90 protein-coding genes and 1 tRNA gene (1 of these 91 only partly in view) are annotated in these 110,661 nt (G+C 60.1%); 42 read left to right on the top strand and 49 right to left on the bottom strand.

Going from position 1 to position 110,661, the window contains the following annotated elements; all coding sequences use genetic code 11:
- Positions 1–823 precede the first annotated feature (823 nt).
- Entirely contained in the window at positions 824–9,430 is an 8,607-nt protein-coding gene (locus tag HDC30_RS06630) for a retention module-containing protein (RefSeq protein ID WP_183781748.1), read from the bottom strand.
- 532 nt (positions 9,431–9,962) lie between these two features.
- Here HDC30_RS06630 and HDC30_RS06625 point away from each other — a divergent pair.
- From HDC30_RS06625 to HDC30_RS06615, 3 genes are all read left to right on the top strand, one after another.
- Complete coding sequence (locus tag HDC30_RS06625) at positions 9,963–11,321, top strand: TolC family outer membrane protein (RefSeq protein ID WP_007962570.1); 1,359 nt, start codon at positions 9,963–9,965, stop codon at positions 11,319–11,321.
- A gap of 157 nt (positions 11,322–11,478) precedes the next feature.
- Positions 11,479–13,641: a type I secretion system permease/ATPase gene (locus HDC30_RS06620; RefSeq protein WP_096797468.1), complete on the top strand. Its 2,163-nt coding sequence runs from the start codon at positions 11,479–11,481 to the stop codon at positions 13,639–13,641.
- Between the two features lie 195 nt (positions 13,642–13,836).
- Positions 13,837–15,198: an HlyD family type I secretion periplasmic adaptor subunit gene (locus HDC30_RS06615; RefSeq protein ID WP_098967759.1), complete on the top strand. Its 1,362-nt coding sequence runs from the start codon at positions 13,837–13,839 to the stop codon at positions 15,196–15,198.
- Between the two features lie 148 nt (positions 15,199–15,346).
- Here the strand turns inward: HDC30_RS06615 and HDC30_RS06610 are convergent, their stop codons facing one another.
- The gene (locus tag HDC30_RS06610; protein WP_150370483.1) at positions 15,347–15,940 is read right to left on the bottom strand and encodes a tRNA-uridine aminocarboxypropyltransferase; all 594 of its coding nucleotides are present in this window, start codon (positions 15,938–15,940) and stop codon (positions 15,347–15,349) included.
- Positions 15,941–15,945: 5 nt separating this feature from the next.
- Positions 15,946–16,839 (bottom strand): LysR family transcriptional regulator, encoded by an 894-nt coding sequence (locus HDC30_RS06605; protein ID WP_007956593.1) that lies wholly within the window; start codon positions 16,837–16,839, stop codon positions 15,946–15,948.
- Positions 16,840–17,197: 358 nt separating this feature from the next.
- Here HDC30_RS06605 and speB point away from each other — a divergent pair, with 358 nt between their 5' ends.
- From speB to HDC30_RS06575, 6 genes are all read left to right on the top strand, one after another.
- Complete coding sequence (speB, locus tag HDC30_RS06600; protein ID WP_003222717.1) at positions 17,198–18,148, top strand: agmatinase; 951 nt, start codon at positions 17,198–17,200, stop codon at positions 18,146–18,148.
- Positions 18,149–18,158: 10 nt separating this feature from the next.
- A complete protein-coding gene (locus tag HDC30_RS06595; protein WP_027614575.1) occupies positions 18,159–18,581 on the top strand; it encodes a nuclear transport factor 2 family protein in 423 nt (140 codons plus the stop codon).
- 56 nt (positions 18,582–18,637) lie between these two features.
- Positions 18,638–20,140, top strand: coding sequence for a cytosine permease (locus HDC30_RS06590; protein ID WP_027614574.1), 1,503 nt, complete (start codon positions 18,638–18,640; stop codon positions 20,138–20,140).
- Positions 20,141–20,302: 162 nt separating this feature from the next.
- Entirely contained in the window at positions 20,303–21,682 is a 1,380-nt protein-coding gene (locus HDC30_RS06585) for a sodium:solute symporter (RefSeq protein WP_115987990.1), read from the top strand.
- Positions 21,683–21,768: 86 nt separating this feature from the next.
- The gene (locus tag HDC30_RS06580; RefSeq protein ID WP_098967752.1) at positions 21,769–22,494 is read left to right on the top strand and encodes an MBL fold metallo-hydrolase; all 726 of its coding nucleotides are present in this window, start codon (positions 21,769–21,771) and stop codon (positions 22,492–22,494) included.
- A 42-nt stretch (positions 22,495–22,536) separates the two neighbouring features.
- Positions 22,537–22,785: a hypothetical protein gene (locus HDC30_RS06575; RefSeq protein ID WP_003222713.1), complete on the top strand. Its 249-nt coding sequence runs from the start codon at positions 22,537–22,539 to the stop codon at positions 22,783–22,785.
- 86 nt (positions 22,786–22,871) lie between these two features.
- Here the strand turns inward: HDC30_RS06575 and HDC30_RS29075 are convergent, their stop codons facing one another.
- Both HDC30_RS29075 and ptrR read right to left on the bottom strand, forming a co-directional pair.
- Positions 22,872–23,000, bottom strand: a complete 129-nt coding sequence (locus HDC30_RS29075) for a PA1414 family protein (RefSeq protein WP_003184145.1) — start codon at positions 22,998–23,000, stop codon at positions 22,872–22,874.
- Positions 23,001–23,142: 142 nt separating this feature from the next.
- The gene (ptrR, locus tag HDC30_RS06570; RefSeq protein ID WP_047598231.1) at positions 23,143–24,036 is read right to left on the bottom strand and encodes a putrescine utilization regulator PtrR; all 894 of its coding nucleotides are present in this window, start codon (positions 24,034–24,036) and stop codon (positions 23,143–23,145) included.
- Positions 24,037–24,140: 104 nt separating this feature from the next.
- Between ptrR and HDC30_RS06565 the strand changes: the two genes are divergently transcribed.
- A complete protein-coding gene (locus HDC30_RS06565; protein WP_134785699.1) occupies positions 24,141–25,322 on the top strand; it encodes an MFS transporter in 1,182 nt (393 codons plus the stop codon).
- On the opposite strand, the gene HDC30_RS06560 is transcribed toward HDC30_RS06565, so the two are convergent.
- The 3 genes from HDC30_RS06560 to HDC30_RS06550 form a co-directional block, all read right to left on the bottom strand.
- Positions 25,267–26,199, bottom strand: a complete 933-nt coding sequence (locus HDC30_RS06560; protein ID WP_123586846.1) for a DMT family transporter — start codon at positions 26,197–26,199, stop codon at positions 25,267–25,269. The two genes, HDC30_RS06565 and HDC30_RS06560, sit on opposite strands and share 56 nt — an antisense overlap.
- A 246-nt stretch (positions 26,200–26,445) precedes the next feature.
- Positions 26,446–26,844 (bottom strand): DUF2177 family protein, encoded by a 399-nt coding sequence (locus tag HDC30_RS06555; protein WP_183781729.1) that lies wholly within the window; start codon positions 26,842–26,844, stop codon positions 26,446–26,448.
- 45 nt (positions 26,845–26,889) lie between these two features.
- The gene (locus HDC30_RS06550; RefSeq protein ID WP_027614566.1) at positions 26,890–27,726 is read right to left on the bottom strand and encodes a S1 RNA-binding domain-containing protein; all 837 of its coding nucleotides are present in this window, start codon (positions 27,724–27,726) and stop codon (positions 26,890–26,892) included.
- Positions 27,727–28,075: 349 nt separating this feature from the next.
- Here HDC30_RS06550 and HDC30_RS06545 point away from each other — a divergent pair, with 349 nt between their 5' ends.
- From HDC30_RS06545 to HDC30_RS06535, 3 genes are all read left to right on the top strand, one after another.
- Entirely contained in the window at positions 28,076–28,264 is a 189-nt protein-coding gene (locus HDC30_RS06545) for a hypothetical protein (protein WP_016985943.1), read from the top strand.
- A 205-nt stretch (positions 28,265–28,469) separates the two neighbouring features.
- A complete protein-coding gene (locus HDC30_RS06540) occupies positions 28,470–29,189 on the top strand; it encodes a TorF family putative porin (RefSeq protein WP_183781726.1) in 720 nt (239 codons plus the stop codon).
- Between the two features lie 71 nt (positions 29,190–29,260).
- Entirely contained in the window at positions 29,261–30,130 is an 870-nt protein-coding gene (locus HDC30_RS06535; RefSeq protein ID WP_183781723.1) for a DUF6279 family lipoprotein, read from the top strand.
- Positions 30,131–30,242: 112 nt separating this feature from the next.
- On the opposite strand, the gene HDC30_RS06530 is transcribed toward HDC30_RS06535, so the two are convergent.
- Positions 30,243–30,635, bottom strand: a complete 393-nt coding sequence (locus tag HDC30_RS06530; protein WP_096797478.1) for a transcriptional regulator — start codon at positions 30,633–30,635, stop codon at positions 30,243–30,245.
- A gap of 176 nt (positions 30,636–30,811) precedes the next feature.
- Here HDC30_RS06530 and HDC30_RS06525 point away from each other — a divergent pair, with 176 nt between their 5' ends.
- Entirely contained in the window at positions 30,812–31,546 is a 735-nt protein-coding gene (locus HDC30_RS06525; RefSeq protein WP_183781720.1) for a thioredoxin family protein, read from the top strand.
- A 76-nt stretch (positions 31,547–31,622) separates the two neighbouring features.
- Here HDC30_RS06525 and HDC30_RS06520 read toward each other — a convergent pair whose 3' ends face one another.
- The 3 genes from HDC30_RS06520 to HDC30_RS06510 form a co-directional block, all read right to left on the bottom strand.
- Positions 31,623–31,925, bottom strand: a complete 303-nt coding sequence (locus HDC30_RS06520) for a hypothetical protein (RefSeq protein WP_150370472.1) — start codon at positions 31,923–31,925, stop codon at positions 31,623–31,625.
- 255 nt (positions 31,926–32,180) lie between these two features.
- Positions 32,181–32,522, bottom strand: a complete 342-nt coding sequence (locus HDC30_RS06515; protein WP_115984915.1) for a hypothetical protein — start codon at positions 32,520–32,522, stop codon at positions 32,181–32,183.
- The gene (locus HDC30_RS06510; RefSeq protein WP_260319897.1) at positions 32,519–45,583 is read right to left on the bottom strand and encodes a hemagglutinin repeat-containing protein; all 13,065 of its coding nucleotides are present in this window, start codon (positions 45,581–45,583) and stop codon (positions 32,519–32,521) included. The genes HDC30_RS06515 and HDC30_RS06510 overlap by 4 nt, the downstream gene beginning before the upstream one ends.
- 444 nt (positions 45,584–46,027) lie before the next feature.
- Between HDC30_RS06510 and HDC30_RS06505 the strand changes: the two genes are divergently transcribed.
- From HDC30_RS06505 to HDC30_RS06495, 3 genes are all read left to right on the top strand, one after another.
- On the top strand, positions 46,028–46,303 hold the full coding sequence (locus tag HDC30_RS06505) for a hypothetical protein (RefSeq protein ID WP_097086740.1): 276 nt from the start codon (positions 46,028–46,030) through the stop codon (positions 46,301–46,303).
- Between the two features lie 262 nt (positions 46,304–46,565).
- Complete coding sequence (locus HDC30_RS06500; protein ID WP_096796633.1) at positions 46,566–47,150, top strand: papain-like cysteine protease family protein; 585 nt, start codon at positions 46,566–46,568, stop codon at positions 47,148–47,150.
- 12 nt (positions 47,151–47,162) lie between these two features.
- Positions 47,163–47,762, top strand: a complete 600-nt coding sequence (locus tag HDC30_RS06495; RefSeq protein ID WP_096796632.1) for a hypothetical protein — start codon at positions 47,163–47,165, stop codon at positions 47,760–47,762.
- 62 nt (positions 47,763–47,824) lie between these two features.
- Here the strand turns inward: HDC30_RS06495 and HDC30_RS06490 are convergent, their stop codons facing one another.
- Entirely contained in the window at positions 47,825–49,165 is a 1,341-nt protein-coding gene (locus tag HDC30_RS06490; protein WP_041070247.1) for a DEAD/DEAH box helicase, read from the bottom strand.
- Between the two features lie 191 nt (positions 49,166–49,356).
- Between HDC30_RS06490 and HDC30_RS06485 the strand changes: the two genes are divergently transcribed.
- Positions 49,357–50,655 carry a mechanosensitive ion channel family protein gene (locus HDC30_RS06485; RefSeq protein ID WP_098967728.1) on the top strand — a complete coding sequence of 433 codons (1,299 nt, stop codon included), beginning with the start codon at positions 49,357–49,359 and terminating at the stop codon, positions 50,653–50,655.
- 110 nt (positions 50,656–50,765) lie between these two features.
- On the opposite strand, the gene HDC30_RS06480 is transcribed toward HDC30_RS06485, so the two are convergent.
- From HDC30_RS06480 to HDC30_RS06470, 3 genes are all read right to left on the bottom strand, one after another.
- The gene (locus tag HDC30_RS06480; RefSeq protein ID WP_183781717.1) at positions 50,766–51,632 is read right to left on the bottom strand and encodes a carboxylate/amino acid/amine transporter; all 867 of its coding nucleotides are present in this window, start codon (positions 51,630–51,632) and stop codon (positions 50,766–50,768) included.
- Between the two features lie 346 nt (positions 51,633–51,978).
- Positions 51,979–52,578 carry an FMN-dependent NADH-azoreductase gene (locus HDC30_RS06475; protein WP_096796629.1) on the bottom strand — a complete coding sequence of 200 codons (600 nt, stop codon included), beginning with the start codon at positions 52,576–52,578 and terminating at the stop codon, positions 51,979–51,981.
- Between the two features lie 230 nt (positions 52,579–52,808).
- Positions 52,809–53,123 carry a 3-phosphoglycerate kinase gene (locus tag HDC30_RS06470; RefSeq protein ID WP_096796628.1) on the bottom strand — a complete coding sequence of 105 codons (315 nt, stop codon included), beginning with the start codon at positions 53,121–53,123 and terminating at the stop codon, positions 52,809–52,811.
- A gap of 49 nt (positions 53,124–53,172) precedes the next feature.
- Between HDC30_RS06470 and HDC30_RS06465 the strand changes: the two genes are divergently transcribed.
- The 5 genes from HDC30_RS06465 to aqpZ all read left to right on the top strand — a co-directional run bounded on the left by HDC30_RS06465 (position 53,173) and on the right by aqpZ (position 58,388).
- The gene (locus tag HDC30_RS06465) at positions 53,173–54,096 is read left to right on the top strand and encodes a LysR family transcriptional regulator (RefSeq protein ID WP_027614550.1); all 924 of its coding nucleotides are present in this window, start codon (positions 53,173–53,175) and stop codon (positions 54,094–54,096) included.
- Between the two features lie 14 nt (positions 54,097–54,110).
- Positions 54,111–54,914: an alpha/beta fold hydrolase gene (locus HDC30_RS06460; RefSeq protein WP_027614549.1), complete on the top strand. Its 804-nt coding sequence runs from the start codon at positions 54,111–54,113 to the stop codon at positions 54,912–54,914.
- Between the two features lie 3 nt (positions 54,915–54,917).
- On the top strand, positions 54,918–55,481 hold the full coding sequence (locus tag HDC30_RS06455) for a peptidylprolyl isomerase (protein WP_027614548.1): 564 nt from the start codon (positions 54,918–54,920) through the stop codon (positions 55,479–55,481).
- Between the two features lie 88 nt (positions 55,482–55,569).
- The gene (locus tag HDC30_RS06450; RefSeq protein ID WP_183781713.1) at positions 55,570–57,402 is read left to right on the top strand and encodes an ABC transporter ATP-binding protein; all 1,833 of its coding nucleotides are present in this window, start codon (positions 55,570–55,572) and stop codon (positions 57,400–57,402) included.
- A 290-nt stretch (positions 57,403–57,692) separates the two neighbouring features.
- Positions 57,693–58,388: an aquaporin Z gene (aqpZ, locus tag HDC30_RS06445; RefSeq protein ID WP_027614546.1), complete on the top strand. Its 696-nt coding sequence runs from the start codon at positions 57,693–57,695 to the stop codon at positions 58,386–58,388.
- A gap of 158 nt (positions 58,389–58,546) precedes the next feature.
- On the opposite strand, the gene HDC30_RS06440 is transcribed toward aqpZ, so the two are convergent.
- Positions 58,547–59,671, bottom strand: coding sequence for a GNAT family N-acetyltransferase (locus HDC30_RS06440; RefSeq protein ID WP_183781710.1), 1,125 nt, complete (start codon positions 59,669–59,671; stop codon positions 58,547–58,549).
- A gap of 279 nt (positions 59,672–59,950) precedes the next feature.
- Here HDC30_RS06440 and HDC30_RS06435 point away from each other — a divergent pair, with 279 nt between their 5' ends.
- Positions 59,951–61,273, top strand: coding sequence for a putative porin (locus HDC30_RS06435; protein ID WP_183781707.1), 1,323 nt, complete (start codon positions 59,951–59,953; stop codon positions 61,271–61,273).
- 182 nt (positions 61,274–61,455) lie between these two features.
- On the opposite strand, the gene HDC30_RS06430 is transcribed toward HDC30_RS06435, so the two are convergent.
- From HDC30_RS06430 to aceK, 5 genes are all read right to left on the bottom strand, one after another.
- Complete coding sequence (locus HDC30_RS06430) at positions 61,456–61,689, bottom strand: anti-sigma factor (protein WP_098967716.1); 234 nt, start codon at positions 61,687–61,689, stop codon at positions 61,456–61,458.
- Complete coding sequence (locus tag HDC30_RS06425) at positions 61,683–62,297, bottom strand: RNA polymerase sigma factor (protein WP_183781704.1); 615 nt, start codon at positions 62,295–62,297, stop codon at positions 61,683–61,685. Before HDC30_RS06425 ends, HDC30_RS06430 begins: the two co-directional genes overlap by 7 nt.
- 191 nt (positions 62,298–62,488) lie before the next feature.
- Positions 62,489–63,610, bottom strand: a complete 1,122-nt coding sequence (locus tag HDC30_RS06420; protein WP_027614543.1) for a beta-ketoacyl-ACP synthase III — start codon at positions 63,608–63,610, stop codon at positions 62,489–62,491.
- Between the two features lie 401 nt (positions 63,611–64,011).
- The gene (hrpA, locus tag HDC30_RS06415; RefSeq protein WP_183781701.1) at positions 64,012–67,923 is read right to left on the bottom strand and encodes an ATP-dependent RNA helicase HrpA; all 3,912 of its coding nucleotides are present in this window, start codon (positions 67,921–67,923) and stop codon (positions 64,012–64,014) included.
- 233 nt (positions 67,924–68,156) lie between these two features.
- Positions 68,157–69,878 carry a bifunctional isocitrate dehydrogenase kinase/phosphatase gene (gene aceK, locus HDC30_RS06410; RefSeq protein WP_183781698.1) on the bottom strand — a complete coding sequence of 574 codons (1,722 nt, stop codon included), beginning with the start codon at positions 69,876–69,878 and terminating at the stop codon, positions 68,157–68,159.
- Positions 69,879–70,287: 409 nt separating this feature from the next.
- On the opposite strand from aceK, the gene HDC30_RS06405 reads away from it, so the two are divergent.
- Both HDC30_RS06405 and HDC30_RS06400 read left to right on the top strand, forming a co-directional pair.
- Positions 70,288–71,913 (top strand): methyl-accepting chemotaxis protein, encoded by a 1,626-nt coding sequence (locus tag HDC30_RS06405; protein WP_183781695.1) that lies wholly within the window; start codon positions 70,288–70,290, stop codon positions 71,911–71,913.
- Positions 71,914–71,998: 85 nt separating this feature from the next.
- Entirely contained in the window at positions 71,999–72,892 is an 894-nt protein-coding gene (locus HDC30_RS06400) for a DMT family transporter (protein WP_027614539.1), read from the top strand.
- 136 nt (positions 72,893–73,028) lie between these two features.
- On the opposite strand, the gene HDC30_RS06395 is transcribed toward HDC30_RS06400, so the two are convergent.
- A complete protein-coding gene (locus HDC30_RS06395; RefSeq protein ID WP_183781691.1) occupies positions 73,029–73,892 on the bottom strand; it encodes a DMT family transporter in 864 nt (287 codons plus the stop codon).
- 471 nt (positions 73,893–74,363) lie between these two features.
- Between HDC30_RS06395 and HDC30_RS06390 the strand changes: the two genes are divergently transcribed.
- Positions 74,364–74,888 carry a hypothetical protein gene (locus HDC30_RS06390; RefSeq protein ID WP_311659559.1) on the top strand — a complete coding sequence of 175 codons (525 nt, stop codon included), beginning with the start codon at positions 74,364–74,366 and terminating at the stop codon, positions 74,886–74,888.
- A gap of 260 nt (positions 74,889–75,148) precedes the next feature.
- Here the strand turns inward: HDC30_RS06390 and HDC30_RS06385 are convergent, their stop codons facing one another.
- Both HDC30_RS06385 and cysK read right to left on the bottom strand, forming a co-directional pair.
- On the bottom strand, positions 75,149–76,087 hold the full coding sequence (locus HDC30_RS06385; RefSeq protein WP_183781685.1) for an aspartyl/asparaginyl beta-hydroxylase domain-containing protein: 939 nt from the start codon (positions 76,085–76,087) through the stop codon (positions 75,149–75,151).
- Positions 76,088–76,271: 184 nt separating this feature from the next.
- Positions 76,272–77,246: a cysteine synthase A gene (cysK, locus tag HDC30_RS06380; RefSeq protein ID WP_041070300.1), complete on the bottom strand. Its 975-nt coding sequence runs from the start codon at positions 77,244–77,246 to the stop codon at positions 76,272–76,274.
- A 127-nt stretch (positions 77,247–77,373) separates the two neighbouring features.
- Between cysK and HDC30_RS06375 the strand changes: the two genes are divergently transcribed.
- Entirely contained in the window at positions 77,374–78,450 is a 1,077-nt protein-coding gene (locus tag HDC30_RS06375) for a DUF748 domain-containing protein (RefSeq protein WP_098967705.1), read from the top strand.
- On the opposite strand, the gene HDC30_RS06370 is transcribed toward HDC30_RS06375, so the two are convergent.
- Complete coding sequence (locus HDC30_RS06370; RefSeq protein WP_247267776.1) at positions 78,410–78,703, bottom strand: DUF2442 domain-containing protein; 294 nt, start codon at positions 78,701–78,703, stop codon at positions 78,410–78,412. The two genes, HDC30_RS06375 and HDC30_RS06370, sit on opposite strands and share 41 nt — an antisense overlap.
- Before the next feature lie 291 nt (positions 78,704–78,994).
- On the opposite strand from HDC30_RS06370, the gene HDC30_RS06365 reads away from it, so the two are divergent.
- Positions 78,995–79,840 carry a MoxR family ATPase gene (locus HDC30_RS06365; protein ID WP_003222636.1) on the top strand — a complete coding sequence of 282 codons (846 nt, stop codon included), beginning with the start codon at positions 78,995–78,997 and terminating at the stop codon, positions 79,838–79,840.
- A 12-nt stretch (positions 79,841–79,852) separates the two neighbouring features.
- Positions 79,853–81,031, top strand: a complete 1,179-nt coding sequence (locus tag HDC30_RS06360; protein ID WP_183781678.1) for a VWA domain-containing protein — start codon at positions 79,853–79,855, stop codon at positions 81,029–81,031.
- A 92-nt stretch (positions 81,032–81,123) separates the two neighbouring features.
- Here the strand turns inward: HDC30_RS06360 and HDC30_RS06355 are convergent, their stop codons facing one another.
- The 4 genes from HDC30_RS06355 to HDC30_RS06340 all read right to left on the bottom strand — a co-directional run bounded on the left by HDC30_RS06355 (position 81,124) and on the right by HDC30_RS06340 (position 84,847).
- Positions 81,124–82,047 (bottom strand): biotin-dependent carboxyltransferase family protein, encoded by a 924-nt coding sequence (locus HDC30_RS06355; RefSeq protein WP_183781675.1) that lies wholly within the window; start codon positions 82,045–82,047, stop codon positions 81,124–81,126.
- Positions 82,044–82,748 (bottom strand): allophanate hydrolase subunit 1, encoded by a 705-nt coding sequence (locus HDC30_RS06350; protein WP_183781672.1) that lies wholly within the window; start codon positions 82,746–82,748, stop codon positions 82,044–82,046. Before HDC30_RS06350 ends, HDC30_RS06355 begins: the two co-directional genes overlap by 4 nt.
- Positions 82,745–83,497 carry a 5-oxoprolinase subunit PxpA gene (locus HDC30_RS06345; protein WP_183781669.1) on the bottom strand — a complete coding sequence of 251 codons (753 nt, stop codon included), beginning with the start codon at positions 83,495–83,497 and terminating at the stop codon, positions 82,745–82,747. Before HDC30_RS06345 ends, HDC30_RS06350 begins: the two co-directional genes overlap by 4 nt.
- Positions 83,498–83,560: 63 nt before the next feature.
- On the bottom strand, positions 83,561–84,847 hold the full coding sequence (locus tag HDC30_RS06340; protein ID WP_007969604.1) for an MFS transporter: 1,287 nt from the start codon (positions 84,845–84,847) through the stop codon (positions 83,561–83,563).
- A gap of 158 nt (positions 84,848–85,005) precedes the next feature.
- On the opposite strand from HDC30_RS06340, the gene HDC30_RS06335 reads away from it, so the two are divergent.
- Complete coding sequence (locus HDC30_RS06335) at positions 85,006–85,920, top strand: LysR family transcriptional regulator (protein ID WP_183781666.1); 915 nt, start codon at positions 85,006–85,008, stop codon at positions 85,918–85,920.
- A gap of 144 nt (positions 85,921–86,064) precedes the next feature.
- On the opposite strand, the gene HDC30_RS06330 is transcribed toward HDC30_RS06335, so the two are convergent.
- From HDC30_RS06330 to HDC30_RS06320, 3 genes are read right to left on the bottom strand one after another with little or no spacing between them, the layout of a single operon-like run.
- Complete coding sequence (locus HDC30_RS06330; protein WP_064586452.1) at positions 86,065–86,607, bottom strand: DUF2937 family protein; 543 nt, start codon at positions 86,605–86,607, stop codon at positions 86,065–86,067.
- 14 nt (positions 86,608–86,621) lie between these two features.
- The gene (locus HDC30_RS06325; protein ID WP_007969599.1) at positions 86,622–87,398 is read right to left on the bottom strand and encodes a class II glutamine amidotransferase; all 777 of its coding nucleotides are present in this window, start codon (positions 87,396–87,398) and stop codon (positions 86,622–86,624) included.
- 16 nt (positions 87,399–87,414) lie between these two features.
- Positions 87,415–87,912, bottom strand: a complete 498-nt coding sequence (locus tag HDC30_RS06320) for an MFS transporter (protein WP_086791999.1) — start codon at positions 87,910–87,912, stop codon at positions 87,415–87,417.
- Positions 87,913–88,148: 236 nt separating this feature from the next.
- On the opposite strand from HDC30_RS06320, the gene HDC30_RS06315 reads away from it, so the two are divergent.
- Together HDC30_RS06315 and HDC30_RS06310 are read left to right on the top strand one after the other, a co-directional pair.
- Positions 88,149–90,203, top strand: a complete 2,055-nt coding sequence (locus HDC30_RS06315) for a S9 family peptidase (RefSeq protein ID WP_183781663.1) — start codon at positions 88,149–88,151, stop codon at positions 90,201–90,203.
- 206 nt (positions 90,204–90,409) lie between these two features.
- Entirely contained in the window at positions 90,410–90,883 is a 474-nt protein-coding gene (locus HDC30_RS06310) for a cyclic nucleotide-binding domain-containing protein (RefSeq protein WP_041070525.1), read from the top strand.
- Here the strand turns inward: HDC30_RS06310 and HDC30_RS06305 are convergent.
- Positions 90,880–91,164: a hypothetical protein gene (locus HDC30_RS06305; protein ID WP_024164429.1), complete on the bottom strand. Its 285-nt coding sequence runs from the start codon at positions 91,162–91,164 to the stop codon at positions 90,880–90,882. The two genes, HDC30_RS06310 and HDC30_RS06305, sit on opposite strands and share 4 nt — an antisense overlap.
- A gap of 80 nt (positions 91,165–91,244) precedes the next feature.
- Between HDC30_RS06305 and HDC30_RS06300 the strand changes: the two genes are divergently transcribed.
- The 4 genes from HDC30_RS06300 to HDC30_RS06285 all read left to right on the top strand — a co-directional run bounded on the left by HDC30_RS06300 (position 91,245) and on the right by HDC30_RS06285 (position 93,476).
- Positions 91,245–91,931, top strand: a complete 687-nt coding sequence (locus tag HDC30_RS06300; protein ID WP_003222615.1) for a spermidine synthase — start codon at positions 91,245–91,247, stop codon at positions 91,929–91,931.
- Positions 91,932–91,981: 50 nt separating this feature from the next.
- Positions 91,982–92,353: a YajD family HNH nuclease gene (locus HDC30_RS06295; RefSeq protein WP_003222612.1), complete on the top strand. Its 372-nt coding sequence runs from the start codon at positions 91,982–91,984 to the stop codon at positions 92,351–92,353.
- 192 nt (positions 92,354–92,545) lie between these two features.
- Positions 92,546–93,016, top strand: coding sequence for an RNA methyltransferase (locus HDC30_RS06290; RefSeq protein WP_007911337.1), 471 nt, complete (start codon positions 92,546–92,548; stop codon positions 93,014–93,016).
- An 82-nt stretch (positions 93,017–93,098) separates the two neighbouring features.
- Positions 93,099–93,476, top strand: a complete 378-nt coding sequence (locus tag HDC30_RS06285) for a DUF2892 domain-containing protein (RefSeq protein ID WP_183781660.1) — start codon at positions 93,099–93,101, stop codon at positions 93,474–93,476.
- Positions 93,477–93,584: 108 nt separating this feature from the next.
- Here HDC30_RS06285 and HDC30_RS06280 read toward each other — a convergent pair whose 3' ends face one another.
- Positions 93,585–94,814 carry a hypothetical protein gene (locus HDC30_RS06280; RefSeq protein WP_183781656.1) on the bottom strand — a complete coding sequence of 410 codons (1,230 nt, stop codon included), beginning with the start codon at positions 94,812–94,814 and terminating at the stop codon, positions 93,585–93,587.
- A gap of 36 nt (positions 94,815–94,850) precedes the next feature.
- The gene (locus tag HDC30_RS06275; RefSeq protein ID WP_027614519.1) at positions 94,851–95,300 is read right to left on the bottom strand and encodes a YcgN family cysteine cluster protein; all 450 of its coding nucleotides are present in this window, start codon (positions 95,298–95,300) and stop codon (positions 94,851–94,853) included.
- A 165-nt stretch (positions 95,301–95,465) separates the two neighbouring features.
- Between HDC30_RS06275 and HDC30_RS06270 the strand changes: the two genes are divergently transcribed.
- Positions 95,466–96,059 (top strand): nitroreductase family protein, encoded by a 594-nt coding sequence (locus tag HDC30_RS06270; protein ID WP_183781654.1) that lies wholly within the window; start codon positions 95,466–95,468, stop codon positions 96,057–96,059.
- A gap of 124 nt (positions 96,060–96,183) precedes the next feature.
- On the opposite strand, the gene HDC30_RS06265 is transcribed toward HDC30_RS06270, so the two are convergent.
- From HDC30_RS06265 to rnd, 3 genes are all read right to left on the bottom strand, one after another.
- Positions 96,184–97,116 carry a D-2-hydroxyacid dehydrogenase gene (locus tag HDC30_RS06265; protein WP_027614517.1) on the bottom strand — a complete coding sequence of 311 codons (933 nt, stop codon included), beginning with the start codon at positions 97,114–97,116 and terminating at the stop codon, positions 96,184–96,186.
- A 118-nt stretch (positions 97,117–97,234) separates the two neighbouring features.
- A complete protein-coding gene (locus HDC30_RS06260) occupies positions 97,235–97,528 on the bottom strand; it encodes a YcgL domain-containing protein (protein WP_097086697.1) in 294 nt (97 codons plus the stop codon).
- A complete protein-coding gene (rnd, locus tag HDC30_RS06255) occupies positions 97,525–98,658 on the bottom strand; it encodes a ribonuclease D (protein ID WP_027614515.1) in 1,134 nt (377 codons plus the stop codon). The genes HDC30_RS06260 and rnd overlap by 4 nt, the downstream gene beginning before the upstream one ends.
- 254 nt (positions 98,659–98,912) lie before the next feature.
- Between rnd and HDC30_RS06250 the strand changes: the two genes are divergently transcribed.
- Together HDC30_RS06250 and HDC30_RS06245 are read left to right on the top strand one after the other, a co-directional pair.
- A complete protein-coding gene (locus tag HDC30_RS06250; RefSeq protein ID WP_183781651.1) occupies positions 98,913–100,094 on the top strand; it encodes a cyanate transporter in 1,182 nt (393 codons plus the stop codon).
- 200 nt (positions 100,095–100,294) lie between these two features.
- Entirely contained in the window at positions 100,295–101,230 is a 936-nt protein-coding gene (locus HDC30_RS06245) for a LysR family transcriptional regulator (protein WP_027614513.1), read from the top strand.
- A gap of 3 nt (positions 101,231–101,233) precedes the next feature.
- Here the strand turns inward: HDC30_RS06245 and HDC30_RS06240 are convergent, their stop codons facing one another.
- From HDC30_RS06240 to HDC30_RS06210, 7 genes are all read right to left on the bottom strand, one after another.
- Positions 101,234–101,599, bottom strand: coding sequence for a 5-carboxymethyl-2-hydroxymuconate Delta-isomerase (locus HDC30_RS06240; protein ID WP_027614512.1), 366 nt, complete (start codon positions 101,597–101,599; stop codon positions 101,234–101,236).
- Between the two features lie 53 nt (positions 101,600–101,652).
- Positions 101,653–102,861, bottom strand: a complete 1,209-nt coding sequence (locus HDC30_RS06235) for a low temperature requirement protein A (protein WP_183781648.1) — start codon at positions 102,859–102,861, stop codon at positions 101,653–101,655.
- A 175-nt stretch (positions 102,862–103,036) separates the two neighbouring features.
- Positions 103,037–103,957, bottom strand: coding sequence for a LysR substrate-binding domain-containing protein (locus HDC30_RS06230; protein ID WP_027614510.1), 921 nt, complete (start codon positions 103,955–103,957; stop codon positions 103,037–103,039).
- A gap of 81 nt (positions 103,958–104,038) precedes the next feature.
- On the bottom strand, positions 104,039–106,144 hold the full coding sequence (locus HDC30_RS06225) for a DUF6311 domain-containing protein (protein ID WP_183781645.1): 2,106 nt from the start codon (positions 106,142–106,144) through the stop codon (positions 104,039–104,041).
- On the bottom strand, positions 106,141–106,527 hold the full coding sequence (locus HDC30_RS06220) for a GtrA family protein (protein ID WP_096796603.1): 387 nt from the start codon (positions 106,525–106,527) through the stop codon (positions 106,141–106,143). Before HDC30_RS06220 ends, HDC30_RS06225 begins: the two co-directional genes overlap by 4 nt.
- Complete coding sequence (locus tag HDC30_RS06215) at positions 106,524–107,234, bottom strand: bifunctional 2-polyprenyl-6-hydroxyphenol methylase/3-demethylubiquinol 3-O-methyltransferase UbiG (RefSeq protein WP_183781642.1); 711 nt, start codon at positions 107,232–107,234, stop codon at positions 106,524–106,526. The genes HDC30_RS06220 and HDC30_RS06215 overlap by 4 nt, the downstream gene beginning before the upstream one ends.
- A 3-nt stretch (positions 107,235–107,237) precedes the next feature.
- Positions 107,238–108,203 carry a glycosyltransferase family 2 protein gene (locus tag HDC30_RS06210; protein WP_027614506.1) on the bottom strand — a complete coding sequence of 322 codons (966 nt, stop codon included), beginning with the start codon at positions 108,201–108,203 and terminating at the stop codon, positions 107,238–107,240.
- 276 nt (positions 108,204–108,479) lie between these two features.
- Here HDC30_RS06210 and HDC30_RS06205 point away from each other — a divergent pair, with 276 nt between their 5' ends.
- The gene (locus tag HDC30_RS06205; RefSeq protein ID WP_007963291.1) at positions 108,480–108,671 is read left to right on the top strand and encodes a DUF1508 domain-containing protein; all 192 of its coding nucleotides are present in this window, start codon (positions 108,480–108,482) and stop codon (positions 108,669–108,671) included.
- A 138-nt stretch (positions 108,672–108,809) separates the two neighbouring features.
- The gene (locus HDC30_RS06200; RefSeq protein ID WP_027614505.1) at positions 108,810–109,016 is read left to right on the top strand and encodes a hypothetical protein; all 207 of its coding nucleotides are present in this window, start codon (positions 108,810–108,812) and stop codon (positions 109,014–109,016) included.
- 81 nt (positions 109,017–109,097) lie between these two features.
- On the opposite strand, the gene HDC30_RS06195 is transcribed toward HDC30_RS06200, so the two are convergent.
- The 3 genes from HDC30_RS06195 to HDC30_RS06185 form a co-directional block, all read right to left on the bottom strand.
- Positions 109,098–109,187: transfer RNA gene (locus HDC30_RS06195), tRNA-Ser, on the bottom strand.
- 84 nt (positions 109,188–109,271) lie between these two features.
- On the bottom strand, positions 109,272–109,985 hold the full coding sequence (gene purC / locus HDC30_RS06190) for a phosphoribosylaminoimidazolesuccinocarboxamide synthase (RefSeq protein ID WP_007963288.1): 714 nt from the start codon (positions 109,983–109,985) through the stop codon (positions 109,272–109,274).
- Positions 109,986–110,013: 28 nt separating this feature from the next.
- Positions 110,014–110,661, bottom strand: the 3' portion of a protein-coding gene (locus tag HDC30_RS06185; RefSeq protein ID WP_183781638.1) for an MBL fold metallo-hydrolase. It continues 114 nt past the right edge of the window; the window shows 648 of its 762 coding nt (coding positions 115–762); its start codon lies off the right edge, out of view — the gene reads right to left on this strand; its stop codon occupies positions 110,014–110,016.

The raw sequence follows: 110,661 nt of genomic DNA, 5'->3' as shown, positions 1-110,661 counted from the left end.
CAAGCCAGCTCCCACCATTTGACCGAGTGCATTCAGTTGGGGATTGGTCGACTGTGAGGCCGCTTTCGCGAGCAGGCTCGCTCCCACAGTTGGAATGCGTGCATTCAGGTGGGAGGTTGGTCGGGTGGTAGGCCGCCATCGCTGGCAAGCCAGCTCCCACCATTTGACCGAGTGCATTCAGTTGGGGATTGGTCGACTGTGAGGCCGCTTTCGCGAGCAGGCTCGCTCCCACAGTTGGAATGAGTGCATTCAGTTGGGGATTGGTCGGCTGGTAGGCCGCCATCGCTGGCAAGCCAGCTCCACAATTTGACCGAGTGCATTCAGTTGGGGATTGGTCGGCTGGGAGGCCGCTTTCGCGAGCAGGCTCGCTCCCACAGTTGGAATGAGTGCATTCAGGTGGGAGGTTGGTCGGCTGGGAGGCCGCCATCGTTGGCAAGCCAGCTCCCACAGTTGGAGTGTGTGCATTCAGTTGGGGATTGGTCGGCTGGGAGCCGCTTTCGCGAGCAGGCTCGCTCCCACAGTTGGAATGCGTGCATTCAGGTGGGAGGTTGGTCGGCTGGTAGGCCGCCATCGCTGGCAAGCCAGCTCCCACAGTTGGAATGAGTGCATTCAGTTGGGGATTGGTCGGTTGGGAGGCCGCTTTCGCGAGCAGGCTCGCTCCCACAGGGAGCTTTGTTGTTCACAAAATGCTGAGCACTCTAAATCCAATGTGGGAGCGAGCCTGCTCGCGAAGGCTGACTCACTGGCAACGCAGTTCTCCAGACAGACAAAACCCGCCGTCCCGACTGATCGGGGCGGCGGGTTTTGTCGTTTCAGGCCTTGATCACACTGTGTCCACTTTCAGCGAATGATCATTGAGCATGCCGCTGATAATCGTCGCCGTGTCGTGCCCGCCGGCCACCACCCCACCCGCCCCCGGGGTCACGCCGTAGTGGCTGGCGAGGTTGACGCCGGCCAGGTCGATGGTCTGGTTCGGCGTGGCGCCGGCCAGCGCGCTGACGTCGATGCTGGTGAGCACCGAGGCGCCGCTGCCGGTGACGGTGAAGTGCAGGTAATCGTCGAGCGACGCGGTGGTGCCGTTTTCACCTTGCAGCAGTTGCGACAAGTCGAGCTTATCGGTGCCGGGGGTGAAATCGGTGATGGTGTCGTGGCCGGTGTTGCCCTTCAGGTACTGGAAGGTGTCCGCGCCGGCCCCGCCCGTCAGGGTGTTGTTGCCCATGCCGCCGATCAGCAGGTCATCACCGCCACCACCGTTGAGGATGTCATTGCCCAGGCCGCCGTTGATCACGTTGTTATTGTTGTCGCCGGTCAGGGTGTCGTTGAAGTTCGAGCCGACCAGATTCTCGATATTACTGATCGTGTCGGTGCCGGCGCCGATGGTGTTTTGCGCACCGAGCAGACCGAGGTTGACCGTGACCCCGGCGGTGGCGTGGGCATAGCTGACCGTGTCGATGCCGGTGCCGCCGTCGAGAATGTCGTTGCCCGGGCCGCTGTAGAGCAAGTCGTTGCCCGCGCCGCCGTGCATCTCGTTGTTGCCGGAACCGGCGGTCAGTACGTCGTTGCCGTCGCCGCCATTGAGGATGTTGTTGCCGGTGCCCGCCACCAGAATGTCATCCCCGGCAGTACCGGTGAGGGTGTGGCCATCCTGATAGGTGATGCTGACGTTGGCGGTGTCGCTGCCGCCATGGTTGTCGTTGGCGGTGTAGATGCCGTTGAAATCCGGCGTCACGTCGTGGGCGCCGGCGTAGTTGACCGTCATGGTCAGTTGATAGTTTTCCGCTGCCGTCGGATTGCTGCCGCTGGTGTTGCTGATGTTGGTCACGTGGATCTGGTAGGTGCCATCGGCACCGGCAGTGATGGTGCCGCCGTCAGCGATGCTGACGAACGCGCCGCCGTTGACCGAGTACTCCATGGTGACGTGGCCGGCCGCGAGGTTGTGATCCAGGTTCAGCGTTTCGCCCTGTTTCAGTTTGACGGTGATCAGGTCCTCATCGTTGGCATTGGCATTGGTCACCGCACCGAGGTAACCGCTGACCACCAGCACTGCGGTCATCGCGGCGGTGTTGGCGGCGAATGCAGCGCGTACGTCGGCCAGGTTCTGGTTGGCGGCGGTATTGCCGGTGCCGGCGAAGTTGATTGCGCCGGTACCGGTGAAGTCCGCGCCCTTGGCTACCCAACCGGTGTTGAAGCTGGTCGGCGAGGCATTGAGCGTGTCGCCGTCCGGGTCGGTGTCATTGGCCAGCAACAGTTCGCCCGGCACGACGATATTGCCCGACAGCACGTTGGTGATGACATGGTCGTCCACCGCCACTGGCGGCGAATTGGGGATCACTTTCACCGTCAGCGTCGAGCTGGCAAGGTCGCCGTCGTTATCGCTGAGGGTGAAGCCGATGTTCTCGGTGATCACCGTGGTTGTGGTTTTCTGCGAGGTGTAGCTGTAGTCGCCGGTGTCCAGGTTGATCACCAGCGTGCCGCTGTTGTTGGTGGCAATGCTGATCGTGTTGTTCACGGTGTTGAACGTACCGTGGTTGGTGCCGCCGGATGCGGTCAACGAACCCTGGCCGCTGTTGGCGCGCGGGTCATAGGTGTAGGTGGTGCCGTCGACCACGATGGATTTGATGAAGCCGCCATCGGCGCCGAAGGTACCGCCCTCGCCCAGCAGCGAACCGGTGACCGGCGCGCCTTCGACGGTGCCCGACAGCACCGAGTTGAGCTGATTGAGGTCGGTGACCACCACCGCATTGGTGTTGGTGTGGCTGATGCCGTCATAGGCCAGCGGATCGAGGTTGGCGTTGCTCACGCCGCTGCCCAGACCGATGGCGTAGTTCTTGATGTTGTTGGCATCGAGGAAGTTTTTCAGCGCGGCTTCGTCGGCAGCGTTGATGTCGCCTTCGTTGGGTTTGCCGTCGGAGAAGAAGTAGCCGACGTTCTGCGCCCCGGTGAGTTTGCCCGAGGTGTTGAACGCGGTCTGCATCACCGCCACGGCAGCGTCGTAGTTGGTACCGCCACCGGCGGTGAGGCCGGCGAGTATGGACTTGGCCGTCGCCACATCGACCCACACCGAAGTCCGGTCAGTGGCATTACTGCTGAAGGTGACGAGTTGTACCTTCACATCGCCGAGATCATCGTACTTGTCGAGCAAGGCACTGATGGCCTGCTTGGCCAGCGCCAGCCGTGACAGCCCCGGTACACCGGAGGCGTCGGCCATACTGCCGGAGATGTCGAGGACGATCAGCAGGTTGGAATCGATCTCCACCGCCGCCACCGAGCGATCCGACGCCACGGCTTTGGGCACGTCATCGACGATGTTGACCACAATCGTGCTGGTGGTGCTGTTGCCCAGCGCATCGGTGGCTTTGTAGGTAAAACTTTCGCTCAGGGTGTTGGCGCCGTCGTTGGCGTTCGGCGTGGTTTTCGGTGCCGAGGTCAGGGTGTAAGTGTAAGTGCCGTCGGCGTTGAGCTGGATCTGCCCGTAAGTGCCGGTGGCGCTGCCGACCAGGGTGTAGGTGAGCGCCCCGCTGCCGCCAGTGACTGCACCGACCAGTGTGCCGGTGGCGGTTTCGCCGGTGTTGCTCGGGTCGCTGCCGGTGACCGTGCCGGGGGCCAGGTCCTGGCCGTCCTTGGTCAGGTCGAGGGCTTTTTCGTAGACCGTCACGTCCTGATCGACCGACGCAATCAGTTTGCTGTCGGCGACATTGATGGTGATGGTGGTGGTGCTTTCGTCACCGTCGCTGTCGCGGATGGTGTAGGTGAAGGTGTCGGTGGCGCCCGGTGGGCTCACCGAGTTCGGGTTGCTGTGGTAGATGGCGTTACCTGCCGCGTCGAGGGTCAGGTAGCCGTAGGTGCCGTTGATGTTGCTGTTGAGGCCGCCGATCGCCGAGGTCGCGGTATTGCTGCCGGCGCGCACGCCGACCACTGCCCCGCCCGCCGCTGCGCCATCGGCACCGGTGACATCGTTGCCGAGCACGCTGATATTGACCGTGCCGCCCTCCGCCACCGAGCCGGTGTCGGCCTTTGCGGTCGGCAGGTCATCGATAATGTTGACGTTGATCTGGCCGCTGGCGGTGCTGCCGTCGGTGTCAGTCGCGACCACGTTGAAGTTTTCGGTGAGGCTGTTGGCGCCGTTGCCGGTCGGGTGATTTTCGTTATCCACCAGGGTGTAGCTGTAACTGACCACGCCGGTCGCCGGGTTGTAACCGGTGACGGTGAACGTACTGCCCAGCGGCGACACCACCGATTGCGGGAAGCCTGCGGCGACCCCGTTGGTCACGACGGCAATACCACCGACAGTGAGGGTTTGCAGGCCATCCAGGGCCGTGACGGTGAACGTACCGCTCTGGGTCAGCGCAGGGGTGTCAGGGCTGGTGCCGTCACTGAGATTTTTCTCGTAGACGGTGAGCTCGCCGCCATTGACGTCGAGGCCGTTGAGCACCACCGGATCGTCGTTGTTGTGGATGTTCAGCACCAGGTTCGCGGTGCTGGTATCGCCGTCAGCATCGGTGAGGGTGTAGGTGAATGTCTCGATGCCGTTTCCACCGCCGTGCAGCGCTTTGAAGTCGGCGTCAGCCGGGTTGAGCGTGTAGGTGTAAGTGCCGTTGGCATTGAGCACCAGCGTGCCGTAAGTCCCGGTGAAGGTACCGGCGGTGATCGGCCCGGCATTCGGTCCGGTGGCGACCACGTCCGCGCCTTGCACGTCGTTAGTCAGCACGTTGCCGGTCAGGGTCAGCTGGGTTTCCGAGGCACTGGTGGCGTTGCTGTCGTTGAGGGCTTTGGGCACGTCATCGACGATGCTGACGACGATGGTGCTGGTGACCACATTGCCCAGCGAATCGGTGGCCTGATAGGTGAAGGTTTCAGTCAGGGTATTGACCCCGTCGTCGGCATGCGGTGTGGTGGTCGCGGGCAAGGTCAGGGTGTAGGTATAAGTGCCGTTGGGGTTGAGCACGATCTGCCCGTAGTTGCCGGTGGCACTGCCGACCAGCGCATAGCTGATGGCGCCAACCGCACCGGTGACCGAACCGACCAGTGTGCCGGAGGCGGTTTCACCCGTATTGGTCGGGTCGCTGCCGATGACCGTACCCGGGGCCAGATCGGCGCCGTCCTTGGTCAGGTCGAGGGCTTTTTCGTAGACGGTGACGTCGGTGTCGCTGGTCGCATACAGCTTGCTGTTGGCGATATCGATGGTGATGGTGGTGGTGCTTTCATCGCCATCGGAATCGCGCACGGTGTAGGTGAACACATCCACCGCGCCGGGGCCGTTCACGGCATTGGGGTTGCTGTGATAGACCGCGTTGCCGTTGGCGTCCAGCGTCAGGTAACCGTAGGTGCCATTGATGTTGCTGTTGAGGCCGCCGATGGCCGAGGTCGAGGTGTCGGAGCCGGCGCGCACACCGACCACCGCGCCGGTCACCGCCGGGCCGTCGGCGCCGCCGATGTCATTGTCGAGCACGTTGCCGCTGACGGTGCCGCCCTCCGCCACCGACGCGGCATCGGCATGCGCGCTCGGCAGGTCATCGATGATGTTGACGTTGATCTGGCCGCTGGCGGTGCTGCCGTCAGTGTCAGTCGCCACCACGTTGAAGTTCTCGGTGATGCTGTTGGCGCCATTGCCGTTCGGATGGGTTTCGTTATCGACCAGGGTGTAGCTGTAGCTGACCACGCCAGTCGCCGGGTTGTAGCCGGTGATGGTCAGCGTGCTGCCCAACGGCGTAACGATCGATTGCGGGAAGCCTGCGGCCACACCACCGGTGACGACGTTGATGCCGCCTACGGTCAGGGTTTGCAGACCGTCGAGCGCGGTCACGGTGAAGGAACCGCTCTGAGTCAGCGCCGGCGTATCGGGACTGGTGCCGTCGCTGAGGTTTTTTTCGTAGACGGTGAGTTCGCCGCCATTTACGTCGAGACCGTTGAGGATCACCGGATCGTCGTTGTTGTGGATCTGCAGGACGAGGTTGGCAGTGCTGGTATCGCCGTCGGAATCAGTGAGGGTGTAGGTGAAATTTTCGGTGCCGTTGCCGCCGCCGTGCAGGTTTTTGAAGTCGGCGTCGTTGGTGTTGAGGGTGTAGGTGTAAGTGCCGTCAGTGTGCAGTTCCAGCGTGCCGTAGGTGCCGGTGAACGTGCCGGCGGTGACCGGGCCGGTGGGTACGCGGTCGGCGCCCTGCACGTCGTTGGTCAGGACGTTGCCGGTCAGGGTCAACTGACTTTCCGACGCGGTGTTGGCGTTGCTGTCGTTCACGGCTTTTGGCAGGTCATCGATGATGTTCACATCGAGGGTGGCGTTGGCGGTGGTGCCGTTGTCGTCCACTACGGTGACGGCGAACTGTTCAGGCAGATTGTTGGCGCCGTTGGCGGTCGGGTGTGCCTCGTTGTCGACCAGGGTGTAGCTGTAGCTGACGACACCGGTGGCCGCGTTGAATCCGGTGATGGTCAACGTGCTGCCCAGCGGTGTGGTGACCGATTGCGGGAAGCCTGCGGCTACGCCATTGGTGACCACGGCAATGCCACCGACGGTCAGGGTCGTCACGCCGTCCAGAGCAGTGATGGTGAATGTGCCGCTTTGGGTCAACGCGGTGGAATCCGGTGCGCTGCCGTCAGTGAGATTTTTCTCGTAGACGGTGAGTTCACCGCCATTGACGTCGAGCCCGTTGATGATCACCGGATCGTCGTTGTTGTGGATCTGCAGGACGAGGTTGGCGGTGCTGGTATCGCCGTCCGAATCGGTGATGGTGTAGGTGAAGGTTTCGGTGCCATTGCCGCCACCGTGCAGGTTTTTGAAGTCGGCGTCGGTGGTGTTCAGCGTGTAGGTGTAGGTGCCGTCGGTGTGCAGTTCCAGGGTGCCGTAGGTGCCGGTGAAAGTCCCGGCAGTCACTGGGCCGGTCGGTACGCGGTCGGCGCCTTGCACGTCGTTGGTCAGGACATTGCCGGTGAGGGTCAGATTGGTTTCCGACGCGGTGTTGGCGTTGCTGTCGTTCGCGGCTTTTGGCAGGTCGTCGATGATGTTCACATCGAGGGTCGCGTTGGCGGTGGTGCCATTGTCATCCACTACCGTTACGGCGAACTGCTCGGGCAAGTTGTTTGCGCCGTTGGCGGTTGGGTGTGCCTCGTTGTCGATCAACGTGTAGCTGTAACTCACAACACCGGTGGTGGCATTGAAACCGGTGATGGTCAGCGTGCTGCCCAGCGGTGTAGTGACCGATTGCGGGAAGCCTGCGGCCACGCCGTTGGTGACCACGGCGATGCCGCCGACGGTCAGCGTGGTGACGCCGTCCAGAGCGGTGATGGTGAAGGTGCCGCTTTGTGTCAGCGCGTTGGCATCCGGCGCGCTGCCGGTGCTGAGGTTTTTTTCGTAAACGGTCAGCTCTCCGCCGTTAACGTCGAGGCCGCTGATGACCACGGGGTCGTCGTTGTTGTGGATTTGCAGGACGAGATTCGCAGTGCTGGTATCGCCGTCCGAATCGGTGATGGTGTAGGTGAAAGTCTCGGTGCCATTACCGCCGCCGTGCAGGTTTTTGAAGTCGGCGTCAGTTGGGTTGAGCGTGTAGGTGTAAGTGCCGTCGGTGTGCAGTTCGAGGGTGCCGTAGGTGCCGGTGAAGGTGCCGGCGGTGACTGGACCGGTGGGTACGCGGTCGGCGCCTTGTACGTCGTTGGTCAGTACGTTACCGGTCAGGGTCAACTGAGTTTCCGAAGCGGTGCCAGTGTTGCTGTCATCGATTGCTTTAGGCAGGTCGTCGATCACGTTCACATCAAGCGTTGCATTGGCAGTCGTGCCGTTGTCGTCCACGACGGTGACGGCGAACTGCTCAGGCAAATTGTTGGCGCCATTGGCGGTTGGGTGTGCCTCGTTGTCGACCAGGGTGTAGCTGTAACTCACAACACCGGTGGTGGCATTGAAACCGGTGATGGTCAGCGTGCTGCCCAGCGGTGTAGTCACCGATTGCGGGAAGCCCGCGGCCACGCCGTTAGTGACGACGGCGATGCCGCCCACCGTCAGCGTGGTGACGCCGTCGAGCGCCGTGATGGTAAACGTGCCGCTCTGGGTCAGCGCGCTGGAATCCGGCTCGCTGCCGGTGCCGAGGTTTTTTTCATAGACCGTCAGCTCGCCACCCTCGACGTTCAACCCGTTGATCACCACCGGATCGTCGTTGTTGTGAATCTGCAGAACCAGATTCGCAGTGCTGGTATCGCCGTCCGAATCAGTGAGGGTGTAGGTGAAAGTCTCGGTGCCATTGCCGCCACCGTGCAGCGCTTTGAAGTCTGCGTCGCTGGTGTTGAGGGTGTAGGTGTATGTGCCATTGGCATTCAATACGAGGGTGCCGAAAGTGCCGGTAAAGGTACCGGCAGTGACCGGGCCGGTGGGCACGCGGTCGGCGCCTTGCACATCGTTGGTCAGGACGTTGCCGGTCAAGATCAACTGGGTTTCCGAGGCGGTGTTGGCGTTGCTGTCATTCGCCGCTTTGGGCACGTCATCAATGATGTTGACATCGAGCGAGCCGGTGGCGCTGTCGCCATTGCTGTCGCTTGCGGTCACCGTGAAATGTTCACTGAGGCTGTTGGCGCCGTCACCGGCCGGATGGGCATCGTTGCCGTTGAGGGTGTAGCTGTAGCTGACTACGCCGGTGCTGGCGTTATACCCGGTGATGGTCAGGGTGTTGCCCAGTTGTGTGGTGATCGACTGCGGGAAACCGGCCGCCACACCAGCGCTGATCACGTTGATACCGCCGATGTTCAGGCTGCTCAGACCGTCCGGCGCCGACACCGTGAAGCTGCCGCTCTGGGTCAGCGCGCCGGGGTTGGCCGAGGAGCCGGCAGGCAGGTTGGCTTCGTTGAGGGTCAGCTCACCGCCAGGCACGGCGAGGCCACTGAGGGTCACCAGGTTGTTGACCGGCGGCGGCACGATCGGCGTGTTGTCGCCATTGTCGATGACTGCGTTGTGCCGCTCTTCGGGAAACTCGGGAATACCGTTGAAACCGGCGGTCGGGAAGCCGATCACCGGATCCACGCGCCCACCGACTTCCGTCAGCAGCACAAAACTGTGGCCGCCACCCAACTCACCTGGTGCGCCGCCCGGTGCATTCGGGCCGGCGGCGGTGGCCTCTGCCGCTTTGGTCGGGTCTTCGCCGGCGGCGATGGCTTTCTGAATCTGCTCGACATCGGTCAGTTGCGCTTCGCTCGGCGTCAGCGCTTCAGGGGAATCAATGTGCACCGCCTGATTGGCCAGCAGCTGCCCGGACATCGTCATGCTGCTGTCGCGGCCCAGGGTCAACTCGTGGCCATTTTGCAGATGAATGGCGACGGCACCTTCTGCGCCGGTGATCACTTGATCGCCGGCAAACAAGCGGTCGCCCTCGACCAGGGCGCGGCGCGTGCCGTCGGTGCCCTGCGCAAAAACCTGACCAATGACTTTAGTGACTGTCCCGATGAGCGTTGCCATGTGAAATTCCTCCGCTGCCGACCACCGTCGGCACTGGTTCGCGAAGCAGCCCATGGCTCAATCGGGTTGTCGGGGCGACGCTCGCACCTCGACAGTTCGTTTCGCAGGTTGCGCAAACGAGGAAACTTCAGTGCTTTCAAGCACTTCAGAATCCTGATCAATGCAGCGAACCCACTAACGCTACGTAACGGTGGTGAATCACCCGAGTGACAAAAATCTGTCGCCCATCTGCCGCTACGCGTCCCTCCCCTTCAGCAGTACTTCGCCGTATGTCGCAAAGTGAATGGAACTTTCCTCAAGCCTTTTTGTGCTCCCTAAAGCGCATGAAACAAAGGCTTTCGCCCTGAACAATGTGCCGGTTTTCGCCAAGCGCATAAGTTTTTTTCGGCATAAGCCTTATGAAAATTTTTTCTTAGCTACGCTTCAGGATGTTCTTAGCTCTGTTGTTACAAGAGTGAAACGCTTACACCTCAAATTATCGTCAAATATTTGGCGACAGTAACGCACCATCAGGACCAGGGAGATGCACCCCATGCGCGTTTTAACCCCCCTCTGCAGCGCGGTTTTGCTGGCCATGGCTTGCACTTCCCAAGCCCAGGCCATGAATCTGACCGAAGCGATTCAAAGCACCATCGCCACCCACCCGGACCTCGCCTCGCGCGTGGACGCCAAATTGTCCGCCGATGAACAAGTGAAAGTGGCCAAGGGTGGCTTCTATCCGTCCGTCGATTTGAATGCCGCCTACGGGCGCGGCTACAGCGACAACACCAATACCCGGGCTTTCGGTAATCACCACACCGAAATCCTCAATTACACCCAGTCGGAACTGCGCCTGCGGCAGATGATCTTCGACGGCTTCAACACCGCCAACGAGGTCGAGCGCACCAAGGGCGTTTCCAACTCGCGCGCTTACTACGCGCAAGGCACCGCTCAGGATCTGGCCTTGCGCACCATCGAGGTCTACCTCGAAGTGCTCAAGCGCCGTGAACTGGTGACCCTGGCCCGGAACAACCTGCAAGCGCACTTGCGCGTCAACGATCAGATCGGCCTGCGCACCCAGCGCGGCATCGGCAGCACCGCCGACTCCGATCAGTCGGTGGCCCGTAAGGCGCTGGCGCAGAACAACCTCGACACCGCCGAAGTCGATCTGGCCGACGCCGAATCGAATTTCTACGCCGTGGTCGGGCGCATGCCCGATGAACTGGAAGCACCACCGTCGACTCGCGGCGAAATCCCCACCAGCCTGCCGGAAGCCCAGCAGAGCATGGTCGAGAACAACCCGTACCTGAAATCCGCGCAGGCGGACGTGCAGTCGGCCGAGAGCCAGTACGAAGTCGCCAAGTCGCCGTTCTACCCGCGTTTCGACGCCGAAGCGGCGGTGGGTGCGAACAACAACGTGCAAGGCGATGAAGGCCACGACAACGAATGGCGCGTCGGCGTGATCATGAATTACAACCTGTTCCGTGGTGGCAGCGACAAGGCTCGTCTGGCCTCCGATGCGCACCAGATCAATCAGGCGATGGACATCCGCAACAACGCCTTGCGTCAGTTGAACGAGAACATTCACCTGGCGTGGAACGCCATGGTCAACGCGAACAAACAGACCCCGACCGCCCGTGAATACGCCGAGACCACCAAACGTGTACGTGCGGCGTATCAGGATCAGTTCGGCCTCGGCCAACGCACCCTGCTCGACTTGCTCGACAGTGAAAACGAGCTTTACAACGCCAACCGCCGCTACACCGAAATCCGCTACACCGAGGAATATTCGATGTACCGCGTGCTGGCGAACATGGGCCAGTTGCTGAGCAAGCAACGGGTGGTGCTGCCGGCGGATGCCATTGCGGCGACCGAAGTCAAAAACGAGGCGCGCCTGCCTGAGCTGAAGTAAGTCCCACGACCCTTTGTGGCGAGGGAGCTTGCTCCCGCTGGGTTGCGCAGTGACCCCAAAGATTTGAGCAGCAATGAGATCCATGGGGCTGCTGCGCAGCCATCGGGGATAAATCCCCTCGCCACAGGTTGGACCAGTCATTACAGGGGCGATCAATATGACCAGCATGGCCGAAGGCGGACACACCGGGATCGATCCGCGGCTGAGCTTCGATGACCCGTTACTCGACGGTCTGCTGATCCTCTGCAAACTGCATGGCGCGACGGTCAGTCGTGCCAGCCTGAGTGCCGGGCTGCCCCTGAACAAGCAACGTCTGAGCCTGGATCTGCTGCCCCGTGCGGCGGCCCGGGCCGGTTTGCAGGCGCGCTTGTTGCGCCGCGAACTGAAGGATATTTCTGCGCTGAATCTGCCGATTCTGTTGCTGCTCAAGGATGGGCGCACCGCCGTCCTGCGGCGTTTCGCCGACGACGGCAAGGCGCTGATCCTGCCCAGCGAAGCCGATGGCGGCGAGCAATGGGTCGAGCGCGAAGAACTCGCCGAACACTACAGCGGCCAGGCCTTGTTCGCCCGTCCACGCCACGAACTCGAAGACTTGCGGTCACCGCTGGTGCCGCGCGTGCATGCCTGGTTTCGCGACACCCTGAAGCTGTCGAAATGGCTGTACAGCGACGCGATCCTCGCCAGTTTCCTGATCAACCTGCTGGGCCTGATGGTGCCGCTGTTCGTGATGCAGACCTACGACCGCGTGGTGCCGAATCAGGCCACCTCGACCCTGTGGGTGTTGGCGATCGGCCTGCTGATCGGCACCGGTTTCGAACTGGTGCTGCGGGTGGTGCGCGCGCACCTGCTGGACACCGCCGGGAAGAAAACCGATGTGATCCTTTCCGCGACTTTATTTGAGCGCATCACCGGTATGGCGATGAAGGCGCGGCCGGCAACCATCGGCGGTTTCGCCCAGAGCATTCATGACTTTCAGGGCCTGCGCGAATTCCTCACCGCCGTGACCCTGACCAGCCTGATCGACCTGCCCTTCGTGGTGTTGATGCTGGTGGTGATCGGTCTGCTCGGTGGCTGGCTGGTGGTGATTCCGCTGCTGGCGTTTCCAATCACGATCATTTTTGCTTTGGCGATCCAAGTGCGCCTGCGTGACACCGTGCAGAAAAGCCTGAGCCTGGGTGCCGAACGCCAGGCGTTGCTGATCGAAACCCTCGGCGGCCTGGAAACCCTCAAGGCCTGCAGCGCCGAAAGCGAGCGTCAGCACAAATGGGAAAGCACCCACGGCGCCCTCACCCGCCTCGACAGCCACGCGCGCAACCTCTCGGCACTGGCGACCAACGGCACGCTGTTCATCCAGCAGTTTTCCGGGATGGCGACGATTGTCGCCGGGGTCTACAGCATCATCGCCGGCAACCTCAGCGTCGGTGCGCTGGTGGCCAGCTACATGCTCGGCAGCCGGGTTCTTGCGCCGCTGGGGCAGATCGCCGGGCTGATCACCCGCTACCAGCAAGCGCAACTGACCATGAAAAGCACCGACGCACTCATGGGCCTGCCCCAGGAACGCGACGGCAAACAGCGACCGCTGGAACGCACGCAACTGCAAGGTGCGCTGGACGTCAGCGGCGTGACCTTTCACTACAACGGCCAGAACGCGCCGGCGCTGAGCAACGTCAGCTTCAGCATGAAACCCGGCGAGCGGATCGGCATCATCGGCCGCAGCGGCTCGGGCAAAAGCACCCTGGCGCGGCTGGTGATGGGCTTCTATGAACCCGAGGAAGGCCAGTTGCTGCTCGACGGTCTCGACCTGCGTCAACTGGACGTCGCCGACCTGCGCCAGCAGATCGGTTATGTCGCCCACGACCTGCCGCTGCTGGCCGGCAGCCTGCGCGACAACCTGACCCTCGGCGCCCGCTACATCAGCGATTCACGCATGCTCGAAGTCGCCGAACTGACCGGCGTTACCGAGCTGGCGCGGCAGCATCCACAAGGGTTCGACCGGCCCGTGGGCGAACGCGGGCAACTGCTTTCCGGTGGTCAACGCCAGGCCGTATTGCTGGCCCGGGCGCTGCTGCTCGACCCGCCGATCATGCTGCTCGACGAACCCACCAGCGCCATGGACAACAGCAGCGAAGACCTGCTGCGCCAGAAACTCCACGGCTGGGTGCAAGGCAAGACGCTGCTCTTGGTCACCCACCGCACCTCGATGCTGAGCCTGGTGGACCGGTTGCTGGTACTGGACAACGGCCGGGTCGTCGCCGACGGCCCGAAAGAAGCGGTCATCGATGCACTGCGCAAGGGCCGCGTCGGCTCGGCGGCGGTTTAGATGCGCGCACATAACTTATGGCTCTCACAAAACCTGTGGCGAGGGGATTTATCCCCGATGGGCTGCGCAGCAGCCCCAAAGACTCTGAGGGCGCTTCGCACCCTATCGGGGATAAATCCCCTCACCACAAGTAAGTGTTCCGGGCGACGCATGGGTTGTGCGGTTTGATGTTTCCTAACTGAGGGGTATCGCCCCATGTCTGCATCTTCAGATAGCAAATCACGCGGCTACTTCGACAGTTTCGGCAAAAGCGCCGAGGCCGAGTTCATGCCGGAAACCGCCGGCGCTTCGTTGCAGGATTCGCCGCGCTGGTCGCGGATCACCGTGTGGCTCGCAGCGGCGCTGCTGATCAGTGCGCTGGTCTGGGCCAAGTTCGCCGTGCTGGAAGAAGTGACCATGGGCGAAGGCAAGGCGATTCCGTCAAGCAAGGTCCAGGTGATCCAGAACCTGGAGGGCGGGATCGTCACCGAGATTTTTGTCCGTGAAGGACAGATGGTGAACAAGGGTGACAAGCTGCTGCGCCTGGATGACACACGCTTCCTGTCGAACAAGGGTGAGAGCGAGGCCGATCGTTACGCCCTGACCGCGCAAGTCGAACGCCTTTCCGCCGAAGCCGAGGGCCGTCCGTTCAAACTGTCTGACGAGGTGATCGCCAAGGCGCCACAGGTCGCCGAAGACGAACGGGCGCTGTACGACCAGCGCCAACGGCGTCTGGCCAGTGAGCAACGCACCCTCACCGAACAGCTGCGGCAGAAGACTCAGGAGCTGGCGGAGTTTCGCTCCAAGCAAGGCCAGTACAGTTCCAGCCTGGCGCTGCTGCAGCAAGAGATGAACATGTCGGCGCCGCTGGTCGGCACGGGTGCGGTGTCACCGGTGGAGATCCTGCGACTGAAACGCAGCGCGGTGGAAATTCGCGGCTCACTCAACGCGACGACCCTGGCCATCCCAAGGGCGGAATCGGCAATCAACGAGATCAAGAGCAAGATCGACGAATCGGAACAGACTTTCCGCTCCGACGCGGCCAAGGACCTCAATCAGAAACGCACCGACCTGTCGAAAATCACCGCATCAAGCATCGCCATCGACGACCGGGTCAGCCGCACCACCGTGACTTCGCCGGTGCACGGGGTGATCAAGCAACTCAAGGTCAACACCATCGGCGGCGTGGTGCAGCCGGGCAGCGACATGGTGGAAATCGTGCCGCTGGAAGACAACCTGCTGATCGAAGCCAAGGTCCGTCCGCAAGACGTCGCGTTCTTGCATCCGGGGCAGAAAGCCATGGTCAAGTTCAGTGCCTATGACTACACGATCTACGGCGGGCTGAGCGCGAAACTGGAACTGATCGGCGCCGACACCATCACCGATGACAAGGGCAACAGCTTCTACCTGATTCAGGTGCGCACCGATAAAAACCACTTGGGCGGGGACGTGAAACCGCTGCTGATCATCCCGGGGATGGTGGCGACGGTGGACATTATTACCGGGGAGAAAAGTGTGCTGGATTACCTGCTCAAACCAGTGCTCAAAGCCCGGACCGAGGCGATGCGTGAGCGGTAGGCATTGTTGGGATTTGCGCTGATTGATCCGGCGCCTTCGCGAGCAGGCTCGCTCCCACAGGGTGTTTGAGCTGAGCACATAATTTGTGCACACCTGCGATCAAATGTGGGAGCGAGCCTGCTCGCGAAGAGGCCCGTTTCAACAACCATTATTTCGCATGATTACGCTGAAAAACCTCCTCCCCCATCGCCGCAATCTGCCCCTCGATCAACGCTTCGAACGGCTTGAGCAACGGCGCAAACGTCGTCGGTGCTTCGAGGGTTTCCAGCGCCTGCACAATCGCCTCGATGGTCGACAACGCCCCCGGCCCCGGTGCCTTGCGCAACCGGTAGCGCGACACCCCGCACTGCGCCAGCGTCACCCGTGGCAACGCTGCCAATAGCGGATTGAGGTGGAGCATCTTGCGCGCCTTGCGCCAGGTGCCGTCCGGCACCACCAGCAACAACGGTTGATCGGATTCGCGGTAAGCCTGCATCGGCTGCGCATCGTCAGCGGGAAACAGCAACCGCGCCTGATACCCCGGCTGACTCAACAGCGCCGGTAAATCCTCGAACACTTCACCGACAATCAACTCGGCATTGGTCAAACCCAGCGCTGCCAGTCGCGCGGTGTTGAGCGCGTGATTGACCTCGCTCGGATGCTGCAACAGCAGAACGCGGGTGCGGCTGTCGAGGCGCGGAATCAGCGAGCACAGGCAGTGGCTTTGTGGGCGCAGGCAGCGCGGGCATTGGGGTCTGGACATGGTTCTTATGCCTGATTGAGCTGTGCTTTGAGCAAATCACGGAAGGTCTGGATCAGCGGCTCGCGGCTGCGGCCCCGGCGCATGATCATCGAAAACGGCGCCTGATAACCGAAGGTCGCCGGCAGCAACACGCGCAAATCGCCCTTGTCGGCCCAGGCCTGGGCGTAGTGTTCTGGCAAGTAACCGATGTAGGCGCCGGAGAGCACCAGAATCAGTTGCGCCTCCATACTTTCCACAGTCGCCGCGCTGTGTTTGAAACCGTGCCGTGCCAGCTCGGCCTGACTCCAGTAACCACGGCCGACCATGCGTTGCTGGGTGATGACCTGCTCGGGGATCCGCCGCTCGTTGAACAGCGGATGCCGGCTGCTGCAATACAGCCAGTGCTGCTCGCGGTACAGCGGCATGTACACCAGACCGCTCATGCGCGTGGAAAACGCACCGATGGCCAGATCGAGGCGGTTGTCCTGCACACCGAGTTGCAGTTCGTACGGGCTCATCACCGACAGATGCAAATGCACCGCCGGGTGTTCCTGACTGTAGGCGCCAATGGCCTCGGCGAACGGCAAGGCCTTGTCGCTGACGGTGGAGTCGATCACCCCGAGGTTGAGCGTGCCGCGCAGTTCGCCCTTGAGCGCCGCGGCGTATTGCTCGAAACCTTCGAGTTCGGCGAGCAGGCGCAGGGTTTCCTGATGGAACAGCTCACCCTTGCTGGTCAGGCTGAACCCACCGCGCCCGCGATGGCACAGCACCAGACCGAGCGCCGCTTCAAGCTGGCTCATGTAAGTGCTGATCGCCGAGGTCGACAGGTTGAGTTCCTGCTGCGCATTGGCAAAGCCCTGATGCCGAACCACGCTGACGAAGATGCGCAATAGTTTCAGGTCGGGTAAAGCGTTGGCCATGCGGCTCTCCAAACATCTGTCGAACGCTGATGACTTTGTGGTGAGGGGATTTATCCCCGATGGGTGGCGAAGCCGCCCCAAGCCTGCAAACCGATCCATCCGGGAAGTCGCGAGCAACGAATTTACGACTGCTGCGCAGCCGATCGGGGATAAATCCCCTCGCCACAGGGGTATCGGTACGGGTTCGGGAAGTCTATCCCGCGCCTCTCCATTAGTTTAGAAAAATCTGAACTAAGTTTTTGCCCGTAGCGATTCTTCCCCCGCACTACATTTCGCAGAATCGGCCCCACAGCGGCGTCCGAACCTGTGCTCAACGGTGCGCCGACATAAATAAAACAAAGACGATGAGGCCCTACCCGTGGACAAGATTCTTCACCAACCACTGGGCGGCAACGAAATGCCGCGCTTCGGCGGCATCGCCACCATGCTCCGACTCCCCCATGTACCGACCGCTGCCGGCCTGGACGCTGCCTTCGTTGGCGTGCCACTGGACATCGGTACTTCGCTGCGCCCCGGCACCCGCTTCGGGCCGCGCGACATCCGCACCGAATCGGTGATGATCCGCCCGTACAACATGGCCACCGGCGCCGCGCCGTTCGACTCGCTGTCGGTCGCCGACATCGGTGACGTGGCGATCAACACCTTCAACCTGCTCGACGCCGTACGCATCATCGAAGAAGCCTACGACAACATCCTCGAGCACAACGTGATCCCGATGACCCTGGGTGGCGACCACACCATCACCCTGCCGATCCTGCGTGCCATCCATAAAAAGCACGGTAAGGTCGGTCTGGTGCACATCGACGCCCACGCTGACGTCAACGATCACATGTTCGGCGAGAAGATTGCCCACGGCACGACATTCCGTCGCGCCGTCGAAGAGGGTCTGCTGGACTGCGACCGCGTGGTGCAGATTGGTCTGCGCGCGCAGGGTTACACCGCTGACGACTTCAACTGGAGCCGCGATCAGGGTTTCCGCGTGGTGCAGGCCGAAGAGTGCTGGCACAAGTCGCTGGCACCGCTGATGGCCGAAGTGCGCGAGAAAGTCGGTGGCGGCCCGGTGTACCTGAGCTTTGACATCGACGGTATCGACCCGGCCTGGGCGCCAGGTACCGGCACCCCGGAAATCGGTGGTCTGACGACCATTCAGGCGATTGAAATCGTTCGCGGCTGTCAGGGCCTCGACCTGATCGGCTGCGATCTGGTAGAAGTCTCGCCCGCCTACGACACTACCGGCAACACCTCGCTGCTGGCCGCCAACCTGCTGTACGAAATGCTCTGCGTACTGCCTGGCGTGGTTCACCGCTGAGGGTTCGGCCATGAACGAACGTGATCAGGTGTTGAAAGCGGCTGCCGATCTGGTATCCGCCTTCGCTCGTAACGATCGCGAGGCTTATTTCGGCGCGTTCAGCGCCGATGCAAGTTTCGTGTTTTACACCCTCGAACAGCCGCTGCTGTCGCGCGATGCCTACCAGGCTTTGTGGGACAGCTGGCGCGCCGAGGATGGCTTTGAAGTGCTGTCGTGCACTTCGAGCAACGCCTTCGTCAGCCTGCAAGGTGACGTGGCGGTGTTTATCCATGACGTGGCCACCGAGCTGCGCATGCAAGGGGAGCAACATTTCAGCCAGGAGCGCGAGACGATTGTTTTCAAGAAACAAGCGTCGAGCCTAGAACAACAAGGCCATTGGCTGGCCTGCCACGAACATTTGTCCGCAATGCCGGAAGGGCTGCCATCCCCTTAGCCAAACAGGTGACGCCTCACACACGATGAGGCGCGCCTTTATGATCGGAGCAGATCATGAATAACAACAACAACGACCAAAGCCTTACGCAAATTGAAACCCACGGGGTCGAACAGATCCCGGACCACGAACGTACCGCAGGCCCGACGGATTTGTTCCGGATGATCTTCGGTGGTTCCAATACCTTTGCCACTGCCGTGCTCGGCAGTTTCCCGGTGCTGTTCGGTCTGTCGTTTCAGGCCGGTGTCTGGGCGATTGTGCTGGGCGTGCTGCTCGGCTCGCTGATCCTCGCCCCGATGGGCCTGTTCGGCCCGCTCAACGGTACCAACAATGCCGTGTCCTCCGGGGCGCACTTCGGCGTGCACGGGCGGATCGTCGGTTCGTTCCTGTCGCTGTTGACCGCCATCGCGTTTTTCTCGCTCTCGGTGTGGAGTTCGGGCGATGCGTTGATCGGGGGTGCGAAACGCCTGATCGGTCTGCCGGAAACCGACCTGACCCTGGGCCTGGCCTACGGCCTGTTCGCGATTCTGGTGCTGACCGTGTGCATCTACGGCTTCCGCTTTCTGCTGTGGGTGAACAAGATCGCGGTGTGGAGCGCCAGCCTGTTGTTCCTGCTGGGCATCTTCGCCTTCGCCGGTCCTTTCGACGTCAACTACGCCGGCACGGTGAACCTCGGTCAACCGGGCTTCTGGGCGGCGTTCATCGGCGCGGCGCTGGTCGCGATGAGCAACCCGATTTCCTTCGGTGCGTTCCTCGGCGACTGGTCGCGCTACATCCCGCGTGACACCTCCAAGCAGCGGATCATGGCCGCTGTGGTGCTGTCGCAGATCGCCACGTTCATTCCGTTCCTGTTCGGCCTGAGCACCGCGACCATCGTCGCGATCAAGGCGCCGGACTACATCGCGGCGAACAACTATGTGGGCGGCCTGCTGGCGGTATCGCCGAGCTGGTTCTTCCTGCCGGTGTGCCTGATTGCAGTGATCGGCGGCATGTCCACCGGCACCACCTCGCTGTATGGCACCGGGCTGGACATGTCCAGCGTGTTCCCACGGGTGCTGTCACGCGTGAAAGCGACGCTGCTGATCGGCGTGCTGTCGATTGCCTTCATCTTCATCGGGCGCTTCGCGGCGAATCTGGTGCAAAGCGTGTCGACCTTCGCCGTGCTGATCATTACCTGCACCACCCCGTGGATGGTGATCATGATCATCGGCCTGCTGGTGCGTCGCGGCTTCTACTGCCCGGATGACCTGCAAGTGTTCACTCGTGGCGAGCAAGGCGGACGCTACTGGTTCAATCACGGCTGGAACTGGCGTGGTCTGGGCGCATGGATCCCGAGCGCGGCGGTCGGCCTGTGCTTCGTCAACCTGCCGGGACAATTCGTCGGCCCGCTGGGTGAGCTGGCCGGTGGTATCGACATCAGCCTGCCGGTGACCCTGGGCCTGGCGTCGGTGGTGTATCTGACGCTGCTGAGCCTGTTCCCGGAACCGCGGGAGGTGTTCGGGCCCAAGGATGCCCGGCGTGAAGCCGCAGTAAAACCTCAACTGCGTCAGGCCGCCTGACGCAAATCCCCTGTGGGAGCGAGCCTGCTCGCGAAAGCAATCTGTCAGTCACTTCTTTGTTGAATGTGCCGACGCCTTCGCGAGCAGGCTCGCTCCCACAGTGAGCAGCACCCAGAACCAAATTTGTTTCACCATAAAAAAGACAATCGGAGACACGCCATCATGGCTTTGGATTTATTCGTCGTCCTCATCTACGCCGCCGGCATGCTGTTGCTCGGCTACTACGGCATGCGCAAGGCCAAGACCAACGAGGACTTTCTCGTGGCTGGTCGTAACCTCGGCCCAAGCCTGTACATGGGCACCATGGCCGCGACCGTACTGGGTGGCGCGTCCACCGTCGGCACCGTGCGCCTGGGTTACGTGCATGGCATCTCCGGTTTCTGGCTGTGTGCGGCGCTGGGTTGCGGCATCGTCGCGCTGAACCTGTTTCTCGCCAAACCGCTGCTGAAACTGAAGATCTACACCGTTACCCAGGTCCTGGAAAAACGCTATAACCCGATGGCCCGCTCGGCAAGCGCGGCGATCATGCTGGCCTACGCGCTGATGATCGGCGTGACCTCGATCCTGGCGATCGGCACCGTGCTGCAAGTGCTGTTCGGCCTGCCATTCTGGATCTCGGTACTGCTCGGCGGTGGCGTGGTGGTGATCTACTCGGCGATCGGCGGCATGTGGTCGCTGACCCTGACCGACATCGTCCAGTTCATCATCAAGACCGTGGGCCTGATGTTCATCCTGTTGCCGATCTGCCTGTACCGCGTCGGCGGCTGGGACGAACTGGTGCTGAAGCTGCCGGCAGCGGCGTTCAACTTCACCACCATCGGTTGGGACACGATCATCACCTACTTCATGATCTACTTCTTCGGCATCCTGATCGGTCAGGACATCTGGCAACGGGTGTTCACCGTCAAGACCGCCAAAGTCGCCCAGTACGCCGGCAGCATCGCCGGTATCTACTGCATCCTCTACGGCCTGGCCTGCGCGCTGATCGGCATGGCCGCGCACGTACTGATCCCGGATCTGGACAACGTCAACAACGCCTTCGCCGCCATCGTCAAACTGTCGCTGCCGGACGGCATCCGTGGTCTGGTGATCGCTGCTGCTCTGGCGGCGATGATGTCCACCGCCAGCGCCGGCCTGCTGGCTGCTGCCACCACGCTGACTGAAGACCTGCTGCCGAAACTGCGCGGCGGCAAACAGTCGAGCCTGGCAATCAACCGCCTGTTCACCTTGCTGACTGGTGTTGTGGTACTGGGCATCGCGCTGGTGGTGAATGACGTGATCAGCGCCCTGACCCTGGCCTACAACCTGCTGGTCGGCGGCATGCTGATTCCGCTGATCGGTGCGATCTTCTGGAAACGCGCGACCACCGCCGGCGCCATCGCCAGCATGGGCCTGGGCTTTGCTACCGCGCTGTTGTTCATGTTCAAGGATGGTCTGGATGCGAACACGCCGATCTACTACAGCCTGGCTGTGGGTCTGATCAGCTTTGTGGTGGTCAGCCTGGTCTCCCCTCGCCCGGCGACGGTGGCGAGTGCGATCTAAGCTTTGATGTAACGACTTGATGCTTTCTTCGACGGGTGTGGCGTCGGTTGCCACACCCGTTTTTTTACGTCTGGAGAAAAGTGAATATGAAGATCGTTTCGCGCGATCAGTGGTTCGAAGTTCAGCACTTGAGCGATGGCATTCGGTTGATCCATGAGCCGTATATCCGCCCGTTCTACCGCTGCAATTTGTGGCACGTGCAGGGGCGCGACAAAGACTTGTTGCTCGACAGCGGCTCGGGGCTGGTCAGCCTGCGCGAGCAGTTGCCGTGGATTACCGAGCGACCGCTGGTGGCCGTCGCCAGCCACTGCCACTTCGACCACATCGCCGGGCATCACGAATTCGCCGAGCGCCTGGTGCATCCTGCCGAGGCCGACATCCTCGCCGCGCCGGACGGCGAGAATGACCTGAGCCGGGCCTTCGTCGGCGACGACATGTTCGAGGCGCACCCGGACTGCCCGCTGTGCTACGCCGAATACCGGGTGAAGGCCGCGCCGGCCACCGGTTTTGTTGAGGATGGCGATGTGCTGGATCTGGGCAATCGCACCTTGCAGGTGCTGCACACGCCGGGGCATTCGCCGGGCGGGATCAGCCTGTATGAAGCGGCGACCGAAACGTTGTTCAGCGGCGACATCATCTACGACGGGCCGCTGATCGAAGACGCCTACCACTCCAATCTGCAGGATTACGCGGCCAGTCTGCGGCGTTTGCAGGCGCTGCCGATCCGCACCGTGCATGGCGGGCATTTCGGCAGTTTTTCCGGCGGGCATTTGCGTTCGATGATTGACGAATGGTTGCGTCGACACGCTTGAGGCCTGCTGTAATCAGTCAACACAACAACGAAACTGTCTGCCATGAGAAGAGCTGCCGTGCGTGCTGCCGTGCACCGATACATTCAGCGCCTGCTGGACTCCCGCGAATTCAACGACGACACCAGCCTGGTGCAATTAGGGCTGGAGAAGGCGGATATCGAGGATCTGATCTTTCATCTGGAAGATGAATTCGGACTGACGGCGTTTACTGCCGAAGAGGATCACATGCTCAAGACCGCGAAGACTGCGAATGACTTGAGCCGGTTTTTGCTGGAGATCGGGCGACACTGAAAGCAAAAGATCGCAGCCTGCGGCAGCTCGTACACTTTTCTGTAGGAGCTGCAGCAGGCTGCGATCTTTTGATCTTTAATCAGGCACTACCGCCGGCGAGGCTGACGCCGGCGCTGTTCGTCATCGGTGCGGATCGGTACGGGTTGCAGAGGCGGTTCGATCAAGCCGAGGGCAACACCCAAATCGTGCAGCCAGTTCTGAATTTTCTCTTTCATCGTCATGCCCCCTTCAGGGTAGTGCTGAGCGGCCGGAATTCTGAGGCCGCTTCGCACTGATAATAGTCCGAAGTCCTACGCAATGCTCGGCCAAATCCGCAATGATCTGTTACTGAATTGAACAGAATTACCATCGGTTGGTTCACGCCGTCTGCCGGGATTCATTGGCGGCCACGGGATAGAGCGCTTGCTGCTGTTCAATCCAGGCATTGAGGTTGGCCCCGACCATGCCCTTGCGCCACATGAGCCATGTTGTCGCACTGGCAAACGGTTCGGCCAACGGGTGCACTGCAACGCTCTCGCGCCCCGGCAGACTGGCGAGCATCGACTCCGACATCAATGCCACACCGCTGCCGGCAATCACGCAGGCGAGCATGCCCTGATAGGACTCGATCTCCATCGCCCGTCCCATCGCCGCCTGATAGTGAACGAACCACGCCTCCAGCCGCGCGCGGTAGGCGCAACCATGGCGGAAGGTGAACACCGCCCTGCCCTCGACCTCCTTGGCGCTGCGGATCGGCGGGTGGTCGGCTTCGCTGATCAGCACCAGACGCTCGTCGCACAGCGGCACGCCGTCGATCCCGGCGAGTTGCGGCGGGCCGTCCACCAACGCCGCATCAAGACGCCCGGAGACCAGACCTTCGAGCAACTCGCCGCTGGGCCCGGACTGCACTTGCAGATTCACCGCCGGGTATTGCTTGTGATAGCGCGCCAGCAACGCCGGCAAATGGATCGCCGCGGTGCTGTACAGCGTGCCGAGGACAAAATCCCCGGCCGGCTGCCCGCCCATCACCGCTGCACTGGCCTGATCGCGCAAGGCGAACAGCTTGCCGGTGTAGTCCAGCAGGACTTTTCCCGCAGGCGATAACTGCAAACGCTGACGCTCACGAACGAAAAGTTCGACGCCCAATTGCTCTTCCAGCTGTTTGAGCCGGGTCGACAGGTTGGACGGCACTCGGTGCAGGCGTTCTGCTGCGCGGGTGATCGAACCTTCCTCGGCGACTGCCTGAAAGATCCGCAATTGGCTGAACTCCACGACCTTTCTCCATAACAGAACAAGTTACTCACTATTATTCAATTTTAAAGAAAGTCAATCGCTTCTAGCCTGACGGTCATTGCTCCTTCAAAGGAATCCCGACCATGTCGCCACTGATTCGCTTATCCGCCTGTTTCGTCGCCCTGATGATGGCCATGGGCATCGGGCGTTTCGCCCTCACCCCGCAATTGCCGCACCTGCTCAGCGAAGGCCAGGTCGACCTGACGGCCGCCGGTCTGATTGCTGCGGCCAACTACCTCGGTTACCTGCTGGGCGCGGTGGACGCGATGTTCGCCCACCGTCCGCAGCAAGTGCAGCGGCGTTTGCATGGCGGTTTGTGGCTGTGTGTGCTGCTGACCCTGGCCTCGTTCTGGGCCAACGGCTTCTGGGCGCACCTGTTGCTGCGCTTCGGCACCGGGGTGGCGAGTGCCTGGGTGCTGGTGATGATCACCGCACTGAGTCAGCCCTTGGCAGCGGCGGCAGGCCGGCCACGGCTGGGGGCACTGGTATTTGCCGGTCCCGGACTGGGAATTTTTCTGACCGGGTTGCTGGCACTGTTCTCACATCTGCTGAATCAGACATCGGCCACCTTGTGGCTGATCTATGCCGCCGTGGCGCTGGTGATGTTGCTGGGGATCGTGCGGATCCTGCCGCAACCGGGCGTGCACACGCCGGTCGCCACCCTCAACGTCAATCATTCGAATCGCGGCATCCCGCGACTGGCAGCGGTGTATGCGTTATATGGCGTGGGTTACATCATCCCGGCCACGTTTCTCTCGCAAATGGCCAACGCGCAGTTTCACGGGCAATGGCAGGCCGACCTGTTCTGGCCGTGCTTCGGTCTTGGTGCGGCGATTGGCGTGCTGTTGGTGAGCCTGCGTCGCCATGATCCGAACACCACACGGCACTGGCTGACCGCCACCCTGTGGTTGCAGGCGCTCGGGGTCTTCGCCTGTCTGTTGGGCAGTGGTTATGGCCTGGCGCTGGGGGTGGTGTTGTGCGGCATGCCGTTCCTGGCCTGCATGCAACTGGTGATGCAACGTTCGCGAGAACTGGCGCCGCACACAACTCAGCGCAACGCCGGACTGCTGACCGCATGCTTCGCCGTAGGCCAGCTCAGCGGGCCGTTGCTGGCGGCGCTCAGCAGCCATTTCAGCGGTGGTCTGCAACCGGCGCTGATCATTGCCGGCAGCGGTCTGCTGATTGCCGGCGGGCTTGCGCTGCAATCGGTCAGTGCTGGCCGAGGGCTTTGCGCAAACGCCGACGCACCCACTGCTCAGCGCTGACAAAGGTGATGCCAAGCAACACCAGCACCGCGCCGATGACGAAGTTCACGCTCAACTCTTCACCGAGCAGTACCACGCCGAACGTGACGCCGAACAACGGCGTCATGAACGAAAACACCGCCAGATTGGCCGCCAGATAGCGGCGCAGCAGCCAGAACCAGGTCAGGTAACTGAAGAACGACACCACCAGGCCCTGGAACAGCACGCTGGCCACCGCCACGGTGGTCAGGCTGACGTGGCTGATCTGGCCGCTGAACAGCGCGATCAACAGCAGGCCGACGAAGCCGACAATCAGTTGATAGAACAGAGTCAACGTCACCGGTGCTTCCGACAGACGCGAGGCGCGCACCACCACGGTGGTCGCGCCCCAGCAGGCGCCGGCAATAACCCCGAACGCATCGCCCAGCAGCATGCGCCGGTCGAGGTTGTCCCACGACACGCCGCCGGCGAAGGCGATGGCGATACCGACGAACGCGAGCAGAATCCCCAGCCATTGCAAAGGTCGCAGTCGTTCACTGGCCAACAGAAAATGCACGCCGAGCGCGGTGAAAATCGGCGCGGTGTAGAGGAACACCGACATGTGCGCGGCGGTGGTCAGTTGCAGACCTTCGGCGATGAAGAAGAACTCCAGACCGAACAGCGCACCGGCCAGCAAACCACCGCGCCAGGTGTTGCCGACCTGATCCCAGCCGCCTTTCCAGCACAGCAGCAAACCCACCAGCAACGCGGAAATCCCCGAACGCCCGGCCGCCTGCATCACCGGCGCGATGTCGGGCGCGGCCCACTTGATCATCACTTGCTGCACGCCCCAGATCAGGCAGAGGCCGATCATCACCTGCAAGGCAAACCCATCGGCATTGCGCCGCTCGACACTCACCGCAACACCTCAAACACACACAACATGGCAGCCGTCCAATGGTCAAAAATCTGTGTCGGGATTATCAATCAGTCAGGCAGAAAAAGCCGTCTGAAAAAGACTTTGGATGCGTCAGTAACGTCAGCGGTGAATGGCTGTCGGCTGCGCCGCCATTCGCTGGCAAGCCAGCTCCCACTTTGGAGTGCGTTCCCCTGTGGGAGCGAGCCTGCTCGCGAAGAGGCCGGCATTGCTTACCTACATTTCGAATCAGACCTTGCCCAACCGCCTCGCCAACAAAAAACCGACGCTACAAGCCACAGCCGTAGCAAACGTCCCCCACGCCCAATCCAGCAAACTCACCTGCACCGACCACCCGCGCAATGTCGCCCAATTGGTCAGGTCATACGTGCCGTACGCCACCAGCCCCAGCAGCGCGCCCATCTTTGCCGCACGTTGCCAGCTCTGTGCCGGCAAGACCACAAACAGCACACAGCCAAAAACATACAGGCAATAAAAAACCGCTGCCGGAACCAACAGCGGTTTTTCGAGCATCAGCGAACCGAGCAGTTCGCGGTAGGTTGGCGCCATCAATACGCCGAGCCAGATACCGTCGAGCAACAGAAACGCCAGCAGAGTGGCGATATAGGCAAGCAACGGCTTTTTCATTTACCCGACCTCAAGTGACCCCATGCAACATGGGCCCCGCAAGGCTCAGGTTAGTTCAATGCGATCGGCATGAATGACGATCTTGCCTTCCTTGTACAGCGAACCGATGGCCTTCTTGAAGTTGCCCTTGCTGACACCGAACAGACTGCTGATCAACGCCGGATCGCTCTTGTCGCTGACGGCTAGCGTGCCATTGTTTTCACGCAACTTGGCGAGGATCTTCGAGCTCAGGCTGCTCGCCGCTTCCTGACCCACCGGTTGCAGGCTGAGGCTGATCTTGCCGTCGGCGCGCACTTCCTTGATGAAACCCTTCTCGCGCATGCCGGACCGCATGAACTTGAAGATTTCATTCTTGTGGATCAAGCCCCAGTGCTTGTTGTTGATGATCGCCTTGAAGCCCATGTCGGTGGCTTCGGCCACCAGCAGATCAACTTCCTGACCGGCGCTGTAGTTGGCCGGGGTCTTGTCGAGATAGCGATCCAGACGTGCGGTGGCGGTGATGCGGCGCGTGTGTTTATCGAGGTAGACGTGCACCACACAGTACTCACCAGCGGTCATCTGCCGCTTTTCTTCGGAATACGGCAGCAACAGATCTTTGGGCAGGCCCCAATCGAGGAACACACCGATGCTGTTGATCTCAACAACTTTCAGGCTGGCAAATTCGCCGACCTGAACTTTTGGTTTTTCAGTGGTAGCGATAAGTTTGTCATCGCTGTCCAGATAAATAAAAACGTTGAGCCAGTCTTCATCTTCGCTGGGAATATCTTTAGGGATATAACGGTTGGGCAAAAGAATTTCGCCGTCGGCACCGCCGTCCAGATATAAACCGAAGTTAGTGTGTTTAACCACTTGCAAACTGTTGTAACGCCCGACTAAAGCCATTTTCCAAAACCCTCATTGCGTGGGCGGCATTCTACCCGGTTTTGCCGGTCTCGTTCGCTGGGCAAGCAGCCTGCCGCAGAAAATCTGCGGAAGCCTTGATTTTCCTTGGTTTGCGCAGGCGGCTTGCCATTCGTCAGGCCAGCGCGAAGCCTGCTGTGCCGTTTCACGGCGGACATTTGCGCCAATGAAGAATAAATGTTGTTATTTAAAACAGTGGCTTAGGGGGATATTTCGGATAATTAATCGAGAATAATCCACCCACGCGCTCAGTTATTCCCGGGGATATTTATCAAGCAATTGTCAAGTTATTCCTGTACGATGCCTGGCCGAGTTACTTTTCTACAGGTTAATGGCCGCCATGCGCGTAAAAGCATCCACCAGCAAAGCAAAGCCAGCTCCAGCCGTTGAAACCAGCGAATCGATCAACGATCAGATCGCAGCGTTCCTCAAGTCCGGCGGCGAAATCCAGCAAATTGCCAAAGGCGTCAGCGGCCAGACGTTCGGTCCGTCCAAGCAGATCAGCCTGGGCAAGAAGTAACACCCGGTAATACACCCGTCCTGAGACGCTTTGAGCTTCGAAGCGTCTGGATTGGCACCCGCGTTACACCCTCCTTCTGTTTAACCAAATCTTTGAAAATCGACGAACGGCCATCATTGCCGAGCATTCGCCGGTATCCTTGCACGCGTCTGGATCAAGCGTTTCAGCAGGCTCAAGCCTGCGCTCGCTGTTCATGGAGTGACGCATGCTCAAATCAACATTCTGTTTATTGTTTGTGGGCCTTATGGCCTGCTCATCGGCGCACGCGCAAATTTTCCAGCGCGAGCTCGGCGACTTCGACCTCAAACTCGGCACCACGCCCAGCCGCAGCATGGCTCAGGGACTGGTCAAGCCGTCAGCCGTCGGCTCGTTTCACGGCGGCCTCGATCTGAGCCACGACAGCGGCCTGTATGTCGGCCAGTACGCACCGAGCATGGGCCTGACCCCGGGCAAGAACCTCGAAATCGACTCCTACATCGGCTTTAAACAACCTTTCGATCAGACCCTCGGCTACGAAGTCGGGATGATCCATTACAGCTATCCCAAAGTAGACACCCTCGACAGCCAGGAGCTGTTCGGCGGCCTGACCCTGCTCGGCAGCCGCTTCGGTGTGGCCGTCAGCAACGACCCGGACAAACAGAACAACACGCTGTTCGCCGACCTCGGCGGCAATCAGCCGTTCGGCATCGGGATCAGCATGAAATACACCACCCACCGACTGAACACGCCTGTGTCGGTGGACGGTGGTTATGTCAGCAGTTTTACCGATTGGTCGGTGAAATTTTCCCGACCGTTCATGGGCGTCGATCTCGATCTGATCTACAGCAATTCCAACCTCAGCGGCAGCGAATGCTCTGCGTACTCGGGACACAACAGCCAGTGTGACGGGCTGGTGACGCTCAAGGCCGAGCGCGCATTCTATTGATCGGCTGAACTGCCGGGAGCTTCCTGCGTTCACATGAGAATCAGACGTCAGGCTCTCGCAAGGATTCGCTCATGTCTCGCTGGTTCAAACACCTCGCCACCCTGCTGATCTTCACCCTCGCCCTCGGCGCCTGCAGCCGCGTCGGCCTGGCCTACCGCAATCTCGACGTGATCATTCCATGGACGCTTGGCGACTATCTGGACATGACCAGCGAGCAAAAAGACTGGTTCAACGATCGCCTCAAGGAGCACCTGAACTGGCACTGCACCACGCAATTGCCGGGCTACCTCGACTGGCTGGATCGCTTGCAGGCAATGGTCGAAAGCAATCAGGTGACCGACGCTGCGCTGCAAGCACGAACCGAGGAAGCGAAAAAAGCCATTGCCGAAACTGCACGGCAGATCACACCGTCGGCCATCGAGCTGCTGCAAGGGCTGGACGACAAGCAAGTCGCCGAGATGAACGATTCGTTTGCCAAGGATCTGCGCAAACGGGAAAAGGAATACGTCAAACCGCCGCTGGCGCAACAGATTGCCGAACGCGGCGCGCGCATGGACAAGCGCCTGACCGATTGGCTTGGCCCGTTGAGCGCCACTCAGGAACAAAGGGTGATGGCCTGGTCGACCGCGCTGGGCGATCAGAACACTCAATGGATCGCCAACCGCGCACATTGGCAGCAGCAGTTCAGTAACGCCGTTGCCCAGCGTAAAAGTGCCGAATTCCCACAACGAATCGAGACACTTCTGGTCAACCGCGAGCGTTTATGGACAACGGATTACCAGAAGGCTTACGCCAACACCGAAGCACAAGCGCGCTCGCTGGCGGTGGATCTGATGGCCGAAAGTACGCCGCAGCAGCGTCAGCGGTTGCTGAAGAAAATCGAAGGGGTGCGTAAAGACTTCAATGACCTGAAGTGCCTGAAAGCTGCACAGAAACCTTAGTAGGATGCCAATCCAATGTGGGAGCGGGCTTGCTCGCGAATGCGGTGGATCATTCACCATCTATGTGCCTGATACAGCGCATTCGCGAGCAAGCCCGCTCCCACAAAGGTTGTCAGGCAATCTGCGCTTTGGAAGCCACCTCATCAAACGTCGCTTCATCCAGCGCATCTTCCTGCTCGTCCAACACCTGCCGCGGATGATCATTGCCGGGAATGCTGCTGTCGATCAGGCTCAGCAGGCTTGATCCGCGTGGCGTCAGAATGAAATTGCTGCCGGTACTGCCCATATGATCCGGGCGCGGTTCGATAAATCCACGATCGAGCAACAAGCCTTCATATTCGCAAGCCACCGTTTTCAGGTGATCCAGATTCTCGATCGGCTCGCCTGCACTGGCTTTCTGCGCCGCATAGTCCTCGGCATATTTTCGCGGCGCGAAACTTTCGCCTGCACTGTTCTGCACTTCATGCAGCAGGCGTTCAATCAAATCCCAGTTATAAGTCGTCATCCTGATTCAACCTCCGGTGCGCGTGATTTGGGGCGCTGTCATAGGTTGTGACCCGGACGCATCGCAGCCGTTCAGCGCCATTTTCCGCGGCGACCGACCGGCGGTCTGTCGAATTGATCGAGGGTTAAACGACTAGTCTGACAAAGACGGTTTCAACCCCCGCAGGAGAAATCATCATGAACGTCGAGAATCATCCGGTGGTATCGCGCGAAGAATGGCTCGCTGCGCGCAAACAACATCTGGCCGAAGAAAAGGCCTTCACCAAGGAACGCGACCGCCTCAGCGCCAAGCGCCGCGCGTTGCCCTGGGTCAAAGTCGACAAGGACTACCAATTTCACGGCCCAAACGGCGAACTGAAGCTGGCCGACCTGTTCGGCAAGCACAGCCAGTTGATCGTTTACCACTTCATGTTCGCCAAGGACTGGGAGGAAGGCTGTCAGGGCTGCTCGTTCCTGTCCGACCACATCGACGGCGCCAATCTGCACCTGGCCCACCACGACATCGCAATGGTCGCGGTCTCCCACGCCCCGTTTGAACAGTTCCAGGCCTTCAAGCGGCGTATGGGCTGGAAATTCGACTGGGTGTCGTCAGACGGTTCCGATTTCAACTACGACTTTGGTGTTTGCGCCCGCGCTGAAGATGTTGCTGCAGGAAAGGCTACGTACAACTACGAAAAGACTGATAGTGCCGAGGAAGAAATGCCGGGGCTGAGCGTGTTTTATCGTGATGCAAAGGGCGACATTTTCCACACCTACTCAACCTATGCCCGCGGTCTGGACATGTTGGTGGGCGCCTACAACTACCTCGACCTCACGCCCAAGGGCAGGAATGAGGACGAGATCATGGAGTGGGTGCGGCATCATGATCGGTATGAAAATGAAAAAGCCTCGAGTTGCTGCCACCAGAGATAATCAGCAAATCAAAGGAAAGGCAGCGGCCGGCAATACCGCCCGCTGCATCCTGGATGCCTGGAATACGCATCACCGTTTAGTAGTTGAATTTTGTTTTGACCTGTTCGCCTTCACGATAAGACAGGACAAATGACTTCCATGGTTCACCGCGCTTGACTGCATTTGCATGCAACTGGTCAACCAGACGAAGAATTATTGCCCCGTTGATGTCTGTTTCGGCGTTCCAGTCCTCCACCCCGTCTTTCTCGACTGCCAGTTCAGTCTCTATATAACCTTCACCCAGTTCAACGCCATAACGAAAAGCATCATAGCCATTGACTATTCCGGCTTCGACCAACTGGAAAATTTCCTGAACAATTTTTATATCTTCAGTAACCACTAAATAATCTCCGGAATTTGATGGGGTTCGTTTCTGAAATATACGGTTTTTGCCTTGCCATCTATCAAGTAGGTAACACTTAAGGAATCGGGACGAATCGAGCCAGGATCTGCACGCTCGAACTTGATTGTCGTCGGCCCCACCGTTTTAGCGTGTAAAACGGGGACAGACTACGTTTTCGCAGTACTTTCTAAACGTGGCCCGTCCCCATTACGAGGCGGGACTCACCACGCCTGAGATCCAGCCAGCGGCCTCTTAATCCGAGACTTTTTCGTAATCAAAACCTTTGGGAATTTCCGGCCAAAAAGGTTTTTTTACCAACGCATCGAGATCGTCATAAATATCGCGAAAAAAATTAGCCAGATCCATGAAGTCCACACGTGAATTCATCAGCGCAACTTTCAACATGACATCGTCTGCACTTTCCTTGGCGGATGCCGCTCTGGACATATTGTAGAAAGCGTTTCCCAATCTTTCGGAAAGCTCAGCCTCCCAGTCCAGTTTGTAATCGGCCTCCAAACTATTGCCATCAAAACTACCCGTCTTTTCTTTTATCAGCTCGATGATCAACTTTTTCACCGACTCAAAATCATTCATCTCAATTTTCTCCCATCGGCTAGGGCCTTAGCCGTTTTCTCATTGTTTTTTGAGCCATCCAAATTCAAGACGTACTTCACATCACCAAATTTATCGAACACTTCCAAATGGTCTTTATGAAGATTATCCAAATAAATCTGGTCGCCTTTCTTAATATTTGGCGCAATTTTCTGGGTCACTTGATAAACGGTCTGACCCTGAAATCTCTTTGAGGTTTTTCTAGTAGCGTCGGCTAATTCGCCGCCAAAACCTGGCTGATTGAAAAAGTCCTCCATTTTTTCAATTTTCGTTACTTGGGGTCGAGTCGGAGGAGATGCTGGATCAGAACCAGAGTTTTTGCCACCTGTTTTTCTACTGACCTCAAGCACCCGACCGGTCGCCTTGACTCCCAAGGACTTAAACTCACCTAACGCCGCATCAATCAGAAAACGCGAGGCAACGACATAGTTATCACCTTCCAGGGGATACTTGACGGTGTTGCCATTCTCATGCTCACCCTTTGCAAGCTCGTTGCTCTTCCTCAGGCTTTCCTCTGATTTACCGGTAAAGAAAGCTGCCAATTTAATCGCCGCGCCATCTTTTAACTCTTCAACTTCCTTACCTGCTGCAGCATTAATCAGAGCGTTTGCAGTAAAGCTCACCATGAACTTCATGGGTCCCATTACAGCTTGAGCTGCAATGGCAACGGTTTTGAGCTGATCACGTTTATCAGCCGGCAATGAATTGGCCACCACGAGCAGGTCACCCAGCTCTGAAAGGGCCGCCTGCCCCATGGGAATGACCTTTTCGTTCACTGTGGTCGTATCGAGATAGACGACGTTCGTTCCCCCACTACCGTCGTTCTTGGGCTCCATGATGATGTTGCCCTGATCAACCTCCTTAGCCATTTCCTTATCGTAGTCGGCTGCCAGATCGGCAAATCGCTTGAGTCCAGCAAGCACTTCGGGGTCAAGGGAATCCATATCCGAAGGATTTTTTCCCTGTCGAACAAAGTTCTTTGTGATGGCCAATGCCTGCTCATCACCAAGCTCATTACGAAGCGAAGGAGACACCTCACGGATATCAACTAGCTGAGCATTGATTGCCAGTTTCAGATTTTGCAGAAAGCTGGCACCGGCCAAAGCCTGGTTGAGCATGTTCTTTTTGAAGTCGGTAACGCTTTCGCCCCAACGGTCCAGCGTCTCTAACGGATGGCTAACGGCATCAATGGAGGAACTGCTCGCATACAACGTCGTGCGATGTTCCTCATCCTTGGTGATCTCATAGGCCTTGTTCACATCACGATTAAGACCCGCCGTGGAATCCTGACCAGTGACCTTGTCGTTACGCACGACAATCTGACCTTCACCCACGGTGGCATTCAGCGTCTGCTGACGATCCTTGTCGTACTTGTAGCCCTCCACGGCCCAGCTGTTTTTGCTTTCTCCTTCCATGCCCTTGTTCGGCTTGTCGGCTTGGGCGCCACCGCCCCCGCCATAACTGCCGCTGACATTGAGGTAATACCCGTGCTCGTTATCCTTGCCCGTGATGTTGCGGTAGCCGAGGGTGTCAGTGTCGAGTTTCAGGTTGCCGTTGTCGGCGCTGATCACCGAGCCATCAAGTTGCGTATGTTTTTCGGTACGGATGTCGACTTTGCTTTTGCCACTGATAACAGTCTGGTTGTCGACCCAGTTGGTTTTGCCGTTGGTTTCGCCATAACCCAAAGAACCGCTGACCGTTGCACCGAAGCTGACCGCAACCGTCAGGCTGGCATCGAACTCCTTGCCTTCGACCTTGCCGGTGTTGGGTACCGAGGTCACGGTCAGGTTGCGACCGACATCACCGATGACTTCGTCGCCACGCAAAGTCGCGCCAGCGATATTGGTATCGCGACCGCTTTCGAAGCCTAGTTTGTTGCCGGCATACAGATAGGCTTCTTGCTGCTTGACGCCCTCACGGTTGAGATCGCCGATACCCACATTCGCCGAACCATAAACACCGAAGCCGTCCTGGCCGGCAATGATGCCGCCCTCCGCACCCCAGCTACGCCGATCGTGCGAACTCTCGTAGGCGTTTTGCGCCGAGAGAATATTCAGATCGTTACCGGCCTTGAGGGAGATATCCCGATCGGCGGTGGCGCGGGTGCCGATCAGGGTCAGATCGTTTTCCGCGTCAAGGTTGATGCTGCCACCGGCGTTCAACTGAGTGGCCGTCGAGGTGCCCTGCGTCGATTTGTCTAAAGTGCCGGCATTGCTGACACCTACGCCCAATTTGAAGCCGCCGGTGGTGCCCCCTTTGATGCCGCCTTTGCTCTGGGTCGAATGCCCGTCGCTGCTTTCCGAGCCGTGCGCGACATCAAAGGTGATGTCCTTGCCTTTGACATTAATGTCACGGCCGGCATTGAACTGGCTACCGCTGACGTTGACGTTGTTGCCAGCATCCAGCGTGACGTCATTGCCGGCAGACAATGTCGACGGACGTTGAGTGAGCGACGTCTGAGTCTGGCTGGAACTGACGCTCGAGCCGCCGATATGTCCGTCAAATTTCGGTCCATTGAAGAATTGATCCAGCGTATCAACCGACTTCAGAACACTTGAGCCCTTGCTGACCCCATCTTCACCTTTGCCAGTGCCTTTGAGACCATCCATGGTGTTGCCGATGTTGTAGGCGGTGGTCACAGTGATGCCGTTGCGCTTGATGCTGTCACGGATGGTGACTTCGCTGGCCTCTTCCTTGGCATCGATGTTGATGTCGCGATCAGCCTTGAGCCGGATGTTGTTCTCGGCGGTCAGATCGGAACCTTGCTGGTTGATGTCGCGACCGGCGTTTACATTGATGTTCATCCCCGCATCGATGGAGCTGCCCGCCGTGGTGTAGCCCTTGCTGTTGACGCCATGTTGAAGGGTTTCGCTGCCAACGAACGTGGTGAAGGCATTGCTGTCGATGGTCTGTTTGATCCCGACGCTTTCGTCCGTCTCCCAAGTATTGCTGCGCTGCTGATCGATCGAGGCGACTACGTTGACATCGCGGCCGGCATCGAGCGAAACGCTGTTATCGGCACTGATTCCACTGCCAATGACGTTGATGTCGCGAGATGCATTGAGAATCGCATCGTGCCCGGCATTGACCTGGCTGCCAATGCTGTTGGAACTGACGACTTCACGTCCGCCATTGTGCGAGGCACCGACGGTAATATCGGCTCCCAGCCCCGGAGTACCGGCAAAGACACCAATGGTGTCCTTGAGCGACATACCCAGTTTTTTCTTGTATTCCTCGGCTCGGCTGTACGCCTGGTCATCCGCAGACGACAGGGTGATATCACCCTCCTTGTCCACGAGACCGGCATGCAGTTCAGCATCATTGTCAGCATTGACTTCACTGGCGTTCAGATGAACATCGCGCCCTGCCAGGACCACGGCATCATGCCCGGCGTTCAACTGGCTACCGACTTGAGTAACAGCAGTCTGTAAATGGCTGCTGCCACTTTTCGACAAGCCGAATGTACCGGTCTTGGTTTTCTTGGTGTAAGAGCCGGATTCTTCTGTAGCGGAAAGCACAGCCACATCGTTGGTCGCACCGACGACGAGATCTTTGCCGGCGTTCAATTGACTACCGATGATGGTGACATTGCGCCCGCCATCCAGACTCACGGCGCCGTCTTCGTCCTTGGACGAGTTGACGGTCAAGTCACGTCCAGCCTCGATCACGGAAGCGACGTTCTCGCTCTCATAACTTTCTGTCGTGGTGGTTTTGCTGCGCCCGAAAGAGCCCTTTTTCTTCTTGTAGTAATAAGAAGAACTTTCATCTTTGGCCGAGGCAACGGTGATGTCCTGAGCCGCATCGAGGCTGACATCTTCCGTAGCCTTGATGCGGCTGGCGATGATGCCCAGATCGTTACCCGCGTTCAGCGCGATATCGCGTCCGGCGTTCAAGACCGACGACTGTTGCGTGATGCTGTGGGTTTCGTTCGCGCGCTTCTTGCTGCGCGAGACGTAGTCACTCTCGTCGGCAGCCGAGGTGATGACAATGTCATGGCCTGAATCAACGCTCAGATCCCGCTTGGCATCCAGCCGACTGGCCACAACCGCCACATCCCGATCGGCACTGATCGACAGATCGCGCCCTGATGTCACTTCAGCCCCATGCTGGGTAATCGTCTGATTGAGGTAACTGCCGCCTCGCGCATTGGTGCTGCGATCCTGCACCGAAGTGATGTTCACATCGCGATCGGCATCGAGCGTCATGTCCCCACCGCTTTTCAGCACACCGCCGATGTTGTTGATGTCTTTGCCGGACTTGATCGTCAGATCATTGGCCGCTTCGATTCGCGCGGCGTTGTCCAGGTAGTCGCGGTGGAACACGTTGCCACCGCGATTGACATCGACACTGGTCACGTCACGCTGGTTGATCACGCTGCCGTTGGTGGCTGTGAGGCTGACGTCCTTGCCGGAAATGATGCCGCCGGATTTGTTGATGATGTCGTTGCCGGCCTTGAGGGTCAGGCGTTCACCGGCTTCGATCAGGCCGGTGTTGGTGAGGTTGTTACCGGCTTCGGCCGACAGGTTGTTGGAGGCTCGCAGCGTACCGGCGTTATTCAGGTCGCCACCGGCGATCAGGGTCACGTCACCGCCCTGGATCAATGCACCGTTAGGCGCCAGGCGGTTGTTGGCCTGTGCCAGGTACAACACCGGCACCAGCACTTTCTCACCGTTCACTTCGTGCTCTTCGAGCCAGACGATGTCGTGGGTCAGTGCCGCCACTTGTTGCGCGGTCAGGGTGACACCCACCGACAGGTTGAGCTGATCCTTGCTGGCGATGGCGTTGTTCATCAGGTACTTGAACATGCCTTCGTCGGAGGTCTGTCCGTCGATGAAGCGCTGGCCGGTGCGGGCCACCACGGCCTGCTGCACCATGCGTTGTTCAAACAATCCGTCGCCCAGGCGCTTGGCGCTGGTGTCGGGGTCGTAGCCGAGCTTGCCCAACAGATAGTCCGAGCTCATGAACTGCTTGAGGTTGGTCAGCGCCGGGTTGGTTTCGATCAGATATTTGTGCGGGTTGGAGCGCACGCTGGTGTCGGGTAGGGCCTGCACGCGTGGAACGTCGAAAGAAACGTTGCCACGAGCGGGCATCAGCACACCGACCGGCCCGTCACCGGCAGCGGCATTGACGTTGATGACAGCCGTCTTGTCATTGAGATTCAGCGAAGGACGGCTGGCCAATGCCAGCTCACGATTCTTCACCGAGACTGGATCATTTTTATCGAACTGGAGGTCTGTTGCATGCCTGACCGGCATGCCGCCCGCATGTGTCGAGGGTGCGGCCGTGATGGAGCCGATCGTCCAGTCCTTGCCGGCTACGATCGCTTGCTCGCTGCCGTCCTTGCGGCTGAGGCGGAACAGACCGTTGTCGCCGGTCGGCAGGGTGAAGCCCGGCAAAGCCAGTGGGTTGACCTGTTGTTGGGCGAGGTCTGGAGGAAGCTGGGCGTTGATACGGATGACTGTCGGGGTGACTTGACCCGCCAGTTGCGTGGAGCCCAGGCGAGACGCTCCGCCGGCAGCGGCGTTACCGTTGCGAACGACGCCGTTGTCCAGTTTGTTGGTCGCGTTGATGTAGACGGTGCCGCCGGCCTGAACGACTGCGTTGGCATTGGCCGTCGGGCTGCTTTCGGTAATCTTCGTGTCGAAGGGGACCGCGTTCTTGATGATGGCCGGGGCTTCAGCGCGCACGCCTGTTCCATAACTTGACGGAGCGTAACTGTATTTCCCGTCGTGCTCGATAGCGATCGAGCCGAACAGAAGGTATCTGATCGCCTCACCACCACTTTGACGCCCTCCTATTCGGGTGAGCGATTCGACGTTATTCATGTCCCAGGTGTGAATATTGGGAACCATCCTGATCTTCCCGTTCACAACACCTGTTTGCCCCGAATCGTAATCCGGATCGTTCGCGGCGTTGTAGTTCAGCACGTCCTGCCAGAAGTTCCACCCTCTGCTGGCCTTGGGTGCATCAATCCAGCGCGTGACGGTGTAATCCCCGACAGTGGCCCCTTGGTTGGTGAAGTTCTGGACGTTGAATGTCATATCCCGGCCGGCGCTGACGACCGACGCGTTATTAATGAATTCGCGACCGTTCCCTGTCAGGTTGCGCCCGGCGGTCAATGTGCCCGATGCCGAATCCTTGACGATGGTGGAATGGTATTTTTCTTCCCAGACCAGGTGGCTGGGCAGGCGACTCTCGAAATTGATGCCACTGAACGAGGTACACGTCGTGCATCGAACACCAATTGTTCCCGAAACGAGTCCTCCACCTGCGGCGACCTCGAACACATCCTTGCGGTTCTCGATGTGATCCGCCGCCAGACTCAGATCACCCACGCTTTCAATGGTCGCTGAAACGTTGTTGATCGACGAACTCCAGCCGTTGCTGTCATCCCGGGCAATGCTGATGTTGCCGATGCCATAGATGTCGGCGTAGCGGTTGGTCAGCGTGCCGACGCGCAAGGCCATGTCGCCGCCACTGAAAATCAGCCCGTTCTGGTTAAGCAGTGAATCGGTGTTGACGCGCAGATAGCCGGCGCTGCCCAGCGTCCCGTTGTTGGTCAGCGCTGCGGCATTGACGGTCAGGCTGTCTGCCGACGTCAGTCGCCCGAGGTTAGTCAGGTTGCCGCGACTGGTGATCGTGGCGGTCGTCGCACCGGTGATGCTGGCCGCGCTGCTCAGTTCGATTCCGGACGCGGTGAGGCCAAGATTGCCTACACTGCTGAGCCGACCGTTGCCGCCATAAGTGCCGCTCAACTGGATATCGAAATTGCCACTGCTGGCAATCAATCCGTCATTGTTCCAATTGCCGCCACGTCCAATCAACTGATTGGAAGCAAGCAACTGGCCGCTCGCAGTCTGCACAAAATTGCCGACATTGACGGTCAACCGCCCAGCCTGAATCACACTGCTGTTGGTCCAGCTGTCCGCGTTCAGCGTCAGGCCGCCGAGGGTCACCAGCGAGCCGCCGGCGTTCATGACGTTGGCGGTCGAGATGCCGAATTCGCCGACGCCGACATGGGTGATCGAGCCGCCGGCATTGAGCAGGCTCGGCGTGGCGAGATTGAAGTCGTTGTTGGCGGTTTCCACCAGACCGTTGCGGTTGTCGAACAGGCTGCCGATCTGGAAATCGGTTTTGCCGCCAGCGCCCAGTGCGCGCAGTTTGCCGCCCTGGTTGTCGAGGTTGGCGGCGCGAATCGTCAGTGTGCCAGCGCTTTCGATCAGGCCGCTGCGGTTGCTGAGGTTGCCGTTGACGCCCAGGTCGATGCCATTGCCGCTGATCTGGCCGGCGTTGTTGCTCATCGAGCCGGCGGTGGCTTTCACCTTGCCCCGGGCGTAGATCCCGCCGCCGCTGTTGTCGAGCGTGCCGACACCGGCATCGAGCAGGATGTCACCGCTGTTGGCGGCGATACGCCCGCCGTCGCTGTAGATACCACCGAGTGCGCGCAGATCGAGGCGGCTGCCTTCGATCTTGCCGCCCTGGCCGTTGCGCAACACGTCAGTCAGGCGGGTCTGCAGCAAACCCTTGAGGCTCGACAGCACACCGCCACGGCTGTCGAGGCTGGCGGCGGTGAGGGTCAGGTCGCCGTTCTGGGCGATGATCTTGCCGCCCTGGTTGTCGATGGCGCCGCTGCCCGCATTCACGGTCAGTGCAGTCATGCTTTGCACAGCGCCCTTGGCGTTGTTCAGCGCCGCAGCGGTGAGGTGCACCCCGGCATCGCGGCTGGAGATCAGGCCATCGGTGTCGTTGTGCAGAGTGCCGCCAACGGTGAGATCCAGTTGGCTGTTGGCCGACACGGTGCCGCTTTGGCTGTTGTTCAGATCACCGCTGGTGAGCAGGTTCAGCAAGGTCTGGCTAATCAGTTGCCCGCCGCGGTTGTCGACGCTGGCGGAGCGTTTGATCAGCAGTGGGCCGTTGCTACCCAACGCGCCATTGACGTTGGTCAGAGCGCCGAGCAGGTCGAGGCTGACGCTGTCATCGCCAACGAAGCTGCCATGGCTGTTATTCAGTTGCGTGCCGGTGAAGGTCAGGGCTTTTTTCGCGGTAATTCTGCCGCCGCTGTTGTCCAGCGTTACAGCGCGGACATCCAGCGTGTCACCGCTCTCGATCAAGCCGCCGGAAGTATTACTGAGCGTGCCACCGGTCAGCGTCAGCGTCTGCTTGCCGCCACTGCTGAGAGTGCCGTTGCTGTTATCGAGGCTCGCGGCCTTGATGCTCACCTCGCCCTTCGCGCCCACGCCACCGTTGCTGTGGTTGGTCAGCGCGCCACTGAGGTCGATGCTGGTGTTGCCGAGCAGACTGGAAACACTGCCTTGCTGACTGTTGTCGAGGGTGCCGCCGGTGACAGTCACGCCGTTCCAGCCGGAGACCAGACCACCCTGGTTTTTCAGCTCGGCAGCGGTCAGGGTCAGCTGATCGTTGCTGATCAGGTTGCCGCCACGGTTGTCCAGGCTGTTGCCTTTCAAACTGAAGCTGTTGACGCTGGAAATCTCGCCCTTCTGGTTATTCAGATTGCGCAGCGCATCGATGCTCAACACGCCTTTGCTGTTGATCACGCCGTTCTGGTTATTGAGGTCACGCAGGTGGGCGATGCTCAGCGAACCCTTGCTGCTGATCAGGCCGTCCTGGTTATTCAGATCCTGTGCGGTGGCGCCCAGATCGATCGCCACGCCCGCAACACCCACCAGCGTGCCGCCCTGATTATTCAGGCCGGTGCTGTTGAGGGTCAGTTGTTGCGCGGCCTTGATGCTGCCCTTGTTCTGGTTGTTCAGCAGGCCATCGACCTTGACGTCGATATCGCTGTCACTGAGCAAAACACCCTCGCCGCTGTTATCCAGACTCGCCGCGCGAACCTGCAGCGCCGCCGCCGCGATCTTGCCTTTGATCGAGGTCAGCGCGTTGTCGATCTGCAGGGTGAGTTTCTGATTGCTCAGCAGTTGGCCGCCGCTGTTATCCAATGACTTGGCGAGCAGTTCGAAAGCCTGCTCGCTGGAAATCTCGCCGCCACGGTTGTTTACGTCAGCCAGATTCTTCAACAACAACTGACCCGGTGCACTGATGACGCCGCCCTGGTTGTTCAACACGCCGCCGTTCAGATCGACGCTGACATCAGCGTTGCTGCTGAACAGCCTGCCGCCCTGCTGATCGAGACCACGAACATTGGCCACCAGCGAATTGGCCGCGCCGAGACTGCCGGCGGTGTTGGTCACCTGGCCGGCCGTGATGTGCAATTGATCGGCGGAGTAAATGCTGGCCTGGCTGTTGTTGAGGTCGCCGGTGGTGATGCTCAGTTTGCCTTTGCCACTGATCGCGCCTTTTTGCTGATTATCCAGCGCGCTGCTGTTGAGCGTCAGGTCGGTGTCGGTCAGCAGTTTGCCGCCCTGGTTACTGACGGCGCCACGGGTGTCGATGGTCAGCGCTTTAGCGCTGGAGACCGTGCCGGCGTTGTTGTCGAGGCTGTCGGCGTTGATCGCCAGAGCCCCTTCACCGACGACACTGCCCTGCCCGTTGTTCAGCCCCGCAGAGAGGTTGATTGCGATATCTTTCTGGCTGGTCAGACGTCCGCTGTTTTCCAGGGTCTTGCCCGTCAGGGTCAAGCCGCTGTCACCGGACAGCAGCCCCTTGTTGCGGTTGATGACGTCATTAACCGTCAGCGCCAGATTGCCGCCGGCGAGCATGTAACCGCTGTCGCTGTTGTCGAGCCAGGCGCCGATCAGGCTCACATCGGCCTTGCTCGACAGTTCGCCGCTGCGGTTGTCGATACGGTCGACGCTGAGCTTCAGCGCTTTTGTTGAACCGATGAGGCCTTCCTGACGGTTATCCAGACTGGCGGCGGTAATCGTCAGGCCGTTGTCGGCGATGACCACACCGTTCTGGTTATCGAACATTCCGGTGACGCTGAAATCGACATCACCCCGCACGCGAATGTCGCCGCTGTTGTTGTTCAGACTGGCGCTGCGACTGTCGAGGCTGGCGGAAGCAATCACCCCTTTGACGTTGCTCAGGGCGCGGTCGATGACGAGGGTGAGCTTTTCATTGCTGAGCAATTTGCCGCCGTCGTTTTTCAGGCTTTGCGCATTGAGGCCCCAGGCCTTCGCAGCGGAAATTTCACCGGCACTGTTGTCGACATCCTTGAGGTTTTTCAGCAGCAACTGGCCCGGCGTATGGATATTGCCGCGCTGGTTATTGAGCAGGCCGTTGTTCATGTCCAGCGTCAGGTCGCTGTTGCTGAACAGCTCGCCGCCGTCCTGTTCCAGCGAGGTCAGTGAAGCCTGAAGTTTCTGCTGGCTACCGATGGTGCCCCCGGAGTTGTCCAGGTGCCCGGCGGTCAACAACAGCGTGCCATCGGTGGCGATACTGCCGCTCTGACGGTTTTTCAACTCGCCGGTGGTCAGCGTCGAATCGGCCTTGGCGCTGATGATGCCGTTGGCGCTGTTATCCAGGCTGCCACTTTTGAAGGTCAGGCCTTTCTGCGAGACGATCAGGCCGCCCTGGCTCAGTACCGCGCCGGTGGCGGTCAGCGCCATTGCTTCAAGGCTCGACAGTTTGCCCAAGCGATTGTCGAGGCTGCCGGCGGTGAGGATCATTTGCCCTTCACTGCTGATCAGGCCTTGCTGGTTATCCATCGCGCCGTCGAAGGTCAGCCCCAGATTGTTCTGACTGACGATCCGCCCTGCGACGTTACTCAACCCGGTGCCGCTCAGCGTGCTCGCGCCCTTGCTGAAAATCAGGCCGTTAGTGGCGTTGATGATCTGCGCGACTTTCAGCGCCAGCGTGGTGTCGGACAGCACCTTGCCGCCGTCGCTGTTGTCCAGGCGCGACCCGTTGATGTGCAGGTCCTGCTGGCTGGAGAGCGAGCCGCCGCGGTTGTCGATCTGGTCGACGTTGACCGTCAGGGTCTTGAGCGACCCGACGAGACCGTCCTGATGGTTCTGCAGCGCCTTGCCGGTCAGCAACAGGTTGCCTTCGGCAACCAGTTCACCGCCCTGCTGGTTCAGGCTTTCGATGTTGGCGTCGACATCGCCCTTGCCGGAAATCCGTCCGCCATCGTTGATGACATTGTTGGCCTTGAGCCTCAGCAAACCGGTCGAGGTGAGCAGACCGCCATTGCGGTTGTCCAGCGTGTTGCCCTCGAACGTCAGTGTGGTCTTGCTTTCAACGCGGCCCTTGTCGCCGTTATCCAGTTCACCGATCAACAGTTTCGCCGCCTGATCAGCGCGAATCGTGCCACTGCGGTTGTCCGTATTGGCGCTGGTAACCGTCAGGGTGTTGAGGCTGGAAATCTTGCCGGCGCGGTTATCCAGGCGCGTGGCTTGCAGATCCATCGCTGCGTTGGCCTGGATCAGGCCTTTGTTCTGATTGTCCAGGCGATCGCTGATGCGGGTGCTCAGTGTGCCTTCACTGGTCAACTGGCCTTGCTGGCTATTGTCGAATTGCTGTGCGCGCAGGGTCAGCGCTTGTCTGGCGCCGATCCGGCCGCCGTTGCTGTTGTTGATCGCGCCGAGGGCGGTGATGTCGAGCAACTGCCCGGCGGTCATCACGCCGGCGACGTTATCCAGCGAAGTGACCGTCAGTACCGCGTCGGTCTGGCCGCTGAGTTCGCCATTGCGGTTGATCAATTGACCGATGTTGCCGGTCAGTCTGGTCTGGCTGTTGATCACGCCTTTGTTGTTCAGCACTTGAGCGGCATTCAGGTTCATCGTGCCGCCGCTCAGTACGCGCCCGCTATTGCGGTTGTCCAGGGTGCCCGCCGTGATCGCCGTGGTTTGTCCGCTGAGGGTGCCGCCCTGGTTGCTCAGGGTTTGCGCAGTGCTGACTGTCAGATTGCGGCCGGCGATGAGGCTTTTGCCAGTGTTGTCGAGGTTTTGCGCACTCAGGCTCAGATCACCGTTGGCGTTACGGCTGCCGTCGGCGTTGACCCCGGCCTCGATGACTCCGGCGTTGGTCAATTGCCCACCGGCACTCAGGGCAATACTGTCGCGGGCAGCCAGGGTCTGGCGGTTGGTCAGATTGCCTTGGGTCTGCACATTGAGCGCGGTGCCGGCATAGACTGGGCCGCGCGCATCGAGACTGGCCGCCTTGACGTTGACCGCACCGGTCGCCGAGGTATCGGCCAGGCTCAATTGACCATTGGCATCAAGCTGAATATCGCCACCGCTGGCGATCAGTTTGCCGTCGAGCTTCACCCCGACCCCGGCCTCGGTGCCCACCAGTTTGATCGCTCCCGCATACATGCCGCCCAGTGCCGAGGAGTCAATCGCCAGTTGCGGCTTGGTGCTGCCATCATCGGCGCGGGCCGTGGCGTTCAAGGTCTGTGCGTTGACGTCGTTGCGCCCGGCAACAATGGTCAGATTCTGCGCCTGGATTTCGGCATTGATCTTCGCGCTACGGGTGATGATTTCGAAGCGGTCGACGTTGGTCGCGTTAAGCCCGGTGCCTTCGATGGCCACAGAACCCTGATCAACCTGAAAACGATCCAGCCGGCCCGCGCCATCCAGCACCGGTTTGCCGGTGGTCAGCGTCACGCGCGGCGCGTTGATGAAACCGCAACCGTTACAGGTGATGCCATACGGGTTGGCGACAATCACTCGCGCCGACTGCCCCGCCACTTCGGTGTAACCGCGCAACTGGCTTGGGTTGCCGCTGATGACTTCGTTGAGAATCGCTTGCGCCGAGCCGCTGTTTTTCAGGTTCGGGTTGCCAATGATGTGCCCGGCCAACTGGGTGTTCGAGGTCTGCGCCGAGCCGTTGTTGAGGATGACACCCTGCGCGCCGACGTTGTAATCGTGGAACTGGTTATGCGACAGGCCGCTGCCGTTGGGCGTGGCGATGTTGATGATCGGCACGCCATTGCCGGCCCGATCCAGCGCGGTGTTCGGGTTGGCCACCACAATGCCGTCGGCCTGCGCCCACATCGGTTGCCAGAACATCACGTTCGCCAGCAGGAACGCCAGCCCGCGCTTGGGCATGCCCAGAAACGACTCACGGGTTTTCACGTCAGCAGAAGGCTGACCAGCGAGGAAGGCGTATTGGCGAACGTCCATGTTTGAGCTCTCGTTGCGACAGGCGAGTGAGGTCTGGGTAATCAACAGGCAAAGCGATCCCTGCCTGGCCAAAACACGGGGCCAAGTGAGAGAACAAGCAAAAGGGGGATAAATGCGCGCCTCGGTCAGAACGTCCAAAGCGTGGCAAAAACGATCGCAGAACCGCTGGCGAATAGTTTGTTCGATCCCTCGAAATCACAATTTGATATCAATGTGATGGCGCGATGGTAGATTGCCATCATTCTGGCGTCAATAAGTCGTACAGCGTCTTTTTACGCAACCTCTCTAGCCCACGGCTTTTCCTCAAGAAGCCTACTTTTCAGGGGAGATCGCGACCGCTCGGTCACTCAAATTGTGCGAGTCAAAAACACTGGAACTGAACTTTTCACCGCCCGAAACCCTCCACCGATTGACCCGCCTTAACCGGAACGGAGGCCCGCCCCCATGAAAACCCTGCTCAAGCTCACCCTCGCCGCCACTCTCGCCTGCGCCCTGCCGGTCTGGGCCTGCACACCAGAAGAGGCCACCGCCAAACGCGAACAACTGGCCAAGGAAGTGGCCAAGCTCACCGAACAGAATCCGGCCAAGGCCAAGGAAATCAATGCCGAGTTGCAGAAGATGGACTTGGGCACGGCCAGCGCCGATCTGCCGGACAAGTGCCAGTTGATTGATCAGCGCTTGAAGGAATTGGACTCGGCTGAGAAAAAAGCCGACAGCTAAAAGCAAGATCAAAAGATCGCAGCCTGCGGCAGCTCCTACACCAGACCCTGTAGGAGCTGCCGAAGGCTGCGATCTTTTGATCTTAAAAATGCATTAGTGCATTTATTTTCTTGCACAAACGCATATCCATACTAAGGTTACATCGAGCAAGGAGATCGGCACCGTTCATCGCAGATGAAAACCGTTAACCACCGATCGCTCGGCAATACCGCAACACAATCACAAGCTGGACGCTTGTTTTCATTCATGGAGGACTGAAAAAATGTTAACCACTCAAGCAACATCGTTCACCGGCGAGAGCCTGCCAAGGTGCCTTGTTGGCCACCTGATCGACCCGCAACTGGTCGAGGTTGAAGCCACTGCGCAAACCGCGGCACTGGCCGCTGCCAACCTTAACTTCACGATGCAGAAACAGACTCAGACCAACTGGTGCTGGGCCGCTGTTTCCGCTTCGGTCGGCAATTATTACGGCACTGGAAACTGGACCCAGTGCGGCGTCGCCAGCACCCAACTGGACCGCAATTGCTGCAGCCAGCCGGGGCCGTGCAACGTCTACGGCTATCTGGATTCGGCCCTGCAAACCACCCGCAGCTATAACGGGATGAATCAGGGTTCGCTGCAGATGTCGGCCATTCAGAACCAGATCAACATGGGCCGCCCGGTCGGTCTGCGCTGTGCCTGGTACGGGGGTGGCGCGCACTTCCTGGCGATCTACGGCACCAACGGCAACTACGTGCTGGTCGCCGACTCGATCTACGGTTACTCGACCCGCGCGCTGAACTCATTCCCCGGTTCGTACAACGGCGGCGGCAACTGGACTCACACTTACTTCACCGCGAAAAACTAGGAGGGCGACATCATGCAACTGACTTATCCAAAGGCGCCTTCCAACGGCGTACAGACTTTGCGTCCGGTGCTGCAAGCCGCGCTGCAAAACCAGGGCTTCGGCATCAACCGCCAGTTCGCCAACGCGACACCGGCCAAAGTCAGCCTCAGCGAAGCCTATCGCGGCTACTCGCTGACACTCGACGACCTGAGCCAAGGCAAGGGTCTGAAAGACGCACGCATCGGCGACTGGCATTACCTGGTATTTGCCGACGGCGTGAGCATTGCCGATGCGCAACTGGCCGAGGTGCGTGGCCATGTCGAGTTCGCTTCGCTGAACCACGGCACCCGGGCCGCCGACACCGTGGGCGCGTTGAAACTGGCGGAACAGGCGCCGCAATTGCAGGGCAAAAGCGTTGAATTGCGCGTGCTGTTTGTCTCGGCACTGCACGTCGTGGCGATCTGGCTGCACGCTGACGGTGAAGATGTACTGATCCCGATCGAGCCGACGCCGAAAGAGCTCGGGAACTTGCGGCTGTACAGCGAAGCTGCGTTGCTCGCGCAGCTCAAACCGGCGGCAGATCGCGCCAAACAGCGCTTTGACGCAGACACCAGCGGACAGTTGGGGAACTGACAAACCCTGCGCATAAAAAAACCCGGACACTGTCCGGGTTTTTTATTGCCTGCGAAAACGCCTTACTCAGCCGCTGGCTCGGCCGGCTTGCGGCGCTTGAGCGGGGCCATGCCGTCGCTGCTCACCAGAGAATCCGGCTTCGGACGGTTGGCGCTCTTGCGCTTGGTCGGAGTCTTGGCGGCTGTTTTCTTCTTGTCGCCCTTGGCGTCGGTCTTTTTCTTCTTCACCCCGACAGCCTTGCCCGAGGCCTTGACCTTTTTCGGTCCGCCGTAGGTGCCTTTGACTTCCTTGATGGTGCGGCGCTCGAAGCTCTGCTTCAGGTAGCGCTCGATGCTCGACATCAGGTTCCAGTCGCCGTGGCAGATCAGCGAGATCGCCAGACCGTCATTACCGGCGCGGCCGGTACGACCGATGCGGTGCACGTATTCGTCGCCGCTGCGTGGCATGTCGAAGTTGATCACCAGATCCAGGCCATCAACGTCCAGACCACGGGCCGCGACGTCGGTGGCTACCAGAATCTTCACGCCGCCCTGCTTCAGACGATCGATCGCCAGTTTGCGATCCTTCTGGTCTTTCTCGCCGTGCAGCACGAACGCTTTGTATTCCTGAGCCACAAGGCGGCCATAGATGCGGTCGGCCATGGCGCGGGTGTTGGTGAAGACGATGGCCTTCTGATAGGTCTCGTTGGCCAGCAACCAGTTCACAATCTGCTCTTTATGCTGATTGTGGTCGGCGGTGATGATTTGCTGGCGGGTGGTCGAGTTCAGCTGGCTGACCGCGTTGAGCTGCAGATGCTCAGGGTTGTTCAGCACCTTGGCGATCATCTCGCGCAGGCCGGAACCGCCGGTGGTGGCGGAGAACAGCATGGTCTGCTGACGGTTCGGGCATTCGTCGACCAGACGTTGCACGTCTTCAGCGAAACCCATGTCGAGCATGCGGTCGGCTTCGTCGAGCACCAGCACTTCGACTTCTTTGAGGTCGAGGTTGCCGGCGTTGAGTTGCTCGATCATCCGGCCCGGCGTACCGATGAGGATGTCCGGCACCTTGCGCAGCATCGCAGCCTGGACCTTGAAGTCTTCACCGCCGGTGATCAGGCCGGACTTGATGAAGGTGAACTGCGAGAAGCGTTCAACTTCTTTCAGGGTCTGCTGGGCCAGTTCGCGGGTCGGCAGCAGGATCAGGGTCTTGATGCTGACGCGGATCTTCGCCGGGCCGATCAGGCGATTGAGGATCGGCAGGACAAAAGCGGCGGTCTTGCCGCTACCGGTTTGCGCCGTCACCCGCAGGTCACGCCCCTGGAGCGCCAGCGGAATGGCCGCTGCTTGCACAGGCGTTGGCTCGACAAATTTCAGCTCGGCCACGGCTTTGAGCAGGCGTTCGTGCAGGGCGAATTGGGAAAACACGGGTGCTACCTCGAAGATATGCAAAAAAACAGCTGCATAGGTTACCGGTTTCGAGCGCTCAGGCCGAGTTTCTTTATACAAACGGGCGTAATCAGTGGCTTTTTTGTTGCTCGATTTGTCTCCAACGGTAATACACAGCGTCTTAAATGCTCTAATCGCCCATCGCGTCTTACAGAAGAATCGTTGCTCACATGGATTTCAAACAGCTCTGGCTCAACGCCCAAGACCTCTGGGGTGCCCTCGAAAAGCACCCATTCCTGCAATCCGGCCTGGCGCTGATGCTGCTACTGGTGATCGCGCTGGTGCTCGGACGAGTGGCACGCTATCTGATCCTGCATGCCAGCCGCATGCTCGGGCGCCAGCCGGCCTTGCACTGGATCAACGACTTTCGCCACAACAAGGTGTTTCAGCGCCTGGCGCAGATGACGCCGTCGCTGGTGATCCAGTTCGGCCTGCACCTGGTGCCGGAACTGAGCAAAACCGCGATGACCTTCCTCGGCAACGTGGCGCTGTCCTTCACCATCCTGTTCCTGCTGCTGTCGGTCAGCGCCCTGCTCAATGCGCTGCTGGACATCTACGCCCGCACCGAACACGCCCGCACCCGCTCGATCAAGGGCTATGTGCAACTGGCGAAAATGGTCTTGTACGTGTTTGGTGCGATCATCATCGTCGCCACCCTCATCGACCGTTCGCCGCTGTTGCTGCTCTCCGGTCTGGGTGCGATGTCGGCGGTGATTCTGTTGGTCTACAAGGACACGTTGCTGTCGTTCGTTGCCAGCGTGCAACTGACCAGCAACGACATGCTGCGGGTCGGCGACTGGATCGAAATGCCGCAAGTCGGCGCCGATGGCGACGTGGTCGACATCACCCTGCACACAGTCAAGGTGCAGAACTTCGACAAGACCATCGTTTCGATCCCGACCTGGCGCCTGATGTCCGAGTCGTTCCGCAACTGGCGCGGCATGCAACAGTCCGGCGGGCGACGGATCAAGCGCAGCCTGTTCATCGACGCCAGCGGCGTGCGCTTCATTCGTGACGATGAAGAAGAGAAGTTGAGCCAGGTGCACCTGCTGACCGGCTACATGGGCCGCAAGAAAGCCGAACTCAAGGCGTGGAACGAGGCGCAAGGAAACGTCGCGGCGATGTCGGCCAACCGCCGGCGCATGACCAACATCGGCACCTTCCGCGCTTATGCGCTGGCGTATTTGAAGAGTCACCCGGAGGTGCAGCCGAACATGACCTGCATGGTGCGCCAGATGCAGACCACGGCGCAGGGCATTCCACTGGAAATCTACTGCTTCACCACCACCACGGTGTGGGCCGATTACGAGCGGATTCAGGGGGATATTTTCGACTATCTGCTGGCGGTGCTGCCGGAGTTTGGCTTGAGCCTGTATCAGCAGCCGAGTGGCGGGGATTTGCGTTCGGGGTTGTTGCCGGCTGTACTCGGCTCAGCGCACATACCAGAACCACAGAAACACCTCCTGTAACCCCACAGATCAAAACTGTGGGAGCGGGCTTGCTCGCGAAGGCGTCAGGTCAGTCAACATAATCGTTGAATGACACACCGCTTTCGCGAGCAAGCCCGCTCCCACAGGGGTTATGCGGTGGCTTGAGTTTTGCGGATGCCCAACCGGCTGATCCACACTGCCGCCAGAATCACACTCCCGCCCAGCAACAACCGTCCCAGTTCCTCATGCTGATTCCAGATCAGCAGATTCAGCAGCAAACCCACTGGCACATGCAGGTTGTTCATCACCGCCAGCGTGCCGCCGTTGACCATGCACGCGCCCTTGTTCCACCAGTACATCCCCAGCGCCGTCGAGACCAGTCCGAGGAACAGCAACACGCCCCATTGCAGCGGTGCTTCCGGCAGAAAGTTGGTTTTGCCGAACAGCAGAAACGCCGGCAACACCACTGCCAGTGCGCCGAGGTAGAAGAAGCCGAAACGTCGGTAATGCGGCAGATCACTCGGGTGTTTTGCCACCAGATGCTTGTACAGCACCTGCCCTGCGGCGTAGGTGAAGTTGGCCAGTTGCAGCAGCAAAAAGCCCATGAAGAAATCCGGGTTGATCCGATCAAAACGAATCACCGCCGCACCGCCCACCGCTACCAACGCGGCCACCAGCGCCCACGGATTGAAGCGGCGGTTCAGCGCATCTTCGATCAACGTCACGTGCAGCGGCGTGAGGATCGTGAACAGCAACACCTCCGGCACCGTCAGTACACGGAAGCTCAGGTACAGGCAAACGTAGGTGATGCCGAACTGCAACGCGCCGATCAGCAGCATGCCGCGCATGAACGAAGGCTCCACCGAGCGCCAGCGGGTCAACGGAATGAACACCAGCCCGGCCAGCACCACGCGCACCAGCACTGCAAAGTAGCTGTCGACGTGACCGGCGAGGTATTCGCCGATCAGACTGAAGGAAAACGCCTGGATCAGCGTGACAAAAAGTAGATAGCCCATGGTCGCCTCTGTTTCGAATGGCGGCGACGATAGCGGTTTTCTGGTCTCACTGCGAATAGCCCGAAACACAAAATCCCCCTGTGGGAGCGAGCCTGCTCGCGAAGGCGGAGTGTCAGACGGCAGATACTTGTCTGATGCACCGCTTTCGCGAGCAGGCTCGCTCCCACAAGGAGTTTTGTGTTGTTCAAAAAACACAGGCAAAAAAAAGCCCGATCTCGCTAAAGCGTTCAATCGGGCTACAGCACTCAGGAGCAACAAGTGCAAAGGGAGGTTCGATGCGCGTAGAGCCTTGAAGGGGTTGCGCCAGGTCACTTAAACAAGCGGCGATTATCTGGCGATTAACATATCAAGCGACCTGGGACAGTTTGGCGTTGGCCTGATTCAGGCCCTTCTCCTGGAAGTCGCCACCCAGGTTCATGCCTTCGGCGTGAATGAAGGTCACGTCATGGATGCCGATGAAACCCATGACCTGACGCAGGTACGGTTCCTGATGGTCGGCCGGGCCGCCAGCGTAGATCCCGCCGCGAGCGGTCAGCACGTAGGCACGTTTGCCGCTGAGCAGGCCTTGCGGGCCGGTTTCGGTGTACTTGAAGGTCACGCCGGCACGCAGCACGTGGTCGAGCCAGGCCTTGAGGGTGCTCGGGATCGCGAAGTTGTACATCGGCGCCGCCATCACCAGTACGTCGGCAGCGAGCAGCTCGTCGGTCAATTCGTTGGAGCGCTCCAGCGACGATTGTTCGCTGGCGTTGCGCTGCTCGGCAGGCTTCATCCAGCCGCCCAGCAGGTTGGCGTCCAGGTGTGGAACGGGGTTCACGGCGAGGTCACGCACGGTGATCTGATCGTTGGGATGCGCCGCTTTCCACTGACCAATGAAGGTCTGGGTCAGTTGACGGGAAACCGAGTCTTGCTGGCGGGCGCTGCTTTCAATGATCAGAACGCGGGACATGGTATGTAGTCTCCATCCGAGAATGTTGTAGGTCGATGGAGTGAAGGTTAAACAGGGTCGTATCGATGAAAAAGCGCAAATAATTGCTGCAAAGCATCGAATAATTCGTTTAGATGCAGTTTGTACCCTTGTAGGAGTGAGCCTGCTCGCGATTGCGGTGTGTCAGGTACATCAGGATTTAACTGACACACCGCAATCGCGAGCAGGCTCACTCCTACAGGGGATTGCCGTTATTTCGGGCTGCAGCTCAGGTCGATGCGCAGTCTGATGATTTCGCGGGAAAACTTGGCCGTGGCATTCGTATGCTTGCGGGCCGGGACTTCGATGTTGCGCGTACGCGGTGCTTCCGGGCCATTGTTGAAAACGACTTTGCAGATTGCATCGACATCACCGAAGTTGACGACTTTTATGGAGCCGATGTCTTTGTCGGTGTCGAAGGTCTCGTAGTCGATCTTCAAGCCATTGAGGTTCTTCTGCACATCGATCGGGTAAGCAAACGCAGTCAGCGGCAGCAACGCGAGCACCACACAACAGAATTTTTTCATTCGCCAGTCTCCATGAGGGACGGCCAGCTTAGGACAAGAGGAGCTATTGATGAAAGCGCCCCGCGTGACCCTTGATCAATGGCGGACATTGCAGGCCGTGGTCGACCACGGTGGTTTCGCCCAGGCCGCCGAGGTTCTGCACCGTTCGCAATCGTCGGTGAGTTACACCGTCGCCCGCATGCAGGACCAGCTCGGCGTGCCGTTGCTGCGCATCGACGGACGTAAAGCGGTGCTCACCGAAGCCGGCGGCGTACTGCTGCGCCGCTCGCGACAACTGGTGAAACAGGCCAGCCAACTGGAAGACCTCGCCCACCACATGGAGCAAGGTTGGGAAGCCGAAGTGCGGCTGGTGGTCGATGCGGCTTACCCAAGCGCACGTATCGTGCGGGCGCTGACCGCGTTCATGCCGCAGAGCCGCGGCTGCCGCGTGCGTCTGCGCGAGGAGGTGTTGTCGGGGGTCGAGGAGGTCTTGCTCGAGGGCGTGGCCGATCTGGCAATCACCGGCCTGAGCATCCCCGGCTATCTCGGCGCGGAATTGAGCGACGTCGAATTTGTCGCGGTCGCCCACCCTGATCACGCGCTGCATCGGCTCAACCGCGAACTGAGCTTCCAGGACCTGGAAACCCAGATGCAGGTGGTGATTCGCGACTCCGGCCGCCAGCAACCACGCGACGTCGGCTGGCTCGGCGCCGAACAGCGCTGGACCGTCGGCAGCCTCGCCACAGCGGCCACGTTCGTCAGCAGCGGCCTGGGCTTTGCCTGGCTGCCACGGCACATGATCGAACGGGAATTGAAGGAAGGCACGCTCAAGCTGCTACCGTTGGATCAGGGTGGCAGCCGCAACCCGAGCTTCTATCTGTATTCGAACAAGGACAAACCGCTGGGCCCGGCCACACAAATCCTCATCGAACTGTTGCGCACCTTCGACACTTTGCCGCTTGACGCACCGTTCGCCGCCCCCGAGCAAGCCTGACACGGAGTTCACCGATGGCCTATTTCGAACATGAAGGTTGCAACCTGCACTACGAGGAATATGGCCACGGCACCCCGTTGCTACTGGTTCACGGACTGGGTTCCAGCACCCTGGACTGGGAAATGCAGATCCCGGCGCTGTCGGCGCACTACCGGGTGATCGTTCCGGATATACGTGGTCACGGTCGCTCGGACAAACCTCGCGAGCGCTACAGCATCGCCGGGTTCAGCGCCGATCTGCTGGCGTTGATCGAACACCTGAAACTCGGCCCGGTGCATTACGTCGGGCTGTCGATGGGCGGGATGATCGGCTTTCAGTTCGGCGTCGATCAGCCGCAAATGCTGAAAAGCCTGACCATCGTCAACAGCGCCCCCGAGGTCAAACTGCGCAGCCGCGACGATTACTGGCAGTGGTTCAAGCGCTGGAGCCTGATGCGCGTGCTGAGTCTGGCGACCATCGGCAAGGCGCTGGGCGGCAAACTTTTTCCCAAGCCTGAACAAGCTGATCTGCGGCAGAAAATGGCCGAACGCTGGGCAAAAAACGACAAACGTGCTTATCTCGCCAGCTTCGATGCGATTGTTGGCTGGGGCGTTCAGGAACGACTTTCCCGGGTGACCTGTCCAACGCTCATCGTGACTGCCGACCGTGACTACACACCGGTGGCACTGAAAGAAACCTATGTAAAACTGCTGCCCGATGCGCGGCTGGTGGTCATCGCCGATTCGCGCCACGCCACCCCGCTCGATCAACCCGAACGCTTTAACCAAACGCTGCTGGCGTTCCTTGCCACAGCCGATACTCAATCTCAGGATTACTGACCCATGTTGAAAAAACTCGCCCTCGCCGCCGGCACCGTGCTGTTTGCTGCCAACCTGATGGCTGCCACGCCTGCAAAAGCACCGCACGTGCTGCTGGACACCACCAACGGCCAGATCGAAATCGAACTGGATCCGGTCAAGGCGCCAATCAGTACCAAAAACTTTCTGGATTACGTCAACAGCGGCTTTTACACCAACACCATTTTCCATCGCGTGATCCCGGGTTTCATGGCTCAGGGCGGCGGTTTCACCCAGCAGATGCAACAGAAAGAGACCAAGGCACCGATCAAGAACGAAGCCAGCAATGGCCTGCACAACGTTCGCGGCACCTTGTCGATGGCCCGTACCTCCAACCCTGATTCGGCCACCAGCCAGTTCTTCATCAACGTCGCCGACAACGCCTTCCTCGATCCGGGCCGTGATGCCGGTTACGCGGTATTCGCCAAAGTGGTCAAAGGCATGGACGTGGTCGACATCATCGTCAACTCGCAGACCACCACCAAACAGGGCATGCAAAACGTGCCTGTCGACCCTGTGATCATCAAGTCGGCCAAAGTCATCGACTAAGCTGCACAGGGCGTTTCGAGCGGCGCTGGCCTGACGCCACGCCGCTCACACCGATAAAAGGAGAGCCCGAGATCCGGGCGGTTATCTGATGCTCTATCGCCGTTTCGAACAACTGATCGACATATTCCGCGACGCCCCCACGGCGTCCCCGCCGGATCGTGTCTGGCCCTTCTATACCTATTACCTGAAGCAGGTCTGGCCGAGTTTTGCCGCCCTGCTCGTCGTCGGCCTGTTCGCCGCGTTGATCGAAGTCGCGCTGTTCAGTTACCTGAGCCGCATCATCGACCTGGCCCAGGGCACGCCCAACCCGAATTTCTTCAGCGACCACGCCCTCGAACTGACGTGGATGGTGGTGGTCGCCCTGGTGCTGCGGCCGATCTTTTTCGGTCTGCACGACCTGCTGGTGCATCAGACCCTGAGCCCGGGGATGACCAGCATGATCCGCTGGCAGAACCACAGTTACGTGCTCAAGCAGAGCCTGAATTTCTTCCAGAACGACTTCGCCGGGCGTATCGCCCAGCGCATCATGCAGACCGGCAACTCGCTGCGTGACTCGGCGGTGCAAGCGGTGGATGCGCTGTGGCACGTGGTGATCTACGCGATCAGTTCGCTGGTGCTGTTCGCCGAAGCCGACTGGCGCCTGATGATCCCGCTGCTGACGTGGATCGTCGCCTACATCGGTGCGCTGTATTACTTCGTGCCACGGGTGAAAGAGCGTTCGGTGGAAGCTTCCGACGCGCGCTCGAAACTGATGGGACGGATCGTCGACGGCTACACCAACATCGCCACCCTCAAGCTGTTCGCCCACACCAACTTCGAACAGCACTACGCCAAGGAAGCCATCGAAGAACAGACGGTCAAGGCGCAGATGGCCGGCCGCGTGGTGACCAGCATGGACGTGGCGATCACCACCATGAACGGTCTGCTGATCGTTGGCACCACCGCGCTGGCGCTGTGGCTGTGGACGCAGTCGCTGATCACCGTCGGCGCGATCGCCCTGGCCACCGGTCTGGTGATTCGTATCGTCAATATGTCCGGCTGGATCATGTGGGTAGTCACCGGCATCTTCGAAAACATCGGCATGGTGCAGGACGGTCTGCAGACCATCTCGCAACCGGTCAGCGTCACTGATCGCGAGCAGGCCAAACCGCTGGCCGTGGCTCGTGGCGAAGTGCGTTTCGAGCACGTGGATTTTCACTACGGCAAGAAGAAAGGCATCATCGGCGACCTCAATCTGACCATTAAACCCGGCGAGAAAATCGGTCTGATCGGACCGTCCGGCGCTGGCAAATCGACCTTGGTCAACCTGCTGCTGCGCCTGTATGACGTCGAGGGAGGACGGATCCTGATCGATGGGCAGAACATCGCTGAAGTCGGCCAGGAAAGCCTGCGCGCACGCATCGGCATGATCACGCAGGACACCTCCCTGCTGCACCGCTCGATCCGCGACAACTTGCTGTATGGCAAGCCTGACGCCACCGACGCCGCGCTCTGGGACGCGGTGCACAAGGCTCGCGCCGACGAGTTCATTCCGCTGCTGTCGGACGCTGAGGGCCGTACCGGTTTCGACGCGCACGTCGGCGAACGCGGGGTGAAACTGTCCGGCGGCCAGCGTCAGCGCATCGCGATTGCCCGGGTGCTGCTCAAGGACGCGCCGATCCTGATCATGGACGAAGCGACCTCTGCACTCGACTCGGAGGTCGAAGCGGCGATCCAGGAAAGCCTGGAAACCCTGATGCAAGGCAAAACCGTGATCGCCATTGCTCACCGTCTCTCGACCATCGCTCGCATGGATCGGCTGGTAGTGCTGGAAAACGGCAAGATCGCCGAGAGCGGTACCCACGCCGAACTGCTGGCGCATCGCGGATTGTATGCGCGGTTATGGGCGCACCAGACCGGGGGATTTGTCGGGATCGATTGATCATTGAATCAATACAACTCCAATGTGGGAGGGGGCTTGCTCCCGAAAGCGGGGTGTCAGTACCGAACATTTGTCTGACACACCGCATTCGGGAGCAAGCCCCCTCCCACAATATATTGAGAACCGCCACAGCCCTCTAACCACGGGCTCTGGCGGTTTTTTGATGGCTGCTGGAAATCCATCCAAAGCGTGCTGTACTCAGCCAAGGTTCCAGCACGGAACCTGTCGTAAATCTGCAGGGAAGCACAACTCGATACAGTCTCGATAGCACGCCTATCAAGGACTCTCTCATGTCTCTGTTCAAACGTTCAGTTACTGAGTTGTTGGGTACGTTCTGGCTGGTTCTGGGTGGTTGTGGCAGTGCGGTGCTCGCCGCGTCTTCGCCTCTGGGCATCGGAGTGCTGGGGGTGGCCCTGGCGTTTGGTCTGACGGTGCTGACCATGGCGTTCGCCATCGGCCACATCAGCGGATGTCATCTCAATCCGGCGGTATCGGTCGGGTTGGTGGTCGGCGGACGGTTTCCAGCAAAAGAGCTACCCGCCTACATCATCGCCCAGGTGCTCGGCGGGATACTCGCCGCCGCGCTGCTCTACTACATCGCCAGCGGCAAGGAAGGTTTCGACATCGCAGCAGGTCTGGCGTCCAATGGGTACGGCGAGCACTCGCCCGGCAAATACTCGATGGCGGCAGGCTTTGTCACCGAGCTGGTGATGACCGGGATGTTCGTGATCATCATCCTCGGCGCCACCGACAAACGCGCCCCGGCGGGCCTCGCACCGATTGCCATCGGCCTGGGGCTGACGCTGATTCACCTGATCTCGATTCCGGTCACCAACACCTCGGTCAACCCGGCGCGTAGCACCGGGCCGGCGCTGATGGTCGGCGGCTGGGCGATCGCGCAGTTGTGGATGTTCTGGGTCGCGCCGCTGATTGGCGCGATAGTGGGCGGGACGATTTATCGCTGGCTGGGCAAAGAGCAATCCTGAACCCACTGGAAATACCCTGTGGGAGGGGGCTTGCTCCCGAAGGCGTCGTGTCAGTCATAGCTACCGTACTGACACACCGCATTCGGGAGCAAGCCCCCTCCCACAGTAATAAATCAACCACGCCCGAGAATCGATGTCGGCCCCGTTTAAAGGCAAGCTCAGGCCTGGCGGTATGGCAAGGCTGTTCTGGCTTCCTCGGCGTACGCAAGGACGCCAGCACGTTCCTGTTGCAGGAAGTCTTTAACTGCGGCTTTCAGACCGGGATGACGCAGGTAGTGCCACGAGTGGGTGATCACCGGTTCAAAGCCGCGAATCAGCTTGTGCTCGCCCTGAGCGCCGGCATCAAAGCGCTGATACCCCTGGGCAATCGCATAGTCCATGCCCTGATAGAAACACGTCTCGAAATGCAGCCGATCAAACTCGGCCAGACAGCCCCAATAACGTCCATAGAAGCTGTCGCCCCCGACCAGACTGAAGGCCATCGCCACCGGCCGTGAACCCTGTCTGGCGAAGACCACCCGAATCGCCTCCGGCATCCGCGCAGCCAGCAGACTGAAAAACTCGCGCGTCAGGTACGGCGCCTGACGCCGCACCGCGTAAGTGTTGGCATAGCAGGCGTAGACAAAATCCCATTGCGACTCGTCCAGTTCGCGCCCCTGCAGCCATTCGAACTCGAAGCCCTGCCCCGCCACCTGTTCGCGCTCCTTGCGCATCTGCTTGCGCTTGCGTGAACTGAGCGCATCGAGAAAATCCTGGAAGTCCCGGTAACCGCGATTCTGCCAGTGATACTGACAGCCGATACGCTGCAACCAACCCGGCTGCTCGGCCATCGCGGCGTCGGTGAACGGATCGGTGAAGTTGATGTGCGCGCTGGAAAGTTCTTCGATTTCCAGATAGCCCGGCAGGCTTTTCAGCAACTCGAAACCGTCCTCGACCTTTGCCGCCAACAGCCGAGGGCCGCTTACCGGGCTGAACGGCACAGCGCTCAACAACTTGGGGTAGTAATCGATACCGGCCCGGGCGCAGGCATCGGCCCAACCGTGATCGAACACGTACTCGCCGTAGGAATGCCACTTACGATAACTGGGCAGCGCCGCGATCAGCCGATCGTCTTCAATGTGCAGCAGATGCTCGGCTTGCCACCCCGTATGCGGGCCGACGCTGCCACTGTCTTCCAGTGCACTCAAGAACGCATGACGCAGAAACGGCTGGTTCTCGGGCACCAGCGCATCCCAGGTCGCCGGGGCGATTTCTGACAGGCTTTGCAGGCGTTGCAACGGCATCAACTGACTCTCCACTTCCGGGCTTCAAAGCCCCGCGAGTATCGCTTATCGCTGCCCTTTGCACACGAGCATTCGGACGACAGCGCTCTAGATCAATAGTTCAGGACAACTTTGTATCGTCATCGACATGACATCACTTAGCCACTGCTCTGTCATAAACCATCGCGATACTCGCTCCTGTTTTTAGAGCGCCGGGTTCTACCCGGACACTGTTTTCCGACGTGCGCGTCGGTGTGCCCAGGATGGTTCAGCCATCCCCTCTCATCTTCGGAGATTGCTATGCGTCTTGCTTCCACGAAAACTGCGGCGGCCCTGTGCGGTGGCCTGTTGCTGGCCATGAGCGTTCCGGCCAGTGCTGCAGTCGACGCCAAACTGCTCGACATGCTCAAGGCCAACGGTTCCATTTCCCAGGCGCAGTACGTCGAACTGCAGACTGAACTGGCCAAGGATCAGAAGGCTCAGCAAATCGCGCAACAGGCGCAGCAAGAGACCAACGAGCAGATCGCGGCAACCGCGAAGAAAACCAACGAGCTGAGCTCCTTCGACCAGAAACTCGCCTGGGCCGCCAAGACCCAGTTCAAGGGTGACGTGCGTATTCGTCAGGAGACCGTCAAGATCGACGGCGAATCCAACAATGGTGGCCGTGACAAGGATCGCCAGCGTATCCGCGCACGTCTGGGGGCTTACACCGAGATCAACCCGCAAGTCGACACCGGCATCCGTATTGCCACCGGCGGCGGCGACGATGCCCGTTCGACCAACCAGGACATGGACAACTACTTCGACAAGAAGCAGATCTGGCTCGACCTGGGCTACATCGACTACCACCCGGATGCGATCAAGAACCTGCACGTGATCGGCGGCAAGATGCTGCAACCGTGGGTCAGCATGGGCGACGTGATCTGGGACAGCGACATCAACCCGGAAGGTCTGGCCGTCACCTACAAATATCCACTGGGCAGCAGCGCCGAACTGTTCGGCAGCCTGGGTAACTACACCCTCAAGGACAACGTCGACGGTGAAGGCGTGCAATTCCGTCACGACCTGCGTCTGACTGCCGGGCAGTTGGGCAGCCGTTTGGCGATCACCGACAACCTGAAACTGACCCTGGGCGGCAGCGTCTACGCCTACCAGAACGATGAAGACAGCCGCTGCACCGGGACATCCACACCGTGCGCGCTGTCGGTCAACGGCAACTCGGCCAACAACGAGTTCCGCCTGTACGAAGGTTTCAGCCAGATCGACATCGGCGGTCTGCCGATGCCACTGTCGTTCTACGGTCAATACGTGAAGAACAACGATGCCGTGACCGATGCCGATACCGCGTGGCTGGTCGGCGCCAAGTCGAAAGTCTTCGGTCTGAACCTGGACTACAACTATCGTGACGTACAGCGTGATGCCGTGGTCGGCGCGTTCACTGACTCCGACTTCGCCAACGGCACCACCGGTTCCCGTGGGCACAAGTTCAAGGTCGGTTACGACATCGACAAGAACTTCGCCATCGGCGCCACGTACTTCCTGACCAAGGCCGACTTCTCCAGCCGTACCCAGCGTGACGCTGACACCAACACTCTGCAGCTGGATGCCGAAGCCAAGTTCTAAACAGCGTCACCCTATAGCCTGATGCGGGCGGAACGATCCCCATCATCCGTTCGTTTCGTCCCGCGCCGGCTATTTCTGCAGGATGCAAAAACACTGTAGGAGCTGCCGGAGGCTGCGATCTTTTGATCTTGTTTTTGAGGATCAAAAGATCGCAGCCTCCGGCAGCTCCTACAGGTGGAATTCTATTTTTCCTTGCGGCGTTGCTCGGCCAGACGCTCAGCCAGCGCATCCACACCCTCTTGCGGCTTCTCCGGCATCGCCTTCAACGTGGCTTGCATCAAACGCATCTGACGAATGAAGCGCCGACAGTTGGGGCAGAACATCAGGTGATGACGCACCAGCAGTTTTTCGCGAAAGCTCAACTGGCCATCGAGATAATCGCTGGAGCGTGCCACTTGTTCCTTGCAGGTCAGCATTCGCCAGTCTCCTCAAAATGCTCCACCGTGGCGAAGACTTTCAGCCGCGCACGATGCAGCAGCACACGGACATTGGAGAGCGAGATCTCCAGAAGATTACAGATCTCTTCCAGCTCCAGGCCTTGGCGCTCGCGCAGCAGCAACACGCTGCTCTGCAGTTCCGACAGACTGAGCAAGGTGTGCTCCAGGCAATCACGCAATTCACTTTCGGTGAGCAAGGCTTCCGGGGTGTCCTGATGCCAGGCGAACGGCGCCACCAGCCAATGACCGTCACCGGGCGAAAAACGATCGTCGTCGATGGTGCCGTGGGGTGACGGCAGGTCATCCAGCAACACTTCGCGGCGGTTTTGTTTGTAGCGGCTCTTGGCCGAGTTGGCGGTGATGGTCAGCAGCCAGGTCTTGAGACTGGAACGACCCTCGAAGCTACCGATATGGCGCACCACCGAAAGCCAGGCGTCCTGCACCACTTCCTCGACATGGCGCTGGCCGACAATCGCGTAAGCCACGGCGCGCATGGCGCTCTGGTAGGTGCTGACCAGCTCCTTGAAAGCCTTTTGCTCACCCGCGAGCAGGCGTTCGAGCAGTTGGGTGTCGTCCGTTGCGGCCATGCACGCCTCGTTTGCAAATACCGATTAACGTTAACGCACTCGACCCTGTGGCGAGCGAGCTTGCTCGCGCTCGGCTGCGCAGCAGTCGCAAAACCGGCGATTGCGGTTCCTCAGCAAGACCGCAATCGCCGGTTTTGGCAGCGCTACGCACTCCAGCGGGAGCAAGCTCCCTCGCCACGAGGGCTGGTGACTCAGCGCTTGCGCAGAATCACGCTGCCGATCGAGTAACCGGCGCCGAACGAGCTCAGCACGGCCAGCGAACCGGCGGCCAGATCGTCCTGATATTTGTGGAAGGCAATCACCGAGCCGGCAGAGCTGGTGTTGGCGTAGGTGTCGAGAATCACCGGGGCTTCTTCTTCGGTGGCTTCGCGGCCCAGCAGCTTGCGCACGATCAGGTGGTTCATGCTCAGGTTGGCCTGGTGCAGCCAGAAGCGCTTGACGTCGCCGACGTTGAGTTTGTTCTCCTCCAGGTGCTCACCGATCAGCTCGGCGACCATCGGGCAGACGTCCTTGAACACCTTGCGACCTTCCTGCACGAACAGCTTGTCGCGGGCGCCGATACCCTCTTCCGCGGCGCGGTTGAGGAAGCCGAAGTTGTTGCGGATGTTGTTGGAGAACTTGGTCAGCAGTTTGGTGCTGACCACGTCGAACTGGTACTTGGACGTCGCCAGGTCAGCGCGCTCGATGATCACCGCCGTCGCGGCGTCACCGAAGATGAAGTGGCTGTCGCGGTCACGGAAGTTCAGGTGCCCGGTGCAGACTTCCGGGTTGACCATCAGGATCGCCCGGGCCTGGCCCAGTTGCACGCTGTTGGCCGCGGCCTGAATGCCGAAGGTCGCCGAGGAGCAGGCGACGTTCATGTCGAAACCGAAACCCTGAATGCCCAGTGCTTCCTGGACTTCGATGGCGATCGCAGGGTAGGCGCGTTGCAGATTGGAGCAGGCAACGATCACGCCGTCGATGTCGGCGGCGGTCTTGCCGGCACGTTGCAGCGCCTGTTCAGCGGCGCCGATGGCCATCTGGCACAGCACCGACCATTCGTCGTTGGAACGCTCCGGCAGACGCGGGGCCATGCGCGCAGGATCAAGGATGCCGTCCTTGTCCATGACAAAGCGGCTCTTGATGCCCGAGGCTTTTTCGATGAACGCAGCACTGGATTCGGTCAGCGCCTGGACTTCACCGCTGGCGATGGCGTCGGCGTTGTCGGCGTTGAACTGCGCGACGTAGGTATTGAAAGACTGCACCAGCTCTTCGTTGGAGATGCTGTTGGCCGGGGTGTACAGGCCGGTGCCGCTGATGACGACGTTATGCATGGTCGTTTCTCTAATCTGTTCAGGCAGAAAGCGCTGGCACCGACGTACCAACACACAAAGGGTCTGTTCCCGTCCGGGGACGCTGACCTGGCATCTTTTAGTCCGATCCGCGAACTCGCCAAAGGCTCTGGGTCGCGAAAACGGCATTTATGGTCGCGAAGTTTGCCATAAACCCAAGGTTTTGGCGCCTTTCTCAAGCACCACCCAAATCCCGATGTGGGGCATATCTCTATCTTTGTGGCGAGGGGATTTATCCCCGATCGGCTGCGAAGCAGTCGCCAAACCATTACCCTCATCAAAACTGATGGACTGAGATGGTCGCTTTTGGGGCGGCTTCGCCACCCATCGGGGATAAATCCCCTCACCACAAATGCCCGCAGGTGATCGAGCAGGGTTGGGGATCAGGCCTCGACCTGACTCCACTGCTTGCTCAGCCGCTTGTCCGAGATCGGCACTTTCGTCCCCAACTGCTGGGCGAACAGCGACACTCGGTATTCCTCCAGCCACCAGCGGTACAACTCCAGCTGCGGATCGCGCTTGCCTTCCTGGGCATGTTTCGCCGCGCGGGTCTGGTATTGCGCCCAGAGGCCGGCCAGTTCACCGCTCCAGACTCGATCCTTCTGCACCTGCGCGCCGAGCTTCTCGAAACGCTGCTCGACCGCCTTCAGATAACGCGGCAACTCCTTGAGCCATTGCATCGGTGTTTCCCGGACGAAACCCGGATACACCAGATTGCTGATTTGCTGCTTGATGTCATTCAGCGCTACAGCCTGAGCCAGATCGATCTTGCCCTTGAAGCGTTTTTGCAGGCCGTGCCACAGCTTGAGAATTTCAAGCGTCAGCCGCGCGACGCGCTCGGCGTGTTCGGTCCAGCTGCCGCGTTTGCGTTCCGCCAATGCGGCGAGCCCGGCGCCGTCACGGGGCAACGGGTCTTCGCCTTCCAGAATGCAGCTGTCGAGGCTGGCCAGCAGAATGTCTTCGACCAGCGCATCCACTCGGCCCAGCTCGCGATAGAGCAGGCCCAACTCGGTGATACCCGGCAGTTTGCTGCGCAGGAACTTCGCCGGCTCCGCCAGTTGCTGCAGCAGCAGCCGCTGCAAGGCGCGGCGATGCTGGAACTCAGCTTCGGCCGGGGTCGAGAACCGCCCTTCCTTGACCGTGCCGCCCTCTTCCACCAGCGCCGGATAGACCGTCATCGACAATCCGGCAATCTTCTGCTGGGTCTTTTCCGCCACCGGGGCGAAGACCTTGGCCTCCACCGGTTGCTGACTTTTCGCACTCTGCGGCACGGCCAAAGCCGCCTGGCTGGCTTCGGCAAAACGCGCGGTCAGCTCGGCCAGGTCGCGGCCCTCGCCGAGGAACTTGCCCTGGCCGTCGACGATTTCCAGGTTCATCCGCAGATGGCTTTCGACCTGCTGCGCGGCTTCCGCCCATGCTTCATCGCTGACGCGCGCACCGGTCATGCGCAGCAACTCGCGACCGAGCGCTTGCGGCAATGAGCCTTCAGCGAAGGTCATGCGCTGCAACGCCGCCTTGATGAAATCCGGCACCGGCACGAAGTTCTTGCGCAAGGCTTTCGGCAGATTGCGCACCAGCGCAATGCACTTGGCCTCGATCAGCCCCGGCACCAGCCATTCCAGGCGCTCCGGCGGCAGCATCGGCAGCAGCGGTGCCGGCACGCGCAGGGTCACGCCGTCGCGCGGGTGATTGGGTTCGAAGTGATAACTGAGCGCCAGTTCCAGATCACCGATGTGCAGCGTGTCCGGGTAGTCGCGCGCGGTGACCTCACTGGCCTCGCGGGCCAGCACGTCTTCTTCGCGCATGATCAGCAATTGCGGGTCTTTCTGGCTGTTGACCCGATACCAGCTGTCGAACGTCGCGGTCTGATGAATCTCCGCCGGCAAGCGCGCATCGTAGAACGCGTACAGGGTTTCTTCGTCAGCGAGAATGTCGCGGCGCCGAGCCTTGGCTTCCAGCTCGTCGAGCTGTTCGAGCAACTGCTTGTTGGCGGTCAGGCACTTGGCTTTCGACTGAATCTCGCCACGCACCAGACCTTCACGGATAAACAGCTCACGCGAGACCAGCGGATCCACCGGGCCGTAATGCACCGGGCGGCGACCGACCACGATCAGCCCGAACAGGGTGATCTGCTCGTAAGCCACGACCTGGCCGCGCTTCTTCTCCCAGTGCGGTTCGAAATGGTTTTTCTTGATCAGGTGCCCGGCCAGCGGCTCGATCCAGTCGGCATCGATCTTGGCGACCATCCGCGCGTAAAGCTTGGTGGTTTCCACCAGTTCGGCGGTCATCAGCCACTGCGGACGTTTCTTGCCGATGCCTGACGACGGGTGAATCCAGAAGCGCCGCTGACGGGCACCGAGGTAATCGCCGTCCTCGGTTTTCTGGCCGATCTGGCTGAGCAGACCGACCAATACCGCTTTGTGCAGTTTCGGGTAATCCGCCGGCTCTTTATTGAGGCTCAACTGCATGTCGCGGCAGATCAGACTCAACTGACGATGGGAATCACGCCACTCGCGCAGACGCAGGTAGTTGAGGAAATTCTTCCGGCACCAGTTGCGCAGCGGACTGGCGGTCAGCGCCTGACGCTGCTCTTCAAAACCGCGCCACAGATTGACCAGCCCGGCGAAGTCCGAATCGCTGTCTTTCCATTGTGCGTGGGCCTGATCGGCTGCTTGCTGACGCTCCGGCGGACGCTCGCGCGGATCCTGAATCGACATGGCGCTGGCGACGATCAGCACTTCCTGCAAGCTGCCGAGTTTTGCCGCTTCCAGCAGCATGCGGCCCATGCGCGGGTCGACCGGCAAGCGCGCCAACTGGCGCCCGAGCGGGGTCAGTTGACTATTGCGATCCACCGCCGAGAGTTCTTGCAGCAGGTTGAAACCGTCGCTGATCGCCTTGCCGTCCGGCGGCTCGATGAACGGGAACGCGGTGATCTCACCGAGGCGCAGGTGCAGCATCTGCAAGATCACGGCGGCGAGGTTGGTGCGCAGAATTTCCGGATCGGTGAACTCCGGGCGGCCGAGGAAATCTTCCTCGCTGTACAGACGCACGCAGATCCCCGGTTCAACCCGGCCGCAACGACCTTTACGCTGATTGGCGCTGGCCTGGGAAATCGCTTCGATCGGCAACCGCTGGACCTTGGCGCGATAGCTGTAGCGACTGATGCGCGCGGTGCCGCTGTCGATCACGTAGCGGATGCCCGGCACGGTCAGCGAGGTCTCGGCGACGTTGGTCGCCAGCACTACGCGGCGCCCCGGATGCGACTGGAAAATCCGCTGCTGTTCGGCCGGCGACAGGCGCGCGTACAGCGGCAGGATTTCGGTGTGTTTGAGCTGAGCCTTGCGCAGCATGTCGGCGGCGTCGCGAATCTCGCGTTCGCCGGGCAGGAACACCAGCACATCGCCGGGACTGCGGCGTTCGCTGCGCTCGTAGGCGGCAATTTCGTCGAGGGTGGCGAGGATCGCCTGATCCACGGTCAGGTCGTCTTCGACACGGTTGCCCTCTTCGTCTTGCTCCAGGGTCAGCGGGCGATACCAGGTGTCCACCGGGAAGGTGCGACCGGACACCTCGACAATCGGCGCATCGTCGAAATGTTTGGAGAAGCGCTCCAGATCGATGGTCGCCGAAGTGATGATGACCTTCAGATCCGGGCGACGCGGCAGCAGGGTTTTCAGGTAACCGAGCAGGAAGTCGATGTTCAGGCTGCGTTCGTGGGCTTCGTCGACGATGATCGTGTCGTAGCGCTCGAGGTAGCGGTCGTTCTGGGTTTCCGCCAGCAGGATGCCGTCGGTCATCAGTTTGATCAGGGTGTTGGAATCGCTTTGATCCTCAAAGCGCACCTGATAGCCGACCAGCGAACCGAGCGGCGTACCGAGTTCTTCGGCGACCCGGCTGGCGACGCTGCGCGCAGCGATTCGGCGTGGCTGGGTGTGGCCGATCAAGCCATGCTGGCCGCGACCGATTTCCAGGCAGATTTTCGGCAACTGGGTGGTTTTACCCGAGCCGGTTTCGCCAGCGATGATCAGCACTTGATGCTTCTCCAGCGCCGCCTTGATTTCGTCGCGCTTGGCGGCGATCGGCAGGCTGTCGTCGTAACGAATCACTGGCAGGCTGGCACGGCGCGCCAGCACCTGATCACAGGACGCCTGCATGCGCGCCACCCACTGGGCCAGTTTGGCCTCGTCGGGTTTCTTACGCAGCTCGAGCAACTGCCGCCGCAGCCGGTGACGGTCGGCGAGCATGGCGTGATCGAGGTTTTTCAGCAGTTTGTCGATGGAGGGCGATTCGTCGGTCATCGGGTACGCAATTCGGTCGTCTGTTTATGCAGGGGGCCGATTGTCGCAGATTTGCATCACTGAACACGACTGCGAGGTGCTCTTGTGGCGAGGGGATTTATCCCCGTTCGGCTGCGCAGCAGTCGCCGACCGGATATAAAAGTTGATCTGAAGCGTTTGAGTTGAATGGTTTGTGGGGGGCTTCGCACCCCATCGGGGATAAATCCCCTCGCCACAATGTGTTCACTTGGCAGTTATTCGTTATCGAGGCCCTTGCGGCGGTAAGGGAATACGTCGATGACTTTGCCGGCGCGAATCGCCTCTTGCAAACCCTTCCAATAATCGGCGTTGTACAACTCGCCATGCAGTTGATCGAACAGTTTGCGCTGCCCGGCATCGGCAAACAGAAACGGCGGAAACTCTTCCGGGAACACATCCAGCGGCCCGATCGAGTACCACGGTTCAGAAGCCATTTCGTCCTCGGGGGTGCGCGGCGCGGGGATGTGGCGGAAGTTGGCTTCGGTCAGGAAGCAGATCTCGTCGTAGTCGTAGAACACCACTCGGCCGTGACGAGTGACGCCGAAGTTCTTCAGCAACATGTCGCCGGGAAAGATGTTGGCCGCCGCCAGTTGCTTGATCGCCAGGCCGTAGTCCTCCAGCGCCTCGCGCACCTGCGCTTCATTGGCGTTTTCCAGATAGAGGTTGAGCGGGGTCATCCGGCGTTCGGTCCAGCAGTGGCGGATCAGCACCGTATCGCCTTCGACCGAAACCGTAGACGGCGCGACCTCGAGCAGTTCTTCCAGACACGCCGGATCGAACTTGCTCAGCGGAAAACGGAAGTCGGCGAACTCCTGGGTATCGGCCATGCGCCCGACCCGGTCGACACTTTTCACCAGACGGTATTTTTCGATCACCGTCGCCCGGTCGACGTTTTTCGACGGTGAGAAACGGTCCTTGATGATCTTGAACACGGTGTTGAAGCCCGGCAGGGTAAACACGCTCATGACCATGCCGCGCACGCCGGGGGCCATGATGAACTGGTCGTCGGTGTTGGCCAGGTGATTGATCAGCGCCCGGTAGAACTCGGATTTTCCGTGCTTGTAGAAACCGATCGAGGTATACAGCTCAGCGATGTGCTTGCCTGGCAGAATGCGCCGCAGGAAGCCGATGAACTCCGCCGGCACCGGCACATCGACCATGAAATAGGAACGGGTGAAGGAGAAGATGATCGACACATCGGCTTCGTCGGTGATCAGCGCATCGATCTGAATCCCGCGGCCTTCGCGGTGCAGCAATGGAATCACCAGCGGCCACTGCTCGTCGCGGGTGTAGATGCGCCCGACCAGATACGCACCCTTGTTGCGGTACAGCACCGAGGAAAACAGCTCGACGCTCAGCTCCGGGTCCTTGCACACCCAGTCCGGCAGGTTCTCGCGCAGTTGCGACTCGAGGCGCTGCAGGTCGCCCGGCAAATCGGCGTAGTCCTCGCTGAAGCGATAGTCGGCAAAGATGCTGGCGAGCATCGACGACAACTGCCCTTGCGGTTTGTAGGTGCGGGTTTGCGCAGCCCGGGCGCGGCGCAGGCTCGGCCGGGTGGTGTGGATGAACATGCAGCCGTCGCTGATCAGGTCGTGACTGAACAGCCCGCAGAAGATCGAGTTGTACCAGGTCTCGGACAATTCATCGTCGAAACGCAGGTCAATGACACTGATGTAAGCGCTCTTCACCAGCGGCCAACTGCCGACATTCATCAGCGTCTCGTCATCGAAATGCTCGCGCAGGCGGGCGATGGTTTCGCCGACCTTTTCTTCGTAGAGATTGATCCGCGCCGCCGACGCGGTCTGCGTCTTCTGCCAGCGCGCCTGCTCGAAGCGCTCGCGCGCACCGTCGGTGATCCGCCGGAAGTGCTCGCGGTAATCGTCAAAGCCATCGAGGATCATGCGGGCGATGTCGGTGGCTGGCCATTGCTGCGGCATAGAGGAGACCTCGGCGTGCAAGTGGAAATCTGTGCCTGAGCTTAGCCACGGATGCGTGCGCAGGAGAAGTGCAATTTCTGCCAAAAGCGCGGCAGGGTTGTACAGCGACACAGTTTTTATCAAAGTTTTTTGAGTCGACCGTTCGGTCAATTAACCGCCCTCTCAGTCTCGTCTGCCGCCCCGCGCCAGCCCGCGAATTCCCTGGGATTCGGATCCAATCCCTGCCCCACCGCTCTGGCTCGCGGTTTTACCGCTGCGTTCCCGCCTGTCGATGAAAGAGAAGAACTGCTCACAGATTGGTCTTACCAAAATAGTGGCACTTTGATATACAGCCCGCCAGTACCCGCCTCACAACAAGATCCTCGGCCCACGAGGACGACCTCTTCCTCATAGATCAAGGAGCACATTGATGTCTATCCGCAATCTGCGCATCGGTTTGCGCGCCAGTTTGAGTTTTGCCGTATTGGCCGCCCTGCTGGTGGTGGTCGGCCTGTTCGGCCTGGGCCAGATGAAAAATCTGCGTGAGAGCGCAACGGTGATCGAGGAATCGTGGATGCCCAGCATCGAGAGCATTCACGATGCGGCGGCGAACATCGCCAACATCCGCCTCGAATCCCTGCGCCTGATCACCAGCACCCAGCCGGCGGTACGCGACACAAGCAAAGGCATCATCAAGGTGCAGCGCGAAGAATTGTCGAAGCGCCTGAAGGACCACACCGCTCTGCTGGCCAGCGATGCGGAACGGGCGATGCTCGACGGTTTGAATGGCGACGTCGCCAAGTACATGAGCATCCTGGACCACATCATCGCTCAGATCGACGCCGGGCAAAGTGAACAGGCCTATGCCCGTCTGAACAATGAACTGGCGCCACAGGGCCGGATCCTCGACAAAGCGCTGGAGCAGATGATCAGCTTCAACCAGCAAGGCGCCGACAGCGCCGCCGAAGCTGCTGCCGGGGTTTATCAGCAGGCGCTGTGGATTGTCGCGACGATCATCATTGTCGCCCTGATCGCTACCCTGCTGCTGGCCTGGCTGCTGACCCGCAGCATCACCGCACCGATCAATCAGGCCCTGTCCGTCGCGCAAAAAATTGCCGCCGGCGACCTCAGCGGCCAGATTGCCGATCACGGTAGCGATGAGGCGGCGCAGTTGCTCAGCGCCCTCGCCGAGATGCAGAACAACCTGCGCTCGACCATCCGTGGCATCAGCGAATCGGCGCAGCAACTGGCCTCCGCCGCCGAAGAAATGAGCTCGGTGATGGAGCAAAGCACCCGTGGCCTGCAACAGCAGAACGATCAGATCGAACAGGCCGCCACCGCCGTCACCGAGATGAGCACGGCGGTGGATGAAGTTGCGGCCAACGCGGTGTCCAGCGCCGAGGCCTCCGAAGCCTCGAACGAGGACAGCAAACACGGGCATGTGCAGGTCAGCGAGACCATCAACTCGATTCAGGAACTGGTCAGCGCGGTGCTCGGTGCGTCGGAACAGGCCGAAGGCCTCGCCACTCAGGCTCAGGACATCAGCAAGGTGCTCGAGGTGATTCGCGGCATCGCCGGGCAAACCAACCTGCTGGCGCTCAACGCCGCCATCGAAGCGGCGCGCGCGGGTGAGGCCGGACGCGGTTTTGCGGTGGTCGCCGATGAAGTGCGTTCGCTGGCGCAACGCACGCAGAACTCCACCGAAGAAATCGAGCTGATGATCAGCAGCATCCAGCAAGGCACCGGCGCCACCGTCGGCGCCTTGCAAAGCAGTGCCGAGCAGGCCAGCCACACGTTGCGCCGGGCGAACAGTGCCGGTCAGGCACTGGAGAAAATCACCGCGTCGATCTCGCAGATCAACCAGCGCAACCTGGTGATCGCCAGCGCGGCCGAGCAGCAAGCGCTGGTCGCGCGCGAGGTTGATCAGAATCTGGTGACCATCCGCGATCTCTCGACCCAGACCGCCGCCGGCGCTACCCAGACCTCCGCTGCCAGTCAGGAACTGTCGCGCCTGGCGATCGACCTCAACGGCTTGGTGACGCGCTTCGTGCTCTGAATGAAAAATTAAATGCCCGATTGACGGTTGCCATCGACAGGGCGCTCGGCAACACTCTCGTCCCGATCAAGGAAGGAGTGCCATCGTGAGCGCTGTCGATATTTTCCGCATGCTGTCGCTGGCAGCCATCTGGGGCGCGAGCTTCCTGTTCATGCGTATTATTGCGCCGGTGATCGGCACCATCCCGACCGCGTTCTTTCGGGTGTCGATTGCTGCCGTCGGTCTGCTGGTGATTCTCGGGCTGATGCGCATCAGCTGGGATTTCAAGGGCAAACTGAAAACGGTGATGTTGCTGGGCGTTATCAACTCGGGGATTCCGGCGACGTTGTATTCGGTGGCGGCGCAAGTGTTGCCGGCCGGTTACTCGGCGATCTTCAACGCCACCACGCCGTTGATGGGCGTGTTGATTGGCGGGCTGTTTTTCAGCGAAAAACTCACTGTCGCGAAACTGACCGGGGTGTTTCTCGGCTTGTTCGGTGTCGGTGTGCTGACGCGCGCAGGTCCGGTCGCGTTCGATCTGCAATTGCTGATGGGCGCCCTCGCCTGCCTGCTCGCTACCACTTGCTACGGCTTCGCCGGGTTCCTCACGCGGCGCTGGCTGGATCACAGCGGCGGGCTCGACAGTCGTCTCTCGGCCGTGGGCAGCATGCTCGGCGCCTCGCTGTTTCTGTTGCCACTGTTCGGCTACAGCGTGATCACCGCCCCTCCGGCAAGCTGGGGTGGGTGGAATGTCTGGCTGTCGCTGCTGGGCCTGGGTCTGGGCTGCACGGCGTTCGCCTACATCATCTATTTCCGCCTGCTCAGCTCCATCGGCCCGGTCAAATCGATGACCGTGACCTTCATGATTCCGGCGTTCGGCGTGTTGTGGGGCGCATTGTTGCTGGATGAACCGCTGTCGATGGCGCACCTGTATGGCGGGGTGTTGATTGCGCTGGCGTTGTGGCTGGTGTTGAAGCCGGCTGTAGCAACAGCCCGCTGATGTTGCGGCGCTGATAAGTCAGTCTTCGCGAGCAAGCCCGCTCCCACAGGAGGAATGCATTCCAATTGTGGGAGCGGGCTTGCTCGCGAAGAGGCCGGCCCAGACACTGAAAATGCCCGGGTCGGCCTGAAGGTTTTCAAGCAGTTTTACGGAACACAAACGCCAGCCCGACGATGATCAACAGCATCCCCAGCACACTCAACGCCGCCAGACGATTGCCGAAAATCAGGTAATCCATCACCGCCGTCACCGCCGGCACCAGATAGAACAGACTGGTGACATTCACCAGATTGCCCCGGGCGATCAGGCGATAGAGCAACAGTGTCGCCAGCACCGACACCACCAGTCCCATCCACAACACCGGCACGATGAAACCCGTGCTCTGTTCAAAGTGGAACGGCTGAAATGGCACAAATATCCCGCACAACAACAGCCCGGCCAAATACTGCACCGGCAATGTGCCGAGGGGATTGTCGGTGATGCGTTTCTGCATGATCGAGCCCACTGTCATGCTCGCCAGCGCCAACAGACCGAACAGCATCCCTGCCCAGGACATCCCCGCCAGTCCGATACCCTGATAAACCACCATAATCAACCCGGCCAGGCCCAGCGCCAGACCGAACATCCGGCTCGCCGAGCGCTGGCGCTCCATCAGCACCACGGTCAGGATCGGCTGCACGCCCATGATGGTCGCCATCACCCCCGGCGTGACTTTGGTGTTGAGTGCCAGCAGATAGAAAATCTGATACGCGCTCAACAACACCACGCCCGTTGCAATCGCAAACAGCATCGGCCGACCGCCCTTGGGCAGCTTCAACTTGAGCAGCGGCGTCAACAGCAGCAGCCCGCACAGTGCGATCACAAAGCGAATCAGCAGAAAGGCAAAGGGCGAGGCATGGGCCAGCCCCCATTTGGAGAAGATCGCCCCGCTGCTCCACAGTAGAACGAACAGGCTCGTGGACGTCGCCGCGAGCGCGGATTTTTTCGAAAGGACAAACATGAATACCACCTGTAGTCAGGCAAACAGCCAACTCAGCCGAGGCTGAAATTCAGTAGGTTTTTCTGGCGGGCGCAGGGGTCAGCAAAGAATGCCGATCAGCCCGAAACGCCAACGCCCGGCGGTGATACGACGGCGCACACCGGCGTGCTACTGACAGGTGGAGGGTAATGACTGATCTGCCCAGGCTGCTGATTCCCGCACGGCACGACGCCAGCGTTGACCGCTGAATCGACTACCGCGTTGATGAGGAATGCAGGCATTGGGGCTGATCTTTTTTGAAGGGTTTGGAGAGTGAATCAGATGATTCACGAGCGCCGACTATAACCAGCGTGGGACATGGATTGCAATGATTTGGACAAAGGGCCAGCAGGGACAGCTCGATGGCAGGCGCATAGGCTGATGAGCCACGGATAGGCCCATTGATGGGGAGACAGGAATGCTCGGGATCACATGCCAAGGGAACGGACGAATTTGCGGTATCAGTTGTATCGGTCAGAGGCGAGGAAGCAGGCTGCTTTCGTTACTGTTCAACTACAGCTTCAGTTGGAAAACCATGGTCCGACTGCCATCGATTTGTCGAAAGTACGTTTCGAACCTATCGACCAACAAGCACTACAAGCATCAACTCTCTGGAGAGACCAGCACTTTTGCTGGAATGAGGTCATTGAGTGGAAAGGTCGAGAGCCCTTATCTCTGGACATCGCTATCTGGTTTGGAGAGGAACTTTGCGGGCTGTGTTTCGCAAATCCAAATGCCAGCAAAAACAGAATACGAATTGTGCGTCTGGAGGGACGCCCCTATGAGTTCCATCCGTTAAAAAGACGTATCGGGGCGCTGGCGATGATTGTGATTGAACAATACGCCCAACTCATTGGCAGCAAGGTTCTCGAGATCCAAGAACCTTTGAAGGGCGCGATTTCCCACTATCAAGAGCTTGGCTTCGGCTTCGACGCTGGTGGCCGCCTTGTCAAAACCCTGGAGAACCTAGTATCGTGAAAACTGTTCAATTAACGATCAACACTGGTGGAGAAATGAGCAAATCAACCAAAAAGCCTTCCTCCAGAAAAGACACACTTCCTCTCGGCAAAAAAAACGGTGAGGTAATGCTCACTGCGAGTCAGAGGCGTCTGCTGCAGTTACTGATAACAGGCACTGAAAGCGAAGAGCCGAGTGTACTCGCCGCTGGCCGACTGTAGACTTATCAGCAAACAAAAAACCGCTCACAAGGAGCGGTTTTTTCATTTCAACATCCGGCCTCAACCAAACAGCCAATACCCCAGCAGAGTCAGCACCACCACCGCCAATACCGGACGCAGGATGCGGTAGGCCTTGGGATTGCGGCGTTTCCACTGTTTGACCACGCCGCTGAACCGGTCGCTGAAGTTCTTGCTCCAGGCGTAGGCCTGATTGATGCCGCCGACACGTTCGTCGTCAAGGTTCTGCGGGGCGGTGGCACGTCCCAGCCAGGCGCTGATGGCGCGATTGATGCGGGTCATCAGGCGGTTGCTCAGCGGGCGTTCGACATCGCAGAACAGGATGACGCGGGTTTGTTCGGTTTCGTTCTTGACCCAGTGCACGTAGGTCTCGTCGAACATCACGTCTTCACCGTCGCGCCAGGCGTAGACCTGACCATCAACGAAGATCCGGCAATCGTCGGAGTTCGGTGTCGACAGGCCCAGGTGATAACGCAGCGAGCCGGCAAACGGGTCACGGTGCGGGTTCAGATGGCTGCCACCTGGCAACAGCGCGAACATCGCGCCTTTGACGTTAGGGATCGCATTGACCAGCGCCACGGTCTTCGGGCACAGGGTTTCGGCCGACGGCAGCGGTTTGTCGTACCACTTGAGGTAGAAACGCTTCCAGCCCTTCTTGAAGAACGAGCCGAAACCGGCGTCATTGTTCTTTTCGGCGGCGCGGATGTAGCCCTCGTCGAACAGGTGCATGGCCTCGTCGCGAATGGTTTCCCAGTTATCGCGCAGCACATCCAGTTCCGGAAACTTGCTGCGATCCAGATACGGTTTGGAGGGAACGCCGGAGAACAGGTACATCAGCGCGTTGTACGGGGCGAACAGCGCCGAGTGGTTGACGAACTGACGCAGTACCGGCAGACGCGCCTTGCCGCGCAAATGCACATAGAGGATGCTGCCCACAAACAGCAGCAACACCAACACCTTGGCGGCTAACGAAAAGGTCATCAACGACTCCTTGAATAAAGACAACGCTGCGCAATGCCCATTACCCGGCATGGCAGCCGGCCATGATAAACACTACCGGCCTCGGGAAAAACCCGCTGAACCCAAGATTCAGTGTTAAGAATTGCACAACAAAGCATTTATTAGCATAACGATCCTGAACCCTGGCTGATCTGAGTCAATTCGACTACTGCTGATTCTCCTGCTCGGTGAACAGATCGCTGAACAGCATGCTCGACAGATAGCGCTCACCGGAGTCCGGCAAAATCACCACGATGGTCTTGCCCTGCATTTCAGGCTTCTCGGCTAAACGCACTGCCACGGCCATGGCCGCGCCGCAAGAGATACCGCACAAAATCCCTTCTTCCTGCATCAGGCGCAGCGCCATGGCCTTGGACTCGTCGTCAGTGACCTGCTCCACCCGGTCGACCATCGACAGATCGAGGTTCTTCGGCACGAAACCCGCGCCAATCCCCTGAATCTTGTGTGGGCTCGGCTTGATCTCTTCACCCGCCAGCGCCTGGCTGATGACCGGCGAAGACACCGGCTCCACTGCCACCGACAGAATCGGTTTGCCCTGGGTATTCTTGATATACCGCGAAACGCCAGTGATGGTTCCGCCGGTCCCGACGCCAGCGACCAGCACATCGACGGCGCCATCGGTGTCGTTCCAGATTTCCGGGCCGGTGGTTTTTTCGTGGATCGCCGGGTTGGCCGGGTTATCGAACTGCGACGGCATGAAGTATTTGCCGGTGTCGCTGGCAACAATTTCGGCAGCCTTCTCGATCGCGCCTTTCATGCCCTTGGCCGGTTCGGTCAGGACCAGCTCTGCGCCGAGGGCCTTGAGCACCTTGCGCCGCTCGATACTCATTGATGCCGGCATGGTCAGCATCAATTTGTAACCACGGGCGGCGGCGACGAAGGCCAGACCGATGCCGGTATTGCCCGACGTCGGTTCGACGATGGTCATGCCCGGCTTGAGTTTGCCGCTGCTTTCGGCGTCCCAGATCATGTTCGCGCCGATCCGGCACTTGACCGAATAACCGGGGTTGCGCCCCTCGATCTTGGCCAGAATGGTCACGCCGCGCGGCGCGATGCGGTTGATCTGCACCAGCGGCGTGTTGCCGATGGAATGGGCGTTGTCAGCGAAAATACGGCTCATGGCTGGGTCCTTATGCAGCGTTGAATTCAGCCTTTCAAGGTATGCCTGTTGCCGGGCGCAGTCCAGTCGGGTCGAACGTCTGCGCCGCGCCACAGTCAATCGCTTACATCGTTCGGGAATTGTTGCCATGAAGCGTCGTTATAGCTGGCCAATAGGGATTTTTGCCGTCGTGGTTGTGCTGCTGATCGCCCTGCACATCGCCCTGCCCTACGTGGTGCGCGATTACCTGAACGGCAAACTGGCCGACATGGGTGACTACCGCGGCCAGGTCACCGACGTCGATCTGGCCCTGTGGCGCGGCGCCTACCGGATCAACGGCCTGAAGATCGTCAAGGTCGACGGCAAGGTGCCGGTGCCGTTCGTCAACGCGCCCGTGATCGATCTGGCGGTCAGCTGGCATTCGCTGTGGTACGACCATGCCGTGGTGGCGCAGGTGCAATTCTTCAATCCCGAGATCAACTTCGTCGATGGCGGCCCCAACAAGCAGAACTCGCAGACTGGTAAAGGCACCGACTGGCGGGCGCAACTGGGCAAGTTGCTGCCGATCACTCTCGACGAGGTGCAGATCCACGACGGCAAGATCACTTTCCGCAATTTCAACTCCAAACCGCCGGTCAACATGAACGCCAGCAACGTCGAGGCGAGCATCTACAACCTGACCAACGTGGTCGACAAACAGGGCAAGCGCGATGCCCGCTTCGAAGGCAAGGCCAAGCTGCTCGGCCACGCACCACTGGAAACCACGGCCACTTTCGATCCGCTGAGCAATTTCGAGGACTTCCAGTTCCGCCTGCGCGCCCGCGACATCGAACTCAAGCGCATGAACGACTTCGCCTCGGCCTACGGCAAGTTCGACTTCAACGCCGGCCACGGCGACGTGGTCATCGAAGCCCAGGCGAAAAAAGCCCAGGTCACTGGCTACATCAAACCGCTGCTGCGCGACGTCGAAGTGTTCAACTGGCAGCAGGACGTGGAGAACAAGGACAAGAGCATCTTCCGCTCAGTCTGGGAGGCCATCGTCGGCGGCACGGAAACCGTGCTGAAGAACCAGGCCAAGAATCAGTTCGCCACCAAGGTCGAACTCAGTGGCAACGTGCATCAGCAAAACATCAGTGCGTTCGAAGCGTTTTTGCAGATTTTGCGTAATGGCTTCATTCAGGCTTTCAATGCGCGGTATGAGCGGCCGAAGCCGGATGCGGGCTAGAGCGCTGCGCCAGCATTTCCAAATAGAGTGTATCAGCGCCGATCTGAATATCCGGCTCTGGCCATTCCACACTCCAGCCGTGATCGCCCAGGATTACAGAGGCGAATATCTCAGGATCCAGCAACGGCTGGAGCCCTGGAGCGTCTTGAAGATCTTGACTCAAATCGACCACCCATCGCTGATCATCGATAAAGGTCAGTTCCAGACAAAAATCAGACCAGACACGAACCGCCGACAGGCGGGGGCGTTTCATCCGTAACATCAGTGCAAGTCCTCCATCAGATGATTGGGCTACTTCGCAGCCCAGCGGGAGCAAGCTCCCTCGCCACAGATTTTGTAAACATCCTGAAGGCTATCGTTAAATCAGCAAGGCCTGAATGCTGGCCATCAGCCGAAACCGAGTCAACATGTGACGCCCCATTCAGAGACTGAATAAGCCGTCTGCGTTCACAGTCGACCGGGCTGCGCGTTATAGTCGGGGCATCCGATTTTTTCGCCCCCGCCCTGCCCGCGCAGGTCGGCGTTACCGTTCGAGGATTAGCAGATGAAGTTCGAAGGCACCCAGGCCTACGTCGCCACCGATGACCTGAAGCTGGCGGTCAATGCCGCCATCACCCTGGAGCGGCCACTGCTGGTCAAGGGCGAACCGGGCACCGGCAAGACCATGCTCGCCGAGCAACTGGCCGAATCGTTCGGCGCCAAGCTGATCACCTGGCACATCAAGTCCACCACCAAGGCCCATCAGGGTCTGTACGAGTACGATGCGGTCAGCCGTCTGCGCGACTCGCAACTGGGCAACGAAAAAGTCCACGACGTGCGCAACTACCTGAAGAAGGGCAAGCTGTGGGAGGCGTTCGAGTCCGAAGAACGGGTGATTCTGCTGATCGACGAAATCGACAAGGCCGACATCGAGTTCCCCAACGACTTGCTGCAAGAACTCGACAAGATGGAGTTCTACGTTTACGAGATCGACGAGACCATCAAGGCCAAGAAGCGCCCGATCATCATCATTACCTCGAACAACGAGAAAGAGCTGCCGGACGCCTTCCTGCGCCGTTGCTTCTTCCACTACATCGCCTTCCCCGACCGCAGCACTCTGCAGAAAATCGTCGACGTGCACTACCCGGACATCAAGAAGGATCTGGTCAGCGAAGCGCTGGACGTGTTCTTCGACGTGCGCAAGGTGCCGGGCCTGAAGAAGAAGCCGTCGACCTCCGAATTGGTCGACTGGCTGAAGCTGCTGATGGCCGACAACATTGGCGAAGCAGTGCTGCGCGAGCGCGATCCGACCAAGGCCATTCCGCCATTGGCCGGTGCGCTGGTGAAGAACGAACAGGATGTGCAGTTGCTTGAGCGCCTGGCGTTCATGAGCCGTCGCGGTTCTCGCTAAGAGGCTGATGCCATGTTGCTCAACCTGTTCAATGAAATGCGTGCAGCCAAGGTGCCAGTGTCGGTGCGCGAGTTGCTCGACCTGATCAACGCGCTGAAACAGCGCGTCACCTTCGCCGACATGGACGAGTTCTACTACTTGTCGCGGGCGATTCTGGTCAAGGACGAACGGCATTTCGACAAGTTCGACCGTGCGTTCGGCGCCTACTTCAATGGCCTGGAAAAGCTCGACGATCACTTGCAGGCACTGATTCCCGAAGACTGGCTGCGCAAGGAATTCGAGCGTTCGCTGACCGACGAGGAACGCGCGCAGATCCAGTCCCTCGGCGGTCTGGACAAACTGATCGAAGAGTTCAAGAAGCGCCTGGAAGAACAGAAGGAACGCCACGCCGGCGGCAATAAATGGATCGGCACCGGCGGCACCAGCCCATTCGGCTCTGGCGGCTTCAACCCGGAAGGCATCCGCGTCGGCGATGCCGGCAAGCGTCAGGGCAAAGCGGTCAAGGTCTGGGATCAGCGCGAGTACAAGAACCTCGACGATTCGGTGGAGCTGGGTACGCGCAACATCAAGGTCGCCCTGCGTCGTCTGCGCAAATTTGCCCGTCAGGGTGCGGCTGAAGAGCTGGACATCGACGGCACCATCGACCACACCGCCAAGGACGCCGGCCTGCTGAATATCCAGATGCGTCCGGAGCGGCGCAACACGGTGAAGCTGTTGCTGCTGTTCGACATCGGCGGCTCGATGGACGCGCACGTGAAGATCTGCGAGGAACTGTTCTCGGCCTGCAAGACCGAGTTCAAGCATCTGGAGTACTTCTACTTCCACAACTTCATTTATGAGTCGGTGTGGAAGAACAACCTGCGCCGAACGTCCGAGCGTTTCTCGACCCAGGATTTGCTGCACAAGTATGGCGCCGACTACAAAGTGATCTTCATCGGTGACGCCGCCATGGCACCCTACGAAATCACCCAGGCCGGCGGCAGCGTCGAGCACTGGAACGAAGAGCCGGGCTACCTGTGGATGCAGCGCTTCATGGAGAAGTACAAGAAGCTTATCTGGATCAATCCGTATCCGAAGGACACCTGGGGCTATACCTCTTCGACCAATATCGTGCGCGATTTGATCGAGGATCAGATGTATCCGCTGAACCTGCGCGGGTTGGAAGAAGGGATGCGCTTCCTGTCCAAGTAATCTTTGTTGTCGGTGATGCCCTCTTCGCGAGCAGGCTCGCTCCCACAGGTGAAATGCATTCCAATGTGGGAGTGAGCCTGCTCGCGAAGCCCTTAGCTAATTATGAAACGCTGCAAATACTCGACATGCTCGCGATGTGCGACTTCCTGCACCACCGGCCTAAACCGCACCTGCGCCCCCGGCAAACACTGCGCCAGTCGCGCCAGCGCCAACGGCGTCAACGCTCCCAAGCGCGGATAGCCACCAATCGTCTGCCGATCATTGAGCAGCACAATCGGCTGTCCATCCGGCGGCACCTGCACCGCACCCAGCGGAATACCCTCGGAAATCATCGGCCGGCCCTGATACTGCAAGGCCTTGCCCAACAGTCGAATGCCCATGCGATCAGCGCGACTGTCGAGCGTCCACGGACTGTTGAACACATCGAACAGACTCTGCCCGCTGAACTGGCCGATCTGTGCGCCAAGCACCAGATCCAGCGGCGCGTTGAGGCGCAGATCAGGTCGATGCGCCAGCGGCACTTCACGCACCTGCAAAACCGCACCGCGATAACTCAACGTCGCGCCCTTGGTCAGCGGTAACCCCATACCATCCAGACCACCGAGCTCTTCACGCACCACCGTGGCACTGCTGCCCAGCACCAGCGGCGCATCGAAACCACCGGGCGCCGCCAGATAAGCCCGGGCGCCGAGCAGCGGTTGAGTGAACTTCAATGTCTGGCCCTTGCCCAGTTTGAAACTGCGCCACGGCGCCAGCGCCTGCCCATCGATCTGCGCACCAAGATCAGCGCCGGCCAGCGCCAGCAAGCAATCTTCCTGCGCCACCACGGCAAACCCGCCGAGGGTGATTTCGATCACCGGTAGATCCAGCGCATTACCGAGCAACCAATTGCCCCAACTCATCGAACTCCAATCCGCTGCGCCGCCCTGGGTCACGCCCAAATGGCGCACGCCAAAACGCCCGGCGTCCTGTAACAAACACAGCGGCGTACTGGCTTCAATCGTCAGTCGGCTCATGCCAGCGCCTCCAGTGGCGTGTCATCGCCGCCCAGGTTGATGAACTCGGCGTGGCTCACCGCTTCGAAACGCACGGTGTCGCCGGGTTGCATCAGGCTGTAGCCGTCGCGATGACGGTCGAACAGTTTCGCCGGGGTGCGGCCGATCAGGTTCCAGCCGCCGGGGGACACCACCGGATAAGCAGCTGTCTGCCGCTCGGCAATCCCGACGCTGCCAGCCGCGACTTTCTTGCGTGGGGTGTCCAGGCGTGGCGCCGCGAGGATTTCTTCCACCAGCCCCATGAAGGCGAATCCCGGCGCGAAGCCGAGGGCGAACACCTGATATTCGCGAGCGCTGTGACGACGAATCACCTCCTCCACCGCCAACCCGCTGCGCTGCGCCAGCAGGCTCAGTTCGGGGCCGACACTCAGGTCATACCAGACCGGTAACACATGGCACTGGCCGCCGGTGCGCGCATTCGGCGACAGGTCGATCAAGGCTTCAGCGATCAATTCACGCGCCTGACTCGGGCTCAGCGCGGTCAGATCGTAATGCACCATCAACGTGGTGTAGGACGGCACCAGGTCGATCAACTGCGCGCCAAACACCGCGCGCAAGCGCTCACTGGCGGCGAGCATCCACGGCATGTTGGATTCGGCAATTTCATCGAACAGGCGCAGCATCAGGCAGTCCAGGGCCACCACTTCAATCCGTGGGCTCATGGCGCGCTCTGCTGATTCAGGGCCTCGCGAATGCGCTGCACGGCGGCCACCGAACTGGCGTTGTCGCCATGCACGCACAAGGTGTTGGCCTGCAGGTGCAGCGCGCTGCCGTCGCTGGCAACGAGCTCGCCGCCACGGGCGATGGTCAGCGCCTGTTCGATGATTTTTTCTGCTTCGTGATGCACTGCGCCCGGCAGTTGCCGCGAGACCAGTCGACCTGCGCTGTCGTAGGCGCGATCAGCAAAGGCTTCGAACCACAGGGTCACGCCGTATTCGTCACCGAGTTGCTGCGCCGCTGAATTGTCGCGGGTGGCCATCAGCATCAGCGGCAAGCTGCGATCGTAGGCGGCAACGGCCTGAATCACCGCCCGCAACTGCGCCGGGTTGGCCATCATGTCGTTGTACATCGCGCCGTGGGGCTTGACGTAACTGACTCGCCCGCCCTGCGCCTTGCAGATGCCGTCGAGCGCGCCGATCTGGTAATGCAGGATGTCTTGCAGTTCCTGGGCGGAATAGGCCATGGAGCGCCGGCCGAAACCGACCAGATCCTGATAAGCCGGGTGCGCGCCGATCTGCACGCCATGACTCAGGGCCAGGCTGACGGTCTTGCGCATGATGCTCGGGTCACCGGCATGGAAGCCGCAAGCCACATTGGCGCAGTCGATGAAGGGCATGACCTCGGCGTCCAGACCCATGGTCCAGCTGCCGAAACTCTCGCCGATGTCGCAATTCAATAGCAGGCGGCTCACGGTGAACACTCCTGTAGCTTCTTGTCTTTTTGTCTGTAGGACGCTTGCCCGGCAGGTTATCAGTTACTGCGCATCCAGTTGCTTGCCACGGGTCTCCGGCAGGCTCAATGCGGCGAGAATCACCACGCCGTAGGACACCGCAGCGAACGCACCGATACCCACGCTCAACGGGACTTTCTGACTCAGCAAACCAATCAACAGCGGAAACAATGCCGCCAGCGCCCGACCGATGTTGTAGCAGAAGCCCTGCCCCGAGCCGCGAATTCGCGTTGGAAACAGCTCGGTGAGAAACGCGCCCATGCCGCTGAAAATTCCCGAAGCGAAGAAGCCCAGCGGAAAGCCCAGCCACAGCATCACCCCGTTGCTGACCGGCATCTGCGTGTACAGCAGAACGATGGTGAACGAGCCGACCGCGAACAGGATGAAATTCTTTTTACGTCCCAGCAGATCGGTCAGATAAGCGCTGATCACATAGCCGACGTAGGAGCCGACAATTACCATCGCCAGATACCCGCCGGTGCCGAGCACACTCAAGCCTCGTTCGTTCTTCAGGAAGGTCGGCAGCCACGAGGTGATCGCGTAGTAACCGCCGAGCGCACCGGTGGTCAGCAAGGAAGCACGGAACGTGGTGAACAGCATGCCGGGGGCAAAGATCTCGTAGAACTTCGCCGGATTCTGCGGAGTTTGCGCCGCCTTGGCTTCGCGATAGATCTCCGGGTCTTTCACCAGACGCCGCACGAAGATCACGAAAATCGCCGGGACGATGCCGAGGATGAACAGCGCTCGCCAGGCATCTTCCGGCGGCAACACTGAGAACAGCAGCGCATAGAGAATCGCCGTCAATCCCCAGCCCAAGGCCCAACCGCTCTGCACCATGCCCACCGCTTTGCCGCGATCCTTGGCGCGGATCACCTCACCGATCAGCACCGCGCCAGCCGTCCATTCGCCGCCAAAACCGAAGCCCATCAGGGTGCGAGCGATCAGCAGCTGTTCATAGTTCTGCGCAAAACCGCAGAGGAACGTGAAGAAGGCGAACCACAGCACCGTCAGTTGCAGGGTGCGCACGCGGCCGATGCGGTCGGAGAGAATCCCCGCCACCCAGCCACCAATGGCCGAAGCGATCAGGGTGCTGGTGTGAATCAGCCCGGCCTGTCCGGTGGTGATGCCCCACATGGCGATCAGGGTCGGTACCACGAAGCTGAGCATCTGCGTGTCCATGCCATCCAGGCCATAGCCGATCTTGCAGCTCCAGAAGGTGCGACGCTCTTGCTGATTGATGTTGCGATACCAGTCGAACGGTCCGGGGCGGGCCGTGCTCTTGGGGAGGTCGAGGGTGTCGGGCGCACGCATGGCAAGTCTCCGCAGGCTTTTATTGGTCTTGTTCGAAGTTCCGACGACGCCTATCGTGGGAACCGGATGCGCCGATTTTTCGTCGCCCGGCCCTGCTGCGTCCAACGAATAAAAACCCGCCTTAGGCATAAGAAAAATTTGTCACCCGAGCCGTTGCCATGAACCTGAAGTTTCTCGAGACCTTTGTCTGGGTCGCCCGGCTGAAGAGTTTTCGCCTGACCGCCGACAAGCTGTTCACCACCCAGGCGTCGATTTCCAGCCGCATCGCGGTGCTCGAAGGCGAGCTGGGGGTAAAGCTGTTTCTGCGCGATTCACGCGGTGTCAGCCTGACACCCGAAGGCCTGAAAGTGCTGGACTATGCCGAGCAGATGCTCGATACGATGTCGGCGCTCAAGCAATCAATCGAGACCCGTTGGAGCAAGGTCGGACGGGTGCGCATCGGCGTGATGGACACGGTGATCCACACCTGGCTCAGCCCCTTGGTGGCGCAGATGACCGATCTGTATCCACGGGTAGAAATCGAGTTGGTGGCGGATACCTCGCTGAATCTCTGCGATCAGCTGCAAAAAGGTTTTCTCGACATCGTTCTGCAAACCGATCTGGTGCGCCACGAAAGCGTGCGTAGCCTGGAGTTGGCCAGTCATCCGCTGGGCTGGATCGTTGCGAGCAATTCGATCTACAACCGTGACTACGCCGACCTCGGCGAACTGGCGCAGGAACGGATCATCACCTACTCGAAAAACTCCCGACCGCATCAGGATCTGCTGGCATTGATGCAGGCCAACGGTGTGTTGGCGCCGCGCCTGAACTGCGTGAATTCGGTGTCGGCGATTACCCGGCTGTTGCGTGATGGTTTTGGGATTGGCGTGCTGCCGCCGGTGCTGGTGGCCGAGGAACTGGCGCGGGGTGAACTGACCTTGCTCGACATCGACCAGCGACCGCCGAATCTGCAGGTGGTGGTGTCGTGGCGAGTTGGTGTGGAGTGGGTCGAGGAGATGGTGACGTTGTGTCAGCAGGTGCTGGCGGGGTATGCGCGCAAGGTTGGTGAAAAGTACATCACCCTCACTCAGTAATCACACCTGTGGTGAGGGGATTTATCCCCGATGGGCTGCGCAGCAGTCCTGAAACCTGAGCAATCAGGTTGATCTGACACACCATTGAGGGCCGCTTCGCGCCCCATCGGGGATAAATCCCCTCGCCACGGGGTTTGGCCAGCCTTACAAGCCGCGCACGTCGCGGTCTTCAATCGGCCGGCTCTGGCGCAAGCGCCGGCCGCCGAGCACCACCCAGTCAATCAGACGAATCAGGCACTCGATGCCGAACGACAGCAGCAACGCGCCGCTCATGCCCCAGATCATCGCCTCCGGGGTCAGCAGGATCTGGTAGCTGTAGCCATTCCAGGTTTCCTTGCGAATGTCCGGGTCGGCGGCCAGCACCACTTGCAGAAAGCGGATGTACCACGGCCCCTGCATCGCCTGGAACTGTTTATCCAGCGCAATCTGGCGGTTGAGCAAGGTGCTCAGGCTGTCGGCATCGCTGCGAAATACCGGGTCGTCACTGGCGCGGTAATGCGCGACCAGCGCCTGCAAGTCGCCCTTGAAGAACTGCTCGGCGGTGCCCTGAAAACCGCGCAGACCGGTCTGCGCTTCGATCAGATGGGCTTCGACGCGTTTGGCGTAATCGTTGATGAAACCCGGCACCTGGACACCGATCAACAGGCCCGCCGCAAACAACACCAGCCGTAGATAACTGAGCAACATCGGGGAGAGATCCTTTATTCGGTCGTGCCCTGGCTGACGCATTCGCCGCGTCGCCACAGGCTCCATTGGCCCGGTTGGTAACGGGTCCAGGTTTCGTTTTCGGTCAAAGGCTCGGTGGCGATCACCGTGACCACGTCGTTGGGCGTGGTTTCCGCCTGGAAATCGACGATCACATCGACATCCTTTAGCCGCGCCGGGCCGAACGGTGCGCGCCGGGTGATCTGTGCCAGTTTGGTCGAGCAATAGCAGAACAGCCAGTCGCCGTCGCTGAGCAGGCAGTTGAACACGCCTTTGCTGCGGTATTCGGCACATGCAGCGACCAGATCCGGCAGCAGCACTTCTATATCGACCGGTTCCGGAAATGCTGCACGCACGCGGTTGAGCAAATCGCAGAACGCCGCTTCGCTGTCGGTATCGCCCACCGGGCGGTAGAAACTCTTGATCGGGGTGAAATCGGCGAGCTGGCCGTTGTGCGCGAAACACCAGTTGCGCCCCCACAGTTCGCGGACGAACGGGTGGGTGTTGGACAGGCAGACCTTGCCGACGTTGGCCTGACGAATGTGGCCGATGACCACTTCGCTCTTGATCGGATAGCGCTGCACCAGGTTGGCGACTTCCGATTCGCTGCTCGCGGCCGGATCCTGAAACAGGCGCAAGCCACGACCTTCATAGAAGGCGATGCCCCAGCCGTCGCGGTGCGGGCCGGTGCGCCCGCCGCGCTGCATCAGGCCGGTGAAGCTGAACACGATATCGGTCGGCACGTTGGCACTCATGCCCAGTAGTTCACACATGTGCTGACTCTCGTGATTACAGGCGCGGCTCGACGCGCATGCGCTGCGGATTGTTCGGCAATGGCGGGCGACCGTAACGGTCATCACCGGCAGCGCCGAACGGCTGATCGTCGTCGCGATCATCGGCACGCGCCGCCGCTTTGGCCGCCTCGGCCTGCTCGCGGCGGGCGCGCGAGGCGCGTTCGATCGGGAAGCGGATCAGCACGAAAATCAGGTAGATGCCGAACGCAATCATGCCGTACATGAACAGATCGGAAATCGCCCGCCAGGCGTTGTTGCCGACCTTGAAGGCCAAGTCCAGCGCGGTGATGGCGATCGACGGTGCAACCTTGGCTTTCACCGGGTCAATGATGGTCGGGCTGAACAGCAACACTGCCATCAGCACCCGCAGCGGCTCGCGCAGCCAGCGCCACATCCAGCGGGTCAGGCGCATCCATACCAACAGGCAGCCCACAGCGGCAAAGGCGTAGAGGCCCCAGGCGATCAGATAGTCGTTCTCGGTCATGGTGTCCATGGCAAGGCAGGCAAAGAGGCGCTTATAGTAACGACTTTTCGCCCGTCAGGCTTGTCCCAATGCCAGACGGCCCGCAGCATACCCTGTGGGAGCGAGCCTGCTCGCGAAAGCGCCGGGTCAGTGAAACAAATGTCATCTGACAGAACGCTTTCGCGAGCAGGCTCGCCCCCACAGGGGCTGAGGCGGTTTCAACAACCGCGAACACCATTATTCCGAATACTGTCCGAGAGCCTTCCATGCCCGAATCCGCCCACGTCATCCGCGCCCCGATCGCCCGCAAGGCAGCCGGTGCCGACCCGTATGCCTGGCTGCAGGAACGCGACACCGACGCGGTGCTCGACTACCTCAAGGCCGAAAATGCCTATCAGGAAGCACAGACCGCCGATCAGGCCGGCCTGCGCGAGAGCCTGTTCGAGGAGATCAAGGGCCGGATCCTCGAAACCGATCTGTCCTTGCCCTCGCCCTGGGGCCCGTATCTGTATTACACGCGCACCACGGCGGGTGACGAATACGCCCGCCATTACCGTTGCCCGCGTCCGGCCGACGACAGCCTGACCCTCGACGAAAGCCGCGAGCAACTGCTGCTCGACCCGAACGTTTTGGCCAACGGCGGCTTCTTCTCGCTCGGCGCGTTCAGCATCAGCCCGGATCACCAGCGTCTGGCCTACAGCGTCGACGCCTCGGGCGACGAGATCTACACACTGTTCGTCAAGGAGCTGGCCAATGACAAGGTCAGTGAACTGGAATTTCAGGACTGCGACGGCAGCATGACCTGGGCCAACGACAGCCTGACGCTGTTCTTCGGTGTGCTCGACGACACCCATCGCCCGCACAAGCTGTTTCGCTATCGCCTCGACGGCACCGCCGCTGAAGAGGTGTTCCACGAGCCGGACGGGCGTTTCTTCCTGCATTGCTACCGCTCCAGTTCCGAGCAGCAATTGCTGCTGACCCTGGGCAGCAAAACCACCAGCGAAGTCTGGGCGCTGGACGCGCATCAGCCGCACCTGCCCTTCACTTGCCTGGCGCCACGGGTCGAGGATCACGAATACGATGTCGATCACGGCGCACTGGATGGCGTATGGACCTGGTTCATCCGCACCAACCGTGACGGCATCAATTTCGCCCTGTATCAGGCGCCGGATACCGGTGTGGTACCGAAAGAAGCCGACTGGCAGAACCTGATCCCGCACAGCGACACGGTGATGCTCGACGGCGTGACGCTGAACACCGCGGCCATGACCCTGAGCCTGCGCGAAGGCGGTTTGCCGATCATCGAAGTTCACCCACAGGGCCAGACGCCGTATCGCGTGCAATTGCCGGACGCGGCCTACAGCCTCTATGTGCAGAACAGCCTGGAGTTCGAAAGCGACCGCATCCGTTTGCGTTACGAGGCGCTGAATCGTCCGGCGCAGGTGCGCCAATTGCTGCTGGCCAGCGGCGAGCAAACCGTCCTGAAAGAAACCCCGGTGCTCGGCCCGTTCGACGCCGACGCCTACGTCAGCCAACGCCTGTGGGCCACCGCGCCGGACGGCACGCAGGTGCCGATCAGTCTGGTGATGAAACGCGAAATGGTCGGCAAACCAGTGCCGCTGTACCTGTACGGTTATGGCGCCTACGGTTCCAGCCTCGACCCGTGGTTCTCCCACGCACGCCTGAGCCTGCTGGATCGCGGCATGGCCTTCGCCATCGCCCACGTGCGTGGCGGTGGTGAGCTGGGCGAGGCGTGGTATCGCGCCGGCAAACAGGAACACAAGCACAACACCTTCAGCGACTTCATTGCCTGCGCCGAATTCCTGATCCTCAACGGCATCACCACCGCCGAGAAACTGGCGATCAGCGGCGGCAGCGCTGGCGGCTTGTTGATTGGCGCGGTGCTCAATCAGCGCCCGGACCTGTTCGGCGTGGCGATTGCCGAAGTGCCGTTCGTCGACGTGCTCAATACCATGCTCGACCCGGACTTGCCGTTGACCGTCACCGAGTACGACGAGTGGGGCAACCCTGAAGAGCCGGAGGTCTACGAGCGGATCAAGGCGTACGCGCCGTACGAAAATGTCACCGCGCAGGATTACCCGGCAACCCTGGTCATCGCCGGCTACAACGACAGCCGCGTGCAGTACTGGGAAGCGGCCAAGTGGGTGGCGAAACTGCGCGCGACCAAGACCGACGACAACCTGCTGCTGCTCAAGACCGAACTCGGCGCCGGGCACGGCGGCATGAGCGGGCGTTATCAGGGATTACGTGACGTAGCGCTCGAATATGCATTTGTGTTCAAGGTTTTGGGCCTGGCCTGAGGAACTCCGTCGGTCACTTGGGTCTTAACTCCAGACCCCGGTGGTCGATACACCACAGATCCCATTGTGGGAGCGGGCTTGCTCGCGAATGCGGTGGGTCAGTCGACACTGATATTGACTGAACCACCGCATTCGCGAGCAAGCCCGCTCCCACAGGGGTCCGTGTAGTGCCTGAAAACCGTGAAAACAATAAAGACCGCAACGACATGTCAGAACCGACCTTACTGAACAACGAAATTCGCGACTGGCTGATGGACTGTGGCCTGTTCGATCAATTGCAACTGGCGGACTTCGCCGCGGCCTCGGGCTACTTCAGCATCAGCACCGTGGCGGAGGGCGAAGCGATTTTCCGTGAGGGTGATGCCGGCAGTTTCATGTGCATCCTCCACACCGGCCAGGTCGCCGTGCAAAAGACTGGCCCCGACGGCCAGGTCATCACCATGGCCACCCTGCGCAGCGGTCGGGCGTTCGGCGAAATGGCGGTGCTGGATGGTGAGCGCCGTTCGGCGACCTGCGTCGCGGCGAGCAACTGTCAGTTGCTCAACCTGGGCAAGGACTCGCTGGAAAAAATGCTCAACGACGCGCCGAAGATCGCCGCCAAGATCATCCGCGCCCTCGCCGTGTCCCTCTCCAAACGTCTGCGCATGGCCGACGGCCAACTGGCGGCGCAACAGGTTTAACCGCCGGGAGATTTGGTCTTGGTGCTGCCCGGTTCGATGCCCGGCACCGGTTGATCCTTGCTTGGCGGGCTGGGCATTTCGATCGGCACCAGCGGCGGGCTACCACTGCCGGCACCGGCCTTCGGTGCGCTGATCGGGGTGATTTGCGGATACGGGGTCGGCGTGGCGGTTCCCGGCGAGCCGGGTTGCGGCGTCGGGCTGACCGGAATGGTCTGCTGCGCCTGCACTGCAGTAATCGAGAGCGCGGCCAGGGCAATGACCGTTAGAATGGTGCGCTTCATCAAGGGCTCCGTTTGGCCTTTAGTCTGCGCTCAGGCTACTCCCAACGGGCCTGCTTGCCTTCCCCCTTGTAGAGATTTCCATGAAACGTTTCGTTCTGCTCGACACCACGCCGATCCCTGACAACGGCGGCGCCCTGTGCCTGTTCGAGTATGGCGAGGATTTCGTCATCAAGATCCAGGGTGGCGACGGCGGGCAATTGATGAACACGCGCATGCACGGTTCGGAAGATGCGCTGGCCGAAATCCCTTGCCGCAAGGTCGCCGGCCGGCCGAATTCGCGAGTATTGATTGGCGGTCTGGGCATGGGTTTCACTCTCGCCTCGGCGCTCAAGCATCTGGGCAAGGGTGCCGAGGTGGTGGTCGCCGAACTGGTGCCCGGCGTGGTCGAGTGGAATCGCGGGCCGCTCGGTGAAAAGTCCGGACGACCATTGCTCGACCCGCGCACAGTGATCCGTCAGGACGACGTGGCCAAGGTCCTGCAAAGCGAGCCGAACGGCTTCGACGCGATCATGCTCGACGTCGACAACGGCCCCGAAGGCCTGACCCAGAAGGCCAACAGCTGGCTGTACTCCGCCGCTGGCCTCAACGCCTGCGCCAAGGCCCTGCGGCCCAAGGGCGTGCTGGCGGTGTGGTCGGCCAGCGCTGACCGGCAGTTTTCCGACAAATTGAAGAAGGCCGGATTCAAGGCCGAAGAAGTCCAGGTCTTCGCCCACGGCAACAAGGGCACCCGCCACACGATCTGGATTGCCGAGAAGCTCAAGGGCTGAGCTAAACTCTGCACATAACCGTCATCAGTCTTTTTTACAAAGGTGAACCCATGAGTTCGTCCACCCCGACCAACACGTCGAAGCTCGATCGCATCCTTGCCGACAACCAGCGCGACAAGGAAATGGGCTACCGCGACAAGGCCCTGAAGATGTACCCGCACGTCTGCGGCCGCTGCGCCCGTGAGTTTTCCGGCAAGCGCCTGAGCGAACTGACCGTGCACCACCGCGACCACAACCACGACAACAACCCGCAGGACGGCTCGAACTGGGAGCTGTTGTGCCTGTACTGCCACGACAACGAACACTCGCGCTACACCGACCAGCAATATTTCGGCGACGGCTCGCTGAGCACGCCAAAAATCGCCAAGGCCACGCATAACCCGTTTGCCGCCCTCGCCGGGTTGATGAAAAAAGAAGACTGAAGATCTTCAGCGCCGGAACCGGCCCTTTCGCGAGCAGGCTCGCTCCCACATTTGATCGGTGGTGTACACAAAATCAATGTGGGAGCGAGCCTGCTCGCGAAGGCGGCCGGCCAGACACAACAGATCTCGAATCTGCCCGCCCTCCCCCAATCCCCGTATAATCGCCCTCTTTTTCCCGAAGGCACCCCGCTCGTGGCAGACAAACGTTACAGCTGCATTGGTTTGTACAACCCCAAATCACCGGAGAACGTCGGTTCGGTGATGCGCGCCGCAGGCTGTTACGGCGTGGCGTCGGTGTTCTACACCGGCAAGCGTTATGAACGCGCCGCCGATTTCGTCACCGATACCAAGCGCGTGCATTACGACATTCCGCTGATCGGCATCGACGACCTGAAAAAGATCCTCCCGCTCAACTGCGTCCCGGTCGCCGTGGAACTGGTCGAGGGCGCCCGCCCGCTGCCGGAATACACCCATCCAGATCGTGCGCTGTACATCTTCGGCCCGGAAGACGGCTCGCTGGATAAAGAGATCCGCGACTGGTGTGAAGACGTCGTGTACATCCCGACCACCGGTTGCATGAACCTGGCGGCAACGGTCAACGTCGTACTCTACGACCGCATGGCCAAGGGCCTGAATACCCGCTCCGGGCCGAAATTCCGCTGAAACGTCGCACATCCGATGGAACGAGCCGGCCGCTGCGGCAGTCAGCTTATCTATCTATTGCACATTGCCTGGGAGACAGATCATGACCGAACTCAAACGCGTCCAACGTATCGATTCCACCCCGTTCCAGAGCCCGACCGAACAGAACGTCCAGGGTTGGGAGCGCATCGGCTCGCTGGCCGGTGGCGTGATCATGGTCGGCAAGGGCCTGCGCCGTGGCGGCGTGTTCGGTCTGATTCAGGTGGCGATTGGCGGCGTGGCGATGGCCCGTGGCATCACCGGGCACAGCTCGATGAAAAGCCTGCTGGAGAAAAGCCGTGAGGACATGAACAACGTCCGGGCGAAGATCGAACGGGCCGGGGAAGAACTGAGCCAGCTCAAGGCCAACGCCGAGGCGGCGACCAGCACCGCGACGGTGACCGGCAATGACTCGGTGAGGTCGCCGAAGGCTGGGGTTTGAGCCTGAATTTTCGGTGAGGCTTCTGGCCTCTTCGCGAGCAAGCCCGCTCCCACATTGAAAGCTGGAATGCGATCAAAAGTGGGAGCGGGCTTGCTCGCGAAGGCGGTATTACTGAAGTAATGCGCTATCGAGGACTTTGGAAGACTCGCCCAGAACACTCTCGGCCAGTTGCACAAACTCCTTGGTACTCACCGTCCCCAGATGCATCGCCCCGCGCAACACATCATCCAGCGAACGTTTGTTGCGCGTCTTCAAGCGAATCTCGCGATCGAGTTCCTGCAAGACAATCACCGCTTTTGCAAGATGCGCCGGGCTGATCTGTTCGCCGCGCAGGGTCGTGACTTTCTGACTGTCCTTGGTCAATTTCGCCTGCAACGCCTGATAGCGCTCATCGCTCATGCCCCCGGCACGCCGCAGCAGTTCGATCGCGTAGTACTCGGCAAAGCCTTCGCTGATCCAGTCGCTGCGCTGCTCGTCATTGATGCGCCCGAACACCTGCGCCAGCTCACACACCAGCGCACTGCTGCCACTCTCGCTGACCAGCGGCAGACGCGTGTTCAAGTAGATCGATTCATGTGCGCCCAGACTGCCGCGCCACATCGGGTCGTTGGCGCCGACGATCAGCAGTTTTTTCGGATGTCGGGGATAGACCGCTTGCACCTGCGGCCAGACGAACGTCAGCAAGGTCAGCACATCCATGCGACGCATGCCCTGCCCTTGTGGCGAGGCCACGGTGACTTCGGTTTCGCCCAGGCGGGTGCGGCGGCTGCCGAGGTGACCGGCGAGCATCCAGCCGGTCGGGCGGTCGAACAGGCGTGACGGGTTATCGATGCGGAATTTGTTCTTGCCGATGCGCGGCCAGGCGGTTTCAACGCTTTGCCAGCCATTGGGCAGTTCGAATTGCAGACGCGACACCAACTCGATGCCATCCTGCTGATCGAGCCTGGCCGGCGGCACCAGATCATCACCTCGCAGCAGCGCCCAGCTCGGGGTCATGCGCGTGTCGAAGCTGCCGCTCTTGCGGCCGTGGCTGATACTGACGCGATAAGTCAGGCTGGGCTTGTCGCCGATCGGGCGCCAGAGGCCCCGGGTCTGTTTGCCCGGGGTCAGTTGCCACTGGCCGTCGGCCTTGAAGTCGCTGTAATGGCTGCCGTCACCGAGGTCAAAGTCGAGACTGCGCACCGCTTCGCCTTTGGCCAGGGTCAGGCGTACTTCGGCCTGATCGCTTTGCGGCAACAGGCGTACGTGGTAATCGAGGTCGACTTTTTTCGCCGCCCACACTGGTGCGCTTAGCGCCAGCAGGCCGATCAGCGATGCCCGCAGCAATCCCCCAGCCATACACACTCCTTGTTGAATCCTGGAAACCCTGGGTGCTTAACCAGCCCGGAAAATCAGGTGATCTTCCCAGTCGTCCTCCGGCACACTGCCTTCGGCGAGCATGCGCCCGGACTGGGAAATCCGTTCGTGGTGCACCGCGTCACGATCGCCGCACACCAGGTGGTGCCACAACGGCAGATCCTTGCCTTCGCTGACCAGACGATAACCGCAGGTCGGCGGCAGCCATTTGAATTCTTCAGCCTGGCCCGGAGTGAGCTGGATACAGTCCGGGACAAACTTGATGCGATTCGGGTAGTCGCTGCACTGGCAGGTCTTCAGGTCCAGCAGTTTGCAGGCGATGCGCGTGTAATAAACGCTGTTGTCTTCTTCATCTTCGAGTTTCTGCAGGCAGCACAGACCGCAGCCGTCGCACAGCGATTCCCATTCCTCGTGATCCAGTTGCTCGAGGGTTTTGCGTTTCCAGAACGGTTCGACTTTGGCAGCCATGGCTCAAGCATCAACATCAGGTGGTGAAAAGGCCGCCAGTCTAGTGCCCAAGGCCTTGCGGGCCAAGCGCTGGCGACTGTCGGTAAATCGCGCTTGTCAGCCGAATCGCCGCCCAGTAGGGTTTTGCCACGAATCCATGACTCAAACACAGCAAGGAATCTTTCGATGAGTGCCAACCCTCGCGTCGCCGATTACGCCATTCACCCGCAGTTCACCGACCGCTGGTCGCCCCGCGCCTTCACCGGCGAAGCGATCCCGGAAGAAACCCTGCTGAGCTTTTTCGAAGCCGCACGCTGGGCGCCGTCGGCCTACAACTCGCAGCCATGGCGCTTTCTGTATGCGCGCCGTGACACGCCGAACTGGGAACGCTTCCTGGGTCTGCTGAATGAATTCAACCGCAGCTGGGCGCAACACGCTTCGGCGCTGGTGATCGTGATTTCGAAAACCACCTTCACCGCACCCGGTGCCAGCGAAGAGTCCCCGGCGCTGTGGCACACCTTCGACACCGGCTCGGCCTGGGGCCACCTGGCGCTGCAAGCGAGCATCAGCGGCTGGCACACCCACGGCATGGCCGGTTTCGATCAGGAGCTGACCCGCAAGGAGCTGAACATTCCGCAAGGTTATGCGCTGCATGCGGCGGTCGCTATCGGCAAGCTGGGTGACAAGGCGACCTTGGCCGAATACCTGCAGGCTCGTGAAGTGCCGAGCCCGCGTCGCCCGCTGAGCGAGCTGGTGGCGGAAGGCGACTTCACCCTCTAAGCCAGCACAAAAATAAATGTGGGAGCGAGCCTGCTCGCGAAAGCGGTGTGTCAGACAACGATGATGTTGGCTGAAACTCCCCCTTCGCGAGCAGGCTCGCTCCCACAGTTTATTCGGCGAACATTCAGTAACCGCGGTTGAAATCCACTTCCCCGCGCAACGCTTCTCCTGCCTGATACGCCTTAAGGTTCTCGACAAACAACTGCACCATCAATGCCGGCGACGTGGGTGCCGAGCTGTGCCCGGTCAGCAGCAGGCCCCAGGCGGTCCAGAACGGATGGCGTTGCGGCAATGGCTCCTGACGGCAGACGTCGATCACCGCACCGGCCAGATGCCCTTCCTTCAGGGCTTCCACCAGATCCGCATCAACCACCGCCACGCCGCGCCCAACGTTGATGAACAACCCGGTCGGCTTGAATTGCTTGAACAGCGCCGCGTCGTAAATGTCGTGGGTGTGCTCGGTATTCGGCAGCAGATTGACCACGTAATCGACCGCGCCGACCAGTCGCGGCAGATCCGCCATCGAGCCGACTTCGACGAACGGCGCCTGCTCGCGCGCGCTGCTGGCGATGCCGTACAGCTCGACGCCAAACGGCAGCAGAAACTGCGCCACGCTCTGGCCGATATCGCCGGTGCCGACGATCAGCACCTTGCGCCCGACCAGACTCTGGCCGGTGCGGTTGTCCCACTTGCGCTCGACCTGGCTGACCAGGCGCGCCAGCACTTCACGCTCGTGGCCAAGCATGTAGGTCAGCACGTATTCGGCCATCACCTGACCGAAGATTCCCACCGCGCGGGTCAGGCGGTAATCGCGGCGCAAGCCGTCAGCGAGCAACGGCGTGATGCCGGCCCAAGTCGATTGCAGCCATTGCGGCTCATGGCCCTGACGCAGCAGGGTCGCCAGCAGATCCGGCTGCCCCAGCCACACCGGGCAATCGGCCGCCTGCCGGGCCAGTTCGGCGGAGTCGCCACTGGTCAGTACTTCAAGCTCGGGGGCCGCCTGACGCAGCAGCCGGGCGTACACCGCGTGGTCGTGTTCAGCAATCAGAACGCGCATCTTCAAACCTTTCGCAAACCGTGCAGGCAACCGCCGAAGGAGTCGCGCTCCTTCGTGGCGGTCGTCGCCGTAAAATCAGTTCCAGGGTGGCAAGAGGCCCAGAACAGGGCCTCGCAGATCAGACCGGGTCGTTGCGTCGCAGCAATTCTTCGGGCAGGTGTTCGATGTACTCGTCCTCGGCCGGTGGCATCTGCAGGTGATAGCCCTGCTTGTCGAGGTTTTCCAGGACCACGACGATGTCCTCGCTGGCCAGCTTGCGCTCAGGCGACAGCACCAGATCGAAGGCATGTTTCGGCTTGCCGAACGCCAGCATCAGGGGTTCCGGCACACGCTCCAGAGCATCGCTCTTGAGCACATAAAGGTACATTCCGCTTCGCTTGGAGCTTTGGTAAATGGAGCAAATACGTTTCAAGGCTGTTCTCCGGCGGTGGCCAGGCTGTCGAGCAGCTTCTGGCCCATGAGTTCGCGGCGCCAGCCACGCAGCGACTCAGGCAATTGATAAGGACCCTCGGGGAAGCCGCTTTTGACCAGCGCTTCGAGGGTTTTCTTGCGCAGCATCAGTTCCGGGGCGATGCCCAGGCGTTCGGCTTCGACCTGGCCGAGGGCGCGCAGTTGCTTGATCAGCGCAGCCGCTTCGACCGGCAATGGCTCCGGCACCGCCGGCGGCCATTGATCAGGCCCCACACTGCCAGAGCGCTTGATCAGATCAAGCAGAAATTGGCCGTCCTGACGCACGGTACGCGGGTGCATGTCTTCGATCTTGCCCAGCGCGGCGAGGTTGTCCGGCTGCGTGCGGGCCAGCGGCCACAGCGAGTGCTCACGGACGATGCGGTTGCGCGGCAGATCACGGGCACGCGCTTCTTTTTCACGCCAGGCGCACAGCTCACGCAGCACCGCCAGTTGCGCGCGGGACAGTTTCCACGCCAGTTTGGCTTCGCGATAGACCTCGTACGGGTCGGTCTCGCGGCGCAGGTTGGCGACCAGTTCGGCGCCGTCCTCCAGCACCCAGGCGAATTTGTCGTCGGACAGCTTCGGCCGCAGCTGTACGAAAACTTCCGCCAGATGCACTGCGTCTTCAGCGGCATAGCTGATTTGTGTGTCGGAAAGTGGACGCTGCAACCAGTCGGAACGGGTTTCGCCCTTCGGCAACTCAATGCCCAGCACTTCCTGCACCAGCCGCGAATAGCCCATCGAGAACCCGAGGTTCAGGTAGGCCGCCGCCAGTTGCGTGTCGAACAACGGCGCCGGCAGGCTGCCGGTCAGACGCAGCAGCACTTCGAGGTCTTCGCTGCAGGCGTGCAGGACTTTGAGCACCGCCGGGTTTTCCAGCAACGCCGCCAGCGGTTGCCAGGCGTCGATGGTCAGCGGATCGATCAGGTAGGCGCGTTTGCCGTCGCCGACCTGCAGCAAACCGGCAATCGGGTAGAAGGTGTCGACCCGCATGAATTCGGTGTCGAGGGCAACGAACGGCAGTTGCTGCCACTCGGCGCAAAACTGCGCGAGGCTTTCGTTGTCGCGAATCCAGTGAATATCGATGGCCACACGGCTCTCCCTTGAAGAATGGCGCGCAGTATATATCGCCGCCGGCGTTTTACGCGCCTGCGCTGGGCCAGAGCTGTAACGAAATGTCCTGCCAGAAAGAAAGAATAGTCTTACAGCGTGATCAGCAAGAGGAATCCGAACCTCCCCATGTAGGAGAGCAATATTTAATTTTTAAATAATGCTCGGGAAATCTGATTTGCCGATAAGTGCTGCGCGCCGCCTAATCGACAGCCTCCGCAATCCAGAGTCTGCCGATGGAAAACGTCCGCGCCACCACCCGCCCCGCTGTCTGGCTGATGTTCGGGATCATCCTCGTCGCGCTCAACCTGCGTCCCTCCATGGCCGCCGTCGGGCCATTGTTGTCGGCGATTCGTGGCGATATCCCGCTGAGTTTCAGCGTGGCTTCGCTGCTGACCATGCTGCCGGTGATGGCAATGGGGCTGGCGATGTTTTTCGGTATCGGCATCAGCCGGCGCCTGGGCGAGCAACCCACGGTGATCCTGTCGTTGTTGATCATCGGCCTGGCGACGCTGTCGCGGCTGGTGCTCGATTCGGCACCGCAGTTGATTGGCAGCGCGGTGCTGGCCGGGATGGGTATCGCCCTGATTCAGGCGCTGATGCCGGTGCTGATCAAGTCACGCTTCCCCGACCATGTGGCGCTGTGCATGGGCCTGTATGTCACATCGATCATGGGCGGCGCCGCGCTGGCCGCCTCATTTTCGCCGCTGGTGCTGGGGCAGACCGGCAGCTGGCGCATCGGCTTGGCGATCTGGGCGGCACTGTCCTTGCTCGCGTTGCTGGTCTGGTGGACACAGTCGATCCCGTCATCCCTCCAGATCACGCCTGTAGGAAAAGAGTCCTTCACGCGTAATTCCCGCGCCTGGCTGCTCGCCATCTTCTTCGGCCTCGGCACGGCGTCCTACACCTGCGTGCTCGCCTGGCTGGCGCCGTACTACGTGGAACAGGGCTGGAGCGAACAGCAGGCCGGGCTGCTGCTGGGTTTTCTGACCGCCATGGAGGTGATTTCCGGGCTGCTGACGCCGGCCATCGCCAACCGTAGCCGTGATCGCCGTACCGTCCTCGCAGCATTGCTGCTGCTGATCATCGGCGGCTTCTGCGGATTGATCCTCAGCCCGCAACACCTCAGCCTGCTGTGGCCGTGCCTGTTGGGGCTGGGGATTGGCGGCCTGTTCCCGATGAGCCTGATCGTCTCGCTCGATCACCTCGACAACCCGCAGCGCGCCGGCAGCCTGACCGCGTTCGTGCAAGGCATCGGCTACCTGATCGCCGGGCTTTCGCCGCTGCTGGCCGGAATCATCCGCGACCGTCTCGGCAGCTTCGAATGGGCCTGGTGGTCGCTGACCGCAGTGATGGTGGTGATGCTGCTGATAGTGCTGCGCTTTGACCCTCGGCTGTACGCCCGACACATCCGTTGAAGCCGAATGCCGCCGCCGGGCTAGAGGCCTGTTGCCATCTTTTTGCGGTTTATTGACCGACGTCGTGTTGCTAAAAGTTTCTGTCCCACTGGCGACATTGAAACGTCCTACAGGGCTTTGTCCTGGCACCATCGTTCCGCTACGATCATGCGCACACGTTTGCGCGGATTCAGCGCAAGGAGCACAGCGGGACGGAACGGATGCTGAACAGTAACTTGCTTCGAAAGCTCGACATGCAGGATCTCATGGTGTTTATCGCCGTGTATGAGCAAAGCAGCGTCACGGATGTCTCGGAGACGCTGTGCGTCAGCCAGTCCACTGTCAGCTATTGCCTGAAAAAATTGCGCACCAGTTTCGAAGACGAGTTATTCATCAACACCCGCACGGGCATGCGTCCCACCTACAAGGCCGGCACCATGTACGGCCATGTGCAGAAAATCCTCGAAAGCATCAACCTGTGCCACGCCGGCGCCCCGGCCTTCGACCCGACTCGGCAAGCGGTGACCTTCAATATCTGCGCCCCGGAATACTTCGAGCAATTGGTGCTGCCACGGCTGTTGAAGCGTTTCGACTTCGACGATTTGCCGGTGGTGGTCAACATGCACAAGTTCGAGACCGATGTGCCCGCCGACGAACTGCGCGACGGCAGCCTCGACCTGGTGATCTGTTTCGGCCCCAACTTCCACCGCAGCCACACCGACCTGAAATCGCGAATGCTGCTGGAGGACGACCTGGTCTGTGTCTTTGACAAACGCGCCACGCCGCTGGAACCGCGCCTGAGCCTGCAGGCCTTCACCGAGCGGCGCCATGTGTTCCCGACACCGTGGACTTCCACCACCAACATGGTCGATGGCTGGCTGGCGCGTCAGGCGCAGAAACGGCAGATCGTCGCGCGCTCCAACAGCTACAGCGCGGCATTGAAGATGATCACCGGCACCGATTTCATTCTCACCCTGCCCCGACGCATCCAGCGCCTGCTGACCAACGACGCGGTGTTCAATCACTGCGAGGCGCCGAACGGCCTGCCGGGGTTCACCCTCGACATGCAATGGAGCCAGAACGCCGATCAGGACAGCGCCAACGTCTGGCTGCGCGAGCAGGTGATCAAGGTGTGCAGTGAGCTGGAAGCGGCCTGAGTCCTACATGCCGATTGCGGTCTTGGTGTAGGAATCGCGGTCGATATCGAGCAACTCCACACACAACTGCACTTCAACTCCGGCCGGCCATTCGCACAGATCCTGCAACACCGCCAGCAGACTGTCCGAGAGCTGCTTCTTGATCTGCGGCGAACGACCGCTGAGCAGCGCCAGCTTCACATGGATGAAAGCACGCTCACCCATGCCGGTACCGACCTTGAAGGTCTCGACCTTCACCGCCCGGCTCTTGATATCGAACTCCGCAGCGAACTGACCGGAACCCACCAGGGCGTTGTTGAGGCGGATCAACGCCACATCAGCGTTCAACTGCGGCAAGTTGGCGGTGTATTCCATGTGCAGGTGTGGCATGGGGATGCTCCAGTCAGTCGGCAGAAAGGTCGTACATATACCACAGCGCTGCCCTACTCTCCTGTGGCTTTTTCCGAGGTTATCGAGGCCGACGCCTGACGCAATGCCAGGCTTTCCCACAGCGCCACCAGCACCACGATCGCCGTGGTCAAAGCCCCGAGCATCAGCGCCGAAAACCAGTGGTTCAACGCCAATGGCAGCGCCAGCATGAGCAACACCAGCCCCGCCAGATGCGACAACGGCGGCAGCGGTCGGTCGGACATGACCCACTTGAACAGCGCATTGCCCAACAGAAACAGCCATGGCCCGCCAATGATCACCAGGATCCCGGCGTCACTGGCGTGATCCGGATGCACCAGCACCAGTTCGTCGGCCACCGCACTGACAATCACCCCGGCAACGATCAACACGTGCAGGTAGGTGTAGGCGATGCGCGCCTGGCGCCCGGGATCGCTCGAATGCGTGATGCGGTGATGCGCGCGCTCGGCGCCGCTGTCGAAGTACACCCACCACATGCCGATGCTGCCCAGCACCGCCACCAGAAACGCCATGACTCCGGTGGCGCTCAGCGTCAGTTCAGCGAACGTCGCACCGGTCACCAGCAACGATTCGCCCAGGGCGATGATCACGAACAGCGCGCAGCGCTCGGCCATGTGATTGCCTTCGACGTTCCAGTCGCTCAACGACGAACGCCCCAGCCCCGGCACCCAGAAATACAGCGAAGGCGAGATCAGCTCGATCAGCAGCGCCAGCGCCCAACACAGCAGACGTTGTTGCCCGTCAAGAAAGGCTCCGACGATCCAGAACACGCCGGAGCACATCAACCACGCCAGAATCCGCTGGAAGTTGCGGGTCATGCTCAGCGACTCGCCACGCACCGCCCAGATCGCAAACAGCGTGCGCCCGACCTGCATGAACACGAACGCCGAGGCAAACATCAGCCCGCGCTCGGTGAAAGCCTTGGGGATCGAGGACGACAGCAACAGACCGGCGATCATCAGTCCGAACAGGCCGAGACGGATCGGCAATTTTTCCGGGTCGAGCCAGTTAGTGATCCACGAAGTGAAAATCCACACCCACCACACCGCGACCATCAACAGCGCCACCTGCACCGCGCCCAGGATCGACAAATGCGCGAGCAACGAATGCGAGAGCTGAGTCACGGCAAACACGAACACCAGATCGAAAAACAACTCGACCATGCCGACCTTGCCACTGTCGAGACTGCCGCGCCCACGCAGCAAAGATCGGGAAATGCTCATCGGGACAGGCCTCCGCCAAGGTTACTGCCATTGAGCAAAGCAGCCCGACCAGACGAACGCAAACCCTGTAGGAGTGAGCCTGCTCGCGAAAGCGCTGTGTCAGACAACATTGATGTGACTGACACACCCTCATCGCGAGCAGGCTCACTCCTACAGGGGAGATTTGTGGTGGGATTCAGGGGGCGGTCAGTGGCCGCTCACTCATGAACGCCTCAAGCCGCGACCGCAGCCAGCGCTCGGCCGGGTCGCTGTCGACGTGGCTGAGCCAGACCATCGACAGATCCAGCATCGGCGTCTTGAACGGAAACGGTTCCTTGAACAACAGCCCGGAGGCAGCCATGGCTTCGGCGGTGTAGTCCGGCAGGCTGGCGATCAGGTCGGTGCCGGCCAGCAATGCCGGCAGCGCACTGTATTGCGGCACCGACAACACCACATGCCGCGTGCGGCCGATTTCCGCCAGCCACTCATCGGCATAGCCGCTGATGTTGGCGGTGTGCGACACCAGTACGTGTGGGCGCGAACAGTATTCATCGAGGGTCAGCGGCGAATCCGAGGCGTCGGCGCGCAGAATGCTTGGCTGGATATGCCGCAGCAGTTTGCGCTTGGCATTTGCCGGCAGGCCCCGGGTCTGACTGATGCCGACGGTGATGTCGCCGGCGGCCAGCAGGTCGGGGATGCGCCAGTAGTCGACGTGTTGCACCACGAACACTACGCTGGGTGCTTCCTGACGCAGCGCCCGCAGCAACGGTGGCAGCAGGCCGAATTCGACGTCATCGGACAGGCCGATCCGGAACGTCATGTTGCTCACGGCCGGGTCGAAATCGTGAGTCAGGCTCAGCGCCACCGACAGTGAGTCGAGGGCCGGCGACAGGTACTTGAACAGCTCTTCGGCCCGGGCAGTCGGCTCCATGCGATGGCCGACGCGAATGAACAGCGGATCGTTGAACATCGCGCGCAAGCGATTGAGCGCCGAACTGATGGTCGGCTGGCCGAGAAACAGCTTCTCCGCCGCACGAGTGACGTTGCGTTCGAGCATCAAGGTCTCGAACACCACCATCAGATTGATGTCGGCCTTGCGTAATTCATTTCGATTCATCCATTGCCCCTACTCCCCGGTCTGCGGGCAGTTTAGAAAGGCCCATGGACAGCGTCCATGGGCGAAAGGAACAACACCGGCTCAATTCACCGTCAACGCCTGTATCCCGATCGCCAGCTTGCGCATGTCCTTGCCCATGCCCAACTCCCCCGGACTGATAGCGTTGGCGTATTTGAAACGAATATTCAGCACACCTTGTTGCTCGACACGCTGCTGCACTTCGACCGGCAACTCGACATTCAGGCGATTCGCTTCAGGCTTGACCAGCCGGGTGGACAGCACGCGTACACCGTTGACGAAAATTTCCACTGCTTGCTCGGTGTGTGAAGGGGCCAGCAGCGCAGTGGTTTCCAGCAAGAACGAGTGCACCCGAGCAGTCGGCCGCAGGGCAATTTGCGACTCATTCCCCTCGGACCAGGTGCCCCACGGTTCATTGTTCGCCCACCCTTTACCGAGGAAAAACGTCGCCAGACTGCTGGGATTGAACACGACTCTCTCGCCCGACTTGAGTGGCGGGATCAGCGTCAATGGGTCCGGGGCCGATATCGGCAGGCAGTCGGCGCAACGCCTCCAGCCCGGCGCCAACACGTTCAACCCGTCAATTCTGGCGAGCACATCGGTGTCACGATTCACGGTCAGAGCTGCTTCCAGCACAGTGCGGTTACTGAGCACGTACAGGGTATCGGCTGCATAGTTTCCAGAACTGACCATTCGATCCGACACCGCTTGAGCGGCTTCAGTGGCAACCGTACTGACGCGCCCAAGGTAGACCGCGTTGGTCGGCAAGTGATGGCGACCCGAGTAGTCGGCCAGGGTCATCCACTGTTCCGGATAATTCTCCGGTCGCAGCCAGCGCACTGCCTGATAACGCTTCGCCGCCTGCTCCCAGAACGGGTCGACCAATGGCGTCTTCCATGTGGGCGACGGCGTGGCCATGAATAAACCGCGCGACACCGCCCAACCGGCGCGCGTGTCTGCCACCTGAACCACCAGCGCCACACTCAGCAGCATCAACGCCACGCGCGAGGAGTGCCCGCGAATCACCACATAAAGGATCGCAAAAATGGCCATGTACATGAGCGGCCAGATCATTCGCCCCGAGCCACGAAAAATCGTGGCCACGGCAACCACCGCATCCGGCAGCGGAATCCTGAATTCGAATGGCCCTACGCCGATATTGTTGGAAACGGCGAATATCGCCAGCCCTGCCAGTGCGAGCAAAACCAACGGGTAACGGCGAGCCTTGGCTCCCAGGTCAGTCGTCCCTTGCAGCACCGGCACCAAGGCAAAGATCCCCAGGCAGATCACGCCCAGGCCCAGAAATGCGAACCCGTCGCCGTCGCCCAGTACACCCGGCATGTCCTGCAAGGTATAGGACCAGACACCCGCATCGAAAAAGGTCAGCACATTAGCCCGGAACAGGCCATACCCCATCAACGCCAGACCGCTGTCGCCTATGCTGAAATAACCCGCCTGCCAGCAGCAGACACTGACCAGCAGAAACAGACCGATCAACTCGATCAAGGCCTTACCCGGCGTCTGGCGCCGCTGAAGGGTTTTGGCGGCAAGGTCGGCAAGCCAGATCAACGCAACCATCGCCAGCAAATAAGCGTGCACCAGCGCAGCCGCCGCCAGCAGCGCGCCCCAGGCGAGGCGGCGTTTCGGCGTAAAGGGGCGCAATGCCAGATATAACCCTGCCAGCAACAGAAAATGCCCAGCCAGGGACAGATGTACGCTCATGCGGACGATCATCGCCGGAATGAACAAAAACATTCCTGCACCAAGCAAACGCAACGCCACGTCGCGACTGAACAGGCCAATCAGCTTCCAGGCAAACCAGCTCTGCAGAATGAAACACGTCAGTAGCCACAACCCGAAATACTGGAAGGGTTCAGGCAACAGGGCTGAGAACGGTTTGAAGATAAAGGCGAACAACGGATTGGAATCCGAGAAAATTATCCCGTTACCCAACTCCAGCCCATAGCTCGGGTTAAGCCCCAGTGGAAACGTCCAGGGCGAATGACGAAAAAAAACCCAACCCTGATAGTGCGTGGCGGGGTCGCCGTCGCCCAGCCATGCAATGTTCATCGGGTTCAAGGCACGTGGGCCGACCACAATGAAAAACGCCAGAATTCCCAAGAGCACGGGCAGCAGCGCAGTCGCCCGATGTGTTGCGGAGAGCTTCATCGATACGTCCAGAAGTTGTGCAAGACAAACGTGAATGCCGGAATCGTCAGCGCCACCGCGACAATGCCCAACAGATAATTCAACCCGGCCACCTGCGCGGCCCAGGCGACAAACATCGCCAACAGAAAACCGCACGCCGATACCAATAGAAATCGCAGCAACGTTCTGCCGTGCAACCGAGCCGAGAAACTCCAAGTGGTATTGATCACGTAGGACACCACCGTTGCCACGGCAAACGCCACTCCGTTGGCCAGCGGCGGTTGCGGCGCAACGAAATTGATGAACAGCACAGCCACCAGCGCATGCAGCGCGGTGACGAACAGACCGGTCACGGCAAAGCGCAGACCGCGCTGGATCAGCGTTTTCCTTTCAACTGAAGTCACGGTTTTTGCGCCAGCACGAACACGCTCAGCCCGGCCAGACGGTTGTGGCTCATCAGCGGCAGTTCGAGGCAGCACAACGTCTTGAGCACGCCGTTGACCAAGGGATGATGGCGTTTGAGCTGAGACTGCGGCGCTGCGGCCTGCGGCCCTTTGGGCAGCAAACGCAACGCCGCCGCAATCGGAAACACCGCGCCGAAATAGTAGGCACCAAGCTGCACGCTCAAACCGGCATCACAGGCCAGGGTTTCAAACTGCGGCAGGGTGTAGCGGCGCTTGTGTTCGAGGAAGTCGTCGTGACCGCTCCACAGGAACTGGAACGCCGGCACGGTCATCAGGAAACGGCTGCCGGACGGCACCTTATCAACGTAAGCCTTGAGCAGACCAAGGTCATCGTCGACATGCTCCAGCACATCCATGAGCAGCACCAGATCGGCGTCGATGGCGTCGATATCGCGGCGGTAATGCACCGGTTTGCCGACGGTGGTCGCATCGGAATCGGCGGGGTAACTGATGTCGACGCACCACGCTTCGCGCGCATCGGTTTGAGTCAGCAGGTGATGGGAGAAGAAACCCGAGCCGGCGCCCACGTCGAGAATCCGCGTGATCGGTACATCACCGAGCAGACGACGAGTCGCCGCCGCTTTGGAGCAGTAATACCAATGCTCACCGATGCTGTCGCCGAGGATATCGGTTTCCTTGAGATCCATGTTTCAGTCCTTGGGGTCGTAGACGCGACGCACCAGAAAAACCGGCCGGCGTTTGGATTCGATATAAGTGCGGCCGAGGTACTCGCCGAGTACGCCGATGCCAATCAATTGCAGGCCACCGAGGAACGTCACGGCCACCATCAGCGAGGCATAACCGGGCATGTCGACGCCGTGGATCAGCGTGCGCAACACGATAAAAATGGCAAAGGCAAAGGACACCAGCGACACCGCGGCGCCGATGTAAGTCCAGATCCGCAACGGTTCGGTACTGAAACTGGTGATGCCTTCCAGGGCAAAATTCCACAGCCGCCAGCCGTTGAATTTGCTCTGCCCCGCCACGCGCTCGGGCCGCTCGTAATCAACGTGGGTAGTCCGAAAACCGACCCAGGCGAACAGGCCCTTCATGAAGCGCCGGGACTCGGGCAAAGTCAGCAAGGCATCGACTACACAACGGTCCATCAGGCGGAAATCGCCGACGTTTTCCGGCAGCGGTTGCTCGGCGATCTTGTTGTGCAGGCGGTAAAACCAATGCGCCGACGTCTGCTTGGCCCAGGTGTCGCTGCGGCGGCTGACGCGATGACCGAGCACCACTTCATAGCCCTCGCGCCATCGCTCGATCATTTGCAGAATGACTTCGGGTGGGTCCTGCAGATCGGCATCGATAGGCACCACAATCTGCCCGTTGGCGATTTGCAATCCCGCAGACAACGCCGCCTCTTTGCCGAAGTTACGGCTCAGATCGACGATGCGCAGCCGCGAGTCGTGCCGCTGACGATCCAGCAGCCGCTCAAGTGTGGCATCAGTGCTGCCGTCATTGATGAACACCAGCTCCAAAGCAATTGAGGCTTGGTGCTGGAAGACTTCATCGATGCGCAGAATGAACGCGTCGAGACTGTCCTCCTCGTTAAAAACCGGGACAACCAGCGATAACGTGACCCGTGTGGCCTGTGCCGTTCCATGCTCAGTCAATGGAGTGCTCTTTTTATAGTGTTTGTCGGTCGTCGAAGCATTTTCAACGCCATGAGCCGTCCCGTATTAAGCAGTAGCGTCGATAGCCTTGCAAGGTGCAAAGGGCGACATTCTGGCCAATCCAGACGCCGATGCGTGCGCTCTAGCCCGCACTCTTCAGAAACATCTGCCAACGATTGGAAACAAATACCCGATAGCGAAAAAAACTCGCTCCGCTAGGCTTGCGACGATGCGCCACACAGGTTGTCGCAAACACCATCGCAAGGAGCGAACTGAATGTATTTCGAGATCTACAGGCAATCCCGAGGCACCCCGAGCACCGGCAAAGGCCAATGGCGCTGGAGACTGCGGGCGGGGAACCACGAGACGATTGCCAGTGGCGAGTCGTATGTGAACAAGGCCGATTGTTTACACGTGATCGAGTTGATCAAGGGTGTGCAGGGGGAGACACCGGTGAAGGAAATCTGATGGCGCCGCGTCCTACAGCCTCTTCCTTTTTCGTCTGAAGCACTGGCAAAGCACTTTTGCGCCCCTACGCTGTTCAGCGTACGGGGCCATCCAGCCCTGTTTCGCCAAATGACGTTCAAACTCAAAAGGAGCCGCACCATGGCTAGAGACAAAGCGAAAGACGACAAGCACTTCAACTGCACCCAAACACACGAAGCCGACTACGTCGCCAGCCTCTATCCGCACGCCAAGGACGAAGTGAAAACCTTCCTGGCCTCGGCTTGCAAGGACAACACCCTGCGCAACTCGACGCACAAGGAAGTGTATGACCTGATCAAACAGAAGCTCGGGCATCCGCAGCCGTGAGTGGCTGAGGCGGGTGCTCGGTAAAACTCGCAGATACAAAAAAGCCCCGCAGCTTCTCAGCTACGGGGCTTTTTCTATATATGGCGGAGAGATAGGGATTCGAACCCTAGGTACCGGTGAAGGTACAACGGATTTCGAATCCGTCCCATTCGGCCACTCTGGCATCTCTCCAACGGCGCGCATCATAACAACACTTCTGCCGAAAGCAAACCCTCTTTCGAAAATTTTCTTCGTGCTATCAGATGCTTGCGTCGATTAAAGCGGTACACCCAGACGATTGGCGACTTCTTCGTAGGCTTCGATGACGTCACCGAGGCCCTGGCGGAAGCGGTCTTTGTCCATCTTCTTCTTGGTGTCCTTGTCCCACAGGCGGCAGCCGTCCGGGCTGAACTCGTCGCCGAGGACGATCGAGCCGTCGCTGAACACGCCGAATTCAAGCTTGAAGTCCACCAGCAGCAGGCCTGCGTCGTCGAACAGTTTGCTCAGGACTTCGTTGACCTTGAGCGACAGTTCTTTCATGCGTGCCAGTTGCTCGGCGGTGCCCCAACCGAATGCCACGACGTGGGATTCGTTGATGAACGGGTCGCCCTTGGCGTCGTCCTTGAGGAACAGTTCGAAGGTGTACGGGTTGAGCTTCATGCCCTCTTCGACGCCCAGACGTTTTACCAGGCTGCCGGCGGCGTAGTTACGCACGACGCACTCGACCGGGATCATGTCCAGCTTCTTCACCAGGCACTCGTTGTCGCCCAGCAGTTTGTCGAATTGGGTCGGAATGCCGGCCGCTTCGAGTTTCTGCATGATGAAGGCGTTGAACTTGTTGTTCACCATGCCTTTGCGGTCGAGCTGCTCGATGCGCTTGCCGTCGAACGCCGAGGTGTCGTTGCGAAACAGCAGGATCAAACGGTCAGCGTCGTCGGTCTTGTAAACCGATTTGGCTTTGCCGCGGTAGAGTTCTTCACGTTTTTCCATGATGGGCTCCGCTTGCTAAGTAGATGGGCTAGGCGATATGGCGCCAGTCGAGCCCTGAATCTTGATCGGCCAGTTGCAGCCAGTCCGGGTCGCACCCGAGGGTGTCGACGAAACATTGCCGGGCCAGCTGCGGCAGGTTGTTCTTGCTGCTCAGGTGGGCGAGAACCAGATGCTGCAAGCCCTGCCACCCCAACTCGGCCACCAGTAATGCCGCCTGATGGTTGTTCAAATGTCCCAGCTCGCCGCCCACCCGTTGCTTGAGAAAGTACGGATAGTGACCACGGGCCAGCATGTCGCGGCAATGGTTGGACTCGATCATCAACGCATCGAGATCCCGATAGCCGTCCAGCACCCGCTCGCAATAGGAACCCAGGTCGGTCAGCAGGCCGAAGCGCCGCTGCTCGTTATCACTGAATACGTACTGGGTCGGCTCCTGCGCATCATGGGCCACGGCAATGACCCCGATGTTCAGTGCGCCGATCTGCAGCTGCTCGCCGCCGGCCAGAAAGCCTGCGGGTTCGATCGGTTTGCGCATCCCGCGCAGTGTGCCGCGACTGAGGTAGACCGGCAGATTGTAGCGCCGAGACAGCAAACCCACGCCATGCACGTGGTCGGCATGTTCGTGGGTTACGAGTATCGCGCTCAGTTGCGCCGGGTGAACCCCCAGACGCAACAG

This window comes from Pseudomonas sp. JAI115 (assembly GCF_014200835.1).
GTDB lineage: Bacteria > Pseudomonadota > Gammaproteobacteria > Pseudomonadales > Pseudomonadaceae > Aquipseudomonas > Aquipseudomonas putida_A.
Note: the sequence above shows the minus strand (reverse complement) of the source record. Positions and strands in the feature narration are given on the sequence as shown.

Bases quoted from the DNA above. Each gene is read 5' to 3' on its own strand.
- HDC30_RS06630 (WP_183781748.1), bottom strand. From the start codon at position 9,430: ATGGCAACGCTCATCGGGACAGTCACTAAAGTCATTGGTCAGGTTTTT.
- HDC30_RS06625 (WP_007962570.1), top strand. From the start codon at position 9,963: ATGCGCGTTTTAACCCCCCTCTGCAGCGCGGTTTTGCTGGCCATGGCT.
- HDC30_RS06620 (WP_096797468.1), top strand. From the start codon at position 11,479: ATGACCAGCATGGCCGAAGGCGGACACACCGGGATCGATCCGCGGCTG.
- HDC30_RS06615 (WP_098967759.1), top strand. From the start codon at position 13,837: ATGTCTGCATCTTCAGATAGCAAATCACGCGGCTACTTCGACAGTTTC.
- HDC30_RS06610 (WP_150370483.1), bottom strand. From the start codon at position 15,940: ATGTCCAGACCCCAATGCCCGCGCTGCCTGCGCCCACAAAGCCACTGC.
- HDC30_RS06605 (WP_007956593.1), bottom strand. From the start codon at position 16,839: ATGGCCAACGCTTTACCCGACCTGAAACTATTGCGCATCTTCGTCAGC.
- HDC30_RS06595 (WP_027614575.1), top strand. From the start codon at position 18,159: ATGAACGAACGTGATCAGGTGTTGAAAGCGGCTGCCGATCTGGTATCC.
- HDC30_RS06590 (WP_027614574.1), top strand. From the start codon at position 18,638: ATGAATAACAACAACAACGACCAAAGCCTTACGCAAATTGAAACCCAC.
- HDC30_RS06585 (WP_115987990.1), top strand. From the start codon at position 20,303: ATGGCTTTGGATTTATTCGTCGTCCTCATCTACGCCGCCGGCATGCTG.
- HDC30_RS06580 (WP_098967752.1), top strand. From the start codon at position 21,769: ATGAAGATCGTTTCGCGCGATCAGTGGTTCGAAGTTCAGCACTTGAGC.
- HDC30_RS06575 (WP_003222713.1), top strand. From the start codon at position 22,537: ATGAGAAGAGCTGCCGTGCGTGCTGCCGTGCACCGATACATTCAGCGC.
- HDC30_RS29075 (WP_003184145.1), bottom strand. From the start codon at position 23,000: ATGAAAGAGAAAATTCAGAACTGGCTGCACGATTTGGGTGTTGCCCTC.
- HDC30_RS06565 (WP_134785699.1), top strand. From the start codon at position 24,141: ATGTCGCCACTGATTCGCTTATCCGCCTGTTTCGTCGCCCTGATGATG.
- HDC30_RS06555 (WP_183781729.1), bottom strand. From the start codon at position 26,844: ATGAAAAAGCCGTTGCTTGCCTATATCGCCACTCTGCTGGCGTTTCTG.
- HDC30_RS06550 (WP_027614566.1), bottom strand. From the start codon at position 27,726: ATGGCTTTAGTCGGGCGTTACAACAGTTTGCAAGTGGTTAAACACACT.
- HDC30_RS06545 (WP_016985943.1), top strand. From the start codon at position 28,076: ATGGCCGCCATGCGCGTAAAAGCATCCACCAGCAAAGCAAAGCCAGCT.
- HDC30_RS06540 (WP_183781726.1), top strand. From the start codon at position 28,470: ATGCTCAAATCAACATTCTGTTTATTGTTTGTGGGCCTTATGGCCTGC.
- HDC30_RS06535 (WP_183781723.1), top strand. From the start codon at position 29,261: ATGTCTCGCTGGTTCAAACACCTCGCCACCCTGCTGATCTTCACCCTC.
- HDC30_RS06530 (WP_096797478.1), bottom strand. From the start codon at position 30,635: ATGACGACTTATAACTGGGATTTGATTGAACGCCTGCTGCATGAAGTG.
- HDC30_RS06525 (WP_183781720.1), top strand. From the start codon at position 30,812: ATGAACGTCGAGAATCATCCGGTGGTATCGCGCGAAGAATGGCTCGCT.
- HDC30_RS06515 (WP_115984915.1), bottom strand. From the start codon at position 32,522: ATGAATGATTTTGAGTCGGTGAAAAAGTTGATCATCGAGCTGATAAAA.
- HDC30_RS06510 (WP_260319897.1), bottom strand. From the start codon at position 45,583: ATGGACGTTCGCCAATACGCCTTCCTCGCTGGTCAGCCTTCTGCTGAC.
- HDC30_RS06505 (WP_097086740.1), top strand. From the start codon at position 46,028: ATGAAAACCCTGCTCAAGCTCACCCTCGCCGCCACTCTCGCCTGCGCC.
- HDC30_RS06500 (WP_096796633.1), top strand. From the start codon at position 46,566: ATGTTAACCACTCAAGCAACATCGTTCACCGGCGAGAGCCTGCCAAGG.
- HDC30_RS06495 (WP_096796632.1), top strand. From the start codon at position 47,163: ATGCAACTGACTTATCCAAAGGCGCCTTCCAACGGCGTACAGACTTTG.
- HDC30_RS06485 (WP_098967728.1), top strand. From the start codon at position 49,357: ATGGATTTCAAACAGCTCTGGCTCAACGCCCAAGACCTCTGGGGTGCC.
- HDC30_RS06480 (WP_183781717.1), bottom strand. From the start codon at position 51,632: ATGGGCTATCTACTTTTTGTCACGCTGATCCAGGCGTTTTCCTTCAGT.
- HDC30_RS06475 (WP_096796629.1), bottom strand. From the start codon at position 52,578: ATGTCCCGCGTTCTGATCATTGAAAGCAGCGCCCGCCAGCAAGACTCG.
- HDC30_RS06470 (WP_096796628.1), bottom strand. From the start codon at position 53,123: ATGAAAAAATTCTGTTGTGTGGTGCTCGCGTTGCTGCCGCTGACTGCG.
- HDC30_RS06465 (WP_027614550.1), top strand. From the start codon at position 53,173: ATGAAAGCGCCCCGCGTGACCCTTGATCAATGGCGGACATTGCAGGCC.
- HDC30_RS06460 (WP_027614549.1), top strand. From the start codon at position 54,111: ATGGCCTATTTCGAACATGAAGGTTGCAACCTGCACTACGAGGAATAT.
- HDC30_RS06455 (WP_027614548.1), top strand. From the start codon at position 54,918: ATGTTGAAAAAACTCGCCCTCGCCGCCGGCACCGTGCTGTTTGCTGCC.
- HDC30_RS06450 (WP_183781713.1), top strand. From the start codon at position 55,570: ATGCTCTATCGCCGTTTCGAACAACTGATCGACATATTCCGCGACGCC.
- aqpZ (WP_027614546.1), top strand. From the start codon at position 57,693: ATGTCTCTGTTCAAACGTTCAGTTACTGAGTTGTTGGGTACGTTCTGG.
- HDC30_RS06440 (WP_183781710.1), bottom strand. From the start codon at position 59,671: ATGCCGTTGCAACGCCTGCAAAGCCTGTCAGAAATCGCCCCGGCGACC.
- HDC30_RS06435 (WP_183781707.1), top strand. From the start codon at position 59,951: ATGCGTCTTGCTTCCACGAAAACTGCGGCGGCCCTGTGCGGTGGCCTG.
- HDC30_RS06430 (WP_098967716.1), bottom strand. From the start codon at position 61,689: ATGCTGACCTGCAAGGAACAAGTGGCACGCTCCAGCGATTATCTCGAT.
- HDC30_RS06425 (WP_183781704.1), bottom strand. From the start codon at position 62,297: ATGGCCGCAACGGACGACACCCAACTGCTCGAACGCCTGCTCGCGGGT.
- HDC30_RS06420 (WP_027614543.1), bottom strand. From the start codon at position 63,610: ATGCATAACGTCGTCATCAGCGGCACCGGCCTGTACACCCCGGCCAAC.
- hrpA (WP_183781701.1), bottom strand. From the start codon at position 67,923: ATGACCGACGAATCGCCCTCCATCGACAAACTGCTGAAAAACCTCGAT.
- aceK (WP_183781698.1), bottom strand. From the start codon at position 69,878: ATGCCGCAGCAATGGCCAGCCACCGACATCGCCCGCATGATCCTCGAT.
- HDC30_RS06405 (WP_183781695.1), top strand. From the start codon at position 70,288: ATGTCTATCCGCAATCTGCGCATCGGTTTGCGCGCCAGTTTGAGTTTT.
- HDC30_RS06395 (WP_183781691.1), bottom strand. From the start codon at position 73,892: ATGTTTGTCCTTTCGAAAAAATCCGCGCTCGCGGCGACGTCCACGAGC.
- HDC30_RS06385 (WP_183781685.1), bottom strand. From the start codon at position 76,087: ATGACCTTTTCGTTAGCCGCCAAGGTGTTGGTGTTGCTGCTGTTTGTG.
- cysK (WP_041070300.1), bottom strand. From the start codon at position 77,246: ATGAGCCGTATTTTCGCTGACAACGCCCATTCCATCGGCAACACGCCG.
- HDC30_RS06375 (WP_098967705.1), top strand. From the start codon at position 77,374: ATGAAGCGTCGTTATAGCTGGCCAATAGGGATTTTTGCCGTCGTGGTT.
- HDC30_RS06370 (WP_247267776.1), bottom strand. From the start codon at position 78,703: ATGAAACGCCCCCGCCTGTCGGCGGTTCGTGTCTGGTCTGATTTTTGT.
- HDC30_RS06365 (WP_003222636.1), top strand. From the start codon at position 78,995: ATGAAGTTCGAAGGCACCCAGGCCTACGTCGCCACCGATGACCTGAAG.
- HDC30_RS06360 (WP_183781678.1), top strand. From the start codon at position 79,853: ATGTTGCTCAACCTGTTCAATGAAATGCGTGCAGCCAAGGTGCCAGTG.
- HDC30_RS06355 (WP_183781675.1), bottom strand. From the start codon at position 82,047: ATGAGCCGACTGACGATTGAAGCCAGTACGCCGCTGTGTTTGTTACAG.
- HDC30_RS06350 (WP_183781672.1), bottom strand. From the start codon at position 82,748: ATGAGCCCACGGATTGAAGTGGTGGCCCTGGACTGCCTGATGCTGCGC.
- HDC30_RS06340 (WP_007969604.1), bottom strand. From the start codon at position 84,847: ATGCGTGCGCCCGACACCCTCGACCTCCCCAAGAGCACGGCCCGCCCC.
- HDC30_RS06335 (WP_183781666.1), top strand. From the start codon at position 85,006: ATGAACCTGAAGTTTCTCGAGACCTTTGTCTGGGTCGCCCGGCTGAAG.
- HDC30_RS06330 (WP_064586452.1), bottom strand. From the start codon at position 86,607: ATGTTGCTCAGTTATCTACGGCTGGTGTTGTTTGCGGCGGGCCTGTTG.
- HDC30_RS06325 (WP_007969599.1), bottom strand. From the start codon at position 87,398: ATGTGTGAACTACTGGGCATGAGTGCCAACGTGCCGACCGATATCGTG.
- HDC30_RS06320 (WP_086791999.1), bottom strand. From the start codon at position 87,912: ATGGACACCATGACCGAGAACGACTATCTGATCGCCTGGGGCCTCTAC.
- HDC30_RS06315 (WP_183781663.1), top strand. From the start codon at position 88,149: ATGCCCGAATCCGCCCACGTCATCCGCGCCCCGATCGCCCGCAAGGCA.
- HDC30_RS06310 (WP_041070525.1), top strand. From the start codon at position 90,410: ATGTCAGAACCGACCTTACTGAACAACGAAATTCGCGACTGGCTGATG.
- HDC30_RS06305 (WP_024164429.1), bottom strand. From the start codon at position 91,164: ATGAAGCGCACCATTCTAACGGTCATTGCCCTGGCCGCGCTCTCGATT.
- HDC30_RS06300 (WP_003222615.1), top strand. From the start codon at position 91,245: ATGAAACGTTTCGTTCTGCTCGACACCACGCCGATCCCTGACAACGGC.
- HDC30_RS06295 (WP_003222612.1), top strand. From the start codon at position 91,982: ATGAGTTCGTCCACCCCGACCAACACGTCGAAGCTCGATCGCATCCTT.
- HDC30_RS06285 (WP_183781660.1), top strand. From the start codon at position 93,099: ATGACCGAACTCAAACGCGTCCAACGTATCGATTCCACCCCGTTCCAG.
- HDC30_RS06280 (WP_183781656.1), bottom strand. From the start codon at position 94,814: ATGGCTGGGGGATTGCTGCGGGCATCGCTGATCGGCCTGCTGGCGCTA.
- HDC30_RS06275 (WP_027614519.1), bottom strand. From the start codon at position 95,300: ATGGCTGCCAAAGTCGAACCGTTCTGGAAACGCAAAACCCTCGAGCAA.
- HDC30_RS06270 (WP_183781654.1), top strand. From the start codon at position 95,466: ATGAGTGCCAACCCTCGCGTCGCCGATTACGCCATTCACCCGCAGTTC.
- HDC30_RS06265 (WP_027614517.1), bottom strand. From the start codon at position 97,116: ATGCGCGTTCTGATTGCTGAACACGACCACGCGGTGTACGCCCGGCTG.
- HDC30_RS06250 (WP_183781651.1), top strand. From the start codon at position 98,913: ATGGAAAACGTCCGCGCCACCACCCGCCCCGCTGTCTGGCTGATGTTC.
- HDC30_RS06245 (WP_027614513.1), top strand. From the start codon at position 100,295: ATGCTGAACAGTAACTTGCTTCGAAAGCTCGACATGCAGGATCTCATG.
- HDC30_RS06240 (WP_027614512.1), bottom strand. From the start codon at position 101,599: ATGCCACACCTGCACATGGAATACACCGCCAACTTGCCGCAGTTGAAC.
- HDC30_RS06235 (WP_183781648.1), bottom strand. From the start codon at position 102,861: ATGAGCATTTCCCGATCTTTGCTGCGTGGGCGCGGCAGTCTCGACAGT.
- HDC30_RS06230 (WP_027614510.1), bottom strand. From the start codon at position 103,957: ATGAATCGAAATGAATTACGCAAGGCCGACATCAATCTGATGGTGGTG.
- HDC30_RS06225 (WP_183781645.1), bottom strand. From the start codon at position 106,144: ATGAAGCTCTCCGCAACACATCGGGCGACTGCGCTGCTGCCCGTGCTC.
- HDC30_RS06215 (WP_183781642.1), bottom strand. From the start codon at position 107,234: ATGGATCTCAAGGAAACCGATATCCTCGGCGACAGCATCGGTGAGCAT.
- HDC30_RS06205 (WP_007963291.1), top strand. From the start codon at position 108,480: ATGTATTTCGAGATCTACAGGCAATCCCGAGGCACCCCGAGCACCGGC.
- HDC30_RS06200 (WP_027614505.1), top strand. From the start codon at position 108,810: ATGGCTAGAGACAAAGCGAAAGACGACAAGCACTTCAACTGCACCCAA.
- purC (WP_007963288.1), bottom strand. From the start codon at position 109,985: ATGGAAAAACGTGAAGAACTCTACCGCGGCAAAGCCAAATCGGTTTAC.